Below are 113843 nucleotides of genomic sequence, written 5' to 3' on the forward strand. Positions count from 1 at the left end.
CGAGGTCGCGATGCGCCTCGGTGTCGACCCGCGCAAGGCCGACCAGGCGGTGCGCGGCACCGTCAACCTGCCGCACGGCACGGGCAAGACCGCCCGCGTCCTCGTCTTTGCCAACGGTGAGAAGGCCGAGGCCGCTCGTGAGGCGGGCGCCGACTACGTCGGTTCCGACGACATGCTCGACAAGATCTCCGGCGGCTGGCTCGACTTCGACGCCGTCGTCGCGACGCCCGACATGATGGGCAAGGTCGGCCGACTCGGCAAGGTCCTCGGCCCGCGCGGTCTCATGCCGAACCCCAAGACCGGCACGGTGACGATGGACGTGGCCAAGGCCGTCACGGACATCAAGGGCGGCAAGATCGAGTTCCGCGTCGACAAGCACGCGAACCTCCACTTCATCATCGGCAAGGCGTCGTTCGACGAGAAGTCGCTCGTCGAGAACTACGCCGCCGCCCTTGAGGAGATCCTCCGTCTCAAGCCGGCCAGCTCGAAGGGCCGGTACATCGAGAAGGCGACGCTCAGCACCACGATGGGCCCCGGCATCCCGCTCGACTTCAGCAAGACGCGCAACCTTCTCGTCGAGGAGGACGCCTCCGCCTGAGGTCGTCGCCCGACACGAGCCCGCCGTTCCTTCCGGGGACGGCGGGCTCGCTGCTTCGTCCCGCAGGTCGACTGCCCGGTCGGGTGGTCAGGCCTTCGGGGCCGGCCACGGCCACGCGGTGCAGCCCTTGAGGCCGTAGGTCTGCTGCATCATCACCGGAGCTGCCGTCCCAGTGCCGGCGCAGGACTCGTGCCCGTGGCCGAGTCCGTGGCCCACCTCGTGGTTGACCACGTAGTGCCGGTAGGCGCTCACGTCGTCGCCGTACGACTCGGCCCCGAGCTGCCACCGGCGGAGGTTGATGACGGCGCGACCGCCGCTGTGGCAGCTGACCTGGCCTCGGGTCTGCAGCGGCGCGCAGAGCCGGTCGGTCGTGTCGGGACTGGCCAAGGCGATCCGCAGGTCGACCTTCGCGCCGGCCGTGACCTCGTCCGGGGAGACGGCGATGAATCGGACCTGGTCGACGTGCTGCCAGCCCCGGGGGTCGGACAAGGTCTGCGCCACGGCTGTCGCGAACGCAGCGGTGTCGACCTCGAGGCCGCCTTCCGCTTCGATGCTGACCCGCACGGGGCGGCCCTGCGCAGCCGTCGCCAGCGAGTCCCCCGGGATCGCGACGGGCGCGAGGACCCCGGTGCCACGCTCGACCACCCGCGGAGGAGCGGGCTGCTTCGTCGTCGATGGCGGGGACGGCTTCTCGGACCGGAAGCCGACATCGGTGGACAGCTTGCCGATCGCCGCGAAGGCGCCGGTCGACCCAGGCTCGCCCGAGGCTCGCGCCACGACCCACACGTTGGCGACGAAGCAGGCGGCCACGGCGCTCGCCGCGGCCGCTCGCTGGAGGCGCAGTCGGCGCAGGGGCGCCGCAGGCCGCGCTCTCGCCTGCTCTCGCATGGTGCTCACGCTAGGACACGCCGGGCGGGAAGACGAGCACCCGCGCCGGGTCTCGAACGCAATGAGACCGTCACCGCAGCCCGTGCACCTCGAGGGCCAGCTGGACCCGGTTGTCGACCCCCAGCTTGTCCATGACGCGTGACACATGTGCCTTGACGGTGGGGAGGCTCAGATGGAGCTCCGCGGCGATCTCGGCGTTGGAGCGGCCCCGGCCGACGGCGAGGGCCACCTCGCGTTCGCGGGCGGTGAGGGGCTCGAGCGCGCGATCCGTCGCGGCCTGCTGGTCACGCCGGTCGGCCCGAGTCGCTGCGGCGACCAGGAGCGAGGTCACCCCGGGAGAGAGGGCGTGCTCCCCCCTGGCCACTTCCCGCAGAGACGGAATCAGGCGCACCGGGGCGTCGCCCTTGAGCAGGAAACCTGTTGCTCCTGCACCCAGAGCGCGCAGGACGTGCGCGTCGCTGTCGAGGGTGGTCAGAACGAGCACCCGAGTGGACGGGCAACGCGCCAGGACCTCAGGGGTGGCGGCGACGCCATCTGTGCCGGGCATCCGGATGTCCATGAGCACGACGTCGGGGGACAGTCGCTCGGCGAGCTCGGCGGCCTCCGAGCCGTCCCGTGCTTCCCCGACGACGTCGACGTCCGGGGCCGCGCCGAGGATCAGCCGCAGCCCGGAACGGACCAGGGGGTCGTCGTCCACGATGACGACGCGTAGGCTCCGCGGCACACCCGGCTCGATCGACCTATCCCGTTCCGCGGTCATGTTCCCTTCCATCGCGCTCAGTCATGGGGAGCATCGCGCGCACGACGAAGCGCCCGGCTTCGGGTCCCGCCGACAACCGGCCTCCCACCAGCTCCGCGCGCTCCGCCATGCCGATGAGCCCGTAGCCCGGGCCGCTGGCTTCGGATCGCCCAGGTGCGCGGGAAAGGGGGTTGGTCACCTCGAGGACCAGCTCACCGTCCCCGGCGGCGCGCAGACTGACGTCCACCGGTGCGCGCGTCGCATGCTTGCGGGCATTGGTCAGGGCCTCCTGGATGATCCGGTAGAGCTGGCCGCCGACGGCCGGTGCGACGGGACCGTGGGGCGTGAGGATCGCGTGCCGGTCGCTGACCGTGACCTCACCATGGCGACCGGCCTCGGCGATGAGCATCGGCAGGTCTGACAGCCCGGGAGCGCGAACTCCCAGGGCAGGGTCCGACGCGCGGAGGCTGCCGAGGGTCGATCGGAGCTCTTCGAGGGCCTCGTGGACCGTGTCGTGGACGACGCGGCTCGTCTCGGCCTGAGTCTCGCGCGGGAGGTCGGGGCGAGCCGCCATCGCCCCCGCATGAAGCGCGACGACGGACAGCCGGTGGGCCAGGGAGTCGTGCATCTCGCGGGCGATCCGGTTTCGCTCAGCCAGGTGCGCTCGCGCGACGGCAGCCTCCTGGTCCCTCACGGCTTGCGCCGCCTGCCGGCGATGGGCCTGCAGCTGGGCCTGGCGGGAGGCGACGAACGACCCTACCGCCACGGCGGCACCAGCGGCCATGAGGCTGGCGAGAGCCACTCCCACGACCGAGCCCAGCGTCGTGGAGGCGCCGGAGACCCACGACCGGACGACCAGCTCGTGCGCGGCCATTCCGGCGGCCACCGCAGCGCCGGCCATGGACCGGACCCGCCGAGCCGGCGCCCTGAGGACCCCCAGCCAGATGAGCACGGGCGCGACCGCGAAGGCGGAGACGGTCGTGAGGAGCACGGCCAGGGCGACATCGGAGTGCCGGACCTGCCGTCTGCTGTGCCACAGGGCCAGGAGGGCGACGTGCCCAGCGACCGCGTCCAGCCCCAGCAGGCCGTGGGCCGTCGGGGTCAGGCCGCCCTGGGCGTGTGCAGCCTCCGCGATCTCGGAGCCCAGCAGGCCCCACCCGACGACAAGTGCGGTGAGGGCGAGGGCCAAGGACTTCAGCCGGCCCGCGACACGGTCCCGCGCGTGGAGCCCACCCCTCATGCCCCCGACCATGGGCCCGAGTGTAGGCAACCGCCCCCGGTCCAACCACCCGACGCGTCCCGATCGGGTCCCCACCCCGGTCGCAATCCGGTCGCACTCCGGTCGCGACCTTGGTAGGGGGTGCACCCGAGACCCCGCACACCCAAGACGATGCCATCGGCCGATGTGCTCACCCCGGCCGCTCGGCGATCGTTGTCGGCGTCGCCACGGGGGCATCCCGGGGGCCAGGGCGAGACCCGCCCTGAACTTGTGGCCGACCACCGTCGGCCTGAACAAGGAGATCTGATCTTGCGAATCCATACCTCTGCCCGACGAGCCGTGACCTCGGCGGTGCTGGGCGCGGTGCTCGTCACCGGGACGGGCGTCGCCAGCCACGCGGCTTCCGGCGCGGCTCCGGCCACCGCACGGGTGGCGGCCAGCTCCGTCGTCACGGTCGTCCCGGTCTCGGGGGCCGGGACGACCGCTGCCGCGATGCCGGTCGCCGTCAGCGGCGGGGCCATGACCATCACCGCAGCCGGAGAGGCGGGAGCCCTCGGCTTGCCGTCGATCATCATCAGCTTCGTCGAGAAGGCGCTGAGCTTCCTGGGCAAGAGCTGGACCTGGCTCAAGGGCATCGTCTCCCAGGGCTACCAGGCCTTCCTCACGTACTTCTGGAACAAGATCCCCAGCTGGATCAAGACCGTCGTCAGCTGGGCCTACACGGCCTACGAGATCTACCAGGCGCTCCGCGACTTCTTCTTCTGATGAGCCGGCCCGGTGCCCTGGCCGCGCGGGATGTCCCGCGCTGTCAGGGCGCCGGAGCCCGCCTGGAGGCCGACTCCGCCCTCCAGGCCCCCGATCGAGGCCCGGGGGCCTTCGCCCCTGCCCTCCCGACCACCGACCAAGGAGCGCCGTGCGCCGAGAGACGCTGCGTCAGGGCTGGTACGCCCTCGTCCTCCCCCTGACTCCCCTCGCCGTCCTTCTTCTCGACCGGAACGTCGGGTGGTACGCGGCTCTCCCGAGGGTCGTGCACTGGCTGGCCGGGCTGGGCGTCGTGATGCTCATCCTGCTGCTGTTGCGCGTGACGAACCCCTGGGAGCGGGCCGCCCCCTCGCGGGACGAGACCACGTCATGATTCGGGTCGAGGGGCTGACCAAGTCCTACGGCTCGCGGTCGGTGCTCCGGGGAGTCACGTTCGACGCTCCCGCTCACGAGGTGACGGGCTTCCTCGGCCCCAACGGGTCCGGCAAGTCGACCAGCCTGCGTCTCATCGTGGGGCTGGCCGAGCCGGACGCGGGGAGCGCGACCGTCCTCGGGAGACGTTTCAGGGAGCTCCCGGACCCCCGCCGCGTCGGTGTCCTCCTCGACTCGGGCGCCTTCCATCCCGGCCGCACCGCGCGGGAGACCCTGCGCCTGTCTGCCCGGCTCATGAGCATCAACGCCCAGCGGGCGGAGGAGTGCCTGGATGTCGTCGGGCTCTCCGACGCCGCGGGCAAGCGCGTCGGTCAGTTCTCGCTCGGGATGCGTCAACGACTCGGTCTCGCCCATGCGCTGCTCGGTGACCCCGAGGTGCTCATCCTCGACGAGCCGGCCAACGGGCTCGATCCGCAGGGAGTTCGCTGGCTGAGGACCTTCCTGGTCGGTCTGGCCGACCGCGGTGGCACGGTCCTCCTCTCCTCGCAGGCACTGTCCGAGGTGGAGCGGGTCGCCGACCGCGTCGTCGTTCTCAGGGAGGGGGAGGTGGTCGCGAGTGGTCCGGTGGCCGACGTCACGGGCGGCATGTCGTGCCGGGTGCGCACCGAGGATGACGAGGTCCTGTCCCGGGCGCTGTTCAGTGCCGGTCTGACGTACCGGATGCAACCGCACCAGGGCCTGGTCGTGGCGGCCGCACCGCGTCTCGTCGGCGCCGTCGCCCGCGATGCCGGCCTGGCCGTGCACGAGCTGTACCTCAGCCCGCAGTTGAGCCTGGAGGACGTCGTGCTCGGCTCACCCCCGCCGTCTGCCTCCGGTCCGTCCCTCACGAAGGAGCCCATCGATGTCCGCCGCTGATCTGCCACGCCGGGGGCGGCCTTCCTTCGCTCGCCTCGTCGAGGTCGAGGCTCGCAAGCAGGTTGACACCAGGTCAGGCCGGTGGCTGCTGGGCACCGCTGCAGCACTCGTGCTCGCGGTCTACGGCGCCGGCGCGCTGCTGGGTGGCGCCGGCGGGTTCGCCGACGCCTTCGCCGTCGGCGCCATGCCGTTGGGGGTGCTCCTGCCCGTGATCACGATCCTGGGGGTGACGACGGAGTGGTCGACCGGGAGCAGTGTCATCACCTTCGGGCTGGAGCCTCGACGCGGGCGGGTCCTGGCCGCCAAGGTCCTCGGGGGGCTCGGGATCGCGGCGGCGCTCATCGTGCTCGCGCTGGTGGCCGCCGCGCTCACGACATGGCTCGCCGCGGTGCCAAGGGGTCGCACGCCGGCCTGGGACCTGTCCTGGTGGCAGGTGACGGGTCTCTCCCTCCTGCTCCTGCTCGGCTCGGCGCAGGGTGCTGCACTGGGAGCGCTCATCCAGCACACGGCGGCGTCGGTCGCCGGGTTCCTCCTCGTTCCGACCTTGGGCACCGTCCTGTTCACGGCGGTGCTCGACAACGGACCGCTGGTTGCCTGGCTCAGCATCAACGACGCCATGGCGCCCCTGACGGGTCCTGTTCCCGTCACGACCACCCAGCTGGCCCAGCTCGGCACGGCCGGTGCCCTGTGGATCGTGGTGCCGGGAGTCCTGGGCGCCTTCCGCTGGGCCCGTCGAGAGATCTCCTGAGGCCGCCTGACCGGGGGCGCGTACACCCCACGATTTGGCCGCCCGGCCATCAGACCGTACGCTTACTACCGACCAATGACCGCCGGTTGGAGGACGTGGAGCACCACGCCCCTCCCGAAGGTTCCACACGATGTGGGCAGCCAGCGCAGGACACCAAGCCCAGCGGCATACGACCTGTATGTCCTTGTGAGCCCCGTGCGCCTGCGCCGGGGCTCTTGTCGTGTGGGCCCCTCGCTTCGCCTGCGGCACGACGCAAGGGAAGGAGGCCCAGATGAGCAAGTCCGAGAGGACCGCTGCCATCGCCGAGATCGCGGACAAGTTCCGTGAGTCCGGCGCGGCCGTTCTCACCGAGTACCGCGGCCTGACCGTGAAGCAGCTCTCGCAGCTGCGCAACTCGATTCGAGAGCACGCAACCTACGCCGTGGTCAAGAACACGCTCACCGAGAAGGCTGCAGCGGAAGCCGGCATCACGGCTTTCGAGGGCCAGCTCCAGGGCCCCACGGCCATCGCCTTCGTCACCGGTGACCCGGTCGAGGCGGCCAAGGGCCTGCGTGACTTCGCCAAGGCAAACCCCCTCCTCGTGATCAAGGCTGGCGTCCTCGACGGCAAGCCGTTGACCGCCGAGGAGATCACGAAGCTCGCGGACCTCGAGTCCCGCGAGGTTCTCCTGGCCAAGCTGGCGGGCGCCATGAAGGGCTCGCTCAACAAGGCTGCATACCTCTTTGTCGCTCCGCTGTCGCAGGCCGTTCGCACGGTCGACGCACTGCGCGCGAAGCTCGAGGCAGAGAGCCCCGCCACGGAGGCCGCTCCGGCCGCCGAGGCAACCACCGACGTCGCCGAGGGTGGCGACGAGGGCTGACGCGCTGCGCGCGCCCGCTCATTCACCAAACCGCCACTCACGGCAAGTAACAGGAAGGAAGCCATCATGGCGAAGCTCAGCACCGACGAGCTCCTTGACGCTTTCAAGGAGATGACCCTGATCGAGCTCTCCGAGTTCGTCAAGCTGTTCGAGGAGACCTTCGAGGTCACCGCTGCTGCCCCGGTCGCCGTTGCGGCTGCCGGCGCCCCGGCCGCCGGCGACGGCGGCGCTGCCGCCGAGGAGGAGAAGGACGAGTTCGACGTCGTTCTCGTCGCCGCCGGTGAGAAGAAGATCCAGGTCATCAAGGAGGTCCGCGCGCTCACGAGCCTCGGTCTCAAGGAGGCCAAGGACCTCGTCGACGGCGCCCCGAAGCCCGTCCTCGAGAAGGTCGACAAGGCTTCGGCCGAGAAGGCCAAGGACCAGCTCGAGGGCGCTGGCGCCACGGTCGAGCTCAAGTGAGCTGACGCTCTCACTCGCGAAGGCGGGTCCGACTTCGGTCGGGCCCGCCTTCGTCATGTCGCCCCGGCGGGCGACACGGCGGGCTCCCAGTGGCCGTATGCCGCTGGGCCGGGTCACGTCGTCAGGGCACCACCGCGTTCGGTGCGGCCGCTGACCGCTCGACGCGGGTAGGTTGGCCGCATGGATTCACCTGCAGTCGCCGCACCTGCGCCCCCGCCGGTCGGCAGGTACGGGCCGCTCGTCCACCTCTCCCGTTTCGACGAGGCCGCGGAGGAGCTCAGCTGGCAGTTGCCGCTCAACGGTGAGCTCTATCGCCTGCTGCCGGGTCCGGATCGGCCGGACTACTCGCTCATGGTCCTGCGCCGGCCGCTGCACTTCTACCCTCCCGAAGGGTTCGACCTCGAGCGGGTGGAGGCGGCGCAGCGGGTCCCGGACCGCAAGGGACGGCCGATGGTGCGGGTCCATGCGCTCGTGGTCTGTGCCCGGTTCGTCGGCGAACAGCTGCGCCCGAGGATGTCCGACCTGCCGGTCCACGTCGCCTACGTCATCGACAACTCGCTCGCCCGCGAGGAGCGGCTGGACCTGGCGAAGGTCGAGTACGCCGGCTCCGGGTTCCTGTCCGAGGGGCACGTCGACCGTCGACCGTCGACCGTGCCTGCGCCGGTGCCGATCTCGGACGAGGAGGCCGCGCAGGCCGAGCCGGTCGGCGGCGCCCCGGCCGGTCTGGCTGCGGTGTCGCCGGTGGAGCCCGAGACGAAGCCGGAGCCGGAACAGAAGTCGGAGTCGCCGCGTGGGCCCGAGGGGGAGAAGGAGCCGGCTCCCGGCACTGACGTCGCCCGCGAGGCGGCGATGATCCTGCGGCGCGGGATCGAGGAGCGGCTCGGTCGGCCGGTCGACCGGCTGACGGCGAGCTTCAGCCTGGGCGATGGGCACCGGGTCACCGGGCTTCGTGGCAATGCCGACGGGCAGGCGCCGGAGCCGACGGTGGAGACGTTCGCCCGGCTCAACGACGTCTTCGCCCGCCTCGGGCAGGACCCGGCCACCGCAGATGTCCGCGGCGTGCGGATCCACGTCGGCCAGGGCTCTGAGGACATCGAGCTCGCGCGCAGCTGACCCACCCCCGACGCAACACACCCGCATATCGACTGCTCCCGCCGGCTGCACCCGGGGCAACCGCGCAGTATGCGGGTGTGTTGCGGGGTCAGCCGGTGGGGCGGGCCAGGGCCACGGCCAGGACGAGCAGCTGCACGGCGATCACCGCGTCGACGACGCGCCACGCGAGCGGCCTGGTCAGGAGCCGCCCGGCCCGAGCGGCGCCGAACCCGATGAGCGGGAACCAGACCGCACTGGCGACCACGGCTCCAGCGCCGAAGGCCCACCGTCCCGGGTCGCCGTGGGTCGCCGCCAGCGAGCCGATGAGCACCATGGTGTCGAGGTAGACGTGCGGGTTGAGCCAGGTCAGCCCGACGGCCGTGAGGATCGCGCGCCGCGGGGACGGCTCGGGCGAGCCGTCGGCGGAGAGCGCGGCGGGCCTCGCCGCGCGGCGCAGCGCCAGGCCGGCATAGCCGACGAGGAAGACGACGCCGAGCCACCGGACCACCTCGAGCAGCCACGGCGCCCGAGCCGTCACGGCGCCGATCCCGGCCACGCCGGCGACGATGAGCACGGCGTCGGAGACGAGACAGACGAGCACGACGGGCAGCACCCAGCGGCGCGCGAGACCGGTCCGCAGCACGAAGGAGTTCTGCGCTCCGATCGCGACGATGAGGCTGGCGCCCGTGCCGAAACCGGCGAGGGCGGGAGAGAGGGCTGGCACGCCCTGACGGTAGAGGTCGACCCACACTGAAGACCAGCGAATGTTTCTGCATCATCATTAGCATTGCTTCATGGACCTCGAGCAGATCAGGGCGTTCGTCGCCGTCGTCGACCACGGCACGTTCGACGCCGCTGCCCGGGCCCTCCATGTCACCCCGTCGGCGATCAGCCAGCGGATCAAGGCGCTGGAGGGCACCGCCGGAGCGGTGCTCCTGCAGCGCACCCGGCCAGCACGCCCGACCGGCCGGGGGAGCGCGGTGCTCCGGCAGGCGCGACAGTTGCTGCACGTCGCCGACGAGGCGCAGCACCACCTGCTGGCCCCGGACATCTCAGCGGCCGGACGGATCCGGATCCCGATCGTCGTCAACGCGGACTCGATCGCCACCTGGTTCCCCCGGGCCCTCACGCAGATCGGGACGGCCGGGCAGGTGGAGCTCGAGGTGCGCCGGGACGACGAGCACGTCACCACCGACCTCCTGCGCTCGGGGGAGGTGATGGCCGCCGTGACGACCGAGCCGACACCGGTCCAGGGCTGCTCGTCCCGCCGGCTCGGAAGCCTGACCTACCGCGCCAAGGCGTCCCGGTCGTTCGTCCGACGCTGGTTCCCGGCGGGTGCCGACCCGTCGGCGCTCACGGCGGCGCCGGTCGTGCAGTTCGACCGGAAGGACCGGATGCAGACCGGCCTCCTCGAGCGTCTCGGCTTCCCGGGCGAGCCCCCTCAGACGTTCGTCCCGGACTCGACCCAGTTCGTCGCCGCCGTGCGGGCCGGCGTCGGGTGGGGCATGGTGCCGGACCTCCAGGACCCGCACGGCCAGCTCATCTCCCTCGGCCCCACCTGGACGACCCGCGTCACGCTCCACTGGCAGGCGTGGAAGCTGTCCTCGCACGCGCTCGGCACCGTCTCAGCGGCCGTCGTCGCCGCGGCTGCGGAGCACCTCGACGACTGAGCCGGCACGAACTGCGCCCTCGACGGGTGGGGCGGGAGGGCTGGGACCGCGGGTGCCGCTGGGAGTGAGCTCAGCGGCATACGGCGAACTCGTCGGTAACCTCCCGTAACCTCTGCGCCGCGGCGTCGTTCTCCCCGTGACCGAGTCGAGACGTCGGAAACCGGAGGTGCCACATGGGCGTGGAGATCGCAGTCACGGGGCTGACGAAGACCTTCGGATCGCAGACGATCTGGCGGGACGTCACCCTGACCCTGCCCGCCGGGGAGATCTCCGTCATGCTCGGGCCCTCCGGAACCGGCAAGTCGGTGTTCCTCAAGACGCTTGTCGGACTGCTCAAGCCCGACGCCGGGTCGATCGTCGTGGGCGGCCAGGACGTCCCTCGCCTGCGGGAGCACGACCTCTACGAGATCCGCAAGCTGTTCGGGGTCCTCTTCCAGGACGGTGCGCTGTTCGGGTCGATGACGCTCTTCGACAACGTCGCGTTCCCGCTGCGTGAGCACACCCGGAAGCCGGAGTCGGAGATCCGGCGGGTCGTGATGGAGAAGATGGAGCTGGTCGGCCTGTCGGGGGCCGAGCGCAAGCTCCCCGGCGAGATCTCCGGGGGAATGCGCAAGCGCGCGGGCCTGGCCCGGGCCCTCGTCCTCGACCCCGAGATCCTCCTCATCGACGAGCCCGACTCGGGTCTCGACCCGGTGCGCACGTCCTACATCAACCAGCTGTTCGTCGACCTCAACGCGCAGATCGGCGCGACGTTCCTCATCGTCACCCACGACATCAACACGGCCCGCACGGTCCCCGACAACATCGGCCTGCTCTACCACCGTCATCTGGCGATGTTCGGACCTCGCGAGATGTTGCTGTCGTCCGAGGAACCTGTCGTGCGGCAGTTCCTCAACGCGCAGACGATCGGCCCCATCGGCATGTCCGAGGAGAAGGACGCGGACGAGCTCGCGGCGGAGTCGGGCCAGGAGCTGCCGCCGCTGCCGCCGATCCCGCTCCAGCTGAGCACGAGCAACGGCCGTCCGCGCCGCGCCCAGCGCCCCCCGGGGGACTGGTGCCGCGCCAACGGGGTGACCCCGCCGCCCGGGTCGTTCGCGTCCCAGGGTGTGGGGACCGAGCAGCCCGAGCCGGATGCCGCTGAGCTCGCCCCCGTCGGTGCGGTGGCCTCCCAGCGGGGCGGGGTGGGCTGACATGGCCACGGTCGTCACCGGCGCCCTCCGCCAGTCCGGCTCCCTCTTCGCCCTGGCGCTCGACGTGCTGCGTGCGCTGCCGCGGCGCCCGTTCCAGGTCAAGGAGTTCATCCAGCAGTCGTGGTTCCTCGCGAGCGTGACGATCCTGCCGACGGCGCTCGTCTCCATCCCGTTCGGCGCCGTCATCGCCCTGCAGCTGGGCACCCTGACCCGGCAGCTCGGCGCCCAGTCCTACACCGGCGCGGCGTCAGTGCTCGCGGTGCTGCGCGAGGCGTCCCCGATCGTCACGGCCCTGCTCATCGCCGGCGCGGGCGGCTCGGCGATCTGCGCCGACCTGGGGTCCCGCAAGATCCGCGAGGAGATCGACGCCATGGAGGTACTCGGGATCAGCCCGATCCAGCGACTCGTCGTGCCCAGGGTGCTCGCGTCGATGCTCGTCGCGGTCCTGCTCAACGGGCTCGTCTCGGTGGTCGGCGTCGTCGGCGGCTACTTCTTCAACGTCGTCGTCCAGGGCGGCACGCCGGGGGCGTACATCGCGTCGTTCACGGCGCTCGCGCAGCTGCCGGACCTCTGGGCCGGCGAGCTCAAGGCGCTCGTCTTCGGGGCCATCGCCGGCATCGTCGCCGCCCACAAGGGGCTGACGGCCGGGGGAGGGCCGAAGGGGGTCGGGGACGCCGTGAACCAGAGCGTCGTCATCACCTTCATGTTGCTCTTCGTCGTCAACTTCGTCATCACGGCCGTGTACTTCCAGGTCGTCCCGCAGAAGCTCTAGGTGGCCGAGATGAGTCCAGTCCAGACGAACGCCCGGCCAGTGACGCAGCCGAGCCGGCTGAGACAGCTGAGCCGGTTGGCCGGGCGCCCGGCGCGCGGTCTCGAGGCCCTCGGGGAGCAGATGCGCTTCTACGTGCGCTCGCTCGCCTGGAGCGGACGGACGGTCCGACGCTACAAGCGGGAGGTCGTGCGCCTCCTTGCCGAGGTGTCGCTCGGCACCGGGGCCATGTCGGTCATCGGCGGCACCGTCGGCGTCATCGCCTTCATGGCCTTCTTCACGGGGACCGAGGTGGGTCTCCAGGGCTACTCCGCCCTCGAGCAGCTCGGGACCGGGGCGTTCACGGGGTTCTTCTCCGCCTACTTCAACACCCGTGAGATCGCTCCTCTCGTCGCGGGGCTCGCGCTCGCCGCAACGGTGGGGTGCGGCTTCACCGCGCAGCTCGGGGCGATGCGGATCTCGGAGGAGGTCGACGCGCTCGAGGTCATGGGGGTGCCCTCACTGCCCTTCCTCGTGACGACCCGGATGATCGCCGGCTTCGTCGCCGTCATGCCGCTCTACGTCATCGGCCTGCTCAGCTCCTACGCGGCGACACGCTTCATCGCGACGACGTACTTCGGGCAGTCGGAGGGCACCTACGACCACTACTTCCACCTCTTCCTGCCCCCCGGCGACATCCTCTGGTCGTTCGTCAAGGTGATGGTCTTCGCCGTGGTCATCATCCTGATCCACTGCTACTACGGGTACACCGCCACGGGCGGTCCGGCGGGCGTCGGGGTGGCCGTCGGCACGGCGGTGCGCACCTCGATCGTCGCCATCAACGTCGTCGACTTCTTCCTGTCACTGGCCATCTGGGGTGCGACGACGAGCGTGAGGATCGCCGGATGAGCGCGGTCAAGGGGCTCGCTCCGGGCCCCCTCACCCAGCACACCCGCTGGCGGCTCGGCCTCAAGACGTACGGCGTCGTCTTCCTCGCGGTCGTCGCGCTCCTCGTCACGCTCGCGATCGCGTCCTACCAGAAGCGGTTCACGCCGGTCGTGCTGGTCTCCCTCGAGACGAACCGCCTCGGCAGCCAGCTGCAGGAGCAGGCCGACGTCAAGCTGCGCGGCCTCGTCGTGGGGGAGGTGCGCACCATCGAGGTGACCGACGACGGGGCGCGGCTCGCCCTCGCTCTCGACCCGGACCAGGTCGCGCAGATCCCCGCCGACGTCAGCGCCCGGCTGCTGCCCAAGACCCTCTTCGGCGAGCGGTACGTCGACCTCGTCCCGGGCCCACCGGGGGACGGCGCCCCGGGGCGGACCATCTCCGACGGGGACGCCATCCCGCAGGACCGCAGCCGGGTCGCCATCGAGCTGGAGACCGTGCTCGACAGGGTCTACCCGCTGCTGCGGAGCGTCCAGCCGGCGAAGCTGGCGACGACCTTGGGCGCCCTCTCGACGACGCTGGAGGGCCGGGGCGAGGCGATCGGCGAGCACGTCGAGGTCCTCGACGGATACCTCAAGCGGATCAACCCGAAGCTGCCCGTCATCCAGCAGGACATCAGCCTGCTCGCGGACACGCTCGATCTCTACGACGACCTCAGCCCCGACCTCTTCCGCATGGCCGAGTCGCTCCGCGTCACCAACCGGACCATCGTCGAGAAGGACCAGGAGCTCGCCGCCTTCTTCGTCGGCACGGCCGGGTTCGCGCACACCCTCGGTGGGTTCCTGCGGGACAACGAGGAGCGCATCATCCAGGTCGGGCAGGTGACGCGGCCCACGAACGAGCTGCTCGCGAGGTACTCGCCGAACTACCCGTGCTTCACCCAGGCGCTGACCAACTGGATCCCGCGGATCGAGGGCGCCTTCGCGAACGAGCGGCTGCACATCACCCTCGAGGTCGTGCCGCCGCGCGACGCCTACCGGGTCGGCGAGGAGCCGCAGTGGGTGGACAAGAGGGGGCCCAACTGTGCCGGCCTGCCCAGGCCACGGGGCTCCCAGTCCAACCCGTACGTGCCGCCGCCACCACAGGACGGCTCCGACCCCGGTCGCGCACACCGCCTCGCACCAGAGCTGTCCGTCGTGCCGTCCGCCTTCCTCGCGGCCGGCCCGGCCGACAGCGGAACCGCCGGCACCGCCGAGGAGCAGCAGGTCGTGGACGCCCTCCTGGCACCTGACACCGAGAGCCGGCCCAGCGGCATACGCACCCTCCTGGCGGGACCCGTCCTGCGCGGCACGGTGGTGAGCAACCGATGAGGACGACCTCGAGTCTCGTCAAACTCGGCATCTTCGCCGCGGTGACGCTCTTCGCGACGAGCGTCCTCGCGCTGACCATCGCCAACGTCCAGGTCGGGGCGAAGGCGACCTACCGCGCGGTCTTCACCGACGCCACCGGGGTCCTGGCCGGCCAGGACGTCCGCATCGCCGGCGTCAGGGTCGGCGAGGTCACCGAGGTCCGGGTCGGCGACGACCGGTCTACTGCCGTCGTCGAGTTCACGGTGCTCAAGTCGTCGGTCCTCACCCAGGGCACCGAGGCGACGCTCAAGTACCGCAACCTCGTCGGGCAGCGCTACCTCGCGCTCTCGCAAGGATCAGGATCGGCCACCGCCCTGGCCGACGGCGCCACCATCCCACTGCCACGGACCCACCCGGCGCTCGACCTCACCGTCCTCTTCAACGGCTTCAAGCCCCTCTTCGCAGCCCTCTCACCCCAGGACGTCAACGAGCTGTCGGGGCTGATCGTCCAGACGCTGCAGGGGGAAGGCGGCGACATCAACACGCTGCTCGAGCGCACCGCCTCGCTCACGGCGGCGATCGCCGACCGCGACGCCGTCATCGGGCGCACCGTCGACAACCTCACGGCCGTCCTCGGCACGGTCGAGGCCCACGACGACCAGCTGTTGGCCTTCATCGACCAGCTGCAACGGTTCACCGGCGGACTGGCCGAGGACCGGGAGGCCATCGGGCGGACCCTGTCGGGCATCAACGCGCTGTCCGCGGAGACGGCCGACCTGCTCGTCACGACCCGCCCGCTGGTCAAGGAGGACGTGGCGCAGCTGCGCACGCTCGCGGCGACGCTCAACAAGCCGGCGAACGTCCGGGAGTTCGAGGCCTTCATCAAGGACGTCCCCGGACGCCTGGAGACGCTGACCCGCACGGCGACCTACGGCTCGTGGTTCAACTTCTACCTCTGCCAGTTCGACGTGAAGAGTCCGATCCTGCCCGGGGTCAGCCCCAGCTACGCCGTCGCTGCGGAGAGGTGCTCATGAGTCGCAGGTCCGTCCCCTTCCGGGAACGCAACCCCGTCCCCATCGGCGCGGCCGGCATCCTCGTCATCGCGCTGCTGCTCTGGGCCGCCTTCAACGCCTCCAGCCTGCCCCTGATCGGCGGGGGCGCCTCGTACAGCGCGGCCTTCAGCGAGGCCGGCGGCATCAAGCCCGACGACGACGTGCGGATCGCCGGCGTCAAGGTCGGCAAGGTCACTGGCGTCGACCTCGAGGAAGGCGGCCAGGGAGGCGCGACGCACGTCCGGGTCGACTTCGTCATCACCGAGGACGCGGGGTTCGGCCCCGCGACGCGCGCGTCGGTGCGGATGAAGACGATCCTCGGCGAGAAGTACGTCGCCCTGGAACCGGACGGAGCGGGCCAGCTCGAGGAGGGGTCGCAGATCCCGTTGGCCCGGACGGTCAGCTCCTACGACGTCATCAACGCGTTCCAGGACCTGACGACGACGACCGAGCGCATCGACACCGACACCCTCGCCAAGTCCCTCACGGTGCTGGCGACGGAGTTCGAGGACAGCCCCGAGCACGTCAGGAGCACCCTCGACGGACTCTCCCGGCTCTCCAGGACGATCGCCAGCCGGGACGAGCAGCTCGGGCACCTGCTCGACCGCGCGGAGAAGGTCACCGGGCTGGTCAGCACGCGGACCGAGCAGCTCGAGACCCTCATCGGGGACGCCGACCTGCTCATGGTCGAGCTCGCGAAGCGGCGGAAGGACATTCGCACGCTCTTCACCAACACCTCGGCTCTCGCAGAGCAGCTGACCGGGCTGGTCCGCGACAACCGCGAGCAGCTCGGGCCGGCGCTCCGCGAGGTCCAGGCGACCCTCGCGATGCTCGAGAAGCACGACGCCGCCATCCAGCGAACGATCCGGCTGATGGCGCCCTTCACCCGTGTCTACGCCAACACGCTCGGCACCGGCCGCTGGTTCGACACCTGGGTGTCCAACCTCGTCGTCCCCGTCGGCGCCGCCGGTCTGGAACAGCCCGACCCCAACGGAGGAGGCAACTGATGCCCGGCCGCCACCGACGAGCTCGCAGCCGCCGAACCGCCGACCACGGAGACGTCTCCGCGCACCTGCTCGTCAGGCTCGTCGTGGGTCTGCTCGTCGTCGGCCTGGTCGCCGGCGGCGTCGCCTTCTGGCCGAAGAAGGCCCGGACGACGCTCAGTGCCGACTTCACTCGCGCGGTCGGGCTCTATCCCGGCTCGGACGTCCGCATCCTCGGGGTCAAGGTCGGCCAGGTCGACGCCGTCGAACCGCAGGGGCGGCACGTGCACGTCACCTTCTCCGTCGACGGCCGACACCGGATCCCGGCCGACGCCAAGGCGGCGATCGTGGCCCCTTCGCTGGTCTCCGACCGCTACGTCCAGCTGCTGCCCGTGTGGAGCGGGGGACCGCAGCTGGCCGACGGCACCCGGATCCCCCTGTCGCGCACGGCGGTTCCCGTCGAGCTCGACCGGGTGTCGCAGAGCCTCGATGACCTCATGGTCGCACTGGGCCCAGATGGGGCGAACCGTGACGGCGCGCTGAGCGCCCTGCTCGAGACGTCGGCGGCGAACCTCGACGGCAACGGCGACCGGTTCCACCAGACCGTTCGTGACCTGTCGGCGGCCGTCACCACGCTCTCCGACCACCGGGGCGACGTCTTCGGCACGGTCAAGAACCTGCAGACGTTCACCACGATGCTGGCCGACAACAACGCGGCGGTCCGGCGCCTCAACTCCGACCTCGCGACGGTCGCGCTGCAGCTGCGCGAGGAGCGCGACAACCTCCGGGGAGCACTCGAGCACCTCGGCGTCGCCCTCGACGAGGTCTCGACGTTCGTCAAGGACAACCGCAGCCTCATCAAGGCCGACGTGGACGGGCTGGTCTCCGTCACGTCCTCGCTCGTCGAGCAGCGCCAGGCGCTGGCCGAGGCGCTGGAGAACGCCCCGGCGGCGTTGAGCAACCTCTCGAACGCCTACCACCCCGAGACCGGGACGCTCGACACCCGCAACAACGCGAAGGGGCTGGACGACCCGGTGCTGCTGCTCTGCTCGATCCTCACCGGACCCACGAGGAGCGGCAACTCCCGGCTCTGCGACCGCCTCAAGGCCGAGCTCGAGCCCCGCCTCCCGCGGCCCGCCGCCCTGCCGGAGGGCAGCGTCCCGGGCGGACGCCCCGGGCCCGGTGCCGTCGTCGACATCCGCGGGGCCGATCCCACCTTGGGCGGCCTGCTCGGTGGTGCGCGATGAGGGCGCGCCGGCTCACTCCGCGAATCGCGGCCGCCGCTCTGGTCACTGCTGTCGCCGGCCTCTCCGGCTGCAGCGCCTACGACCTGCCCCTGCCCGGCGGAGCCGGCGCCGGATCGGACTCCTACGCCGTCACGGTGGAGTTCGCCGACGTCCTCGACCTCGTGCCGCAGTCCTCCGTGAAGGTCAACCAGGTCACCGTCGGCGCGGTCGAGGCCGTCGACGTCGTGGGATGGACGGCCGTCGTGCGGCTGCGGCTGCCTCGCAGCCTCGCGCTGCCGGACAACGCCGTGGCCGAGCTGCGACAGACCTCGCTCCTCGGTGAGAAGTACGTCTCGCTGGCCCCGCCCGCGAACGAGCCGGAAACGGGTCGCCTCGAGGACGGTGACCGGATCCCGCTCGCGCGGTCCACCAGGCACCCGGAGGTCGAGGAGGTCCTCGGTGCCATGTCCCTGCTCCTCAACGGAGGGGGAGTCGCACAGCTGAAGACGATCGAGGTGGAGCTGAACCACGCCATGCGCGGTCGCAGCGACGAGTTCCGCAGCCTCGTCACGCAGCTCGGCACGTTCATCGGGGGTCTGGACGACCAGAAGGAGGACATCGTGCGGGCCATCGACAGCCTCGACCGGCTGAGCGGGACACTGACGACGCACCAGGACACCATCGCGGCGGCCCTGGACGAGCTGCCCAAGGGCCTCGAGGTCCTCGCCGACCAGCGCGAACAGCTGACGGCCATGCTCAGCGCCCTCGCGGACCTCGGCGAGGTGGGCACCCGCGTCATCCGAGGCTCGCGCGAGGACCTGGAGGCCAACCTCCGGGCGCTGGGCCCCATCCTCACCCAGCTCAACGAGGCCGGCGACAGCCTGCCGAAGTCCTACCAGCTCCTGCTCACGTACCCGTTCCCGGCGGCATCCGGAGCGGCGGTCAAGGGCGACTTCACCAACCTGTGGGTCACCCTCGACGCGGACGTCCAAGGCATCGCCGACACCATGCACGCCACCCCCGACGGGTCGGGCTCCTGGAGGTCACTCTTCGAGAGCAAGGGGGCGCCATGATCACCCGTGCCGTGCGAGTCAGGCTCGCTGCGTTCCTGCTCCTGTCCCTCGGCCTCGTCTCGGTGCTCTCCGCGAGCTACGTGGGGCTCACCGACAAGGTCCTCGGGGGCACCTATGTCGTCTCCGCCGACCTCGCGGACTCGGGAGGGATCTTCGTCGGGGCGGAGGTCACCTACCGTGGTGTGACGGTCGGCTCGGTCGAAAGCCTGCGCCTCGCCGGGGACGGGGTCGTCGTCGACGCGCGGCTGGACCGCGGGACGAAGGTGCCCAAGGACACGCGGGCCGTGGTCGAGAACCGCTCCGCCGTGGGTGAGCAGTACCTCGACCTACAGCCTCGAACCGACGGAGGGCCGCTCCTGGCGTCCGGCGACGTCATCCCCAGGACCAGCACCGAGACGCCGCTCCGGATCGACCGCCTCCTCACCCACGTCAACCGGACCGTCACGTCCGTGCCCCAGGACGCCCTCGTCACGACGGTCGACGAGCTGGCGGCAGCGTTCCGGGGCGGTGGCGCGGACCTGCAACGCCTGATGGACTCCGGCAACCGGCTGACCAGGGCCGCGGCGGGGGCGCTCCCCGAGACGGTGCGTCTCGTCGACGACGGGCGGATCGTCCTGCGCACGCAGGTCGGCAGCGCCCACGACCTGCGCACGACCGTCACGGGGTTCGCTGACGTCGCGGACGCCCTCCGCCTCGCCGACCCCGACCTGCGGGTCGTCCTCGACCGTGGAGCCCTCGCAGCCGGTGAGCTCGACAACCTGATCCAGGAGAACCGCCAGAACCTCGCCGCGCTCATCGCCAACTTCATCACCATCGGGAACGTCACGACGGCCCGCCTCGACGGGATCGAGCAGATCCTCGTCACCTACCCCTACGTCGTCGAGGGCGGGTTCACCGTCGTCCCCGGAGACGGCACGGCCCATTTCGGGCTGGTCCTCAACGCCGACGACCCCCCCGCCTGTGACGTCGGCTACGAAGGCACCCGGAAGGTCGAACCGCACCGGACGGCCGACCTGCCACCACCGAACCTCGACGCCCACTGCGCCGCCCCCCGTGGCTCCGGCATCAACGTCCGCGGAGCGCAGAACGCCCCTCGCCCCACCCGGGGTGGAGGCCAGAGCCACCCGACGGCCCAGGGCTCGGCTCCGGTGACCCTTCCAGGTCCTGGCGTGACCCCGGGGGCGGTGGGCTCGTTGTCCGTGCAGGCGCCCGTCCCTCCGGCGGACGACTCAGGGCCGGACACCTGGCTCTGGCTGATGCAGGAGGCCGTGCGCTGACGCACCGCGACGAAGGGAACCACTCATGACCACGACCACACGACGCCGAACCGGCCCGGCGCTCTGGGCGGTCGCCCTCATCCTCGCCCTCGCGGCGACCACGGTTGCGGCCACGCTGGGCCGCACTGCATGGGAGCGCACCCAGGCGGGCGCGGCCCGCGCGGAGGCGCTCGCCGCAGGACGGCAGCTCGCCGTCAACTTCGTCACGCTTGACGCGAGCACCTTCGCGGCCGACACGGGACGCGTCGTCGCCGGTGCGACCGGTGAGTTCAAGGAACAGTACGAAGGCGCCCTCGACGAGCTCAAACCGGTCGTCGAGGGCAACAAGACCGTCTCCACCGTGGAGCGCGCGGAGGCGGCCTACGTCTCGGGCGACAGCGACTCGGCCGTGGTCCTCGTCGGACTCGTCGCGCCCACGACGAACACCGCAACCGAGGAACCCGAGAAGAAGACGTACCGGATCCGGCTCGACCTCGAGAAGGCCGGCGACTCCTGGAAGGTGAGCTCCCTTGACTTCGTCAGCTGACGTCCGCCGGAACCGGACGGAAGGCCGGTCGGCCACGTCCCCACGCCGCCGCGTCGCGGGATCGAGGCGGTCCACGACGCCAGCCGGGGCGGCGCACCCACCCCCGCCCCGGCTGGTCGACCGTCGGGCCCGCCAGCGGCCACAGCCGGCCGACCAGCCGGCCGACCAACCGGCCGGCGCGGCCCCCGAGAAGCCGGCCCGGCGGCATACGGCCATCAGTCTGTGGCGGCCGCTTCTCCCGCTCGTCCTCGCGGCGGGCCTCCTCGCCCTCACGCTCGGCTACTCCCTACGCCCCGCGCTGACCGACGCGGACCGGTCGGCCGCCGTCGGCTCGGCCCGGACGACCCTCGAGTCGGTGCTCAGCTACAGCGGGACGACCTTCGACGAGCACGTCGCCGAGGTCGCGCCCCTCCTCGCGGCGCCCTTCAAGGACGAGTTCACGCAGGTCGCGCGCACCGACATCAAGCCCCTGGCGGTGAAGAACGAGGCGACGGTCCAGGCCAGGGTCCAGGAGGCCGGCATCATGGCCACGACGGGCGACGGGGGTCCCGGGACCGTGGTCCGCGTGATGGCCTTCGTCAACCAGGCGACCACCTCGACGGCGCAGCGGACGCCGGCGATCGACCAGAACCGGGTCATCGCGACGATGACCAAGGTGGGCGACCGCTGGCTGCTGAGCGCTCTCGAGGCCTACTGACCCGTCGGGTCGTCGGGAGTGCCTGCCGGGGGTGGATACTGCGGGGCGTGAAACTGATCCAGGCCAACGCTGTCCCTGAATCCCTCGCCCGTGTCGACGAGCCGGCCACCCCGCCCGTCCGCGTCGGGCTCGTCCAGCACCAGTGGGTCGACGACCCCGACGCCCTCGTGGAGACCCTGCGGGACGGCGTCCGAACGGCGGCCGAGGCCGGCGCGAGGATCGTCTTCCTGCCTGAGCTGACCCTCTCGCGCTACCCGGCGGACACGATGCCCACCGGCACGCCGAGCGAGCTCGCCGAGGACCTCGAGACGGGACCGACGGTGGCCTTCGCCCGGGACGCGGCCCGCGACTTCGGCGTCCACGTCCACGCGTCGCTCTACGAGCGCGCCGACGACGGCGATGGGCTCGGTTTCAACACGGCGGTCATCGTCGCGCCGTCCGGCGAGATCGTCGCCCGGACCCGCAAGACCCACATCCCGGTCACCGCCGGCTACTACGAGGACAAGTACTTCCGTCCGGGGCCGGCCGAGAACGCCTACCCGGTCGTCGACCTCGAGGAGCAGGGGATGCGCCTCGGGCTGCCCACCTGCTGGGACGAGTGGTTCCCGGAGGTGGCACGGCTCTACTCGCTGGCCGGAGCCCAGGTCCTCTGCTACCCGACCGCGATCGGCTCCGAGCCCGACCATCCGCAGTTCGACACCCAACCCCTGTGGCAGCAGGTCATCGTCGGCAACGGCATCGCCAACGGGCTCTTCATGGTGGTCCCCAACCGCTGCGGCACCGAAGGGCTGATCACCTTCTACGGATCCTCGTTCATCTCCGACCCGTACGGCCGCATCCTCGTCCAGGCCCCGCGCGACGAGGCGGCCGTGCTCGTGGCCGACCTCGACCTCGCCCAGCGGCAGGACTGGCTCGACCTCTTCCCGTTCCTGGCCACGCGCCGCCCGGACTCGTACCGGGCGCTCGTCGAGCCGATCCGCCCCGAGCACCGCCGTGACGCCGGCTGAGGGGGCCTCGTGACGGGCTGGCGGATGCCGGCGGAGACCGCTCCGCACGAGTGCACGTGGATGGCGTGGCCGAGCCAGGGCTACACCCTCGGGGACACCCCCGAGGAGGTCGCCAGGGCACGTCTGACCTGGGCAGCCGTCGCCAACGCCGTCATCGAGTTCGAGCCGGTGCGGATGGTCGTCGTCCCGGACGACGTCGCCGTGGCGCGCCGGCACCTGCACCCCGATGTCGAGCTGATCCCGGCAGCCCTCGACGACGCGTGGATGCGCGACATCGGGCCGACCTTCGTGATCGGGGACGACGGTCGACTCGGCGCGGTGGACTGGGTCTTCAACGGGTGGGGCGCCCAGCCCTGGGCGTCGTGGGAGCACGACGCCCGGATCGGCGCCCTCGTCGCCGGCCGGACGCCCGCCGAGCTCATCCCGTCGTCGCTGGTCAACGAGGGCGGCGGGATCCACGTCGACGGCCTCGGCACGGTGCTGCTCACCGAGACCGTCCAGCTCGACCCCGGCCGCAACCCCGCGCTCACCAGGGCCGACGTCGAGGCCGAGCTGTCCCGAACGATCGGGACGACGCACGCGATCTGGCTGCCCCGGGGGCTGACGCGGGACTACGACGAGTTCGGGACGCGGGGCCATGTCGACATCGTCGCGACCATCCCCGCGCCGGGGGTGCTGCTGCTGCACGAGCAGGGGGACCCGGCACACCCGGACCACGCCGTCTCCGCCGAGCTGCGTGAGCTGCTGTCCGATGCGCGCGACGCGAGGGGGGAGCGGTTCGAGGTCGTCGGCGTGCCGGCGCCGCGCCGGCTCAGCGATGCGGAGGGCCCGGTCGACTGGTCCTATATCAACCACCTCGTCGTCAACGGTGGGGTCATCGCGTGCACCTACGACGACGAGCAGGACGAGCGAGCCCTCGGGATCCTCGCCGACGCCTACCCCGGGCGGCGGGTCGTGGGCGTGGACGCGCGACCCCTCTTCGACCGGGGCGGCGGCATCCACTGCATCACCCAGCAGCAGCCCGCCGTCTGACCCGACCTGTCGAGTGCGCAGCTGCTGCCGCAGTGCGCCCCGGTGCGCCCCGGTGCGCCCCGGTGCGCCCCGGTGCGCCCCGGCACGAGCTGCGCACTCGATCGGTGAGGGCCCGAGGTCCGGGCTCGCAAGGGGCACCCGAGGCCGCCGCGGCGCGGCACAACGGGCGGTTTGCACCATCTCGATGCAGCTACTGACGAGAAGGGCTTGACGTGGCGACGCGGGGGGGCCATATTCGTCGCGTTCCTCCACGGGACTCCCGGTCCGGGAAGTGTCGAGGTCTGCGACCTCCGCCTCTTGACCCGGCTGGACACTCCTGCCCTTTGTGGGTAGGCTAGGCCTTTGCGCTGCCCATGCCCTCGCTACACGACCCCCAGTCGCGTCCTTCGCCGTGCCGCCAGCACGGACCTCGCCCTGGGACCCGTGTGTCGAGCCATGCGTGGCGGAGACGACGAATACGAAAAGGCCCGTGGAAGGACCCTCCTTGGCTGCCGCGCGTACTGCGACGAACATGTCCACTGCACAGACTGCCTCCGGGCGTCTGTCCTTCGCGAAGATTCGCGAACCCCTCGAGGTCCCCGACCTCCTGGCCCTTCAGACGGAGAGCTTTGACTGGCTGCTCGGCAACGAGCGGTGGCAGGCTCGCGTCGCCGCGGCCAAGGCCGAGGGCCGCACTGATGTCCCTGACCGTTCCGGCCTCGAGGAGATATTCGAGGAGATCTCCCCGATCGAGGACTTCAGCGGCTCGATGTCGCTGTCGTTCCGCGACCACCGTTTCGAGGAGACGCGCAAGACGATCGAGGCGTGCAAGGAGCGCGACCAGACCTACGACGCCCCGCTGTTCGTGACCGCCGAGTTCATGAACGCCCAGACCGGTGAGATCAAGAGCCAGACGGTCTTCATGGGTGACTTCCCGCTGATGACCGAGCGCGGCACCTTCATCATCAACGGCACCGAGCGTGTCGTCGTCTCGCAGCTCGTCCGCAGCCCGGGCGTCTACTTCGAACGCACCCCCGACAAGACGTCCGACAAGGACATCTACACGTCGAAGATCATCCCGAGCCGCGGCGCGTGGCTCGAGTTCGAGATCGACAAGCGCGACATGGTCGGCGTCCGCGTCGACCGCAAGCGCAAGCAGTCCGTCACCGTGCTCCTCAAGGCGCTCGGCTGGACCGAGGCCCAGATCCTCGAGGAGTTCGGCGAGTTCGAGTCGATGCGCCTGACCCTCGAGAAGGACCACACGCAGGGCCAGGACGACGCGCTGCTCGACATCTACCGCAAGCTGCGTCCGGGCGAGCCGCCGACCAAGGAGGCCGCGCAGACCCTGCTCGACAACCTCTACTTCAACCCCAAGCGCTACGACCTGGCCAAGGTCGGTCGCTACAAGATCAACAAGAAGCTCGGGCTCGACTCCTCGATCAACGACTCGACGCTCGCGATCGACGACATCGTCGCGACGATCAAGTTCATCGTCGCGCTCCACGACGGCCGTGACTCGATGCAGGGCGTCAAGAACGGCGAGCAGATCGACGTGCGCGTCGAGGTCGACGACATCGACCACTTCGGCAACCGTCGCCTCCGCTCCGTCGGCGAGCTCATCCAGAACCAGGTCCGCACCGGACTGTCCCGGATGGAGCGTGTCGTCCGCGAGCGCATGACGACGCAGGACGTCGAGGCGATCACCCCGCAGACCCTGATCAACATCCGCCCCGTGGTGGCGTCGATCAAGGAGTTCTTCGGCACGTCGCAGCTGTCGCAGTTCATGGACCAGAACAACCCGCTCGCGGGTCTGACGCACAAGCGTCGTCTGTCCGCGCTCGGCCCGGGTGGTATCTCCCGGGACCGGGCCCAGATGGAGGTCCGCGACGTCCACCACTCGCACTACGGCCGCATGTGCCCGATCGAGACGCCGGAAGGCCCGAACATCGGGCTGATCGGCTCCCTCGCCTCGTACGGACGGATCAACGCGTTCGGCTTCATCGAGACGCCCTACCGCAAGGTCAACAAGGGTGTCGTCAGCGACGAGGTGCACTACCTCTCGGCTGACGAGGAGGACAAGTTCGTCGTCGCCCAGGCCAACGCGGCGGTCGACGACAAGGGCCGCTTCTCCGAGGAGCGCGTCCTCGTCCGCACCAAGGGCGGCGAGGTCGAGCTCGTCCCGGCCGAGGACGTCGACTACATGGACGTCTCCCCGCGCCAGATGGTGTCGGCCGCGACGGCGATGATCCCGTTCCTCGAGCACGACGACGCCAACCGCGCCCTCATGGGTGCCAACATGCAACGTCAGGCCGTCCCGCTCGTCAAGAGCGAGGCCCCGCTCGTCGGCACCGGCATGGAGTTCCGTGCCGCGCTCGACTCCGGTGACGTCGTCCGCGCCGACAAGGCCGGCGCCGTCCAGGAGGTCTCCGCCGACCTGGTCACCGTCGCCAACGACGACGGCACCTACCAGACGTACCGGATCGCCAAGTTCGCCCGGTCCAACCAGGGCACGAGCTACAACCAGGTCGTCGTCGTCAACGAGGGCGACCGGGTCGAGGCCGGCGACGTCATCGCCGACGGTCCGGCGACCGACGGCGGCGAGATGGCCCTCGGGCGCAACCTCCTCGTCGCGTTCATGTCGTGGGAGGGGCACAACTACGAGGACGCGATCATCCTCAGCCAGCGGCTCGTCCAGGACGACGTCCTCTCCTCGATCCACATCGAGGAGCACGAGGTCGACGCCCGGGACACGAAGCTCGGCCCGGAGGAGATCACGCGGGACATCCCCAACGTCTCCGAGGACGTCCTGGCCGACCTCGACGAGCGCGGCATCATCCGCGTCGGCGCCGAGGTCCGCGACGGTGACCTGCTCGTCGGCAAGGTGACCCCCAAGGGCGAGACCGAGCTGACCCCGGAGGAGCGGCTGCTGCGCGCGATCTTCGGTGAGAAGGCCCGCGAGGTCCGCGACACGTCCCTCAAGGTCCCGCACGGCGAGACCGGCACCGTCATCGGCGTCAAGGAGTTCCGCGCCGACATGGGCGACGACCTGCCCCCGGGCGTCAACCAGCTCGTCCGCGTCTACGTCGCCAACAAGCGCAAGATCACCGACGGTGACAAGCTCGCCGGCCGGCACGGCAACAAGGGTGTCATCTCCAAGATCCTGCCGGTCGAGGACATGCCGTTCCTCGAGGACGGCACGCCGGTCGACGTCATCCTCAACCCGCACGGTGTGCCGCGACGGATGAACCTCGGCCAGATCCTCGAGCTGCACCTCGGCTGGGCCGCCAACCGCGGCTGGAAGATCGAGGGCAACCCCGAGTGGGCCAAGCAGATCCCGGCCGACGCGCACGAGGCGGCACCGGGCTCGCGGGTGGCGACGCCGGTCTTCGACGGTGCGTCCGAGGAGGTCGTCACCGGCCTGCTCGACTCGACGCTGCGGACCCGCGACGGCGTGCGCCTCATCGACGCGTCGGGCAAGACCCGGCTCTTCGACGGCCGCTCCGGCGAGCCGTTCCCCGAGCCGGTGGCGGTGGGCTACATGTACATCCTCAAGCTCCACCACCTCGTCGACGACAAGATCCACGCTCGCTCGACGGGCCCGTACTCGATGATCACCCAGCAGCCGCTCGGCGGTAAGGCCCAGTTCGGTGGCCAGCGCTTCGGTGAGATGGAGGTCTGGGCGCTCGAGGCCTACGGCGCGGCCTACACGCTGCAGGAGCTGCTGACGATCAAGTCCGACGACGTGCCCGGTCGCGTCAAGGTCTACGAGGCCATCGTCAAGGGCGAGAACATCCCCGACTCGGGCATCCCGGAGTCGTTCAAGGTCCTCCTCAAGGAGATGCAGTCGCTGTGTCTCAACGTCGAGGTCCTGAACTCCGAGGGCACCACCATCGAGATGAAGGAATCCGACGAGGAGGTCTTCCGCGCAGCGGAGGAGCTCGGCATCGACCTGAGCCGGCGTGAGCCGTCCAGCGTCGAAGAGGTCTGAGAAGACGGCCAACCACACGACAAGCGGTCCGTATGCCGCTGGGCCAGCTCAGCGGCATACGGCACCTTGAGTCAACGAATCCCACTCAGACCAAAGACTTAACGAGAGTTACGAGAGAAGGAACCACGTGCTCGACGTCAACTTCTTCGACGAGCTGCGCATCGGCCTTGCCACGGCGGAGGACATCCGCCAGTGGAGCCACGGCGAGGTCAAGAAGCCGGAGACCATCAACTACCGCACCCTGAAGCCGGAGAAGGAGGGCCTGTTCTGCGAGCGCATCTTCGGCCCCACCCGGGACTGGGAGTGCAACTGCGGCAAGTACAAGCGGGTCCGCTTCAAGGGCATCATCTGTGAGCGCTGTGGCGTCGAGGTCACGCGCGCCAAGGTGCGCCGCGAGCGGATGGGCCACATCGAGCTCGCCGCCCCCGTCACCCACATCTGGTACTTCAAGGGCGTCCCGTCACGCCTCGGGTACCTCCTCGACCTCGCCCCGAAGGACCTCGAGAAGGTCATCTACTTCGCGGCCTACATGATCACGTCCGTCGACGAGGAGCAGCGCCACCAGGACCTGCCCTCGCTCGAGGCGCAGATCCAGGTCGAGAAGAAGGAGATCGAGAACCGCCGCGACGCCGACGTCGAGGCCCGCGCGCAGAAGCTCGAGCAGGACATCGCCGCGCTCGAGGCCGAGGGCGCCAAGGCCGACGCCAAGCGCAAGGTCCGCGACTCCGCCGAGCGTGAGATGAACGCGATCCGTCGTCGCGCCGACCAGCAGGTCGAGCGGCTCGAGCAGGTCTGGGACCGCTTCAAGAACCTCAAGGTCCAGGACCTCGAGGGTGACGAGATCCTCTACCGCGAGATGCGGGACCGGTTCGGTCTCTACTTCGAGGGCGGCATGGGCGCCGCCGCGATCCAGAAGCGGCTCCAGTCCTTCGACCTCGACGCCGAGGCGGACTCCCTCCAAGAGATCATCGCCACCGGCAAGGGCCAGAAGAAGACCCGCGCCATCAAGCGGCTCAAGGTCGTCAACGCGTTCCAGATGACGACGAACCACCCGACCGGCATGGTCCTCGACGCGATCCCGGTCATCCCGCCGGACCTGCGCCCGATGGTCCAGCTCGACGGTGGCCGCTTCGCGACGTCGGACCTCAACGACCTCTACCGTCGCGTCATCAACCGCAACAACCGCCTCAAGCGGCTGCTCGACCTCGGCGCGCCCGAGATCATCGTCAACAACGAGAAGCGGATGCTCCAGGAGGCCGTCGACAGCCTCTTCGACAACGGCCGTCGTGGTCGCCCGGTCACAGGCCCCGGCAACCGTCCGCTCAAGTCGCTGTCCGACATGCTCAAGGGCAAGCAGGGCCGGTTCCGCCAGAACCTCCTCGGCAAGCGCGTCGACTACTCCGGCCGTTCGGTCATCGTCGTCGGCCCGCAGCTGAAGCTGCACCAGTGCGGCCTGCCGAAGCAGATGGCGCTCGAGCTGTTCAAGCCGTTCGTGATGAAGCGCCTGGTCGACCTCGACCACGCCCAGAACATCAAGTCGGCCAAGCGCATGGTCGAGCGCGCCCGCCCGGTCGTGTGGGACGTCCTCGAAGAGGTCATCACCGAGCACCCCGTGTTGCTCAACCGCGCACCGACGCTGCACCGCCTCGGCATCCAGGCGTTCGAGCCGCAGCTCGTCGAGGGCAAGGCCATCCAGATCCACCCGCTCGTCTGCTCGGCCTTCAACGCCGACTTCGACGGTGACCAGATGGCCGTGCACGTGCCGCTGTCGGCGGAGGCCCAGGCTGAGGCCCGGATCCTCATGCTGTCGAGCAACAACATCCTCAAGCCGGCTGACGGTCGCCCCGTGACCATGCCGACACAGGACATGATCACCGGCATCTTCCACCTGACCGAGCTGGTCGACGGTGGGGGTCTGGGTGCGGGTCGTGCCTTCTCGTCCCCGGCGGAGGCCCGGATGGCCTTCGACCGCGGCGAGATCGAGCTCGGCTCGTCGGTCAAGCTGCGCCTGACTGATGTCGTGCCCCCGGCCGGCTACGAGCTGCCCGAGGGCGTCGAGCCGGACGAGAACGGCCTGGTCCCGTCGCTCATCATCGAGACGAGCCTCGGCCGGGCGATCTTCAACGACACCCTGCCGGTGGACTACCCGTTCATCAACAAGGCCGTCGACCGCAAGAGCCTCTCGGCGATCGTCAACGACCTCGCGGAGCGCTACTCCAAGGTCCAGGTCGCCGCGTCGCTCGACGCCCTGAAGGAGGCCGGTTTCCACTGGGCCACCCGGTCGGGCAGCACCGTCGCGATCGCCGACGTCACGACGCCGGGCAACAAGACCGAGATCCTCGAGGCCTACGAGACGAAGGCCGCCAAGGTCCAGACCCAGTACGAGCGCGGTCTGATCACCGACGACGAGCGCCGTCAGGAGCTCGTCGAGATCTGGACCCAGGCGTCCAACCAGGTCGCCAAGGAGATGGAGACCAACTTCCCGCGGACCAACCCGATCTACCGGATGGTGTCCTCGGGTGCGGGTGGTAACTGGTTCCAGATCCGTCAGATCGCCGGGATGCGAGGCCTGATGGCCAACCCGAAGGGTGAGATCATCCCGCGGCCGATCAAGGCGAACTTCCGTGAGGGCCTGACCGTGCTGGAGTTCTTCATCTCCACCCACGGTGCCCGCAAGGGTCTGGCCGACACCGCGCTCCGCACGGCTGACTCGGGCTACCTGACGCGTCGTCTCGTCGACGTCTCCCAGGACGTCATCATCCGCGAGGAGGACTGCGGCACCGACCGCGGCCTGACGCTGCCGATCGCCCAGGTCAACGAGACGACGGGCACGCGCACCCTCTCGGAGGTCGTCGAGGCCTCGATCTACGCCCGCACGCTGGCTGAGGACGTCACCGACGCCGAGGGCACCGTGCTGGCCGAGGCGGGCATCGACCTCGGTGACGTCGTCATCGGCGCGCTCTACGCCGCAGGCATCGACTCGGTCAAGATCCGCTCGGTGCTCACGTGCGACTCCAAGGTCGGCACGTGCGCGAAGTGCTACGGCCGCTCCCTGGCGACGGGCAAGCTCGTCGACATCGGCGAGGCCGTCGGCATCATCGCGGCGCAGTCGATCGGTGAGCCGGGCACGCAGCTGACGATGCGGACCTTCCACACGGGTGGTGCGGCTGCGGCGGACGACATCACCCAGGGTCTGCCGCGTGTCGTCGAGCTCTTCGAGGCCCGCACGCCCAAGGGTGTCGCCCCGATCGCCGAGGCCACCGGCCGCATCGAGATCGAGGACACCGACAAGGCGCGTCGCATCCTGCTCACGCCGGACGACGGCTCGGAGCAGCACGCCTACCCGGTGAGCAAGCGCTCGCGCCTGCTCGTCCAGGACGGTGACCACGTCACGGTCGGCACCAAGCTCGTCCAGGGCGCCATCGACCCGAAGCAGGTGCTGCGCATCCTCGGTCCGCGGGCCGCCCAGAAGCACCTCGTCGACGAGGTGCAGACGGTGTACCGCCAGCAGGGTGTGTCGATCCACGACAAGCACATCGAGGTCATCGTGCGCCAGATGCTGCGTCGGGTGACGATCATCGAGGCCGGCGACGCCGACCTGCTCCCGGGCGAGCTCGCCGAGCGCGGCCGCTTCGAGGAGGAGAACCGCAAGGTGATGGCCGAGGGTGGGCGCCCCGCTGCGGGTCGTCCGGAACTCATGGGCATCACCAAGGCGTCCCTCGCGACCGAGTCGTGGCTGTCGGCCGCTTCGTTCCAGGAGACCACGCGTGTCCTCACGCAGGCCGCCATGGAGGCGAAGTCCGACCCGCTGCTCGGCCTCAAGGAGAACGTCATCCTCGGAAAGCTCATCCCCGCCGGGACTGGCCTGCCGCGCTACCGCAACATCAAGGTGGAGCCGACCGAGGAGGCCAAGGCCGCCATGTACTCGCTGCCGAGCTACGACGCGTACGACTACGCGAGCTTCGGCACGGGCACCGGCGAGGCCATCCGTCTCGACGACGAGGCGCTGGGGCTCGACAAGCTCTGACCGCACCGTCACCGGCCGACACGAGGCCGTATGCCGCTGGGCTGGGACCGCGCACAGGCGCAGTCCCAGCCCAGCGGGCTCTCCGGTTGACGGGTGGGGGCGGGCAGCCGATGGATAGGGTGCTGGCATGAGCGACGCAGCCCCCCTCGACAGCACGGTCGAGAGCCCTTCAGAGTCCGAAGCCACGCCGGCCCCTGCCACGGTCATCGTGCTGACCGAGGAGGCCCTCAAGCCGGTTGACGTGGACAAGATCGTCGGTCTGCATGCCGGGGACGACGTCGAGGAGACGTATCGGGTGCTCGTGCCGGCCGACACGGACCGCAACATGCTCAGCGCGTTCCTCAACCACCTCAGCCTCTTCGAGATGCGCGAGGCCCTGGAGTCGCTCAAGCCGGTCGACCGCGAGGGCGCCCACGCCGACGCGCGGACGGCGCTCGCGAAGAGCCTCGAGCAGTTCGAGCAGCGCGGGCTCACGGTGACGGGTGAGGTGACCGGTGACGACCCGATGCCGACCCTCGTCGCGGAGGTCGAGCGCCTGAACGCCCGCGAGGTCGTCGTCGTCACCGAGCCGCATGCCGTCGAGGACACCTTCCACACCGACTGGGCCTCGCGGGCTCGGGAGGTGCTCGGCCTGCCGGTGCTGCACATCTACGCGGGGGACTGGCGTCTCGGCTGACCGACGGCCTGAGGAGTGACCGAGCCCCAGCGGGTGAGGGCGCTGCCCGGGGGAGCGAGCCCAGCGGCATACGGCATCCGGGCGGTCAAGGCAAGGGTGACGGATTTGGTCGGCGTGCAACACGCCGGTACGCTTGAACACTGTGTCTGAGACATGCGCTCAGGCATGCGCGATGACGGCTTCGGTGCCCTGTCCGCCGGCCACGGCCAGCGCGACATCACTGTGGTCCAGAGCGAACCTCTCGCCGGGCAATCCACCAGGGTCAGTTGTACCCCAGTGGGGAGTGCAGGGGGGAGAACCGGTTCAGTGACTTCCGCGGGACACACCCGAGCGCGGGGGTCGGGAAGCCGAACAGCCAAGGAGTCGGCCCAGCAGGGTCGGCACGACAACAAGCAACGTTATGGAGTAACCAGGTTGCCTACCATCAACCAGCTGGTCCGCAAGGGCCGCGAGGACAAGGCCTCCAAGGCCAAGACCCCGGCGCTCAAGGGCTCGCCCCAGCGCCGCGGTGTGTGCACCCGCGTGTACACCACCACCCCCAAGAAGCCGAACTCCGCCCTCCGCAAGGTCGCCCGTGTCCGCCTCAGCAGCGGCATCGAGGTCACGGCCTACATCCCCGGCGTCGGCCACAACCTTCAGGAGCACTCGATCGTGCTCGTCCGCGGTGGTCGTGTGAAGGACCTCCCCGGTGTTCGCTACAAGATCGTCCGCGGCACCCTCGACACCCAGGGTGTCAAGGGCCGCAAGCAGGCTCGCAGCCGTTACGGTGCGAAGAAGGAGAAGGGCTGATGCCTCGTAAGGGACCCGCTCCGAAGCGTCCGCTGGTCGTCGACCCGGTCTACTCCAGCCCGCTCGTGACGCAGCTCGTCAACAAGATCCTCCTCGACGGCAAGAAGTCGATCGCCGAGACGATCGTCTACGGCGCCCTCGAGGGCTGCCGCCAGAAGACCGGCAGCGACCCGGTCGCCACGCTCAAGCGCGCGCTCGACAACGTCAAGCCGGCCATGGAGGTCAAGTCCCGCCGTGTCGGTGGCGCCACCTATCAGGTGCCGATCGAGGTCAAGCCGGGCCGCAGCACGACGCTGGCCCTGCGCTGGCTCGTCGGCTACGCCCGTCAGCGTCGCGAGAAGACGATGACCGAGCGCCTCATGAACGAGATCCTCGACGCGTCCAACGGCCTCGGCGCCGCGGTCAAGCGTCGCGAGGACACGCACAAGATGGCCGAGTCCAACAAGGCCTTCGCGCACTACCGCTGGTGACAGCGGGCCGGTGGTGTGCCGCTGGGCCAGCTCGGCGGCACACCCCCGGGACCGAGCCCTGCCGTGCTCACGCCGGCTCGGCTCCCGCAGATTTCCCACACGAATGAGATGAGACAACTGACGTGGCACTCGACGTCCTGACGGACCTCAAGCAGGTCCGCAACATCGGCATCATGGCGCACATCGACGCCGGCAAGACGACGACGACCGAGCGTGTGCTCTTCTACACCGGAGTCAACCGCAAGATCGGCGAGACGCACGACGGTGCGTCGACGACCGACTGGATGGAGCAGGAGAAGGAGCGCGGCATCACCATCACGTCCGCGGCCGTCACCTGCTTCTGGGAAGGCTCCCAGATCAACATCATCGACACGCCCGGCCACGTCGACTTCACGGTCGAGGTCGAGCGGTCGCTGCGCGTCCTCGACGGCGCGGTCGCCGTCTTCGACGGCAAGGAGGGCGTCGAGCCCCAGTCCGAGACCGTGTGGCGGCAGGCCGACAAGTACGACGTCCCGCGCGTGTGCTTCGTCAACAAGATGGACAAGCTCGGTGCGGACTTCTACTTCACCGTGCAGACGATCAAGGACCGTCTCGGCGCGGAGCCGCTCGTGCTCCAGCTGCCGATCGGCTCCGAGAGCGAGTTCGTCGGCGTCGTCGACCTCATCTACATGCGCGCCCTCGTCTGGCCGGGCGACGCCAAGGGTGACGTGACGATGGGCGCCAAGTACGAGATCCAGGAGATCCCGGCCGACCTCAAGGAGAAGGCCGAGGAGTACCGCCACCAGCTCGTTGAGCGCGTCGCGGAGTCCGACGACGACCTCATGGAGAAGTACCTCGGCGGCGAGGACCTCACGCCCGAGGAGATCAAGGGAGCGATCCGCAAGCTCACCACCTCCTCCGAGCTCTACCCCGTCATCTGCGGGTCGGCGTTCAAGAACCGCGGCGTCCAGCCGATGCTCGACGCGGTCGTCGACTACCTTCCGTCGCCCCTCGACGTGCCCCCGATGATCGGGCACAAGCCCGGGCACGAGGAGGTCGAGATGACCCGCAAGCCGAGCACGGAGGAGCCGTTCTCCGCGCTGGCCTTCAAGGTCGCCTCGCACCCCTTCTTCGGCACGCTGACCTTCATCCGCGTGTACTCCGGGCGCATCGCGGCCGGCAGCCAGGTCATGAACTCGACCAAGGGCAAGAAGGAGCGCATCGGCAAGCTCTTCCAGATGCACGCCAACAAGGAGAACCCGGTCGACGAGGCTCTGGCGGGTCACATCTATGCGGCCATCGGTCTCAAGGACACGACGACCGGTGACACCCTGTGTGACCTGAGCGCCCCGATCGTCCTCGAGTCGATGACGTTCCCCGAGCCGGTCATCCAGGTCGCCATCGAGCCGAAGACCAAGAGCGACCAGGAGAAGCTGTCCACGGCCATCCAGAAGCTCTCCGCCGAGGACCCGACCTTCCAGGTCCACCTCGACGACGAGACCGGCCAGACGATCATCGCCGGCATGGGCGAGCTGCACCTCGACATCCTCGTCGACCGCATGAAGCGCGAGTTCAAGGTCGAGGCCAACGTCGGCAAGCCGCAGGTGGCCTACCGCGAGACCATCCGTCGCGCGGTCGAGAAGTACGACTACACGCACAAGAAGCAGACGGGTGGCTCCGGCCAGTTCGCCAAGGTCCAGGTGACCTTCGAGCCGCTCGTCGACGCCGAGGGCGGCGAGCTCTACGAGTTCGTCAACGCCGTCACCGGTGGCCGCATCCCGCGCGAGTACATCCCGTCGGTCGACGCCGGCATCCAGGACGCGATGCAGTACGGCGTGCTCGCCGGCTACCCGCTCGTCGGGATCAAGGCGACGCTCGTCGACGGCGGCTACCACGACGTCGACTCCTCGGAGATGGCGTTCAAGATCGCCGGTTCGATGGTGCTCAAGGAGGCCGTCCGCAAGGCCGACCCCGTGCTCCTCGAGCCGATGATGGCCGTCGAGGTCCGCACCCCGGAGGACTACATGGGTGACGTCATCGGTGACATCAACTCCCGCCGTGGCCACATCCAGGGCATGGACGACGTCAGCGGCGCCAAGGTCGTCCGCGGTCTCGTCCCCCTGTCCGAGATGTTCGGCTACGTCGGCGACCTGCGGTCCAAGACGCAGGGTCGCGCGAGCTTCTCCATGGAGTTCGACTCCTACGCAGAGGTCCCCAAGGCCGTTGCCGAGGAGATCATCAAGAAGACCCGCGGCGAGTGACTCTCGGGACATCCCCGATAGGCTCTCCCGAGGAATCCAAGGGAAATCACACCCGATTCACAACCCAAACAGCGCCACGTCCTGCCCTGGTCGTACGGCGTAACACTATGAAGTCCTGAGGAGGACCACAGTGGCGAAGGCAAAGTTCGAGCGGACCAAGCCGCACGTCAACATCGGCACCATTGGTCACATCGACCACGGCAAGACGACGCTGACGGCTGCGATCTCCAAGGTCCTGCACGACAAGTACCCGGACCTCAACCCCCAGTTCGCGTTCGAGGACATCGACAAGGCTCCCGAGGAGCGCCAGCGCGGCATCACGATCTCGATCGCCCACATCGAGTACCAGACGGAGGGTCGTCACTACGCCCACGTCGACTGCCCGGGTCACGCTGACTACGTCAAGAACATGATCACGGGTGCTGCTCAGATGGACGGCGCGATCCTCGTGGTCGCCGCGACCGACGGCCCCATGCCGCAGACGCGTGAGCACGTCCTCCTGGCCAAGCAGGTCGGCGTTCCCTACATCGTCGTGGCGCTCAACAAGGCCGACATGGTCGACGACGAGGAGATCCTCGAGCTCGTCGAGATGGAGGTCCGTGAGCTGCTCTCGTCCTACGAGTTCCCGGGCGACGACCTGCCGGTCGTCAAGGTCTCGGCGCTCAAGGCCCTCGAGGGCGACGAGGAGTGGGGCAAGTCGGTCCTCGAGCTCATGGACGCGGTGGACACCTACATCCCCGAGCCCGAGCGCGACATCGACAAGCCGTTCCTCATGCCCGTCGAGGACGTCTTCACGATCACCGGTCGTGGCACGGTCGTCACCGGCCGCATCGAGCGCGGTGTCCTCAAGGTCAACGAGGAGGTCGAGATCGTCGGCATCCACACCGGCGCTCCCACCAAGACCACCGTCACCGGTGTCGAGATGTTCCGCAAGCTCCTCGACGAGGGTCGCGCGGGCGAGAACGTCGGTCTGCTCCTCCGTGGCGTCAAGCGCGAGGACGTCGAGCGTGGCCAGGTCGTCTGCAAGCCGGGCTCGATCACCCCGCACACCGAGTTCGAGGCTCAGGTCTACATCCTGTCCAAGGACGAGGGCGGCCGTCACACGCCGTTCTACGACAACTACCGTCCGCAGTTCTACTTCCGCACCACGGACGTGACGGGTGTCGTGCACCTGCCCGAGGGCACCGAGATGGTCATGCCCGGCGACAACACCGACATGAAGGTCGAGCTCATCCAGCCGATCGCCATGGAGGAGGGCCTCAAGTTCGCCATCCGCGAGGGTGGCCGCACGGTCGGCGCCGGTCGCGTCACCAAGATCCTCAAGTGATCTGCGCCTCGACGCGCAGCTGAGCTGCCGTCGGGGAAGACCTCCGGGAGGGCCCGGTCCGCTTCGGCGGGCCGGGCCCTCCCGCTGTCCGGGGCCGGCCCGTCAGAGCAGCGCGACGGCTCTGCCGACCTCGTGGATCGACTCGACGGTGATCGGGTCGAGGACGAGCTGGGCGTGGACCGCGCCGGCTTCAGCGAGACCCGCGAGGTGCTCGGCGAGCGCTGCGGGCTCGCCGGGGACCGGGTCCACCGCTGTGTTGTGGTCGCCCTCGCCCATGACCCGACCGCGGCCCTTCCCGAACCGCACGAGCACCGCCGCCGTCGCACCCACCTCGGCGGGGCGCCGCCCGGCTTCCTCGGCTGCCGCCTCGACCCGCTCCCGCAGGGCCGCGAAGCCTTCCACGGTGTTGCCGTAGTCGCTCCACCACGTGTTCCACAGGTCGACGTGGGGCAGGCCGATCCGCAGCATCCTCGGGCCGACGGATCCGAGCATGAGCGGCGGGCCGCCGGGTCGGCTCGGCGGTGGGTCGAGGACGCAGTCCTCGACGGCATGGAAGCGGCCACGGACGTCGGACCGCCCCTCCCGGAGGAGCTGCCGGATCACGGTGAAGGCCTCCTCGAAGCGCGCCACCCGCTGGTCGAAGGGGAAACCGAAGGCGCGGTACTCCCGTTCGTTCCATCCGGCGCCCACGCCGAGGACGAGCCGGCCGCCGGAGATGGCGTCCACCGTCGCCGCCATCTTCGCGAGCATGGCGGGGGCATGGAACGACGTCGACGCGACGAACGGCCCGAGCTCGACCCGGGAGGTGACGGTCGCGAGTGCGGCCAGCGAGGTCCACACCTCCCACGGGCCGCGGGTGACCCCGCCGGGCAGGTCGTAGAGCAGGTGGTCCCCGAGCCAGATGGAGTCGAGCCCGACGTCCTCGGCGGCGCGGGCCAGGTCGAACATCTCCGGCCACTCGACGCGTCTCTCGACCTCCGGGAGCTGCACCCCGACCCGCAGGCGGGGGCCCAGGCGGCCGGGGGAGGAGGACGGGCTCGATTCGCTCATGCGCCCATCATCTAAGGTCGCTGACATGCCGCACGCGTTCGACACCGACACCGAAGCCCAGGGACTCATCGACTTCGTCGACGCGTCGCCCACCTCGTTCCACGCGTGCTGGCAGGCGGCGGCCCGGCTCACCGAGGCCGGCTTCAGCGAGGTCGTCGAGTCGGAGCCGTTCCCCACCGAGCCGGGTGCCCACTTCCTCGTGCGCGGCGGCTCACTCATCGCCTGGGACACGAGGGGGGCGTATGCCGCTGGGCTCGGTCCCGCTGCCGGGTTCCGTGTCGTCGGGGCGCACACCGACAGCCCAAACCTTCGGGTCAAGCCCAACCCGGACCACCTCAAGGCCGGTTGGCAGTCGCTCGGTGTCGAGGTCTACGGCGGGCCCCTGCTCAACTCGTGGCTCGACCGGGACCTCGGGGTCGCCGGCCGGGTGTCCGTGCGCGGTGAGGGCAGGGGAGCGGTCGAGTCGCGGCTGTTCCACGACAGCGCTCCGCTCCTGCGGGTGGCCCAGCTCGCGATCCACCTGGACCGCGAGCAGAACGACGGCCTGACGCTCAACCGGCAGCAGCACCTCGAGCCGCTCTGGGGGCTGGGCGACGCGCCCGGCGACTTCCGTGGCTACCTCAGCGAGCAGGTGGGCGTGCCCGCTGCCGACATCCTCGGCTGGGACGTCATGACGCACCCCGTCGAGCCGTCCCGTCGCCTGGGCCGCCGCCGGGAGCTGATCGCCGCGCCGCGTCTCGACAACCTCGCCACGTCCCACGCCGGCGTCCGCGCGCTCGTCCGAGCCGCTGCCACGCAGCCGCAGCGCGTTCCCGTCCTCGTGCTCTTCGACCACGAGGAGATCGGCAGCGTGTCCGAGCGCGGGGCGATGTCGACCCTGCTGCCCTCGGTCCTCGAGCGCCTCGTCCTCGCCGCCGGCGGCTCCCGCGACGACTACTGGCGTGCCCTCGCCGGCACCGTCATCGCGAGCGGCGACATGGCCCATGCGACGCACCCGAACTACGCCGACCGGCACGAGCCGCACCACCACATCGCCGTCAACGGTGGCCCGGTGCTCAAGATCAACAGCAACCTGCGCTATGCGACCGACTCGCTCGGCGAGGCCGCCTTCCGGCTCGCCTGCGAGCAGGCAGGCGTGCCGATGCAGAGCTTCGTCGTCCGCACCGACCTGCCCTGCGGCTCCACCGTCGGGCCGATGACGTCCGCCCTGACCGGGGCCACGACGGTCGACTTCGGGGCGCCGCTGCTCTCGATGCACAGTGCCCGTGAGCTGTGCGGTGCCGACGACCCGGCGATGTACGCCGCCGCGCTGGCCGCCTTCCTCGCGCCGACCCACTGAGCGCTGCCGACTCGGGGGCAGGGAGCGAGCCCCCGAGCGCGGGCGAGCCCAGCGGCATACGGCAGGCGGCGACGGCGCGCCACGGAAGCCGGCGTGCGTGCCCCAGCCACCTCGATTTGATAGAGGTTCCGCCCTCTGGCACACTTATCAGGTTGCTTGACGCGCGTCGCTGACCCATGTCGGTGCCGCCGCCCCTCGTCATCGCCCTCACGGGGATGTGATGACTAGGACTCGATTGAGAGGCCGAGGGAAGCGCAAGCCACCCGGTTCGGCCGGGCAATCCACGACGAGAGTGGCACTTCGGTGCGGACTTTCACCGCGGAGCGGGCGCGACACGCCCGACCTCGGGGGTCGGATGCCAAGGGAACCGGTTGCTAGGTACGGCGAGAGAGAGACGTAACGGAGATGGCGGGACAGAAGATCCGCATCCGCTTGAAGTCGTATGACCACGAGGTCATCGACAACTCGGCGCGCAAGATTGTCGACACGGTGACGCGTGCCGGCGCCACTGTGGTGGGCCCGGTTCCGCTGCCGACGGAGAAGAACGTCTTCGTCGTCATCCGGTCGCCGCACAAGTACAAGGACAGCCGCGAGCACTTCGAGATGCGCACGCACAAGCGCCTCATCGACATCATCGACCCGACGCCCAAGGCCGTCGACTCGCTGATGCGTCTCGACCTGCCGGCGGACGTCAACATCGAGATCAAGCTCTGAGGCGGCCACGATGACTGTTGCAGCCACCACCTCCAACCGGACCGTCAAGGGCCTGCTCGGCAAGAAGCTCGGCATGACCCAGGTCTGGGATGCCGACAACCGGCTCGTGCCCGTGACCGTGGTCGAGGCCGGCCCCTGCGTCGTCACGCAGGTCCGCAACGGTGACACCGACGGCTACGACGCCGTCCAGATCGCCTTCGGCGCCATCGACCCGCGCAAGGTCAACCAGCCGATGTCCGGCCACTTCGAGAAGGCCGGCGTGACGCCGCGCCGCCACCTCGTCGAGCTCCGCACCGCGGACGCCGCCGACTACGAGCTCGGCCAGGAGATCTCGGCCGAGATCTTCGAGGCCGGCCAGCGCATCGACGCGACGGGCACGACGAAGGGCAAGGGCTTCGCGGGTGTCATGAAGCGCCACGGCTTCCACGGCGTGTCCTCCTCGCACGGTGCCCACAAGAACCACCGCAAGCCGGGCTCCATCGGCGGCTGCGCCACGCCCGGCCGTGTCTTCCGGGGCATGCGCATGGCTGGTCGCATGGGTGGCGTCCGCCAGACGACCCAGAACCTCCAGATCCACGCCGTTGACGCCGAGAAGGGCCTGCTGCTCATCAAGGGTGCCGTTCCCGGTCCCCGTGGCGGCATCGTCCTGATCCGCACGGCTGCGAAGGGTGCATGAACGACATGGCAACCAAGACGCAGAACCTTCCCGCTGACATCTTCGATGTCCAGACGAACATCCCGCTGATCCACCAGGTCGTGGTGGCCCAGCTCGCGGCCGCCCGTCAGGGCACGCACTCGACGAAGACCCGTGGCGAGGTCCGCGGCGGTGGGCGCAAGCCGTACCGCCAGAAGGGCACCGGCCGCGCCCGCCAGGGCTCGACCCGCGCACCGCAGTTCGCCGGTGGCGGCGTCGTCCACGGCCCGCAGCCGCGTGACTACGCGCAGCGGACCCCCAAGAAGATGAAGGCCGCCGCGCTGCGTGGGGCCCTCTCCGACCGCGCCCGCTTCGACCGCATCCACGTGATCGACTCCCTCGTCGAGGGCGACGCCCCGTCGGCGAAGGCCGCGGCGGCGCTCCTCGCCGGCCTGACCGACCGCCCCAACCTGCTCGTCGTGCTCGAGCGTGGCGACCAGGTCAGCTTCAAGTCGGTCCGCAACCTGCCGAACGTCCACGTCCTCGTGGCCGACCAGCTCAACACGTACGACGTGCTGTGCGCTGACGACATCGTCTTCACGCAGGGTGCGCTCGACGCGTTCGTCGCCGGTCCGGTCAAGGCCGACAAGGAGGGCTCGAAGTGAGCATCCACGCCAAGGACCCCCGCGACATCCTCATCGCACCGGTCGTCTCCGAGAAGTCGTACGGCCTCCTCGACGAGGGCAAGTACACCTTCATCGTCGACCCGCGCGCGAACAAGACCGAGATCAAGATCGCCATCGAGCAGATCTTCAACGTCAAGGTCGACAAGGTGCACACCCTGAACCGCCAGGGCAAGGCCCGACGCACCCGCTTCGGCATCGGCAAGCGCAAGGACACCAAGCGTGCGATCGTCTCCCTCCGCGAGGGTTCGATCGACATCTTCGGTGCGGGCGCCTGAGAACGACGAAGATCCTTAAGGACTAACGAACATGGGTATCCGTAAGTACAAGCCGACCACACCGGGTCGTCGCGGCTCGTCGGTCGCCGACTTCGTCGAGATCACGCGTTCCACCCCGGAGAAGTCCCTCGTCCGTCCCCTGACGAAGACGGGTGGCCGCAACAACTCCGGCCGGATCACGACTCGCCACATCGGTGGCGGTCACAAGCGTGCGTACCGCGTCATCGACTTCCGTCGCCACGACAAGGACGGTGTGCCGGCCAAGGTCGCTCACATCGAGTACGACCCCAACCGCACGGCGCGCATCGCGCTCGTCCAGTACTCCGACGGCGAGAAGCGCTACATCCTCGCGCCGAACAAGCTCAAGCAGGGCGACCCGATCGAGAACGGCCCCACGGCCGACATCAAGCCGGGCAACTCGCTGCCGCTGCGCAACATCCCGGTCGGCACGGTCGTGCACGCGATCGAGCTCAAGCCGGGTGGCGGTGCCAAGATCGCTCGCTCCGCCGGTGCGCGCGTCCAGCTCGTCGCCAAGGAGGGGGCCTACGCCCAGCTGCGCATGCCCTCCGGTGAGATCCGCAACGTCGACGCGCGCTGCCGCGCCACCGTCGGCGAGGTCGGCAACGCCGAGCAGAGCAACATCAACTGGGGCAAGGCCGGCCGCATGCGCTGGAAGGGCAAGCGCCCGACCGTGCGTGGCGTCGCGATGAACCCGGTTGACCACCCGCACGGTGGTGGTGAGGGCAAGACGTCCGGTGGACGTCACCCTGTCAGCCCCTGGGGCCAGGCCGAGGGCCGCACCCGCAAGGGACACAAGGAAAGCGACAAGCTCATTGTGCGTCGCCGTCGTACTGGCAAGAAGCGCTGATAAGGAGCCTTTGGAATGCCTCGTAGCCTGAAGAAGGGCCCCTTCATCGACGACCACCTCCAGAAGAAGGTGGACGCCCAGAACGAAGCGGGCACGAAGAACGTCATCAAGACCTGGTCACGTCGGTCGGTCATCAGCCCCGACATGCTCGGTCACACCTTCGCCGTCCACGACGGCCGCAAGCACGTCCCGGTGTTCGTCACCGAGTCGATGGTCGGCCACAAGCTCGGCGAGTTCGCTCCGACGCGGACCTTCAAGGGTCACGTGAAGGACGACAAGAAGGGTCGTCGTCGCTGATGGCCGCCGCAACGGGAAACACCAAGGAATCTGTCATGGAAGCCAAGGCTTCGGCGCGGCACGTCCGGGTCAGCCCGCAGAAGGCCCGCCGTGTCGTGGACCTCATCCGCGGCAAGGCTGCCACCGACGCTGTCACGACGCTGACCTTCGCGCCGCAAGCCGCCTCCGAGCCGGTGAAGAAGGTGCTCCAGAGCGCCATCGCCAACGCCCGGTTCCAGGCGGACCGCGAGTCGGTCGCCTTCGACGAGCGTGAGCTCATCGTCAGCGCCGCCTTCGTCGACGAGGGCCCGACCATGAAGCGCTTCCGTCCGCGGGCCCAGGGCCGCGCCGGTCGCATCAACAAGCGCACGAGCCACATCACCGTGGTCGTGTCCCAGCTCGAGAAGAAGGGAGCCCGCTGATGGGTCAGAAGGTCAACCCCCATGGCTTCCGTCTGGGCATCACCACCGACCACAAGAGCCGCTGGTTCGCTGACTCGACCAAGGCCGGGCAGCGCTACCGCGACTACGTCAAGGAAGATGTCTCGATCCGTCGCCTGATGGAGAAGGGCATGGAGCGCGCCGGCATCGCCAAGGTCGAGATCGAGCGCACCCGTGACCGCGTCCGCGTCGACATCCACACGGCTCGTCCCGGCATCGTCATCGGCCGCCGCGGCGCCGAGGCCGACCGCATCCGTGGTGAGCTCGAGAAGCTGACGGGCAAGCAGGTCCAGCTCAACATCCTCGAGGTCAAGAACCCCGAGACCGACTCCCAGCTGGTCGCCCAGGGCATCGCCGAGCAGCTCTCCGCTCGTGTCTCGTTCCGTCGCGCCATGCGCAAGGGCATGCAGTCCGCCCAGCGCGCCGGCGCCAAGGGCATCCGTGTCCAGGTCTCCGGCCGCCTCAACGGCGCCGAGATGAGCCGGACCGAGTTCTACCGCGAGGGTCGCGTTCCGCTGCACACGCTGCGCGCGCAGATCGACTACGGCTTCTACGAGGCCCGGACGACGTTCGGCCGCATCGGGGTCAAGGTCTGGATCTACAAGGGCGACATGACGGCCAAGGAGCTCGCGGCCCAGCAGGCCGCCGCCCCCCGCCCGTCGCGTGGCCCGCGCCGGGACGGCGACAGCCGCCCCAGCCGCGCCCGTCGCGGTGACCGCAACGAGGGCTCCGCTCCGCGCGAGACGGCCGCCCCTGAGTCCACGGTGACCGCCGAGGCTCCGGCCCCGGCCGCCACCGAGAATGAGCAGGCCTGACATGTTGATTCCCCGTCGAGTCAAGCACCGCAAGCAGCACCACCCGGACCGCCACGGTGCGGCCAAGGGTGGCACCAAGATCGCGTTCGGCGAGTACGGCATCCAGGCGCTCGAGCCGGCCTACGTGACGAACCGTCAGATCGAGTCCGCTCGTATCGCGATGACCCGCTACATCAAGCGTGGCGGAAAGGTGTGGATCAACATCTACCCCGACCGTCCGCTGACCAAGAAGCCCGCCGAGACCCGCATGGGTTCCGGTAAGGGTTCGCCGGAGTGGTGGATCGCCAACGTCAAGCCGGGCCGGGTCATGTTCGAGCTCTCGGGCGTGTCCGAGCCGGTGGCGCGTGAGGCGATGCGTCTCGCGATGCACAAGCTCCCCATGAAGTGCCGCTTCGTTCAGCGTGAGGGTGGTGACATCTGATGGCAGTCGGTACCAAGGACCTGGCTTCCGAGCAGCTGCGTGGTCTCGACGACGCGCGTCTGGCCGACGAGCTGAAGAAGGCCAAGGAGGAGCTGTTCAACCTCCGGTTCCAGTCGGCCACCGGGCAGCTGGACAACCACGGCCGTCTGCGCGCCGTCAAGAAGGACATCGCGCGGATCTACACCGAGATGCGTGAGCGTGAGCTCGGCATCGGCTCGGCCCCCGCCGCGCCCAAGGCCGACACGTCCGACGCGTCGGACAAGAAGGCGAAGAAGGCCGAGAAGGCCGAGAAGAAGTCGGCCAAGAAGGCGCAGGCGGCTGACGAGGAGGCCCAGGCATGAGCGAGCAGACCCCTGAGAAGACCACGGAGCGCAACTACCGCAAGACCCGTCAGGGTTACGTGGTGAGCGACAAGATGGACAAGACCGTCGTGGTCGAGGTCGAGGACCGCGTCAAGCACGCGCTCTACGCCAAGGTCATCCGTCGCTCCAGCAAGGTCAAGGCGCACGACGAGAAGAACGAGGCCGGCGTCGGCGACCGCGTGCTGATCATGGAGACGCGTCCGCTCTCCGCGACCAAGCACTGGCGCGTCGTCGAGATCCTCGAGAAGGCCAAGTAACACACGGGGGGCTCCGCCCCCCCGTGGCCCCCCCGACAACCCGCGTGGCTGGGACCGTGCGGAAAGTCGGGGAGCCAGCTGGGCGGCATACGGCAAAGCCTCATGTATGCCGCTGGGCTTGGTCCCACACAGAACGTTTCCATTTGGTTCGGCAAGGCTTCCGGCGAGAAGAAATGGCGCTGAGCGCCAATTCTTCTCGCCGGGAGAACCAGCACGACGACAGGAGTTAGACAGTGATTCAGCAGGAGTCGCGACTGCGCGTCGCCGACAACACCGGTGCCAAGGAGCTCCTTTGCATCCGTGTTCTCGGTGGATCGGGCCGTCGATACGCCGGCATCGGCGACACCATCGTCGCCACCGTCAAGGACGCCATCCCGGGCGGCAACGTCAAGAAGGGTGATGTCGTCAAGGCGGTCATCGTCCGCACGGTCAAGGAGCGCCGTCGTGCTGACGGTTCCTACATCAAGTTCGACGAGAACGCCGCGGTGATTCTCAAGGCGGACGGCGACCCGCGCGGAACCCGAATCTTCGGCCCGGTCGGCCGCGAGCTGCGCGAGAAGAAGTTCATGAAGATCATCTCGCTCGCGCCGGAGGTGCTGTGAACATGGCGAAGGCCAAGATGAAGATCAAGAAGGGTGACCTCGTCCAGGTCATCTCCGGCCGCAGCCAGAAGAACGGCGGCGACCGGGGCAAGCAGGGCAAGGTCATCGCGGTCTACCCCGAGACCCAGCGCGTGCTGGTCGAGGGCATCAACCGCGTCACCAAGCACATCAAGGCCGGCGCCACGGCTCGTGGCACCCGGACCGGTGGCCTGACCCACACCGAGGCCGCGGTCCACGTGAGCAACGTGGCCATCGTGGACCCCGAGACGAAGAAGCCGACGCGCGTCCGCACGCGGGTCGAGACCGTCGAGCGCAATGGCCGCCAGAAGGCGACCCGCGTCCGTGTCGCGGTCAAGTCGGACAAGGACCTGTGAACATGTCTGAGAACACCATGACCACCGCTACCGCGACCATGCCGCGCCTCAAGCAGCGCTACCAGGACGAGATCAAGACCGCGCTGCTCGAGCAGTTCGGCTACGGCAACGTCATGCAGGTGCCCGGAGTCGTCAAGGTCGTCGTCAACATGGGCGTCGGCGACGCCGCCAAGGACAGCAAGCTCATCGAGGGTGCCGTCCGCGACCTGACGAACATCACCGGCCAGAAGCCGGTCGTCACCAAGGCGCGCAAGTCGATCGCCCAGTTCAAGCTCCGCGAGGGCATGCCCATCGGCGCGCACACGACGCTGCGCGGCGACCGGATGTGGGAGTTCCTCGACCGACTCGTCACGATCGCGCTCCCGCGCATCCGCGACTTCCGTGGGCTGTCCCCGAAGCAGTTCGACGGTCGGGGCAACTACACGTTCGGTCTGACCGAGCAGTCGATGTTCCACGAGATCGACCAGGACAAGATCGACCGAGTCCGGGGCATGGACATCACCGTGGTCACCACGGCGACCAACGATGACGAGGGTCGCGCGCTGCTCAAGGCGCTCGGCTTCCCCTTCAAGGAGAACTGACATGGCCAAGACCGCGCTGATCAACAAGGCGAACCGGAAGCCGAAGTTCAAGGTCCGTGCGTACACCCGCTGCCAGAAGTGCGGTCGCCCGCACTCGGTGTACCGCAAGTTCGGCCTCTGCCGCATCTGCCTTCGCGAGATGGCGCACGCGGGCGAGCTGCCGGGCGTGACCAAGAGCTCCTGGTAACCCACACTCCGGGGGGTCCGCCCCCCGAGTGCCCCCCGAGACGCCCGCGTGGCGGGGGAACGCAACCACAGACCAACACACCTCTGACACCGTAGGTCGGCCCGGCTGTTCGTGCCCGTTCGGGACGCACGCCGAGTCGAAACCCCGGTGAGGAAGGGCGGAGAGCCCACATGACCATGACTGACCCGATTGCGGACATGCTGACCCGTGTGCGGAACGCCAACTCGGCGCACCACGACACGGTCTCCATGCCGTACTCCAAGCTGAAGAAGAACATCGCCGAGATCCTCGAGGCCGAGGGCTACATCGCCGGCTGGAAGGTCGAGGAGGCCGAGGTCGGCCAGACGCTGACCGTCGACCTCAAGTACGGCCCCAACCGGGAGCGCTCCATCGCCGGCGTGCGCCGCGTGAGCAAGCCGGGTCTGCGCGTCTACGCCAAGTCGACGAACCTGCCCAAGGTTCTCGGCGGCCTCGGCGTCGCGATCCTCTCGACGTCGAGCGGTCTGCTGACCGACAAGCAGGCACACGAGAAGGGCGTGGGTGGGGAAGTCCTCGCCTACGTCTGGTAAGGAGGCACTGACATGTCGCGAATCGGACGACTCCCTGTCACCGTGCCCTCAGGTGTCGACGTGACCCTCAACGGTCAGGACGTCACGGTCAAGGGCCCGAAGGGTGAGCTCTCGCTCACCGTCCCGGCACCCATCACCGTCGAGCAGACGGACGGAGCCCTCGAGGTCAAGCGCCCCAACGACGAGCGCGAGGCGCGCTCGCTGCACGGCCTGACCCGCTCGCTCCTCAACAACATGGTCCTCGGTGTCACCGAGGGCTACGAGAAGAAGATGGAGATCCACGGCACGGGTTACCGTGTCGCCGCGAAGGGCTCGGACCTCGAGTTCTCGCTCGGATACTCGCACCCCATCCTCGTCAAGGCCGAGGACGGGATCAGCTTCGCCGTCGAGAACCCGACGCGCTTCTCGGTGCAAGGCATCGACAAGCAGCGCGTGGGAGAGATCGCCGCGAACATCCGCAAGCTGCGCAAGCCCGACCCCTACAAGGGCAAGGGCGTTCGCTACGCGGGCGAGCAGATCCGTCGCAAGGTTGGAAAGGCCGGTAAGTAAGCCATGGCAATGATCATCAAGCGCGGCAAGACCAAGGCTGCCGCCCGCATCCGCCGCCAGGTTCGCGGTCGCAAGAAGATCGCCGGCACCCCGGCCCGTCCCCGTCTCGTGGTCTCACGCTCGAGCCGGCACATGTTCGTCCAGGTGGTCGACGACACGATCGGCAAGACGGTCGCGTCCGCCTCGACCATGGAGGCCGACCTGCGGACGTTCGAGGGCGACAAGACGGCGAAGGCCAAGAAGGTCGGCGAGCTCGTCGCCGCCCGCGCGAAGAGCGCCGGGGTCGAGGCCGTCGTCTTCGACCGCGGGGGCAACAAGTACCACGGTCGCGTCGCGGCGATCGCCGAGGGCGCTCGTGAAGGCGGGTTGTCCCTGTGACCACGCACCATGCAATCGTTGAGATGAGGAACATCTGATGCCCGGACAGCAGCGTCGAGGCACCGGTCCCGCCGGTGGCGGCGAGCGCACCGAGCGCGGCGATCGTCAGGACCGCCGCGGCGGCCGTGACAACCGTGACGGCGGTCGGGACGCCGAGAAGAGCCAGTACGTCGAGCGCGTCGTGACCATCAACCGCGTCGCCAAGGTCGTCAAGGGTGGCCGTCGCTTCAGCTTCACCGCCCTCGTCGTCGTCGGTGACGGTGACGGCACCGTGGGTGTCGGCTACGGCAAGGCCAAGGAAGTTCCCGCGGCCATCGCCAAGGGTGTCGAGGAGGCCAAGAAGAACTTCTTCAAGGTCCCGCGCATCCAGGGCACCATCCCGCACCCCGTCCAGGGTGAGGCGGCCGCTGGTGTCGTCATGCTCCGTCCCGCCGCTCCCGGTACCGGCGTCATCGCCGGTGGTCCGGTGCGTGCGGTCCTGGAGTGCGCCGGCATCCACGACGTCCTCTCCAAGTCGCTGGGCTCCGACAACGCCATCAACATCGTGCACGCGACGGCTCAGGCCCTGCGTCAGCTCGAGCGCCCGGAGTCGGTGGCGGCGCGTCGCGGCAAGTCCCTCGAGGACGTCGCCCCGGCCGCCATGCTCCGTGCGCGCGCTGCTGGCCTCGCCGAGGCCAGGGCCGCCGCCGAGAAGGCTGGTGCGTGATGGCACGACTCAAGGTCACCCAGATCCGGTCCGAGATCGGCGGCAAGCAGAACCAGCGTGACACGCTGCGCAGCCTCGGTCTGAAGCGCATTGGCGACATCGTCGTCAAGGAGGACCGTCCCGAGATCCGCGGGATGGTCAAGACGGTGACGCACCTCGTCACCGTCGAGGAGGTTGACTGACCATGGCCACCAAGAAGCAGGGCGAGTCCGCCCTCAAGGTGCACCACCTGCGTCCGGCTCCCGGAGCCAAGACCGCCAAGACCCGCGTGGGTCGTGGTGAGGGCTCCAAGGGCAAGACCGCCGGGCGTGGCACCAAGGGCACGAAGGCCCGCTACCAGGTCCCGGAGCGTTTCGAGGGCGGCTCGATGCCGCTGCACATGCGCCTGCCCAAGCTCCGCGGCTTCAAGAACCCGTTCCGCACCGAGTACCAGGTGGTGAACCTCGACCGTCTGCAGGTCCTCTTCCCGGAGGGCGGGCAGGTCTCGGTGGAGGACCTCGTCGCCAAGGGCGCCGTCCGCGACGGCCACCCGGTCAAGGTGCTCGGCACGGGCGAGATCTCGGTCAAGGTCGATGTCGAGGCGCACAAGTTCTCGGCTTCTGCCAAGGAGAAGATCGAGGCCGCCGGCGGCTCGGTCAAGGCCCTGGCCGACAACTGAGCGGTCCGCGTGACCACCCCACACATCGTGTGACCCAGCGCCCCGGGCGCCTGATCCGCGGTCGATGTGACGTCGACCAAGGGGAGGGTGCTCGGGGCGTTGGGCCTTTGCGTTAACCTTCCACGGATTGCTTGACTTCAGCCGACCCCACCGGGTCGGGCCCTCAGGAGGACCCTGTGCTCGCCGCCTTCGTTCGTGCGTTCCGTACCCCGGATCTGCGCAAGAAGTTGCTCTTCACCCTGAGCATCATCGTGCTGTTCCGTCTGGGCTCGCACCTGCCCACGCCCGGCGTGAGCTATCCGCTGGTGCAGAACTGCCTCGAGGCGCGGGACGCAGCGGGTGACGCGACGTCCGGGTTCCTCAACCTCGCGAACCTCTTCAGCGGCGGCGCCCTGCTGCAGCTGTCCGTCTTCGCGCTGGGGATCATGCCCTACATCACCGCGAGCATCATCGTCCAGCTGCTCACCGTGGTCATCCCCCGCTTCGAGGAGCTGAAGAAGGAGGGTCAGGCGGGCACGACGAAGATGACGCAGTACACGCGTTACCTCACGATCGGCCTCGCCATCCTGCAGTCCGCGACCCTCGTGACGTTCGCCCGCAACCCCTCGAGCCTCTTCGGGCCCGCCTGCGACAACATCCTCATCGACTCGTCGTTCATCACCATCCTCATCATGGTGCTCACCATGACGGCCGGCACCGGCCTGATCATGTGGCTCGGCGAGCTGATCACCGACCGTGGCGTCGGCAACGGCATGTCGCTGCTCATCTTCCTCTCGATCGCCTCGTCGTTCCCGCGCGCGCTGTGGGCGATCAAGGACAACCAGGGCTGGGGGACGTTCCTCGGGGTCATCCTCCTGGGCCTGTTCGTGATCGCGGCGGTCGTGTTCGTCGAGCAGTCGCAGCGGCGCATCCCGGTCCAGTACGCCAAGCGGATGGTCGGTCGTCGGATGTACGGCGGCACGTCGACCTACATCCCGCTCAAGGTCAACATGGCCAACGTCATCCCGGTGATCTTCGCCGCGTCGCTGATGGCGCTGCCGGGCCTGGTCGCGCAGTTCAACACGGACCCGACGCAGACGCCGCCCGCGTGGGTCCAGTGGGTCCAGGCGAACCTCACCCGAGGTGATCACCCGGTCTACATGATCGTCTACACGGCCCTCATCATCTTCTTCACGTTCTTCTACGTGTCGATCACGTTCAACCCGACCGAAGTCGCCGACAACATGAAGAAGTACGGCGGCTTCATCCCGGGTATCCGTGCCGGGCGACCCACGGCCGAGTACCTCAACTACGTCATCACCCGAATCACCGTGCCGGGTGCCCTCTACCTAGCGATCGTCTCGCTCATCCCGCTCATCGCCATCGCGGCGATCGGCGCGGACCAGAACTTCCCCTTCGGTGGTACCTCGATCCTGATCATCGTCGGTGTCGGCCTGGAGACGGTCAAGCAGATCGAGGCGCAGCTGCAGCAGCGCCATTACGAAGGGTTCCTCCGTTGATGTCTCTCACCGTCCTCGCCCCGGCCTCCTCGTCGCAGGAGGCGCCCACATGCGTCTGATCATCCTCGGCCCGCCCGGCGCCGGTAAGGGCACGCAGGCCGCGCGGATCGCCGACCGACTGTCGATCCCGGCCATCTCGACGGGCGACATCTTCCGGACCAACATCAAGGAGCAGACCGAGCTGGGGCGCAAGGTCGAGGAGATCCTCGCCTCCGGCGGCTACGTCCCCGACGAGGTCACCAACGAGATCGTGGAGGACCGGCTGTCCTGGCCCGACGCCACCGGCGGCTTCCTCCTCGACGGCTACCCGCGCACGTCGGGCCAGGTCGAGGCGCTGGACGGCATGCTGGCCCGCCACGGGCACCGCCTCGACGCGGTCCTCGAGCTGACCGTCGACGAGGACGCGGTCGTCGAGCGGCTGCTCAAGCGGGCCGAGATCGAGGGCCGCGCCGACGACTCCGAGGACGTCATCCGCGAGCGTCAGGCGATCTACCGTCGTGAGACGGCACCGCTCGCCAAGCACTACGCCGATGCCGGTCTGCTCGTCCAGGTCGACGGCATGGGTGAGGTCGACGAGGTCACCGACCGCATCCTGACCGCACTGCCGACCCCGGCAGCCGAGGACTGAGCGGGTCCGTGTTCGGTCGTCGCAAGCTCCAAGGTCGCACCGACGAGCAGCTCCTCCTCATGCGTGAGGCGGGGCTGCTCGTCGGTCGCACCCTCGAGATGCTCCGGGAGCGGATCGTCCCGGGGGTCACCACGGTCGAGCTCGACCGGCTCGCCGAGGAGTTCATCCGCAGCCACGGCGGCATCCCGAACTTCCAGCTCGTCCCGGGCTACTCGCACACGCTCTGCACGAGCGTCAACGAGGAGGTCGTCCACGGCATCCCCGGCGAGCGGGTCCTGGAGGCAGGCGACCTCATCTCGGTCGACTGCGGCGCCGAGGTCAAGGGCTGGAACGGCGACGCGGCGATCTCGGTCGTCGTCGGCGGTCCCGAGGCCGCCCGTCCGGAGGACCTTGCCCTCATCGCGGCGACGGAGGCGAGCCTCTATGCGGGAATCGCCGCCATGCGCGTCGGCGGGAGGCTCTACGCCGTCGGTGACGCCGTCGAGGCGAGCATCGAGGCAGCCGCCGAGCGGGACGGCCACACCTACGGGATCGTCGACGAGTACGTCGGGCACGGAATCGGCACCGAGATGCACATGGACCCGCAGATCCCCAACTACGCGGTGGGCGAGTCCGGTCCCAAGCTGCCATCCGGCTTCACCGGCGCGATCGAGCCGATGGTCACCCTCGGCGGTTCCACGACGCGGGTGCTCGGGGACGACTGGACGGTCGTCACTGCGGACGGGACCCGGGCCTCGCACTGGGAGCACTCGGTGGCGGTGCGCCCAGAGGGCCTGTGGATCCTCACGGCCATCGACGGGGGCGAGGCCGCGCTGGGAGCGAGCGGAGCGGCATACGCCCCGCTCGGCTGAGCCGACACCGCACGGTCGTCACCGTCCTCACCTAGCGTCGGGAGGGTGATCCTTCCCCGCAGCTCGCCGCGACAGGAGGGCGTCGACGCCCGAGGCCTGGTCGACTTCCTCGACACCGTCCAGCAGCGGCGGATCGAGCTGCACAGCGTCATGGTGGCGCGCCACGGACGCGTCGTCGCGGAGGGCTGGTGGCAGCCGTATGCCGCTGGGCGGGCTCACCTGGTCTACTCCGTCTCGAAGTCGCTGACCGCCACGGCCATCGGCCTCCTCGTGGACGACGGTGTCCTCTCGCTCGACGACCCGGTGCTCGCGCACCTGCCCGGGATTGAGCGGGAGACCCTCCACCCGCACTGGTCTCAGGTGACGGTCCGCCACTGCCTCACCATGACCGTCGGCCATGAGGCCGACGCCTGGGACCCAGCTTTCGCGGGCCTGGGTGGCGACGTGCTGCGGCCCGGGACCGACTGGCTCCCGATCGTGCTCGGCACGGTTCCTGAGCACATACCGGGGTCGACGTTCACGTACAACCAGGTCGCGACCTACCTGCTGTCCCGGGTCGCCCGGGCCGCGTCGGGGCGCGGTCTCGTCGCCATCCTTCGCCCGCGGCTGCTCGACCCTCTGGGGATCCCCGAGCTGCCGTGGCAACGCGACCCGTTGGGGCACGAGCTCGGCTTCACCGGCGCGCACCTGACGACGGAGGGTCTGCTCGCCTTCAGCCAGCTCCACCTCGACCGCGGGGAGTGGCGGGGTCAGCAGCTGCTTCCGGCGGCCTGGGTCGACGAGGCCAGCGCGCCCTTCGGTCCACGGCATCGTGATCCGGCGGCGAACGACGACTCCGTCCTCGGTTACGGCTACTCGTTCTGGACCTCCCGGCACGGCTACCGGGCCGATGGGGCCTTCGGACAGCTCGGGCTGGTCCTTCCCGACGAGGACGCTGCGGTCGCGATCACCGCGGAACACGGCGCGATGCAGGAGATCCTCGACGCCTTCTGGGAGACCGCCCACCCGGCCCTGGGGCGACCGGGGACGGCCCAGGCGGATGCCGTCCTCTCCGAGCGACTCGCCGCCCTCGCGTTTCCCGCCCGTTCCGGGGTCGACCGCGGTCCGGACGACGCTGACGTCGGGCGCAGCGGTGCCGACCACAGCGCGCCGGCCGCAACGGGCGATCGGAGCCTCTCCGGTGCCTACACGGGGGTCTCGGTGCGCCGTGGCCGGCGAGGTCACCTGATGCGACTCCGCCGACGCGACTCGGTGCTCGAGCTGCAGGTCGGCGACGGCGAGTGGCTCGAGTCGGAGCTCCGGCTCGGGGCGCTGCGCCTGCCCGTGGTGGCCAGCGGCGGGTGGGTCGACGGTGACACGTTCGAGGCGGAGGTGTTCGTCGTCGAGACGCCGCACCGGTTCCGGGTCACCGCGCGGCTCCGTGCGGGGGAGGCCACCTTGGCCTGGCGGGAACGGCCGCTCCCCGGCAGCGATCCCTTCGCGCTCGCCGTGGGCCCTCCACCGCTGCGTCCCGTCCACTGAGACGCCACGTTCGTCATTCGGACGCCACGACGGCCGAACCTGCGCAGCGCGACAATCGCCGAGGGACAGACGCAGAGTGACAGACGCAGCGACCAGGAGTGACGATGAGCATCCTCGACCCCCACCTGCAGGACATCTACGACGTCGTGCTGAGGCGCAATCCGGGCGAGGACGAGTTCCACCAGGCGGTGCTCGAGGTCTTCGAGTCCCTGACCCCCGTCGTCCGCAAGCATCCCGAGTTCGCCGACTCCAAGGTCCTCGAGCGACTCTGCGAGCCGGAGCGACAGGTCATCTTCCGGGTGCCCTGGGTCAACGACAGCGGGGAGATCGAGATCAACCGAGGCTTCCGAGTCGAGTTCAGCTCGGTGCTCGGGCCCTTCAAGGGAGGTCTGCGGTTCCATCCGAGCGTCAACCTCGGCATCATCAAGTTCCTCGGCTTCGAGCAGATCTTCAAGAACGCCTTGACGGGCATGCCCATCGGCGGCGGCAAGGGCGGCAGCGACTTCGACCCCAAGGGCCGCAGCGACCGTGAGGTGATGGCCTTCTGCCAGTCCTTCATGACCGAGCTCTACCGGCACATCGGTGAGTACACCGACGTGCCGGCCGGTGACATCGGGGTCGGCGGTCGGGAGATCGGCTACCTCTTCGGGCAGTACAAGCGGATCACCAACCGCTACGAGTCGGGTGTGCTGACCGGCAAGGGGCTCGGCTGGGGCGGCTCCCTCGTTCGCAAGGAGGCGACCGGCTACGGCACCGTCTTCTTCGCCGACGAGATGCTGCGTTCCCGGGGTGACTCCCTCGACGGCAAGCGGGTCGTCGTGTCCGGCTCCGGCAACGTCGCGATCTACGCCGTCGAGAAGGCGCAGCAGCTCGGCGCCCACGTCGTCGCCTGCTCCGACTCGGAAGGGTACGTCGTCGACGAGGCCGGCATCGACCTCGACCTGCTCAAGGAGCTCAAGGAGGTCCGCCGCGACCGGATCAGCAGCTATGTCCAGCAGCGCCCGGCCGCGACGTACGTCGCCGGGGGCAGCATCTGGGACGTCGAGTGCGACATCGCCTTTCCGTGCGCGACCCAGAACGAGCTCGACGAGGACGCTGCGATCACCCTCGTCAAGAACGGCGTCCACGTCGTCGCCGAGGGCGCCAACATGCCGACCACCCCGTCAGCGACTCGGGTCCTCACGGACGCAGAGGTGCTGTTCGCCCCCGGCAAGGCGGCCAACGCCGGCGGCGTCGCCACGTCGGCCCTCGAGATGCAGCAGAACGCCTCGCGTGACTCATGGAGCCACGAGTACACCGAGGAGCGCCTCGCGGGCATCATGCGCGGCATCCACGAGCGCTGCGCCTCGGCGGCCGACGAGTACGGCGCACCGGGCAACTACGTCGTCGGGGCCAACACCTCGTCCTTCGTCCAGCTCGCCGAGGCCGTTCTCGCTCTCGGCGTCATCTGACCCCGCGGGGTCGCCGCGCGCCGGTCTCAGGATTCCCACAGGTTCGCGAGAGACTGTGGGCTCCGAGCGCCGGGGTGGTCCGGGCGCCCGGGGGAGTGGGGAACGAATGACGACCGAGAGACATGCCGCCCAGGCGAGCCGGATGGACGACGAACCGGCCGGCCCCGTGACCCCGCTCGCCCCGGGGGGTCCGCAGGGGGAGGCGCCCAGCCCCTGGCCCGCGCTGTGGGCGATGGTGCTCGGCTTCTTCATGATCCTCGTCGACTCGACGATCGTGTCGGTCGCGACCCCGGCGATCATGGTGGCCTTCGATGCGGACGTCAACGGGGTCGTGTGGGTCACCAGCGCCTACCTGCTCGCCTACGCCGTGCCCCTGCTCATCACCGGCCGCCTCGGTGACCGCTACGGACCGAAACGCCTGTACCTCATCGGGCTCACGGTGTTCACGCTGGCGTCGCTGTGGTGCGGGCTGACCGCGACGATCGGCGCCCTCATCGTGGCCCGGGTGGTGCAGGGGCTCGGCGCCTCGATGCTCACTCCCCAGACGATGGCCGTCATCACCCGCACCTTCCCGGCCGCCTCCCGTGGGCAGGCGATGGCGCTCTGGGGCGCGACCGCGGGCGTCGCCATGCTCGTCGGACCGATCCTGGGCGGCCTGCTCACCGACGGTCCCGGCTGGGAGTGGATCTTCTTCGTCAACGTCCCGGTCGGCATCCTCGGGCTCGTCCTCGCCATCCGGCTCGTGCCCCGCCTCGAGACCCACACCCACAGCTTCGACTGGCTCGGCGTGGTGCTGTCCGCCGTGGGGATGTTCCTCATCGTCTTCGCCATCCAGGAGGGCGAGACCTACGACTGGGGGACCATCGCTGGGCCCATCTCCATCCCCGCGCTGATCATCGTCGGCCTGCTCGTCATCGGGGTCTTCCTCTGGTGGCAGAGCCGCAACTCGCGCGAGCCGCTGCTGCCCCTCGGACTCTTCCGCGACCGCAACTTCTCGCTCGCCAACGCGGGCATCTCCGCCGTCGGCTGCTCCATCACGGCGATGGCCTTCCCGCTGATGCTCTACGCCCAGGGAGTGCGGGGCCTGTCCCCGACCGGGGCCGCGCTGCTGCTCGCCCCGATGGCGGTCATCTCCGGTGGTCTCGCCCCGGTCGCCGGTCGGCTGACCGACCGGCTTCACCCTCGGAGCCTGACGAGCTTCGGGGTCGTGACGACGGCGGGGGCGCTGTTCTGGCTGTCCGCCGTGATGCGCCCTGACACCGAGACGTGGCAGCTGTTGCTCCCCATGGCCCTGATGGGGGTCGGCAGCCCGTTCCTCTGGGCCCCGTTGTCCGCGACCGCCACCCGCAACCTGCCGATGGCCGCGGCGGGCGCCGGGTCCGGCGTCTACAACACGACCCGTCAGGTCGGCGCCGTCCTCGGCAGCGCGGCCATCGCCGTGCTCATGCAAGCGCGGCTCGCCACGAACCTTCCCGGCATCCCCAGCGACGGGGCGGCCATCCGCCACGGCGGCGGCACGATGCCCCCGGCGATCGCCGACGGGTTCGCGGCCGCGATGGCGGAGTCGATGGTCCTGCCGGCCGCCGTTCTGCTGGCCGGCGTCGTGGCCGTCCTCTTCTTCGAGCGCCCGAGGCACCAGACCGCCTGAGCGGCCACCGACCTGCCGAGGGCGCCGTATGCCGCTGAGCCGGCTCAGCGGCATACGGCTCGGTGCTGCTCCTACCGCCCGAGCAGGCCCGCCTGCCCGCCGAGGTGGACGAGGAGGCGGTCTGCGACCACGCGGGCGTTGCGCTGGAGGACGGCGAGGGGGACGCGGGGGAGGTTCTCCTCCCAGTCGATCAGGGGCGAGCCGCGGAACTGGAGCGCCCGCGACGGACGGCCCATGAAGAACAGGTGGGCGTGGGCTCCGCCGTCGCCCCACTTGGCCAGCTGGAACCGGCCGACGGACGGCAGCTGCTCGATGGCGTCGCCCACGGCCACGATGAGCTGGCCCATCTCGGCAGCCAGTTCGCTCGGCAGGCTGGGCACGTCATGGTGCTCGAGCGGGCTCAGCGTGAGCGCGATCGGCAGACCCGTCGGGACAGCGAGACGCAGTCTCCACCGGTCGTTGCACCACACGAGCGCGGCGTCGTCCTCCGCAGCCGGCTGCACGCACCAGCACTCGCTCGCGTCCTCGCCGCGCCTCGGCGGCTCCTCGTCCGCCAGGGGTTGGAGTGGCTTGAGCCGGAGGCTGTCGATCTCGTAGGGGTAGATGTCCCAGCCGGGCATCTCCTCGACGGCGACCGGGAGGCGGCCCTCCGCATCTGTCGCCGCACGGATCCGCGCGTAGAACTCCTCGATGGTCTCCGGTTGGTCTGACTCTGTCGCGTCGTAGGTCACGGTGCGATTATGGGCCGATGGGCACCGTGACCGACTACCTGGCTGCGACCGGCGACGACCGGCGGCGAAGCGCGCTGAGCCGGGTCATCGACATCGCGCGTGACCTGGTCCCGGACGCGGACGAGGGAATGAGCTACGGCATGCCCGCCCTGCGCCACCGCGGCAAACCGCTCATCGCGGTCGTCTCGGCGGCCAGACACCTGTCGCTGTTCCCGTTCAGCAGCGCGGTCGTCGAGGCGGTCGCCGGGGACCTGGACGGGTTCTCCCTCTCCAAGGGGACGATCCGCTTCGACGTCGACCGCCCCGTGCCCGAGCCGGTCGTCGAGCGCATCGTCCGGCTGCGGGTCGCGGAGATCGAGGGCCTCCGCTAGCTCCCGGGGCGCCGAGCTGACATACCTCGCTCCCCAGGCGCAGTTCCACTCGCTCACCGCCGCCGTTGCGCCTCCGCCGACCTGGAAGGACGTCGGCTCGGAAGCTCTCGGGTCGTGACGGACGCGGTCCTTCGGGTAGCGGGGAGGGACGTCGGGTGAGCGCTTCGTCGCGCTGTACTCGACGACGTAGTCGTCGTAGGTCATGGACGGGATCTGGTCGCCGCCCGCGGGTTGGTCACCGGCCACCGAAGCGTCGTGTGACGTGCACGCCACCGAGGACCCGACCAAGGTCAGGACGACGGCGAGGAGAGGGAGCTTCGTCAACGGGACCACGCGCATGCTGTGTTCGCTTTCGTGTCAGGCGGCCGAGGGCCCGTAGTCGGTCTGGGTCGTCTGGTAGACGCCCGAGGAGCTGTAGGTCCGCACGCCGAAGCCCATGTCGTCGAACGGGCCGCTCAGGCAGGTGCCCTCGCTCCAGGCGACGCCCTGGACGTAGAGCTCGATGTTCGAGTACCCGGTCATGGTGCGCTTCGTGGAGTACGTGACCCACGAGCCGTTGCAGTCAACGCTGCCGGTCGGGCGCCGCGCTACGTGGAACATCCTGAATGTCCGATCCATCCCCATGGTGGTGGGCGGCGCCTCGCGCGCCGACGTGGAAGGGACCGCGGCCCAGCAGGTCGGGCAGTGGGAAGGGATTGTCGTGAGCAGTGGCGAGGATGGTCGCGACGAGCCGCTGGTAGGAGAGCCCCGCCGTCGCCCACATCCGCGGAAACTGCGAGTGCTCGGTGAACCCCGGGAACGTGTTGACCTCGTTCAGGACCGGGCCGGTGTCCGTGACGAAGAAGTCCACACGGGCCAGGCCCCGGCAACCCAAGGCCCGGAACGCCGCGAGGGCGAGCTCCTCCAGCGCCCGTGTGGTCTCCGGCGCGAGGGGAGCAGGGATCGTGAAGCCCGTCACGGCGCTCGCGTACTTGGCCGTCTCGTTGAAGAACGGCTCGCGCGGGTCACTGTCGATGAGCAGGGTCGGCCCGCAGCGAAGGCTCCCGTCGGGTTGCTCGAGCACCGGGACGTCGACCTCCAGGCCGACGACTTCCGGCTCGATGAGGATGGCGCCGCCGGCGGCTGCGGCGCGCGCCGCTTCGAGCGCAGCGCGCAGCGAGTCCGGGTCGGGCACGCGGCTGACGCCGATGCTCGACCCGCCCTGGACCGGCTTCACGAAGACCGGGAAACGGACGCCCGCGTGCGCCAGCTCGCGCAGGAGCGCGCCACGGTCGACCTTGCTCGCGATGCTCTGCTGCACCCTCGGCGCGTCGACCCGGAGCCCGGCTGCCACGGGAACGCCCGCGCGGCCGACGACCGCCTTGGTGAGCTCCTTGTCGAGGCAGAGGGCGCTGGCCCGCACGCCGCTTCCGACATAGGGCAGGCCGAGCATCTCGAGCAGGCCCTGGACCGTGCCGTCCTCGCCGTGCACTCCGTGGAGAGCCGGAACCACGACGTCGCAGGTCAGCAGGGCTGTGATGACGGCGGCGCGACCGGTGGCACCGGGTGAGTGCCATTCCCCGGTGCGGTCGATCAGGATGGGAAGCGGCTCGTGACCCAGCTGCTCGAGCGCCTCGATGATGCACCGCGCGCCCGCGAGTGACACCTCGTGCTCCGTGCTCGTACCGCCGTGGATGACCGCGACTCTCATGCCACCGCTCCTGCGTGGTTGACGTCGGACAGCCGCGAGGGAGCGGGCTCCGCGACGTGCCTTCGCGTCACGCGACTGCCGATCCCCGTGTAGATCTCGTGCTCGGTGGTGCCGGCCCACCGCGCCCAGTCCCGTGCCGTCGGTTCTCCGCGTTCTCCGCGTTCTCCGCGTTTTCCGCGTTCGCCGCTGCCGAAGAGGACGACCTCGTCGCCGACGGCCACGGGCTCGGGTCCGACGTCGATGACGATCTGGTCCATCGACACCCATCCGAGGAGCGGCGCGCGGCGGCCGCGGACCCAGACCTGCGCCCGGCCCGTGGCGGCTCGGGGGACGCCGTCCGCATAGCCGACGGGGACGAGAGCCACATGGGTGTCGTGGACGGTTCGGTGCAGGTGGTCGTAGCCGACGCCGCGACCCGCAGCGAGGTGGCGGACCTGCACGACGCGGGACCGGAACGTCATGGCGGGACGGAGGCCGTCGCCGATTCCGTAGAGGCCGGCACCCACCCGGACCAGGTCATGCCGCGTCAGGGCCGGGTTGGCTTGGACCGCAGCGGTGTTCGCGAGGTGTACGACGTCCGGCCGGAGGCCGGCGCCGCGTGCCAGGTCGAGTCCGATCCGGAACATGAGCAGCTGGCGGTGCGTGGCGATGGCTCCGGGCTGGCCGCCGTGCGACAGGTGGGACCAGATCCCGACGACCCGCACTGACCCGGCACGTTCGAGATCGGCCGCGGCGCGGACCAGGCGGCTCCAGTCCTCTCCGGGGCACCCGCTACGGTGCATGCCGGTGTCGAGCTTGAGGTGGACGCGAACCGGGCGCGGGGTGGCCGGTCGCCCGAGCGCGGCGAGGTCGATCGGGCTGCTCACCGCGAGGTCCACGTCGTGTCGGATCGCGACGTCGGCGAGCCGGCCGTCATGGAGCCAGGCGAGGACCGGCGCGTCGATGCCGGCGCGCCGGAGGGCCACGGCCTCGGCGACTCGGGTGACGCCGAGCCAGTCCGCCCCCGCCATGAGGCACGTGCGGGCGACGGGCACGGCTCCGTGGCCGAACGCGTCGGCCTTGACGACGGCCATGACCGGAGCGCCGGCCTGAGAGCGCAGGGTGCGCACGTTGTCCGCGATCGCCGTGTGGTCGATGACTGCTTCTGCGAGGCCGTCACCGAGGTCAAGGTCGAAATCGCTTTCCCCAGATGGGATTTCGAGTGTGGAGGTCACGTCGTCGACGCTAGGGGAGCACTGCGGTGAGGCACATCGGCCTGTGGGTCCATTCGCGCGTCCTCCCACGGGAGGAGCCACCCCGCCCCGGCCCACGCATCCCCGCAACACACCCGGTTACCTGCAACACACCGGGAACGGGAGCCGGTGTGTTGCAGTCAACCGGGTGTGTTGCGGGGGAAAGGGGCGGCGGGGGAAGCGGCGGGGCGGCGGGCAGGGGGTCAGGGGGCCGGGGAGATCGCGCCGGTCTGGTAGGCGAGCACGACGAGCGCCACCCGGTCACGGACCCCGGTCTTGGCCAGGATGTGGCCCACGTGCGTCTTGACCGTCGTCTCGGAGACGAACAGCGCCTCGGCGATCTCGGAGTTGGTCAGGCCCTGGGCGATCGCCAGCCACACCTCCCGCTCCCGGTCCGTCAGCGTGGCCGTCCGGTCGATGAGGGCCTGCGGAGCCGCCACGCCGCGTACATACGTCTCGACGAGGCGCTTCGTCGTGGAGGGTGCGATCACCGCGTCGCCCGCGTGGACCGTCCGGATCGCCGCGAGCAGGTCCTCGGGAGGTGCGTCCTTGAGCAAGAAGCCGGATGCCCCGGCCCGCAGCGCGGTGAAGGCGTACTCGTCCAGGTCGAAGGTGGTCAGGACGAGGACCTTGGTCGAGCAGTGGCGCGCGACGACCTGCTTCGTCGCCTCGATCCCGTCGAGGCGAGGCATCCGCACATCCATGAGGATGACGTCGACCTCCGGGGCGACCGCTCCCTCGCCACCAGGTGCTCCGGGGTGCGCGGCCTCGAGCCGATCGAGCGTCTCGATGCAGTCGACCCCGTCGACGCACTCCGCGACGACGGCGAGGTCGGGCTGGGACCTGACCAGCATGGCGAAGCCGGCCCGGACCAGTGCCTGGTCGTCGACGATCATGACGCGGATCACGCGTCGTCCCCACGAGGCAGGGTGGCCAGGACGCGGAAGCCGCCGCGCGCATCCGGTCCGGTGACGAGGTGCCCGCCGACCATCTCGACCCGCTCGGACATGCCTCTCAGGCCGTGACCGCGCGTCGGGGCCCCGGAGACCCCTGGCCCGTCGTCGACGACGTCCACGACGACGCGGCGCGGCTCGACCGTCAGGGTGACCCAGGCGGTCGGGTCGTCCCCGGCGTGCTTCATCACGTTGGTCAGTGCCTCCTGGACCGTGCGGTAGGCCGTCAGCCCGACGGCGTCGGCCTCCGCCGACTCGGACAGGTCGCCGTGGACGGTGAGGCGGATGTCGCGCCCGGTGTCGACGAGGGTCTGCACGAGAGCGGGCACGTCGCCCAGACCCGGCTGCGGCCCCTCGGGGACCGGTGCGGTGTCGTCCCGCAGCACGCTGAGCAGCCGGCGCATCTCGGCGAGCGACGCCCGGCCCGTCGAGGCGATCGTCGCGAGCGCCGTCGTCGCTGCAGCGGGGTCGCTCGCGGCCGCGAACCGGGCGCCGTCGGCCTGGACGATCATGACGGAGAGCCCGTGGGCGACGATGTCGTGCATCTCCCGGGCGATGCGGTGACGGTCGGCGAGCGCCTCCACCTGGCCGCGGGCAGCCTGCTCCGCCTCGTGGTGGGCGGCGGCCTCGGCGGCGTGCGCCTCCGACTGCCGCTGGAGTGCCCGGCGTTCCCGGGCAGCACGGACCTGGTCGGCCACGGCCCAGGTGAGCACGACGACGCCGGAGCTGTTGAAGAGGAAGATCGCCACCCGGTCGCTGACGAACATCTCCAGCGGGGGGAGGTAGAAGCCGTAGCGGACGAAGAGCAGCACGACGGCGAGGCCGAGTGCGCCCAGGGACGCCGTCAGGGCCCAGAGGCCACTGCGCCGGTCGGTCCAGAGGGTGACCCCGAAGAGCGCGATGAGCGCCATGACCACGGTCGGCAGGCCGAGCAGGACGCCGCCGCCGTAGAGCAGGAAGGCCAGCGCGCCACAGGCGATGAACGTCTCTCGGGGGAACCGTGGCAGGAAGGCGAGCAGGGCCGCCCCCAGCGCGACGCCGACGAAGCCGAGGGCCGCCGGCTGCTCGTTGACGTTGACCCACCAGGCGCCGATGCCGAGGAGCCCGGCAACGGTGATGGAGACGAGGAAGTAGAAGAAGCCGATCATCGCTCCGACGCGGTCGACGAGGGGCCCGGTGGGAGGCGCCGCGTCACTGGCCGGGCGGGCCCGGTGCCGCAGGCGGGTCGCGACGACGACGGCCGCTGCGCCGGCCAGGCCGAAGAGAGCGGCGAGCACCATCCGCCGGCCGGCCCCCGAGACGCAGGCGGCGTCGACCTCTGCCTGGTTGAGCGGGACCTCGCCGCCGAGGTAGCCGCCCCGCGCGAAGAGGGTGACGTCGTAGGCCGAGCCACAGAAGAGGGGCCCCGGGTCGAACCGGCCCGAGGGGTACTCGCGGGCGAGGTCGACGTGGACGTCCGAGGTCGCGGCCAGCACGGCCGCGAGCGCACAGGCGAGCCCCACGGCCGCGACGACGAGCCAGTGCACCGGCCGCCTCGGCACCGCGGGAGCGGGGGACGGCTGGGAGGTCACGGAGGCACGCTACCGAGCACAGCGGCATACGTGATCCTCCCGTGGAAGGATTGTTGCCGTATGCCGCTGAGCTCGCTCCCGACGGGTGTTCCCTCCGCGCCCGCCGGGGTCCGGGTCGATTTCTCCTTCGCGCCCGGGTGGCGTAATCTTGATCCTTGGGTGTCGTGCGCCTGCACGCCATTCATTCATGTGCCGACCCAGCCTGGGCCGGCCGCCAACAGATTGACGGAGGACATGGCCAAGAAGGACGGTGTCATCGAGATCGAGGGCACGATCGTCGAGGCTCTCCCGAACGCAATGTTCCGGGTCGAGCTGACCAACGGTCACAAAGTGCTCGCACACATCTCGGGCAAGATGCGCCAGCACTACATCCGGATCCTCCCCGAGGACCGGGTCGTGGTGGAGCTCTCGCCCTATGACCTGACCCGCGGTCGGATCGTCTTCCGTTACCGCTGAGCGCCCGGGCCCGCGAGGGCACGCGCACGAAGCACCCAACTCCCGATTATCCAACAGCACCTGACGGTGGCGGCCCTCGCATGGGTCGGTGGCGGCAGGAGCGCGATCTGAAGACAGCAGGCAGATGAAGGTTCAGCCGAGCGTCAAGAAGATCTGCGACAAGTGCAAGGTGATTCGCCGCAACGGGCGGGTCATGGTGATCTGCGACAACCTGCGCCACAAGCAGCGCCAGGGCTGAGCAGCGATCCGAACCCTGCAGTGTCGTCGAGCTTCGACCGCACGCACACATATGAACAGCAGCACCCGGCCCCTGATGACCGACCGTCGCGTCGGCGCAGGACGTCACCCCCGGCACGGAGGCCGGGGACCGGAGTCCGCCCGTTCTGAAGGACGGACACGAAACCGGACCGGTGACTGCACCAGACCTCCGCGAAACAGAAATCAGGAGAACCACCAACATGGCTCGTCTTGTTGGAGTTGACCTTCCGCGCGACAAGCGCGTCGAGGTCGCACTGACCTACATCTTCGGTGTGGGTCGCACCCGTAGCAAGGAGGCGCTGGCAGCCACCGGCGTCAGCCCCGACACCCGCGTCAAGGACCTCGGCGACGCCGAGCTCGTTGCGCTTCGTGACTTCCTCGAGGGCAACTACCGCCTCGAGGGTGACCTGCGCCGTGAGGTTCAGTCCGACATCCGCCGCAAGGTCGAGATCGGCTCCTACGAAGGCCTTCGTCACCGTCGCGGTCTCCCCGTGCGCGGACAGCGCACGAAGACCAACGCGCGCACCCGCAAGGGCCCGAAGCGCACCGTGGCCGGCAAGAAGAAGGCCAAGTGACCCTGATCGGTTCGCCGGTCGGGTCCTCATCGACTTCAAGTTCTGACGTAGGAGAAACATGCCTCCCAAGGCTCGTGTGACGAAGGTTCGTCGCAAGGAAAAGAAGAACGTCGCCCACGGGCACGCTCACATCAAGAGCACGTTCAACAACACGATCATCTCGATCACGGACCCCACCGGCGCCGTGATCGCCTGGGCCTCCGCCGGCCAGGTCGGCTTCAAGGGCTCCCGCAAGTCGACCCCGTACGCCGCCCAGATGGCCGCCGAGGCCGCTGCGCGTCGTGCCATGGAGCACGGCATGCGCAAGGTCGACGTCTTCGTCAAGGGCCCGGGCTCGGGTCGCGAGACGGCGATCCGTTCCCTCACCGCTGCTGGGCTCGAGGTCGGCGCGATCAGCGACGTCACCCCCACGCCGCACAACGGTGTCCGCCCGCCCAAGCGCCGTCGCGTCTGATCCGGCCCGAGCTGAGAAAGAGAAGATAAACCATGGCTCGTTACACCGGCCCGATCACCAAGAAGTCCCGTCGCCTCAAGACCGACCTCGTCGGCGGCGACAAGAACTTCGAGCTCCGTCCCTTCCCGCCCGGCCAGCACGGCCGTCGCCGGATCCAGGAGAAGGAGTACCTCACCCAGCTGCAGGAGAAGCAGAAGGCCCGCTTCGCCTACGGCGTCATGGAGAAGCAGTTCGTCCGGTACTACCAGGAGGCGGCCCGCCGCCCTGGCAAGACCGGTGAGAACCTGCTGACGATCCTCGAGTCGCGTCTCGACAACGTCGTCTACCGCGCGGGCCTGGCCCGCACGCGTCGGCACGCCCGTCAGCTCGTCTCGCACGGTCACTTCGAGGTCAACGGCGTGCGCGTCGACGTCCCCTCGTACCGCGTCGAGCAGTACGACGTCATCACGGTCCGCAAGCAGTCCGTCGAGACCTTCCCGTTCGAGCTGGCCCGCCAGACGTTCGGTGAGCGCACGCCCCCGGCGTGGATGCACGTGTCCGAGGGCTCGCTGCAGATCCTCATCCACCAGCTCCCGGTGCGCGCACAGATCGACGTGCCGCTCACCGAGCAGCTGATCGTCGAGCTGTACTCCAAGAACTGACCCCTCGGGAGCTCACGGCCCTGGCGGCCTGGGCCCCCGAGAACCCCCCGAAGGACCCGCGCGGCAGGTTTCGGCTCGTCGCGCGGGCACCTCGGGGCCAGTGAGGCTCACAGACAGAGGTGGGTCGCACATCCGGGCCTGGTCCCGGACGTCACGCGGCGTCATATAGCGGTCGCCCGTGGGAAGGAAATGAACAGTGCTCATCGCACAGCGTCCCGTGCTCTCCGAGGAAGTCGTCGCGGACAACCGCAGCCGCTTCACCATCGAGCCGCTCGAGCCCGGCTTCGGCTACACGCTCGGCAACAGCCTCCGTCGCACCCTGCTCTCGAGCATCCCCGGTGCGGCCGTCACGAGCATCCGCATCGACGGCGTGCTCCACGAGTTCTCCACCGTGCCTGGTGTCAAGGAGGACGTCACCGAGATGATCCTCAACATCAAGGGCCTCGTCGTCTCCTCCGAGCACGACGAGCCGGTCGTCATGTACCTGCGCAAGCAGGGCCCCGGGGTCGTCACCGCTGGTGACATCACGCCGCCGGCGGGCGTCGAGGTGCACAACCCCGACCTGGCGATCGCGACGCTCAACGACAAGGGCAAGCTCGAGATGGAGCTGACCGTCGAGCGCGGTCGTGGCTACGTCTCGGCGCAGCAGAACAAGTCCGGCGACCAGGAGATCGGCCGTATCCCGGTCGACTCGATCTACTCGCCGGTCCTCGCCGTCACCTACAAGGTCGAGGCGACCCGTGTCGAGCAGCGCACCGACTTCGACCGGCTCATCGTCGACGTCGAGACGAAGAACTCGATGACGCCGCGGGATGCCATGGCCTCCTCCGGCAAGACTCTCGTCGAGCTCTTCGGGCTCGCGCGCGAGCTCAACGTCGAGGCCGAGGGCATCGACATGGGCCCGTCCCCGACGGACGCCGCGCTCGCCGCCGACCTCGCCCTGCCGATCGAGGACCTCGACCTGACGGTTCGGTCCTACAACTGCCTCAAGCGCGAGGGCATCCACACCGTGGGTGAGCTCGTCGGCCGCAGCGAGGCCGACCTGCTCGACATCCGCAACTTCGGGGCGAAGTCGATCGACGAGGTCAAGGCCAAGCTCGTCGGCATGGGCCTGGCCCTCAAGGACAGCCCCCCCGGGTTCGACCCGTCGGCCCTGGTCGATGGCTACGGTGACGACGACTACAACGACGACGAGTCCTTCGTCGAGGACGAGCAGCTCTGACCAACCGCTTGACCTCGCCTCCGGGGAACTCCCGAGCGGCCTGGTCAGATCCCTTCTAGGAGAACACAATGCCCACCCCCACCAAGGGCCCCCGCGTCGGCGGCGGTCCCGCTCACGAGCGGCTGATCCTCGCCAACCTCGCGACGTCGCTCTTCGAGCACGACCGCATCACGACGACGGAGGCCAAGGCCAAGCGCCTCCGCCCGCTCGCCGAGCGGCTCATCACCTTCGCCAAGCGCGGCGACCTCTCCGCACGCCGCCGTGTCCTCACGGTCGTGCGGGACAAGGGTGTCGTCCACCGCCTGTTCGCCGAGATCGCGCCGGACATGGCCCAGCGCGAGGGCGGCTACACCCGCGTCACCAAGATCGGTGCGCGCAAGGGAGACAACGCCCCCATGGTCGTCGTCGAGCTCGTCCGCGAGCCGCTCTCGGCCAAGAAGGCGACCGTCAAGGAGGCCGAGGCTGCGACGAAGCGCGCCGCCAAGCAGGCCGAGTCCAAGAAGGCTGCCGCCAAGACCAAGGCCGCCGAGGACGCTGAGAAGTCCGAGGACCTGACCCTGACCGAGGCCTCCGCCGACGTCGAGGCGACGGACGGCCCCGCGACCGAGGCCGCTGCGGTGGTCGACGCCGAGGCCGACGCTCCCGCCGTCGACCTGCCCGCCGGTGCAGCCCCGGCCAACGAGGACGGCTCCGCCCCTGAGGGTTACACCGTCAAGGGCAACGCCGACTCGGGCCTCTACCACGAGCCGGACGGCCAGTGGTACGACCAGACGATCGCCGAGTTCTGGTTCAAGTCCGCCGAGGACGCCGAGGCCGCCGGCTTCAAGAAGGCCGGCTCCGGCAGCTGACCCCAGCCCTCATCGAAAGAGCAGTTCGCGACACAGGCCGTGTCGCGAACTGCTCCTTTTCGTGGGGCACGTGTCGCGAAGTGCTCTTTCGATTGTCGGGGGTGGGGGTCGCGAAGTGCTCTTTCGACTGCGAGGGAGGCGGTGTGGTGTCGCGAAGTGCTCTTTCGATCAGCAATGGTGGGCGCGTCGATGACGGGCTGCCGTCCGCCGTCATGGGGTGCGACACAATGACCGCGTGCACCTCATCGTCAAGCGTGGGCGCGGGCCGGCTCGGACCGAACGCCCAGCGGTGGCCGACCCGGCCCTCTCGCGCCGGAGTGCCCTCCTCCTGCTGCCCGCCGGGCTCCTGGCGCTCGCGACGGCAACGGTGGCCGAGCGCGTGACCGGCGAGGTCGGCGCGGCGGCCAGGCGGGCCTTCGACACGGCGGGCTCGCTCGCCCGCAGCCTCGTCCCCACGCCGTCGGCTCGCGTCGACACGGCGGGGCGGGCCCGGCTCTCCAGGGCCGTGGTCGCGGCCATGGGCGGTCGCTCCACGGTCATCGGCGTCAGCGTGCTCGACCGCCGCACCGGAGTGTGGTGGCACTACCGTGGCGACGAGACGGTCCGGTCGGGCAGCGTCTCCAAGGTGCTCATCGTGGCCGCTGCGCTGCGCAAGGCCCGGGCTGAGCAGGGCCGCCTCACGACCGCGCAGCGCGAGCAGGCTCGACTCGCCATCACCCGCAGCGACAACGCGTCGGCCGACGCGCTCTACACCTGGATCGGGGGGCACGCGGCGGTCGCCGAGCTGGCCCTGGCGCTGGGCATGGTCACGACCGCAGCAGCCCCCTCGGTCGAGCAGTGGGGACTGACCCGCACGACGCCCAACGACCTCGTCCGCCTCATGGAGCGGCTCAGCTCCGGGAGCCCGGCGACCCACCCGGACGACGACGCTGTCCTGCTGAGCCTCATGGCGCAGGTCGTCGACGGGCAGCGCTGGGGAGTCGGGACCGTCCGCACGGCCGCCGTGGACGTCCACGTCAAGAACGGCTGGATGCGGGTCGACGACCCCTGGGTCATCAACAGCGTCGGCGATGTGCGTGGCGGCGGACGGGACTACGCGATGGCGCTGATGCAGCGGGCCCAGCCCGACCAGGACAGCGGGATCGCCCGAGCGAGTCGGATCGGCCGGGCTGTCTTCGGCGCGCTCGAGGCTCCACTCCGATGACGGTCCGGCTCCGATGACGGTCCGGCTCCGATGACGGTCCGGCTCCGATGACGGTCCGGCTCCGGCTGGACCTGGCCTACGACGGGACCGGCTTCTCCGGGTGGGCCGCCCAACCATCCCTGCGCACGGTGGAGGGCGAGCTGAGCGCGGCCCTGGCCACGGTGCTCAGGGCGGCGACCCCGGTCAGCCTCACCGTTGCGGGACGCACCGACGCTGGCGTCCACGCGCGCGGCCAGGTGGTCCACGTCGACGTGGAGCCCGGGGCCCTCGCCTCGCTGCCCGGGCGGTCGGACCGGACTCCGGAAGAGGCGCTCCGGAACCGGCTCGGCGGCCTCCTGCCCTCCGACGTCGTCGTCCACCGAGTGCACCGCGCACCGCCCGGCTTCGATGCCCGGTTCTCGGCGCTCGAGCGCCGTTACCTCTACCGGCTCGCCGATGCCGACGCCCCGCGGGACCCCCTTCGGCGCCACGACACGGTCTGGTGGCCCCGGTCGCTCGACGCCGCCCAGATGGACGAGGCGGCGCACGGGCTCCTCGGCCTCGAGGACTTCGCCGCGTTCTGCAAGCGCCGCGAGGGGGCGACGACGGTCCGCACCCTGCTCGAGTACCGCTGGGCGCGCCTGGACGACGGGGTGCTCGCCGCCACCGTCCGGGCCGATGCCTTCTGCCACTCGATGGTCCGCTCGCTCGTCGGCGCGCTGGTGGCCGTGGGGGAGGGCCGGCGGCCGACGTCCTGGCCGGCGCAGCTGCTGCACCGCTCGGCGCGTGCGTCGGAGGTGCGGGTGATGCCCGCCCATGGGCTGAGCCTCGAGGCCGTGACCTACCCGCCCGACTCCGAGCTGGAGAGCCGCGCCGAGGCGGCTCGGGCCCGACGTGAGCGGCCCCGCGCGGGGGACGTGGACGGCTGACGAGGCCGCTGTGGTTTGATCTGGCCATGCTCAGCCGACCCGTCCGTGTGCCCCGGCCGAGCCTGAGGGGCCCCGCGGTCTGGCTGGTGGGCGCAGTGCTGCTGACGGGATGCTCCGCCGACGCTCGGACGCCCGCGGAGGCGGCGTCGGGCAGCGCCCGGTCGCAAGCCTCGACCACGGCCCGCGCCACAGGATCGGCCTCGTCCTCCGGCTCCACTGCGACATCGACCGGACCGGTCGATGCTGCAGACGCCATCGCCGGGCGGGCCGGCACCTACACCGTCCTGCCCCCGGACGGTTGGGGTGAGGCCACCGACGAGGTCGGCGCCGTTTCCGGCATCGACCTCGTGCTCATGTCGTCGCGGCCGGTTGACGGCTTCAACACCAACCTCGTCGTCCACGTCGCCGAGGGCGACGCCGCGTCGCTCGAGGCGGAGCTCGAGCGGGGCCGCGAGGAGCTGGCCGACCAGGGACGAGCCGTGTCCGGGGCGCCGGACATCACCGTCGCAGGCGTCCCGGCGACCGGGTTCACGACGTCTGTCACCCAGCAGGGCATCGAGGTCGTCGCCCGGTCCTACGGTCTGCACCGCGGCGGCCGGGTCTACGTGCTCACGGTGAGCGCGGCGACGTCCGCGACCGCGCAGGCGGACGCCGACTTCACCGAGATCCTCGAGAGCTGGACCTGGACGTAGTGGTGCCCCGACGCTCGCTCACCGCACGGGCCGGTCGGCTCGGACTCGCTGTCATCCTCGGTGCGGCCCTGGCCGGCTGTGCCGGCGCTGCACCGTCGGACTCGCCACCGACCGGCCTGCCCGCCGTCCAGCTGAGCGACGAGCGGGTGCGCGGCCAGGACTACGCCTACAGCATCCCGACGGACTGGGCCCAGGTGCACCCCCATGCCTAGCCGCAGCCCGACTCGATGATCGCGCCCCGCGACTCGGCGCTGCCCTACTACATCGCGGTGGACCGCGTCTTCGATGTCGGGTCCCGCAGCCTCGACGAGGTCGTCGCCCAGCTCGAGGGCGGCTTCTCGGGAGAAGGGACGCTCACCGCCCGTCCCGCCCGGCAGGTCGCCGGCTTCACCGCCGCCGGTGTCCTCGTCGACGTCCCACCGCGGACCCGACACGCCTACGCCATCAGCATCTACGCGGAGCGGGCCTTCCCGATCCGCGTCACCTACCACCCCGACCACGAGCGCGAGGCGCTCGCTGCGTTCGCCGCGGTGCTCGACTCCTGGACGTGGGGATGACCGCCGGCCACCGCCCGGGGTCGGTCCACCGCGCGCACGCCGATTCGCCCACCGTCGCGGAGCCCGGAAGGGCACCCGGTTTCGATAACCGCATGACCGGGCCCAGCGGCATACGTCAGTCTTGACGCTTGTGGGACACGTCGACGTCAACTCGGTCACCTTCACCCTGCCGGACGGCAGGGTGCTCCTTCGCGACGTCTCGCTCCGGGTCGGCGAAGGCGCCAAGGTCGCGCTCATCGGGCCCAACGGCACCGGCAAGACGACCCTGACGCGGATCATCGCCGGCGACCTCGACCCGCACGAGGGCGCGGTGACCCGGTCGGGCGGACTCGGGGTGATGCGGCAGTTCATCGGCAAGGTCCGCGACGAGTCGGCGGTGCGCGACCTGCTCGTCTCCGTCGCACCCGAGCGCATCCGCGCCGCCGCCGCCGAGATCGACCGCACCGAGCTGTTGATGATGGAGCGGGACTCCGAGGCGGACCAGCTCGCCTACGCCCACGCCCTCGTCGAGTGGGGGGAGGCCGGCGGCTACGAGCAGGAGACGGTGTGGGACCAGTGCACGATGGCGGCGCTGGGCCTGCCCTACGAGCGCGCCCAGTGGCGACAGGTCACGACCCTCTCGGGAGGTGAGCAGAAGCGGCTCGTCCTCGAGGCCCTGCTCCGCGGTCCCGAGGAGGTGCTCCTGCTCGACGAGCCGGACAACTACCTCGACGTGCCGACCAAGCGGTGGCTCGAGGAGGCCGTCGTCGCCTCGCCCAAGACCGTGCTCTTCATCAGCCACGACCGCGAGCTGCTCGACCGGGTGGCCACCCGCGTCGCCACCCTCGAGCCCGGCGCCGTCGGTGCGACCCTCTGGGTGCACCCGGGGCGTTTCGCGACCTACGCGCAGGCTCGCCTCGACCGCAACTCGAGGCTCGAGGAGCTGCGCCGTCGCTGGGACGAGGAGCACGCCAAGCTCAAGGCCCTCGTGCTCATGTACAAGCAGAAGGCCGCCTACAACGACGGGCTCGCCTCGCGCTACCAGGCGGCGCAGACCCGCTTGGCGAAGTTCGTCGAGGCCGGCCCGCCGGAGGCGATCCCGCTGACCCAGAACGTCCGGATGCGCCTGACCGGGGGGCGCACCGCGAAGCGTGCCATCGTCGCGACGGGCCTCGAGCTGACCGGCTTGATGAGGCCCTTCGACCTCGAGGTCTGGTACGGCGAGCGGGTCGCGGTCCTCGGCTCGAACGGCTCTGGCAAGTCGCACTTCCTGCGCCTGCTCGCCTCCGGCGGCACCGACCCCGAGCGGGAGCACCAGCCCGTCGGGGACGTGCGGCCGGCGCCCGTCGAGCACACCGGGGTCGTCCGGCTCGGCTCACGCGTCCGCCCGGGCTGGTTCGCCCAGACCCACGACCACCCGACCCTCCTTGGCCGCACGCTGCTCGAGATCCTCCACCGCGGCGACGAGCACCGGGCCGGCAAGCCACGCGAGGAGGCCGCCCGCGCCCTCGACCGCTACGGCCTCGCCCGCGCCGGTGAGCAGCGGTTCGAGTCGCTGTCCGGTGGGCAGCAGGCCCGCTTCCAGATCCTCCTGCTCGAGCTGTCCGGCGCGACCCTGCTGCTCCTCGACGAGCCGACCGACAACCTCGACCTCCAGTCCGCGGAGGCGCTCGAGGAGGGGCTGGCCCAGTTCGAGGGGACGGTCGTCGCCGTGACCCACGACCGATGGTTCGCGCGGGGCTTCGACCGCTACCTCGTCTTCGGCGAGGACGGGCGGGTCTACGAGTCGGCCGAGCCGGTGTGGGACGAGGGGCGAGTCCTCCGGCCCCGGTGAGCGCGCGGCCTCAGCTGGACATGGCCTCGAGAATGGCCAGGCGCACGTTCTCGCTGATCGTGTCCGTCCCGCCCAGCACGAAGGCTCGCGTGGGGTTGAGCCGTCGGAGCGTGTCCCCCGTCGGTGCGGGCAGGGACCCGGCGCGGGTCAGCAGGAGCGGGACCCGGTCCCGGCCGGCTGCCGCGGCGCCGGCGAGGGCGTCGGGGAACGTCTCGCCGGAGGCGACGTAGACGCTCGCGGCGGAGCTGTACTCGGCGGCGACGCGCGCGGCGGTGGCGTAGCGGTCACCCCCGGCGTAGCGACTGACGACGCCCGAGGTGGCCAGGCTCTGCAGCTGCGCCAGGACCGCGTCGGACACCGCGGCCTGCCCGCCGACGACGACGATGCGGCTCGGAGCGAGCCGGCGCAGGGCCTCGGCCGTCGACCCGGGCAACGACGCCGCCCTGGTGAGGACGATGGGCACACGGTCGCGCCCGGCGATGGCCGCACCCGACAGCGCGTCGGGGAACGTCTCGCCCGAGGCGACGTAGGCGACCGCCGGTCCGCTCGGGTAGTACCCCGCCAGCTCGGCCGCCGTGGCATAGCGGTCCGTCCCGGACACCCGCTGCAGGTCGCCCGTCGTGGTCAGCGCCGCCAGGCTGGCGGCGACCGGCTCCGAGACGCTGACGGCGCCACCGAGGACGACGACGCGGGCCGGTTGCAGACGGATGATGGCGTCGCGAGTCGACGTCGGCAGGGACGTCGGGCGCGTCAGCAGCAGGGGCGCCCGGTTGTAGGCCGCGCGGGCCGCGCCGGCCAGCGCATCCGGGAAGGTGAGGCCCGACGCGACGTAGACGACCTCGACGCCGGGCGAGTAGCGCGCCGCAGCGACGGCCGCGGCGGTGGCGTAGCGGTCCGCTCCGGCGAGCCGGGTCGCCGTGACGGTGGGCGCGATTCCGAAGTAGGTCGAGGACAGGCCGGTGCTGTAGGTCGGCCACGGCCGGGCCGCCCGCAGGTCGTTCCCGGTCGCGTCGACGTACGTGTAGGCGCCGGTCGAGGTCACGCCCTCGACGCGGACGCTGACGATGCGACCGCCCCACGAGCCGAAGCCGTCGCGCTTCGTGACCTGGAGACGGTCCACGCGGTGGATGCGGAAGTACGACTCCAGCGCGGTCACCGGCAGCAGCCCGGTCCAGCGGTGCCTCGCGTTGATCGACACGTCGTCGTAGGGGTCCGACTTCGCCGTGAGGTAGGGGTGGTCGGGTGAGCCCGGCGCGATGTAGCCGCCGTTGGAGGAGGAGAACATCGTCGTCGCCAGTCGGGTGACACCGTCGCTGAAGCGGAACATCAGCACGACGTCGTCGGTCGCCTGGACGGCGTCGTCCGTGCTGGCGTACTCGTACCACGTGATCGTCCCGTCGCTGTTGCGCCGGCCCAGGCCGCGGTACACCTGGCATGCCGTCGTGTCGCACGTGTCGTACCAGGACGTCGCGCCGGACCGCCGCGAGGCATAGGTGCGGGCGGCCACGGACTGGGAACGCAGCGCCTGCGCGGCCCAGGACGGGGGCATCTCGGCCGGGACGACGCTGCGCAGGTAGGACTGCATCGAGACGTCGTTGGCCGTTCCGACGGTGCTCGGCGCGCGCCAGACGGCGATGAGGGACCCGCGGTAGACGCGGCGCTCGCCGGGCAGGAGCACGTCGACGGTGCCGGCCGAGGTCGAGAAGCGGACCGGGCAGATCCTGCCGCTGCGGTAGCTCGACCAGGCCGAGCCGTCGAACGCATCGAGCGAGCAGGTGTTCGTCGTCGCACCCGTGGCGCGGACCCGCCACTGCGTCGGTGCCGTCGGCAGGGCCTCCTTGGTGCCGCCGATCGTCACGGAGAGGCCCGAGCGGGCCGGGACGGTGAGGACCCCGTCGTCGTCGACGGTGATCCCGACGCGGAGCGAAGCCAGCGCTTCGAGGGATCGCACGGTGCCCGGGTAGTAGAACTCGAGGATCTCGCCATAGGTCAGGCCCGCGAGAGCGGCGCCGTGGGCGCCGTACTGCGACATCCCGATCCCGTGGCCGAAGCCGCCGCCGGTGATGTCGTAGGTGCCGTCCGACGGTCGCGGGTAGACCTCCGCGCCCGGCAGCGGCGCGGGGAGTGAGGCGGCGCTCGTGACGCCGGCGGTGCCGGTGGCCGTGGCGGTGGCCGTGGCGGTGCCCGGGGACAGGGCCGCCAGCGTGGCGGCGACCACGGCGGTGAGGCCGGTGCGGAGCGCGCTGGTGAGACGTCGGCTGGCGGCGTTGGGAGTGTCCACGATGGCCTCGCTTCCGGTTCTTTCCGCCAGTGTGTGACCGCTCGGCGCCGCGGACAAGGACCAACGACCTGCACATGCGGCGGCGCCGCGCTCGCCGGTCAAGGAGTAGCGTCGAGCCATGGTGATCAGCTCGCTGGCCGTTCCCTTCGTCGGGGCGCCCATGGCGGGCGGCCCGTCCACCCCGGAGCTCGCTGCGGCGGTGTCGGAGGCCGGCGGCCTGGGCTTCCTCGCGGGCGGCTACCTGCCGACGCCCCAGCTGGCCCGGCAGATCGCGGACGTGTGGGACACCTCGTCGCGACCCTTCGGGGTCAACCTCTTCGTCCCCGAGAGCGCCAACACCTTCACGACGTCGTATGCCGCTGGGCTCGCCCCGCTCACCGGTGACCTCCGTGCCCAGGCCGTTTCCCGGTACCGCGAGAGCCTGCTGCCCGAGGCCGAGCGGCTCGGGGTCGAGCTGCCGGAGGCCGTGGCGGGTGACACCGACGACTGGGACCGCAAGCTCGACCTCGTCGTCCGAGAGAAGGTGCCGGTCGTGTCCTTCACCTTCGGGCTGCCCGGGCCGGCCGTCCTCGTCGAGCTGCGCCGGGCCGGGATCGAGGCGGTGGTGACGGTCAGCGACGTCGAGGAGGCGGAGGCCGCGATCGAGGCCGGCGTCGACGTCCTCGTCGTCCAGGGGCCGGAGGCCGGCGGTCATCGCGGCACTCTCGACCCGGTCAAGGAGCCGTCGACCGAGGACCTCGCGGAGCTCGTCGCGGCGGTGCGTGAGGGCAGCACCGTGCCGATCGTCGCTGCGGGCGGGATCGCGACGCGGGCGCGGGCGCGCCAGCTCCTGGACGCGGGCGCCACGGCGGTCCAGGTCGGCACCGCCCTGCTGCGCACGCCGGAGGCCGGCACCTCCCTCGCCTACCGTCGCGCCCTTGCCGACCCCAGCCTGACCCGGACGGTCGTGACGCGCGCCTGGTCGGGACGTCTGGCCCGGGCTCTGGAGACCGACTTCGTGCGGGAACGAGACGGCTTGGCGCCAGCTGCCTATCCCGAGGTGCACCACCTGACGAGCCCGATCCGCAGGGCGTCCGCGGCCGCGGACGACCACCGGTGCCTGGCGCTCTGGGCCGGCACCGGCTGGCGCGAGGCGGGCGACGTGCCGGCCGCCGTGGTCGTCGGGCGGATCGTCGGCGACTGACCCCCGGCGAGTCGGCGGCACGCACTGCACACTCGACGAGGTGTGGTGCCCCAGCGAATCGGCCCGTGTCGAGTGTGCAGGATGGGCACCTGCACCCCCGTCAGAGGGTCAGGGCCAGCACCTCCGCGCCGGGCAGCTCGGTCAGCGCGGCGCCGTCGACGAGCAGCTTGGCACCGCGAAGGCCAGCGCCGATGACCACCGGGCCGGCAGCGACGACTGCCGTGTCCACGAGGATCGGCCAGCCGGCGGGCAGGCCGACCGGCGTGATGCCGCCCTGCTGCATGCCGGTCAGCTCCTCGGCCACGCTCTGGTCGGCGAACGAGATCTTGCGGACCCCGAGATGCTTGCGAACCACGCGGTTGACGTCGGCCCGGTCGGTGGCCAGGACCATCACCGCCGCTCTCGTCGTCACGTCCCCACGGCGCCCTTCGACGACGACGCAGTTGGCTGAGGCGGCGGGGTCGACGTCGTAGGCCGCGCAGAAGGCGGCGGTGTCGGCGAGGCCGGGGTCGATCGCCGCGACGCGAGCCGTGCGTATGCCGGGGAGGGCCGCGGCGACGGGCGGTGCCAGCAGCTCGGGATGGTCAAGGGCGGGCATCCACGTCAGGTTTCCCTCGGGGCTGGGCATGGCGTCACCGTAACCCGGGTCCTGCTCGGACCCACCGCGGATCGGGCCACGGTCCGATCGGTGGTGGTGGCGTCCCGCTCGGACCCACCGCGGATCGGGCCGCGGTCCGATAGGTGGTGGTGGGGTCCCGCTCGGACCCACCGCGGATCGAGCCGCGGTCCGATAGGTGGTGGTGCGGCCCTCCTGCCGAAAGCGAGTCGCAAGAATGTGGCCATCGCTGCAAAAAGTTGCAGAAACCTCTGGCGCGTCCCCCGGCCCCGACGCTACGTTGCCCCTGCCGGACGTGTGACGTGACCACCACACCCGCTCTCGCGACGGCTCGCTTCGCTGGACCTTCCCCGTTCTGCTGCCCACGAAGGAGTGCGCATGCGCCCACGTCCGTTCCTCACCGCCGCGACGGTCACCGCCATCGCGACGGCCGGTCTCGTCGCCCCAGTGACCGGTGCGGTCACGGCCTGGGCCGAGGTCCGCACGGTGACCCTCGTCGGCTCCCTCCAGAGCGAGCTCGGGTGCCCCGGCGACTGGGACCCCGGCTGCAGCGCGACGGAGCTGGCGCTGGAAGCGAGCCCAGCGGCATACGGCAAGGTCTTCGACGTGCCCAAGGGCAGCTACGAGCTCAAGGTGGCGATCAACCGCTCGTGGGACGAGAACTACGGAGCGGACGGTGCCAAGGGCGGCGCCAACCTGCCCCTCGTCCTCGAGGGGCCGGCGCGGATCCGCTTCACCTACGACGACGTCACCCACCAGATCGGGATCGCGCCCGTCGAGCTGTCCGGGCCGGCCACCGAGGCCGACGCGGCGCTGGCCACCCCGTCGCTGCGCAACGCGCCCACGCGCGAGCGGTTCTACTTCGTCATGGCCGACCGGTTCGCCAACGGCGACCCCGCCAACGACGACGGCGGGATCGACGGGGACCGGCTCGCCAGCGGCCTCGACCCGACCGACAAGGGCTTCTACCACGGTGGTGACCTCGCCGGGATCTCCGAGCGGCTCGACTACATCAAGGGCCTCGGCACGACCGCCATCTGGCTCACCCCGTCGTTCACGAACCGGCCCGTGCAGGGCAGCGGCGACGACATCAGCGCCGGCTACCACGGCTACTGGATCACCGACTTCACGCAGATCGACCCCCACCTCGGCACGAACGCCGAGATGAAGGAGCTCATCGCCGCCGCCCACGCCAAGGGGATGAAGGTCTACTTCGACATCATCACCAACCACACGGCCGACGTCATCGACTACGAGGGCGACTCCGACACCTACCGGTCGAAGGAGGCCTACCCCTACACGGACGCCGAGGGCCACGAGTTCGACGACGCCGCGGTCGCGGGCTCGTCCGACTTCCCGACGCTCGACGCGGCGACCTCCTTCCCCTACGTCCCGACCTTCCGGACGCCGCAGGACGCCACGCTCAAGGTCCCGGCGTGGCTCAACGACCCGGTTCGCTACCACAACCGCGGCAACTCGACCTTCGCCGGCGAGTCGAGCCTCTACGGCGACTTCTTCGGCCTCGACGACCTCTTCACCGAGGACCCCGTCGTCGTCAAGGGGATGGAGGAGATCTACCAGGCGTGGGTCGACTTCGGCATCGACGGCTTCCGCATCGACACGGTCAAGCACGTCAACCTGCCGTTCTGGCGCAGCTTCGGGCCGGCGCTCATGGAGCACGCCAAGGCAGCAGGCAAGGACGACTTCTTCATGTTCGGCGAGGTCTTCGACGGCAGCCCCGCCGTCATGAGCCGCTACACGACCGAGGGCCGCCTGCCCGCCACGCTCGACTTCGGCTTCCAGGGCGCTGCCGTCGGCTTCGCCTCCGGCAAGCCGACGACCGGCCTGCGTGACCTCTTCGCCGGCGACGACCACTACACCGACCTCGACTCCAACGCCTACTCGCTGCCGACCTTCCTCGGCAACCACGACATGGGCCGGGTCGGCACGATGCTCAGGCGCGACGGCGGGTTCAGCGGCGACGAGCTGCTGGCCCGGACCGAGCTCGCCAACTCCCTGATGTTCCTCACCCGCGGCCAGCCCGTCGTCTACTACGGCGACGAGCAGGGCTTCACCGGCGCGGGCGGCGACAAGGACGCCCGTCAGGACATGTTCGCGACCCAGGTCGCGGACTACCAGGACGACGTCATCATCGACGGCGGGGCCGACGAGCCGATGGGCTCATTGGACCGCTACGGCACCTCGGGGCCGCTCTACACGCACATCAGCGACCTCGCCGCCCTGCGCACCGCCCACCCGGCGCTCGCCGACGGGGCGCAGCTGCACCGCTACGCCTCGGACGCCGCCGGTGTCTACGCGGTCAGCCGGATCGACAAGGAGGCGCGTCGCGAGTACGTCGTCGTCGCCAACAACGCGACCACCGAGAAGACGGCGACCTTCGCCACCTCCTCGCCGAAGACGAGCTTCCTCCCGCTGCTCGGCGCCTCCCGTGGCCTCACCTCGGACCGCGCCGGCCGCGTCACGGTGACGGTTCCGCCGCTGTCGGTGCAGGTATTCCGGGCCAAGACCGCGTTCCACGCTCCCGAGTCGGCGATCACGGTGTACCCGGCCGCGCCGGCCGCCGGGGGCGTCGTCGGTGGGCGCGCCGAGATCGGGGCCGCGATGCCGGGCAGCGCCTTCGCAGAGGTCACCTTCCTCCAGCGTCCCGTGGGCACGACCGAGTGGACCCCGCTCGGCACCGACGACAACGCGCCGTACCGCGTCTTCCACGACGTGACCGGCCTGGCCAAGGGCACCCTGCTGGAGTACCGGATGGTGGCTCGCGACATCGAGGGCAACCTCGCGGCCACGTCCACATACGGAATCGTCGGCGACCCCAAGGCGGGCGGCGGCGACGGCGGCAGCGGTGGGGGCAGCGGACCGGTCGTCCAGCCCGACCACGTGTCGGTGCCGGGCAACCTCAACTCCGAGATGGGCTGCGCCGGGGACTGGGACCCCGCTTGCGACCAGGCCCAGCTGACCCGCAACCCCAACGACGACATCTGGCGGCTGACGGCGGCGCTGCCCGCCGGCGACTACGAGTACAAGGCGGCCGTCAACAAGAGCTGGGACGAGAACTACGGCATGGGCGCCGCCCGCAACGGGGCCAACATCCCGCTCCGGGTGACCGGCGAGCCGGTGACCTTCTACTACGACCACCGGACCCACTGGGTCACCAGCGACGCCGACGGTGACATCATCACCGCGCCCGGCAGCTTCCAGAGCGAGCTCGGCTGCCCGGGCGACTGGTCGCCGGACTGCATGCGCTCGTGGCTGCAGGACCCGGACGGTGACGGCACCTACACCTGGTCCTCGAGCGGGATCCCAGCGGGCAGCTACGAGTTCAAGGTGACCCACGACCTGTCGTGGGACGTCAACTACGGCGCTGGCGGGGCTCAGAACGGACCCAACGTCGCCTTCTCCGTCCCGTCGGACGGGACGCTCGTGACGATCAGCTACGTCCTCGGCACCCACCAGATCTCGGTCCGGACCTCCCGGGCCGGGGCGGCGCCCGACCTGACCAAGGCCAAGGCCTTCATCCTCGACGACGACCTCGTCGCCTGGCCGGCGACCTCCCTTCCGGCCGGAACCGACCCGGCCACCCTCACGTGGCGCCTCCACTGGTCGGCCACCGGAGGTCTCGCCGTCGATGCCGAGGCAGTGACCGGCGGGTCGGTGGCGACCCTGACCCGCGACCCCAAGGGCCTGCCGCACGACGTCCTCGCCGCACATCCGGAGCTCGAGGGCGCCGTCGCCCTGCGCACCGACAAGCGCACGGCCGCCCGCATGCCCGAGATCCTCACGGGCCAGGTGGCGGTCGGGATGTACGACTCGACCGGGGTGCTGCTCGACGCGACCGGTGCGCAGATCGCCATCGGGCTCGACCGGCTGTATGCCACTGACGCCCGGAAGCGCTCGTACGGCGTCACCTTCCCCAAGGGTGGGGTGTCGTTCAGCCTCTGGGCGCCGACCGCTCAGGATGTCAACCTCCTGACGTGGCCGGCGGGCTCCGACGCGCTCACCCTCGACCGGGCGACGCGCACGGAGATGACGCGTGCGGCGGACGGCTCGTGGTCGACGAGGCTCGGCACCAACGCCAAGGAGGCGCGCTACCTCTACGAGGTCACGGTCTTCGCCCCCTCGACCGGCAAGGTCGAGACCAACCGGGTCACCGACCCGAACTCCGTTGCCCTGACTCTCAACTCGACCCACTCCGTGGCCGTCGATCTCAGGGACCCGGCCTACATGCCGCAGACCTGGCGCAGCGCCCGGTCACCCCGGCTCGCCCAGACCGTCGACACGACGATCTACGAGCTGCACGTGCGTGACTTCTCGGCGACCGACGAGACGGTCCCCGCGGAGCTGCGGGGCAGCTACCTCGCCTTCGCCGAGGACGGTGACGGCCGCAAGCACCTCCGGGCGCTCGCAGCCGCAGGACTCAACACCGTCCACCTGCTGCCGACGTTCGACATCGCCTCGATCGAGGAGGACCCGGCCAAGCAGCAGGAGCCGGACTGCGACCTCGAGGCCTTCGCCCCGGACAGCGAGGAGCAGCAGAAGTGCACGTCGGCGGTGGCCTCCACCGACGCGTTCAACTGGGGCTACGACCCGTACCACTGGACGGCGCCGGAGGGGTCCTACGCGTCGACCGCCGACGCCGCTGACGGAGGCGCTCGAGTCTCCGAGTTCCGCGCGATGGTCGGGGCGCTCCACCAGGATGGTCTGCGGGTCGTCCTCGACGAGGTCTACAACCACACGGCCGAGTCCGGGCAGGGCGCCAGGTCGGTCCTCGACCGGGTCGTGCCCGGCTACTACCACCGCCTCAACGCCACCGGCGCCGTCGAGACCTCGACGTGCTGCCAGAACGTCGCGACCGAGCACGCGATGGCGGAGAAGATGATGGTCGACTCGGTCGTGACGTGGGCCAGGCACTACAAGGTCGACGGCTTCCGTTTCGACCTCATGGGGCACCACAGCAAGGCCAACCTGCTCGCCGTCCGGGCTGCCCTCGACGCGCTGACACCCGCCAGGGACGGCGTCGACGGCACGCAGGTCCAGCTCTACGGCGAGGGCTGGAACTTCGGTGAGGTCGCCGGCAACCGGCTCTTCGAGCAGGCCACCCAGGGCCAGCTCGGGGGCACCCACATCGGGACGTTCTCCGACCGGCTCCGCGACGCCGTCCGCGGCGGGGGGCCGTTCGACGACGACCCGCGCAAGCAGGGCTTCGGCTCGGGGCTCTCGACCGACCCGAACGGCGCCCCCGTCAACGGAGACGCAGCGACCGCGGCCGCCCGGCTGGGTCACGAGACCGACCTCGTCCAGCTCGGCCTGGCCGGCAACCTGCGCACGTTCACCTTCCGCAGCGAGTCCAGCGGCGACGTCGTCACCGGCACGCAGGTCGACTACAACGGGTCGCCGGCCGGCTACGCCGACGAGCCGGACGAGGTGATCACCTACGTCGACGCGCACGACAACGAGACGCTCTTCGACGCCCTGACCTACAAGCTGCCGGTCCCCACGACGATGGCCGAGCGGGTCCGGATGAACACCTTGTCGCTGGCGACGACCGCGCTCGCCCAGACGCCGTCGTTCTGGCACGCCGGGGCCGACCTGCTGCGCAGCAAGAGCCTCAACCGCGACTCCTACGACAGCGGCGACTGGTTCAACGAGCTCGACTGGACCGGGGCGGACAACGGCTTCGGCCACGGTCTGCCGCCCGAGGGTGTCAACTCGGCCAAGTGGCCGTTCATGCGACCGCTGCTCGCGGACACCGCGCTCAAGCCCGCCCAGTCGGACGTGCGCCACGCCACCGAGATGGCGCAGGACCTGCTCGAGCTCCGGTTCAGCACGCCGCTGTTCCGCCTCGGGTCGGCCGAGGCGATCAGGGCCAAGGTCAGCTTCCCCGTGTCGGGCACGGCGCAGGCCCACCCCGGCGTCATCGTCATGCGTGTCGATGACACGGTGGGGGAGGACGTCGACCCGGCCCTCCGCGGCCTCGTCGTCGTCTTCAACGCCACCCCCGACGCCGTGGTCCAGCAGGTGCCCGGCCTCACGGGTCCGGTGGCGCTGAGCCCGGTCCAGCGGGAGGGTGCTGACAGCGTGGCGAGGTCAGCGGCATACGACGCCTCCTCGTCGACGCTGACGGTGCCCGCGCGGACGGTGGCGGTGTTCGTCCAACCCAGCTGAGACCCGGCCGTATGCCGCTGAGCTCGCTCTCGTGGCCCCGCTCCCTCGGGCGCGGGGCCACGAGCGTCCCGCGGGGCGGGCACAGCGGGGCGGCGCCCAACTACGGTGGAGTTCGTGATCACCCCAGAGATGACGTACCAGCAGCTCGGCGACAGCGGTCTCACCGTGTCCACGGTCGGCCTCGGCTGCAACAACTTCGGCCGCCGGATCGAGGAGGAGGCCACCACTGCCGTGGTGCGGGCGGCGATCGACGCGGGCATCACCCTCTTCGACACCGCAGACATCTACGGGCAGGGTGCCAGCGAGGAGCTGCTCGGGCGTGCGCTCGGCCCGGAGCGCGAGAACGTCGTCGTCGCAACGAAGTTCGGGATGGACATGCAGGGCGCCAACGGTCCCGACTGGGGCGTCCGCGGGTCGCGTCGCTACGTCCGGCGTGCTGTCGAGGCGAGCCTGCGCCGACTCGGCACCGACTGGATCGACCTCTACCAGCTGCACCGGCCGGACGGCGTCACCCCCATCGGCGAGACCCTGGCGGCGCTGACCGAGCTCGTCCAGGAGGGCAAGGTCCGCTACCTCGGCTCGAGCAACCTCGCCGGGTGGCAGGTCGTCGATGCAGACTGGGTGGCCCGTTCCGAGGGGTTCGAGCGGTTCGTGTCGGCGCAGAACGAGTACTCGCTGCTCGAGCGCACCGTCGAGGAGGAGCTCGTCCCCGCCTGTGAGCACGTCGGCGTCGGCGTCCTGCCGTACTTCCCGCTCGCCTCAGGCCTGCTGACGGGCAAGTACCGCCGCGGCGAGGAGGCGCCGGCGGGCACTCGCCTCCAGTCGCGTCCGGGGGTTCTCGAGCGGGCCGACTGGGACGTGGTCGAGGCCATCGAGAGCTACGCCGCCGAGCGAGGCCTGCGCCCCATCGACGTCGCCATCGGCGGGCTCGCGGCCCAGCCGGCTGTCGCGTCGGTCATCGCCGGAGCGACGAGCCCCGAACAGGTCCTCGACAACGTCCGGGCCGGCTCGTGGCAGCCGACCGTCGCTGACCTCGACGAGCTCGACCTGATCACGGCCGCCGCCGGCTGACCGACCTCGGGGTGAGCGGCGCCGTTGATATACCCTACGGGGTATGCAACCCAGTGCCTCCGAGGAATCGTCCCGATCAGGCTCCTCGAGCGTCCAGGCCCAGGAGGGACGCGAGCCGACCCACTGGGAGCGCCCCAGACCCCACCTCGGCATCACGGTCGCGGCCGCGGCCCTGACCTTCCTCGTCATCGGGGTGCCGACCGACATCGTCCCCAACCCCGTCTTCGGGCGAGAGGTGCCGGTCCGGCCGTGGGAGCCGTGGGTGCTGCTCGCCACGAGCGTCTTCACCGGGCTGTGGTTCGGGCTCCAGCGCGCGCGTCGGGTCGTCGCCGACGACGGGACGGTCACGGGCGAGGACTCCAACGCGCCGGCCTACAGCGCCGCCGGCCTGGCCCTCTTCGCCGTGGCCTGCCCGGTCTGCAACAAGATCGTCCTCATCGCCCTGGGCACGTCCGGTGCGCTCGGCATCTGGGAGCCGCTCCAGCCCTGGCTGGCCGCGATCTCGCTCGTCGCCCTCGTCGGTGCGGTCGGCTACGCCGCACGCCGCCGCCCCTGCGTCGACGGCTCGTGCCGCGTCCGGAGTGCGTCATGACCGACCACCTCACGCAGAGCCCTCAGGGAGGAGCCGGGAACCTTCCGGGCCGGGCTCCGCTCGAGGTTGTCGCTCGCCACGAGGCCGCGGCGCTCTCCGCGCTGGAAGCCGCCACGGGCGGCGCACCGCTCTGCCGGGTCGACGGCACGAGGCAGACCGTGAAGGCGAGCGAGGGCGCTGCGGCCGCCTTGTCCGACGTGCGCCGAGCCCTGCGGCGAGCTCACTCGGTTGTAGCGGAGGGCCCGGCGCTGGACGCCGCGCAGTCCGTCATCCACGAGGTGCGGACCGCCTGGGCGGGGATCAGCGGGCCGCTCGCAGCGAGGCCGGGCTCCGAGGAGTACATCGCCGGAGGCCTCGAGGCGCTCGCCGCACTCGAGCAGGACCTGGTTCGCGTCGAGCCGGACTCGACGGCACCCTCCGCCGTCCCGGGCGTGCTGGCCGGGAGTCCGGTCCTCGCTCACGTCGTCGCCGGGGCGAGCGGACCGGCGACGAGTCAGCGATGGCCACGGCGGCGGCGCGTTGCCGCGGGCTCGATCCTCGTGGGGCTCGTCGTCCTCGTGGCGGCAACGGTGGGCTGGCCACTCGGTGAGGCGCCGCTGTGGGCGAGCCTCACGGCCGCGACCCTGGTGCTGTCCTCGCTTGCGCTCGCGCTGTTCGTTCCCCGTCCCGGCGAAGGGTGGCGGCCCGACTTCGGCTGTGCGCCGTGCGCGGTCGCAGGGCTCGCGCTCGCCGTCGCCGGCCCGTGGCTGGCGATCGAGACCGCGCACCAGGGGGAGCGGGCAGCCTTGGCGCTCGTGCTCGGGGGCGCTGCCCTGGCCCGCCGGCTGACCGAGCCGCCCGTCTGCGGTGCGCCGGCAGGACGTGCCCACCCGACGTGAGCTGGGCTGAGTCCGCCTGATCGGTGGTGGGCTGTCGGGCCCGATACGTGGTGGGCTGTCGGGGGTGGGCTGTCGGGGTGGGTGGCGACACGTATCGGGCCGGGGCCCGATACGTGGTGGGCTGTCGGGGTGGGTGGCGACAAGGATCGGGCCGGGGCCCGATACGTGGTGGGGCGAGTCCCGGGCGCCCGGGTCAGGTGGTCCTGTGGACGGCCGGGCCACTCGAGGTGTCCGTGGGAGTGCGGCCGCTGCGGGCCCGCTCGGCGCGCAGTGCGGGCACGTAGGCGGCCAGTCCGGCCAGGCTGACGCCGGCCGCCACGACCATCGCGACCGAGGTCGAGGCGCGCTCGGCCAGCAGGCCGAGCAGGGGCATCGCGACGGAGAAGGCGGCAAAGGCGGTCATGGAGTTCATCGACAGGATCGTCGCGCGGTTGCGCGCCTCGGCGACCCGGTGCAACAGGGCCGCGTGCATCGGCCCGAGGAAACCATGCATGGAGTACGTGAACGCGTAGGCGGCCACGAGGGCGACCGGCCCGGCCACCAGGCCCATGACCAGCGCCCCGACGCTGTTGAGGAGGCGCCCGACGATCGCGGTGCGCGCCACCCCCAGCCGCTTGCTCGTCAGGCCGGCCAGCGCCGACCCCGCAGCGAAGACGGCCCAACCCCCGGCCGCGATCGGCCCCATCCAGGCCCCCGCAGCCTCCTCCCCACCGAGCAGCTCGGCGAGGCGCACCGGCTGGAACATCTCGAAGACGACCATGGCGACCGACCAGGCCACCTCGGCCAGCATGAGGCCGCGGAGCACGACACTGCTGCGCACCAGGCGGAGGCCGTCGCGCACCACGACCGGCGCCTCACGGGCCGAGGCCAGGGCCCGGCGCACCCCCGAGGCGTCGAGGTGCTCAGCGACGCGCGGCTCCTTGAGCAGGAGCACCACCATGACGAGGTGCAGCACCGACAGCACGACGCTGCAGAGGACGGGCAGCCACAGCGCCGACTGGGACCTGACGGGGTGCCACCAGATGAGGCCGCCAGAGGCGAGGGCGCCGAGCGCGATGGTGACGCCGAGCACGGTGCCCTGGGCGGCGAGCGCGTCATCGACCTCGGCGTCGGGGTCCGTGGCGTGGACCGTGTCGACGAACCAGGCCTCGAGCGGCCCGGAGTCGAGGGCCCGGAAGATCCCCGTCAGCACCGCTGCGACGACGAACCAGACGAACGAGTGTGCGGACAGCAGGGCGACGGAGGCGAGCACGCCGACGACGGCCGAGGCCACGTAGACGGGGCGCCGGCCGAAGGCGTCGGCGAAGCCGGAGGTCGGCAGCTCGAGGAGGAAGACGACGATGCCGGTGAAGGAGGTCGCGACCGCCGCCTCGCCGATCGTCAGGCCGCGCTCGAGGTACCAGAGGACGAAGATGCCGACGACGAGCCCGATCGACAGCCACCGTGTCGTCGTCAGGGTGAGGAAGACCCGGCGCGCGGCCCTGGGACCGAGGACGCTGCTCATGCGCCGGCGTCCTGGACGGGCGGCCGGTCGAGGTCGAGGGGATAGAGGAACGTGTAGGCCGCGATCCGTCGCGCCCGCGGGTTGCCCTGGCCGACGCGGCGGTAGCGGGCGACGACGTCGAGGATCTCGTCGCGCATTTCGCGGAGCTGGTCGCTCGTGACGAGGACCATGGCGTCGCTGCTGCCGCAGGCGTCCTGCCAGTCGCCCGGCCAGGTCATCGACACGCCCAGCCACCGGTCGTACTGCTCGCTGAAGTGGCGGGCGTAGTCGTGCGAGAGCCAGTTGAGCGCCGTCTCGCTGTCCTCGTCACCGGCGAAGTCGCTCGGGTCCCACGCGTGGAACTCCGAGCTCGCCCGCCACACCCGTTGCTTGCCCTGCCCGTCGCCGGTGTCCTCGACGAGGCCCACGGACTCGAGCTTGCGCAGGTGGTAGCTCGTCGCGCCGCTGTTGGTGCTCAGTGCGGCGGCCAGCTGGGTCGCCGTGGACGGCCCACCGATGCGCAGGTGGCTGAGCAGGCGGGACCGCAGGGGGTGGGCAAGGACGCGAAGGCTCTCCGGGGTGAGCCGGATGGTGGTCGCGGAGGAGTCGGATGCAGCCATGCTATGCACAATAGTCATGCACACTTCCTTTGCACAAGTCCTTTGCTCGTATGCCGCTGGGCTGAGTTTGCGCAGGTCAGCGGCGGTATCGTGGGTGGCTGAGCCCGATTTGGGCGGCCCGGCTCCGACCCGTAACATGGGTGAGGTTGTGCAGCAGGCGTCTGCGAACCCAGCCGCCCCGCGAGGGGAGGGGGCGACGCGGACCGAGCCCAGCGGCATACGGCACCATCACGACAGCAAAGGCAGACTCCATTGCGCACGTACACCCCGAAGCCCGGCGAGGTCACTCGCACGTGGCACGTCATCGACGCGACCGACGTCGTGCTCGGCCGTCTCGCGAGCCAGGCTGCGGTCCTGCTCCGGGGCAAGCACAAGCCGCAGTTCGCGCCGCACGTCGACACCGGTGACTTCGTCATCATCATCAACGCCGAGAAGGTCGCCCTCACCGGTGCCAAGCTCGAGCAGAAGAAGGCCTACCGTCACTCCGGCTTCCCGGGCGGCCTCAAGGCCACGAGCTACACCGAGCTGCTCGCCAAGAGCCCGGAGAAGGCGATCGAGAAGGCCGTTCGCGGCATGCTCCCGAAGAACTCGCTGGCGCGTCAGCAGCTCTCCAAGCTCAAGGTGTACCGCGGCGCCGAGCACCCGCACGCGGCCCAGAAGCCCGTTCCGTTCGAGATCACCCAGGTCGCGCAGTAAGCGTCACCTCGAGCACTGAGCACACTGACTGCGTAGAAAGAGAAGCACGTGACTGACATTGTGAACGAGGGCGTCCTCGACACCGACGAGCCGGAGCTGTCCGAGTACACCTCCGAGTCGTCCGCGGCCGACGCCGCCGAGCCCAAGCGCGCCCGTGAGGTCTCGGTCCCCGGTGCCGCCACCGGTCGCCGCAAGCAGGCCATCGCCCGCGTCCGGATCGTCCCGGGCAGCGGCGACTGGAAGATCAACGGCCGCACGCTGGAGGACTACTTCCCCAACAAGGTGCACCAGCAGATCGTCAAGGAGCCGCTGACGCTCCTCGAGCTCGACGGCTCGTACGACGTCCTCGTGCGCGTCCACGGTGGTGGCCCCTCCGGCCAGGCCGGCGCCGTCCGTCTCGGCGTCGCCCGCTCCCTCAACGAGGTCGACACCGAGCTCAACCGCCCGGCCCTGAAGAAGGCCGGCTTCCTCAGCCGGGACGCCCGCGTCCCCGAGCGCAAGAAGGCCGGACTCAAGAAGGCCCGCAAGGCCCCGCAGTACAGCAAGCGCTGACCCTGCACCTCTGATCACCGCGAAAGGCCCCGAGTGCCACTCGGGGCCTTTCGCTGTGACGGGGGAGTAAGTTCTCCTTGGCGCCGCGCGTTCACCAGCGTTCCACCCGCCCTCCACCTGCACTCCACCGGCGCCCGTACGAAAGGCACATCCAACGTGGCTCGACTCTTCGGCACGGACGGCGTCCGTGGGATCGCCAACCAGGACATCACCGCGGAACTCGCCCTCGACCTGTCGGTCGCGGCGGCGCACGTGCTCGGCGAGGTGGGCGAGTTCAACGGGCACCGGCCGGTCGCGGTCGTCGGGCGCGACCCGCGGGCCTCGGGCGAGTTCCTCGCCGCCGCGACGACCGCCGGTCTGGCCTCGGCCGGCGTCGACGTCCTCGACGCCGGCGTGCTCCCGACACCCGCGATCGCCTACCTCGTCGCGGACCTCGGCGCCGACCTGGGGGCGATGCTCTCGGCCTCGCACAACCCGATGCCCGACAACGGCATCAAGTTCTTCGCCCGCGGCGGCCACAAGCTCGCGGACGAGCTCGAGGATGCCATCGAGAAGCGGATGGGCGAGCACTGGCAGCGCCCGACCGGCGCCGACGTCGGCCGGATCACCCCCTTCACCGACGGCGCCGACCGCTACGTCAAGCACCTCCTCTCCGTCCTGCCGCACCGCCTCGAGGGCCTGCACATCGTCCTCGACACCGCGCACGGGGCCGCCTCCGTGGTCGCCCCCCGCGTGTTCGCCGACGCCGGCGCGAAGGTCACGGTCATCGGCAACGAGCCCGACGGCATCAACATCAACGACGGCTTCGGCTCGACCCACCTGGACCGGCTCCAGGCCACGGTCGTCGAGGTCGGCGCCGACCTCGGCTTCGCCTTCGACGGCGACGCCGACCGTTGCCTCGCGGTCGACGCCGCGGGCCGGGAGGTCGACGGCGACCAGATCATGGCGATCCTCGCGCTGTCCATGAAGGAGCAGGGCACTCTGCGCGGCGACACCCTCGTCGCCACCGTCATGTCCAACCTCGGAATGGTCCAGGCCCTCGGCGCGGCGGGGATCAAGGTGCTCCAGACCGCCGTGGGTGATCGCTACGTCCTCGAGGGCATGAAGGACGGCGGCTACTCGCTCGGCGGCGAGCAGTCCGGGCACGTCGTCATGCTCGACCACGGGACGACCGGCGACGGCACGCTGACCGGGCTCATGGTCGCCTCCCGCCTCGCCGAGACGGGCCGCACCCTCGCAGACCTCGCCGGTGTCATGCGGCGCTTCCCGCAGGTGCTCATCAACGTCAAGGGCGTCGACAAGAGCCGCCTCGAGTCCTCCGGGGTCGTCTCCGACGCGGTCCGCCTGGCCGAGGCCGAGCTCGGCGAGACCGGGCGGGTGCTGCTGCGCAAGTCCGGGACCGAGCCGGTGGTGCGCGTCATGGTCGAGTCCGCCGACGGCGACCAGGCCAACCTCGTCGCCAGCCGCCTCGTCGACGTCGTGAAGGCGGAGCTCGCGCTGTAGTCGTCCGGACGCGTTGGCCGCCGACGGCGGCTGACGGGCGCATCGAGGTCACCGAGCTGGCTCGAGGCTTCTCCGCCGACGAGGGGTCCGGATCCTCAGATCCGCAGCTCAACCCCTCAGATCGTCGGCCCGGTCACTCATCCCCCCGAGCGGCACCGAGCGAGGGACCATCAGTCGTCCATCGCTTCGATCCCGAGCTCAGCCAGCTCCGCCATCCGCTCGCGCATGTGCCGGATCATCTCCTGCGGGGGTCGCTCCCAGCCGGTGATCTCCTCGAGGACCCGCAGAGGCTCGGTCGTCCGATAGGACCGGGTCGGGTTGCCGGGGAAGCGCTTGTCGGTGACGTTGGGGTCGTCCTCGATCGGGCCGAGCGGCTCCACCCGGTAGACCCGTCCGGGTCCCTCACCATGAGCGAGCTCAGCGGCCAGGGGCGCACCTTCGCGGGTCGCGGTCAGGTAGATGTGCCTGGCCTCACGCCGCGAACCGTAGTTCGAGCGCCACCCCGGTGTGAGCAGGTCACCCGGTCGCACGTCCGCCTTCGTCCCGTGGAAGAAGGGCCCGGGGTCGTCGACGACGCGTGGCGTCGGAGCAGGATCACGAAGGAGGCTGTCGAGCCGCCCTGTGAGGACCGCGACCCGGCTGCGCCCCTTCGGTGCCCGCGGGTAGCGAGCCAGCACGTCGACGACGACGGGGTCGGCGCGCTTGGCGGCAGCGGTGATCACGTACTCGGCGACGACCGGGTCATCGCCGCGGGCGAGCTCGGCGGCGCGGGCGGCGTGGGCGGCTGCGCCGAGGATGTGCCGGACCTGCGTCGCCTTCGCCAGCGGGTGCAGGTAGGCCGCCGCGGCCGCAGCTGCTGCCGCGGTGGCGGCGTGCGCGGCACCTTCGGTCGGGGCTTCCCTCGCGGCGCGAAGGGCATTCGTCGCCGCAGTCCGCTGCAGCCGCGAGCGGGGCGCCCCACCGGCGAAGACGCGGGCGGCCTCGAGGGCCGCCGCAGGGCGAGGGTCATCGGGACTGGCCCTGCGGAACACGACGAGCGACTGCTCGGCGCACGCCGCCGCGTAGCCGGCAACAGCTCGCAGCTCGTCCATCGTCAACTCGAAGTCACCCGAGCGTGTCTGCATCTCCCCGAGTTTCGCACAGCCGGCCGCCGTGTGGGCCTCGTGCACGGGCCAGCCGGGGGCCCGCCGCGCGCCGCATGGTGGTCCGAGGTGCCGGCGGGGGCCTGCAGAGCGCATACTTGCGGTAATGGCAACTTCATCTGCACGCCCGCGTCCTCGTCACGCCAGCAGTCCCTTCCAGCCGCCCCCCGAGCAGATGATCGAGCAGTACGTGCTCGGGGACCGGGTCTCGCACGACTCTCACGGGCTCGGTCGAGTGGTGGGGGTCGACGCGGGCGGGGTCACGGTCGACTTCGGCAGCCGGACGGTCCGGATCACCACGCCGTTCGGCAAGATGACCAAGCTCTAGGTCGCTCAGCCGCTCGGGTCCGTAGGGTCGGTACATGACCGACCCCACCGCAGCCTCCGCGGCACCCTCCAGCCCAGCCTCCACGCCAGCCTCCACCCCCAGCGCCACCCCGGGCGCTGTCGCCACCGGCGGGTCGCTCGAGGACAACCCGTTCGCCGCCCGGAGCCCGCTGCCCTTCTCCCTGCCACCCTTCGGCGAGATCGCTACGGAGCACTACGGTCCGGCGTTCGACGCCGGGATCGCGCAGCACCGGGCGGAGGTCGAGGCGATCGCGGCCAGCGCCGACCCCCCGACCTTCGAGAACACGGTGGTCGCCCTCGAACGCTCCGGAGCGCTGCTGACCCGGGTGAGCAGCTGCTTCTTCGGCACCTCGAGCGCGCTCGCGACGCCGGAGGTCCAGGCACTCCAGGAGGAGTACGCCCCGACGCTCGCGGCCCACGCGGACGCGATCCGGCTCGACTCGCGCCTCTACGCGCGCATCCGCGCGGTGCATGATGACGCCGACCAGCTGGCCACCCTCGACCGTGAGTCGCGCCATCTCGTCGAGCGCTACCTCACGGAGTTCACCGTCGCCGGTGCAGGCCTCGCCGAGGACGCCAAGGAGCGCCTGCGCGAGCTCAACGCGACGCTGGCGGGCCTGACGACCCGCTTCGAGAAGCAGCTGCAGGCCGACGCCAACGACCTGGCCCTCGTCGTCGATGACGTCGCGCAGCTCGACGGCCTCACCCCCGGCGAGATCTCCGCGGCAGAGCAGGCGGCCCGCGAGCACGGCCATGACGGGTCCTACCTGATCAGCCTTGTTCTGCCCACCAACCACCCCCATCTGGCCTCCCTGACCGACCGTGACGTGCGTCGACGGCTGCACGACGCCCAGCGCGCCCGTGGCAGCCGCGGCAACGAGAACGACACGAGAGAGCTCGTCCTGCAGATCGTGCGGCTCCGCGCGGAACGGGCCAGGCTGCTCGGCTACCCGACCCATGCCGCGGCGGCGCTCGCGGACTCCACCGCCGGGTCTCCTGAGCGGGTCCGGGAGCGCCTCGCCCCGATGGCCCACGCTGCTGCCGCGAACGCGCGTCGGGAGCAGGCGGCGCTGGAGGAGGTGGCTGGCCACCCGATCGAGGCCCACGACTGGGCCTTCTACTCCAACCGGGTCCGCGCGAGGACCTACCACGTCGACACCGCCGCCATGCGGCCGTACTTCGAGGCCGAGCGGGTGCTCCACGACGGGATCTTCTTCGCGGCGGAGCGGCTCTATGGGCTGACCTTCCACGAGCGGCCGGACCTGCCCGGCTACCACCCGGACGTCCGGGTCTTCGAGGTTCGAGAGGACGGCACCCCGATCGGCCTCTACCTGCTCGACCTCTACACCCGGGACACGAAGAAGGGCGGTGCGTGGATGACGAGCCTCGTGCGCCAGTCGACCCTGCTGGACGAGCCGCACGCGGTGGTCACCAACAACCTCAACGTGCCGAAGCCGGCGGCGGGGGAGCCGACCCTGCTCACCCACGACGAGGTGACGACCTTCTTCCACGAGTTCGGGCATGCCCTCCATGGCCTGCTGGCTCGCGTCACCTACCCGCACTTCTCGGGGACTCGCGTCTTCCGCGACTTCGTCGAGTACCCGAGCCAGGTCAACGAGATGTGGATGCTCTGGCCCGAGGTGCTCGCCAACTACGCGGTTCACCACGAGACGGGGGAACCCATGCCACAGGACCTCGTCGACCGGCTGATCGCGTCGCGGTCGTGGGGGGAGGGGTTCGCCACGAGTGAGTACCTCGCCGCGGCGCTGCTCGACCAGGCCTGGCACGCGCTGGGTGTCGAGGAGGCTGCCGCGGTGGCTGACGTCGGCGCGTTCGAGCGCCGGGCCCTCGAGGACGTCGGCCTGGACAACCCCGTGGTGCCTCCGCGCTACTCCTCGCCCTACTTCGCGCACACCTTCGCCTACGCCTACGACGCCGCGTACTACGCGTACATCTGGAGCGAGGTCCTCGACGCCGACACCGTGGCGTGGTTCACCGAGAACGGCGGGCTGACGCGCGCCAACGGCGATCGCTACCGCCGTTACGTCATCGGCCTGGGCGGCGCTGGTGACCCGTTGGCGTCCTACCGTGAGTTCCGCGGGCAGGACGCCGACCCGCGTCACCTCCTCGAGCGGCGCGGGCTCGTCTGAGCCGGCGGCGGATTCGGGGGTATGCCGTGGGCCGGCTCCCGGTCCACCGCTGACGCGGGCGGGGGCGGGGGTCGGCCTCAGGCCACCGGCTCGAGGAGCCCCGTGTCGACGTCGTAGATGAAGCCGGCGACGAGCGTCTCGTCCGGGATGAGGGGATGAGCGCGGACCTTGGCGAGGTCCTCGCGCAGCTTCTGGACCTGGTCGTCGATGACGCCGAAGCTCTGCCACGACGCGTCGACGCCGGACAGCTCGGTGATCCGCTGGCGCAGCTCGTTCTCGGAGAACTTCGTCATGGCGCACCGGGTGTGTGGGACGACGAGGATCCGCTTGACGTTGAGCAGGTGCGTGCCCAGGACGAGCGCCTCGAGGGCGGCCTCGGTGACGCGCCCACCGGGGTTGCGGAAGATCTTCGCGTCGCCCGGCTCGAGCCCGACGATCCCCAGGGGGTCGATGCGGGAGTCCATGCACGTGACGATGGCGACGCCGGCCTGGGCGATGCCGTCGAAGCCGCCTAGTCGGAAGTCGGAGGCGAAGCGCCGGTTGGCTTCCAGGAGGTCGTCGAAACCTGTTGCCACAGAGACGTTGTCAGTCATTCATCACTCCAGTCCGGGACGCTTGCCGATGGTGAACGCGACGGGCTTGGCGACCTCGGCGAAGAAGTCGTTGCCCTTGTCGTCGACGACGATGAACGCGGGGAAGTCCTCGACCTCGATCTTCCAGACCGCCTCCATGCCGAGCTCGGGGTACTCGAGGACCTCGACGTGCTTGATGCAGTCCTGGGCCAGGCGCGCGGCCGGACCGCCGATGGATCCCAGGTAGAAGCCCCCGTGGGCGGCGCACGCATCGGTGACCTGCGTGCTCCGGTTGCCCTTGGCGAGCATCACTAGGGAGCCCCCGGCCGCCTGGAACTGGTCGACGTAGGAGTCCATCCGCCCGGCGGTCGTCGGCCCGAAGGAGCCGGATGCCATGCCCTCCGGGGTCTTGGCCGGCCCGGCGTAGTAGACGGGGTGGTCCTTGAGGTACTGCGGCATCTCCTCGCCGCGGTCGAGCCGCTCCTTGATCTTGGCATGGGCGATGTCACGCGCCACCACCAACGGCCCGCTCAGCGAGAGGCGGGTCTTGACCGGGTGCCTGGACAGCTCGGCGAGGATGTCGGCCATCGGCTGGTTGAGGTCGATCTTGACCACGACGTTCCTGCTCGTCGAGGAGACCCCGACGGCATCGTCGGCGTGCTCGCCGAGGTCGCCGAGGCCCGCGTGGCTCTCGTCGGGCAGGAAGCGGGCCGGGTCGGTCTCGAGCTGCTCGATGAAGACGCCCTGGGGGGTGATCTTGCCGAGGACCTGCCGGTCGGCCGAGCAGGAGACGGCGATGGCGACGGGGAGTGAGGCGCCGTGGCGGGGCAGTCGGACGACGCGGACGTCGTGGCAGAAGTACTTGCCGCCGAACTGCGCGCCGATGCCGAACTGCCGGGTCAGCTCGAGCACCTTCTCCTCGAGCTCGGTGTCCCGGAAGCCGTGGGCGGTGGCCGGGTCGCCGTGCTTGGGCAGGCTGTCGAGGTACTTCGCCGACGCGTACTTCGCCGTCTTGAGGGCGAACTCCGCGCTCGTCCCGCCGATCACGATGGCCAGGTGGTAGGGCGGGCACGCGGCGGTGCCGAGCGATCGCAGCTTCTCGTCGAGGAAGCGGAGCATGGCCTCCTCGTTGAGGATCGCCTTCGTCTCCTGGTAGAGGTAGCTCTTGTTGGCCGAGCCGCCGCCCTTGGCCATGAAGAGGAACTTGTAGCTCGTCTCGTGGCCGGGCGCGGTGTCGGCGTAGAGCTCGACCTGCGCCGGGAGGTTGGAGCCGGTGTTGCGCTCCTCCCACGTGGTCACCGGAGCCATCTGGGAGTACCGCAGGTTGAGGCGGGTGTACGCGTCGTAGACGCCCCGGCTGATCGCGCGCTCGTCGGTCCCCTCGGTGAGGACCTGCTGGCCGCGCTTGCCCATGACGATGGCGGTGCCCGTGTCCTGGCACATCGGCAGCACCCCACCGGCCGCGATGTTGGCGTTCTTGAGCAGGTCGAGCGCGACGAACTTGTCGTTGTTGCTCGCCTCCGGGTCGTCGAGGATGTTGGCGAGCTGCTGCAGGTGCCCCGGCCGCAGGTAGTGCGCGATGTCGTGCATCGCCGTCTCGGTCAGCAGCCGCAGCGCCTCGCCGTCCACCTCGAGGAAGGTGCGGCCTCCCGGTCCGTCGACGGCGCGCACCCCCTCCGTCGTGAGGAGCCGGTACGGCGTCTCGTCGCTGCCGATGGGCAGCAGATCCTCGTAGGCGAACTCGGCCACGGAGGCGTCCTTTCTCGGGTCGTGCGGGAGGGCTGGGAGGCCACGGCCGTATGCCGCTGAGCTCAGCAGCATACGAAAGTCCCCTCCCAGCCTAATTGGGCTGGGAGGGGACCGACGTGGCTGGGTCAGCCTGTGGGCGTAGCCAGGGTTCAGCCGTTGATTGCGTCAGCGATCGTTCAGCCGTTGATTGCGTCAGCGATCGTTCAGCCCTTGACGGCGCCCGAGGTCATGCCGCGGACCATGTAGCGCTGGAGGGCGACGAACACGATCATCGGGATGATGATCGAGATGAACGCGCCGGCGGTGAGCAGCTCCTGCCCCTGACCCTGCGTGCCGAGGAGCTGTTGGAGCTTGACGATGACCGTCGTGTTGGCGCTGTTGAGGAACAGCTTGGCGACGAGCAGGTCGTTCCACACCCAGAGGAACTGGAGCGTCGCGAACGCCGCGATCGCCGGGATCGACATCGGGGCGACGAGCTTCCAGAAGGTCTGGAAGTGGGTGGCCCCGTCGATCTTCGCCGACTCGACGACGCTCGTCGGGAGGGTGCTCATGTAGTTGCGGAGCACGTAGATGCACAGCGGCATCCCGAACCCGGTGTGGAGCAGCCAGACCCCGATGTAGCTGCCCGAGATGCCCAGGCCCCGCGGGCCGAGGATGTCGAGCATCGGCTGGAACGCCACCTGGATCGGCACGACCATCACCGCGATGATGATCAGGAAGAAGAACTCCTTGAACGGGAAGTCCATGAACGTGAACGCGTAGGCCGCGAAGGCCGCGAACATGATCGGGATGATCGTCGCGGGGATGGCCACGACGATGCTGTTGATGAACCCGCTCGAGAAGTCCTGGCCGGTCCAGACCCCGCTGTAGTTGCTCGTCGTCCAGTCGGTCCCGAACGGGTTGAACAGTGCGGACCACCACCCCGACGTGGCCGCGTCGTCGCGGCTGCGGAACGAGGTGACGAGCAGACCGAGGGTCGGGATCGACCAGAGCAGCGCGAGCAGCGCCATGACCACGATCGAGAACGGGCTGAGCGGCCGTCCATCCTTCATCAACCGGCGGCTCATCGGTTTGCCTCCTCGTTGCGGAAGTGCCTGATCTGGTACCAGATGAGCGGGATCACCGCGATGAGTAGGACGACGACGATCGCCGTGGCCTGCCCTGCCTCGCTCGCCGCGAACAGCTTGTTGAAGAAGAGGTTCGCGATGACGTTGGTCCCGTAGGAGCCGTTGGTCGTGACGTAGACGATGTCGAAGATCTTGAGCACGGTGATGAACACGGTGACGAAGACCGTGATGATCGTGCCCTTGATCTGGGGGATGACGACGCGCCAGAAGATCTGGAACTCGCTCGCCCCGTCGATCCGGGCCGCCTCGAGGGTGTCCTCGGGGACGCCCTTGATCGCCGACGACAGCAGCACCATGGCGAAACCGGCCTGGAGCCAGATGAGGATCACCATGAGCAGGATGGAGTTCAGCTTGGCCGTCTCGATCTGCAGCCAGACCTGGGGCGTGCCGCCCAGACTGCTCCAGATGGAGTTGAGCAGGCCGATCTGCTCCTGACCGGGGTTGTTGTAGGCGTAGACCAGCAGCCAGATCGCCGAGGCCCCGACGGCCGAGATCGCCATGGGCAGGAAGATGAGGCTCTTCGCGAGCTTCTCGCCTCCCGCGGAGAGCTTGTCGGACAGCACGGCGACGACGACACCGAAGGCGACGACCACCGCGGGAACGATGAGCAGCCACAGGAGGTTGTTGACGATCGACTGCCGGAACTCCGGGTCGCCGAAGATGGTCCGGTAGTTCTGGAGGCCGACATAGGCGGTGCTGTCGGAGTTGGCGAACGAGTAGTTGATCGTCTGGAACGTCGGATAGATGAGCATCAGGGCCACGAAGAACAGGCCCGGCAGGAGGAAGACGTACGGGATGACGCCTTGGGACAGCCGGCCCGGCAACCCCTCGACGAACATGTTGAGGAAGTAGAAGAGCACCGCCGCACCACCCACGCCACCGACGATGGCGAGCAGCCCGATGACGATCTTGTGTCCGAACCACTCCGGGTAGTAGCTGAACCCGAGGAACAGGTTGGCGAGGAACCAGACGACGACGACCATCCCGACGATGCCGATGAGGATCTTGACGGGTTGGGCGCGACCGACGTTCTCCGGTCCCTCCACCGAGCGATCTGGTGGCTGCGCTTCCTCGTTGATGACCTTCGGGATCGCGGTGCTCATGACTTCGGCCAGCTAGCTTCGATGTTGTCGGCGGTCTCCTTCGAGGACTGGCCGTTCTCCCACTTGACCATCTCGGTCCAGAAGCTGCCCGAGCCGACCGCCTTGGGCATGACGTCGGACCCGTCGAAGCGGAACACGTCGGCTTCGGCCGCGAACTTCGCCACCGCCCGGGTGATGTCGTCGGGGTAGTTGGAGTCGTCGAAGGACTTGTGCGGCGACAGCCAGCCGCCCGCCTTCGCCCACTCGGCGCCGAACTTGTCGGAGGTCAGGAACTGCATGACCTTCTTGGTGTCCTCGTCGTTGCCGTTGAAGACAGCCGCCAGGTCCGCGCCGCCGAGCATCGGCTGGCCCTCGAAGCCGCCCTCGTAGGGCGGGTAGACGAAGATGCCGACCTGGTTGTTGAGGTCCTCGAGGACCGGCTTGGGGTAGAACGACAGGACGAAGTTGCCCTGGCGCTCCATCATGCACTGGGGCGGGTTCTTGAACGACGGCAGCGCCGCCTTGCCGAACGCGGTGCTGAGGACGCCCTTGGGGCCACCGAGCACCATCGTCTCGTCCTTGGCGATCTTGGCGAACTCGTCGAACGACTTGACGATCCGGTCGTCGTTGAACGGGATGCGGTGCGAGGTCCAGTCGTCGTAGACGTCGGGGCCCCACATGCGCAGGACGAGCTCCTCGATCCAGTCCGTGCCGACCCAGCCGGTGGCCTGCGCCGACTCCCAGCCCATGCACCAGGGGGCGATGCCGTCGGCCTTGATCTGGTCGGCGACCTTCTGCAGCTCCTGGATCGACTTCGGCTTGGGGTCGTAACCGCCCGCCTCGTAGGCCTTCTTGGGGTACCAGACGAAGCTCTTCGCGGCGAGACGCATCGGGGCGCCGTAGACGCGGCCCTTGTAGCGGGCCGAGTCGAGCAGGCCGGGGATCAGCGTCGAGTCGAGGCTGTCGTAGTCGAGGAAGGTGTCGATCGGCTGCACCTTGCCCTGGCCGGCGAACTCGAGCAGGCCGCCGGGCTGTGGGAAGAGGCCGATGTCGGGGGAGTCCCCGGAGTTGACCTTCTGCTTGATGGTGGTGGTGAAGTCCTGGTCGGCGGTGTACTGGATGTCGATCCCGCTCTCCTGCTCCCACGCCGTCAGGGAGGCTTCGAACGCCTTCTGCTCCGCGCCGCCGAAGGCGCCGAGGATGGTCACCTTCTTGTCCGCGTCCGGGCTGCCGCCGTCGACGAAGCCGCCGAGGCCAGCGCCGCCTGCGCCGCCCGTGGGGTTGGGATTCTGGAGGCATCCGGTCAGCAAGGTCATGGCGATCGCCAGCCCCCCTGCCAGCACGACTCGTTTACGGATACCGCTCATTCGCCACTCCTCGCCGTGAGTTGTGCCCTGGACAGCTGCGTCCGTGAGGTGAGTCACCTCACCCTTCTCATTCCTACCCTGTGCCGCGAGCCGAAACCAGTAGGTGAGTACGAAACGTTGCCAACGGGTTGCCACCGGTGGCAGCCGAAACCAAAGGGCCCCCGGCGAACCGGGAGCCCCTCAGTGTCCTCACGCCGTGGCTCAGGCGCACTCTCTGGCGCCTGAGCCGAATTGGCGCTCCGGGCCTCGCTCGTGCCTCGCTCGTGTCCTCACGCCGTGGCTCAGGCGCAGACGCCGTCCCTGCACTCGTGGTCGAACAGCGCCTTGGCCAGCACTGTCGTCATGTCGGCGGGGTTCTCGGCGCCGTAGTAGTCGGAGAACGAGCTGCGCGAGATCTTGCGAAGCGAGTCGGCGTCGACGCCGGGGCCGATGCCGATCGTCGTGATGGCGATCGGCCGCTTCGGGTCGGTCGCCTCCTTGATCCTGGCGAGCAGCTGCTCGAGCGAGAGGCCGCCACCCGGGTCCTCGTTCTTGCCGTCGGTGAGGATGACGACGGCGTTGACCCGGGTCGGGTCGTAGCTGGCCTTGACCTTGGAGTAGGCCGCCCAGATCGTGTCGTAGAGCCCGGTCCAGCCCTCGACCTCCTTGCTCAGCGATGTCGCCGCGACCGCCATCTTGGCGCGGTGGGCATCCTCGCTCAGGAGCCCGATCGGGACCAGCTCCTTGTAGTCGCGGCCGCCGCCCTTGTCGCTGGAGAACACCCACAGGCCGAGCTTGGTCGAGCGGGGCAGGGCGTTGAGCGCGATGCCGGCGGCCTCCTGGGTGATCTTGACGCGGGTCGTGTTGCCGACCTCCTCGTTCATCGAGCCGGACACGTCGAACACGGACAGGAGCTGGAAGCTCGTCGTCGCGGCCTGCCAGACGTCGATGGCCGCAGTCACCTGGGCGGCGTTGGGGGTCGAGCCCGGCTTGATGTCGCCGATGCTGCCCGGCGGCGTCGGCAGGGTCACGGGCACCGCGGTGGAGCGCAGGCCGAAGGACGCGAGGGTCTTGGCCGCGTCCTCAGACCGCAGGAAGGCGCGGAGCGCCTCGATGCCCTGGGCCTTGGCCGGGTTGGTCGAGACGTTGATGAGGCTGTACTCGAAGGCGGGCGTCCCCTCGGCCGGGATGACCGACACCATCTTCTTGTCCGGGTTGACGCGGTTGTGCTCCGCCAGCGCCGCCTCGGACGTCGGGAAGGCACTCGCCTTGGCCGGCTCGGTCGTGTAGGTGGCGAAGAGCTGGTCGTCGGAGGCCGCCATCTGCTGGGCGAGCTTCGGGATGATGACGCGGCCCTGCTCCTTGCTCAGCAGCGGCAGGGTGGTCGAGAGGGTGAGCATGCCCGCCGTGGTGCTTCGGGGGTCACTGAGGCGGATCGGCGAGTCGGAGGCGACGAGCTCGAGCCACGCGGGCTGGCCCTCGAGCTGGGAGGCCGCGGTCGGGTCCATGGCGATGACGAGGGGGCTCTCGGCGAACGGGGTGGCCACCTTGGCGTTGAGCTGGGCGGCCTGGTTGACCTTCTGGACCCACAGGGGCGAGTCCGGGATCCAGCCGTCCGGACGGTTGGGCTGGCCCTTGCCGAGGCCGATCATCGCCTCGATCGGCTTGCGGGAGATCACCTGGTAGTCGACGCAGGGAGAGCTGGGGTCGGCCTGGAACGCCTTGACCAGCGCGACCGCGGCCGGCTGCATCGAGGGCGCCGACCACAGCGTCACCGGGGTCTGGGTCGAGCACTTCTTCGCGGTGGCGGCGGCGACCGGTGCGGTCACGGGCTCCGTGCCGCGGCCCATCCACCACGCCACCCCGCCAACTCCACCGCCGACGACGGCGAGGATCGCGAGGATCGCGCCCAGCCGTCGTCGTCGCCGGGCCGCGGCGATGCGCGCCTCAAGTGCCTTCCGGGCCGCCCGGGTCTCGGTCAGGCTCTGCTCGTAGGGACCGGCGGGACGCTGTGGAGGTGGTGGGTTGGTCACGGATGATCCTCACATGAAGACGCCCCGGGGGATGGGCGTCGAGACATGAACCACCGAGCAACCTACCCGGGGATTCGCGCCGATTGTCGCTTGGGACAGCCGGTCTTGTCGAATGACGAGTCATCCACCGGCGAGGTCGGCCCGGGTCGGCGCGTGCGCTCCGGCTCGGGCGACAGTCAGGCGGCTGGTGGCCACAGCGCGCTCGAGTGCGGGCACGACCTCGGCGAGGCGGGCGGCGTGGAGCCGGTCGCGTGCCTCGGGCCCGCCGGCCAGCCCGGCGTCGAGCAGTCCGGAGACGAGGCCGGCCATGAACGAGTCGCCCGCTCCCACCGTGTCGACGACCGTGACGGGCGGCACCGCCGTGGTGTGGGTCTCGCCGGTGCGGGCCAGGGTGGCGGTCGCGCCCCGGCCACCGCGCGTGACGACGATGAGCGCCGGCCCGAGCCCCGACCATTCCGTGACGACGTCGGCCAGGAGGTCACCGGGGCGCAGCCACTCGATGTCCTCGTCGGACACCTTGACGACGTCGGCGAGGGCGACGCACTCCTCGATCAGCAGTCGGGCCTGCTCGGGGTCGCCCATCAGCGAGGGGCGGGCGTTGGGGTCGTAGGAGATCGTCGCGGTGGGGCGGGCCGTCCGCAGCGTGTGACGGACGGCACTGCCTCCGGGCTCGAGGACGGCCGCGATGCTGCCGGTGTGGAGGTGGTCGAAGTCGGGCAGACCCGGGACGGGGGCGAGCTGCCACTCGAGGTCGAAGCGGTAGGTCGCGGCCCCGCTCTCGTCGAGGGTCGCGTGGGCCACCGAGGTGAAGGGTGCCCCCTGGGAGCCGGGCGTCAGGTCCACGCCCCGCTCGCGGCAGTGCTCGGCGATCCGGTTGCCCTCCTCGTCCGTGGCGATCCACGTGGCGAGCGCGACCGGGTGGTCGAGGGCCGCGAGGCCGAAGGCGACGTTGGCCGGGCTCCCGCCGACGTGCTCCTCGCTCACGCCGACAGCGCTCGTGACGGCGTCGATGAGCGCCTCGCCGATGACGAGGGTGCGCGAGCCGTGGGCGGCGGAGGAGGGACGGTCGGTCATGGGCGCAGCCGTCAGGCCTCGACCATGTCGGCAGCGCCGAACCAGCCCGGCCGGCTGAAGTTGTGCTCGCTCTCGATGGTGCGGATCGTGCCGCTGCGCGAGCGCATGACGAGCGAGTGGGTGCGGGCGGAGTTGCTGCCGTAGCGGACGCCGCGGAGCAGCTCGCCGTCGGTGATGCCGGTCGCGACGAAGAAGCAGTCGCTCGTGACGAGGTCGTCGGTGGACAGGACGCGGTCGAGGTCGTGGCCGGCGTCGAGGGCCCGCTGGCGCTCGTCGTCGTCCTTGGGCCAGAGCTTGCCCTGGATGACGCCGCCGACGCACTTGATGGCGCAGGCCGCGATGATGCCCTCGGGGGTGCCGCCGATGCCGAGGAGCAGGTCGACGCCGGTGCCGGGCCGGGCGGCCATCACGGCGCCGGCCACGTCGCCGTCGGTGATGTAGCGGATGCGGGCGCCGGCCGCGCGGACCTCGGCGGCGAGGGCGTCGTGGCGCGGACGGTCGAGCATGACGACGGTGACGTCGGCCGTCGTCTCGTTCTTGGCCTTGGCGACGCGCCGGATGTTCTCGGCGACGGGGAGGCGGATGTCGACGACGTCGGCCGCGTCGGGCCCGGTGGCGAGCTTGTCCATGTAGAAGACGGCTGAGGGGTCGTACATCGCCCCACGGTTGGCGACGGCCATGACCGAGACGGCGTTGGGCATGCCCTTGGCGGTCAGCGTCGTCCCGTCGATGGGGTCGACGGCCACGTCGTACTCGCGGCCGGTGCCGTCGCCGACGTGCTCGCCGTTGAAGAGCATCGGGGCGTTGTCCTTCTCGCCCTCGCCGATGACGACGATGCCGTTCATGCTCACCGTGGAGATCATCGCGCGCATCGCCTCGACGGCGGCCCCGTCCGCCTTGTTCTTCTCCCCGCGGCCGACCCACCGTCCACCGGCCATCGCTGCTGCCTCGGTGACTCGGACGAGCTCGAGGGCTAGGTTGCGATCGGGCGGACTGTGCTTCATTGGATCCTCCGGCTCTGCGTCATCGCGGACGCCGCCAGCCTATCGGGGCGTGGGAGTGGCGGCGGACGCGGCATCGGGCGTGGGATCCGGTTTGGCGGGGTCCCCGCGCTCGGGGACGATGGAGCCATGACCGCCCCGGAGACCGTCCCGACGACCGCCGCGCCGCCGCCCAGTCGCTACTCGCTGGGCTCGCTGCCCAATATGCTGCGGTCCCTGCTCTTCATCGGTCTCCTCGTCGCCGCGCTCGTCGCGATCGTGCCCCGGATCAGCGAGGTGCAGCGCCCGGCCGTCGACGCCCTGGGCAAGGCGCGCGCGACGATCGCCCAGACGGGCGGCACGCTCGAGCTGCCTGAGGGCCTCGGTGCGGGCTGGCTCCCGACGGTGGCCACCTTCGCTCCGGGCACCGAGAACGTCCCGACGTTCACCACGGTCTGGGAGACCCCGGAAGGTGGCGACATCGCCCTCAAGGAGGCCAGCGAGGCCACCGAGGGCTGGGTCAGCCGGTCGGTCAACGACGGCACCCGCGACGGCTCCGTCACCGTTGCGGGGCGGACGTTCGAGCGGTACGTCGCGCGGGGCGGCTCGCAGATCAGCTACGTCGAGCGCGGCGCCGGGGCGGACGAGACCACCCTCGTCGCGAGTGGCGCCGCGGCCGAGGAGGAGCTCAGGGCGTTCGTCGCGGCCCTGCGCCCGGTCACCCCGGCCCCCTGACCCGCCCGCAACACACCCGCTTGTCGAGTGGTGGTGCCGCCTGCAGGCGGTGGGTCCAGACGGTAAGCGGGTGTGTTGCGTTGGAAAGGGGGGTATGCCGCTGAGCTCGCTTTGCGACTACTCCGCGGGCTCGTCGGGGCGGGCTGTGTCGCGCGCCCCCGTGGCCCGCTCGATCTCGGCCTGCGCGCCGTCGAGCCACTTCTGGCAGTGCGCGGCCAGGGCCTCGCCGCGGCGCCACAGACTCATCGAGTCCTCGAGGGGCGCCTGGCCGGCCTCGAGCTTGGCGACGATGCCGATGAGCTCCTCACGCGCGTCCTCGTAGCGCAGCTGCGCGATGTCGGGGAACGTCGCCTGTGGGTCCACGTCAGCCATGGGGGACACCCTATGCCGGGGGCTTCGTCGCCCGCTTGCGCGTGGAGCGCGGCGTCGAGAGCGGCGTGGGCGCAGGGTCGGCCACACCGTCGCTCACCGGCCGCACCCCGAAGTCCCCACGGGCGACCCGCACGCGGAGCAGCTCGCCGATGCCGATGTCGGCCTGGTCCATGACGATCCGGCCGTCCCGGTGCTGCACCACGGCGTAGCCCCGGTCGAGGGTCGACTGCGGCGAGAGCGCGGTGACCTGGCGCCGCAGGTGCTCGACCTGGTCGGCCGCCCGCTGCAGCCGCGCGTCCATGCGCGCCGCCGCGCGCTGCCGCAGCCCGTCGATCTCGGTCCGGCGCATCCGGACCTGGGCGACCGGGTCGGCGAGGACCGGCCGGCTGAGCAGCGAGCGCAGCCCGCGCTGCTCGGCCTCGACCCGCCGTCGGACGGCCGCCCGCAGACGGTCGCGGCCACCACCGACGAGGGCGAGCTCGCGGGCGGCGTCGGGCACGACCTTCTTGCCGGCGTCGGTCGGGGTGGAGGCGCGCCAGTCGGCGACGAGGTCGAGCAGCGGCTGGTCGACGTCGTGGCCGATCGCGCTGATGACCGGGGTGCGGGCCGCGGCGACCGCCCGGATCATCGCCTCGTTGGAGAACGGCAGCAGCTCCTCGAGCGCGCCGCCCCCGCGGGCGATGACGATGACGTCGACGTCGGGGTGTGCGTCCAGCTCGACGAGCGCGGCGCAGACCTCGGTCACAGCGGTGTTGCCCTGGACGGCCACCTCGCGGATCTCGAACTGGACCGCGGGCCACCGTCGCCGGGCGTTCTCGACGACGTCCTTCTCGGCGGCGGAGCTGCGCCCGGTGATGAGGCCGACCCTGTGGGGGAGGAACGGGATGGGCCGCTTGCGCTCGGCGTCGAAGACCCCCTCCGCGGCGAGGGTGCGCTTGAGCACCTCGACGCGGGCCAGCAGGTCGCCGATGCCGACGGGCCGGATCTGCCGGGCCTCGAGCTGGAGGGTGCCGCGCTTGGTCCAGAAGGTGGGCTTGGCCTGGAGGACGACCCGGGCGCCCTGGGTCAGCGGGATGGGCATCGCGTTGACGGCGTTCATCGACACCGACACCGAGAGCGACATGTCGACGTCGGGGTCGCGCAGCGTGAGGAAGGCGGTGCCGCCACGCGGGTTGAACTGGACGACCTGCCCCTCGACCCAGAGCTGGGACATCCGGTCGACGTAGTCGGCGATCTTGATGCTGAGGACGCGCACCGGCCAGGGCCGCTCGGCAGTGGTCTCGGCCGCCTTCTCCGGCAGCGCTCCCATGGTGCTCACGGTCGTCACCCTACGGCGACCCGGCGACCACGGAACCGCGCCTCGGGCCGGGAGCGGGCCCAGCGGCATACGGGCGCGATTCGGGGGGTCACCCCCTGCCGACCTACCATGGGCGCATGACTCAGCCCGAGAAGAAGGTCCTCCTGGCCGCTCCGCGCGGCTACTGCGCCGGCGTCGACCGCGCAGTGGTCACCGTGGAGAAGGCGCTCGAGCTCTACGGGCCGCCGGTCTACGTCCGCAAGCAGATCGTCCACAACAAGCACGTCGTCAGCACGCTCGAGCGGCGCGGCGCGATCTTCGTCGACGAGACGGAGGAGGTGCCCGAGGGCGCCACGGTGATCTTCTCCGCGCACGGTGTCGCCCCGGTCGTCCACGAGGAGGCCCGCACCCGCAGCCTCAAGACGATCGACGCGACGTGCCCGCTGGTCACCAAGGTCCACCGCGAGGCGGTGCGCTTCGCGGACGACGACTACGACATCCTCCTCATCGGCCACGAGGGCCACGAGGAGGTCATCGGCACCTCCGGTGAGGCGCCCGAGCACATCACCATCGTCGACGGGCCCGACGACGTCGACAACGTCACCGTCAGGGACCCCGAGAAGGTGGTCTGGCTCTCGCAGACGACGCTCTCCGTCGACGAGACGATGGAGACCGTCAAGCGGCTCAAGGAGAAGTTCCCCGCCCTGCAGAACCCCCCGAGCGACGACATCTGCTACGCCACGCAGAACCGCCAGCAGGCCGTCAAGAAGATGGCGACGGACACCGACCTGATGATCGTCGTCGGCTCGCGCAACTCCTCGAACTCCGTGCGCCTCGTCGAGGTCGCCCTCGAGCACGGCGCGCGGGCCGGGCACCTCGTCGACTACGCCGAGGAGATCGACGAGGCTTGGCTCGACGGTGTCACCACGGTCGGCGTCACGTCAGGGGCGAGCGTCCCCGAGGTGCTCGTCCGAGACGTGCTGGACTGGCTCGCCGAGCGCGGTTACGGCACCGTGCAGCCGGTCGTCGCGGCCGAGGAGTCGCTGCTCTTCGCGTTGCCGCACGAGCTGACCCGCGACATCAAGCGGCTCTCCGGAGCCGAGGCGGGCAAGGTGCGCCACGACGCGGCCTTCGAGGACGCCGGCTCGCTGCACTGACGCGACGCCGCACCGGCACAAGGCCGTATGCCGCTGGGCTCGGTCGGTCTCAGAGCCGTCCTGCGAGCGCGGCCGAGATCGCCGGAGCGAGCTCGTTGCCCTGCTGGACCGCTCGGTAGGAGCCGCCCGCAGCCGCGGCGACCTCGGTCAGGACCGTGGCGTCGGGCTTCGCGCCGACCCCGATGATGACGAGGTGGACGCCCTGCCCCGAGGCAGTCTTGCCGAGGGCGGCCTTGACGGCACCGAGGGACGCGCCGAAGTCGTCGTCGTTGGGGCCTGCGGTGACGACGACGGCCGTGTTGGCGCGCCCGGGCTGGGCCTGCGCGCGAGCGGCGCCGACGGCGGCGATGACGGTGTCGTAGAGGCCGCGGCCGCCGCCGGCCACGGACGACATCGACCCGAGACCCTTCGCGATCGCCTGCAGCTGCCCCGCCCCGCTCAGCGCGGCGGGGGAGACCAGGGCGCGGTGGTCCTCGCCCTTCGGTCCGAGGTGCTGGCCGTAGAGCCACACCCCGACCTTGGACCGGTCGGGCAGGGTCGCGATGCCCACCTGGGCGGCCTCGGTGATCCGGTCGAGGATCGTCTCGCCGTCGAGCCGGCCCAGCGTGGTCGCCGACGTGTCCAGCGCGAGGATCGCCTGGGGCGCAGGCTGCAGGGCGGCCCACGTGTCGCGCAGCTTCTCCACCGTGGCCAGGGCGGGCGGTGCGAGGGTCTTCACGGTGCCGCGGACGGTCGTGGTGGCGGGTGCGCCCACGCCGGCGCTCGCCGGCGTCGCGGCCTCGCTCGGCTGCGGAGTGTCGGCCTCCCCGGGCGGCGTGAAGCCGTGGCGCGCCACGACGGCCCGGGCGGCGTCGGAGGCGAGGAAGTCGCGCAGGCTGCGCAGGACCCGTGAGGCCACCGTGCCGTCGGCGACGGCCACGAGCGAGTACTCCAGCGCGGGAGCGCCGTCGGAGGGCGCCACGGCTGCCAGGGGGGAGCGCGGGTTCGTCGTGTTGTAGGCGACCAGCTCGGCCCGGGACACCGGGGTCGCGACGTCGCGTCGACCGTCACTGGCGGCCACGAGCGCGGAGTCGCCGGCGCGGACGGACCGGGAGCTCTCGGCCACCTGGCGCAGGACCGGCTCGGACCAGTGCGCCGCGGACGCGGAGAGGGTGAGCAGGCCCACTGTCGACGTCGCCGGGTCGGGCAGGACGAGGTCAGGGCCGGTCCTGGCCAGCTCGGCCCAGCCGGAGCCCTCCGCGTCCTCGGCCGCGTCGCCGCCCATGGCGAGCAGGACCGGCGATGCGGCGAACGGCTCGTCGGCGACGAGTCCGAGCCCGGCGCGGCGGTTGGCCTGCTCGAGCCAGAGGCCGGCGTCGGTGACCCAGGCGTCCGGTCGGGTCGGCCCGGCCATCGACTGGGCGACCGTGCTGGCCTCGCGCGGGACGACCGTGAAGCTCGCGCACGGCACACCGGGCTGGGCGTTGAAGGCCCCGACGATCTCGGTGAAGGCCGGGGCCATGGCGGCGGGCACGGCCACGGTCAGCTCAGCGGGCCGGCTGCAGCCCGATGCGACGAGCTGGGTGGTGGGGGCGTCGGGAGCGACTCCCGGTGCCGACAGCGCGGCGCCGCCACCGCCCCGCAGCAGCTGGAACCCGACCGCACCCGCGGCGACGACGGCCACGGCCGCGACCGCGGAGACGGTGATCCGCACCTGGCGGCGGCGCTGCTGCTGGCGCTGCACCGCTTCCTGCACGCGTGCGCGGTTCTGCACGAGTGACGCCTCGTAGGGGCCGACTCTCCGTGGGGCCGGAGGCGGAATGGCTGCGTTCCGGTCGCGATTCGTCTCGTTGTGCCCGCCGATGTCCACGACCGGAGTATGGGGCGATCGGGCCGCCGGGCCAACCGCTGACCAGAGGGCCCAGCGCCGGGAACCTTGGGTCGGGTGCACCATCGTCGGTCGGCCAATGGCACTGTGCCGCAATGACGCACACCCGTCCCACCGCCGCGGGTCAGGTCCGGGCGTTCAGGTGACCGACACCCTGGCGACGACAGGAGTTCACCAAGAGTGCGGCCGGAGTTTCGGTGTGCGGTCAGCCGCCGAGAGCACTGCGGAGGGCCGGGAGGAGGTCCTTCGCCTCGGCGGCGGGCAGGTAGCGGCCGCCGGTCAGCTGCGTGAAGGACGTCATCGCCTTCTCGTCCGGCTCGTTGCCGTAGCCGATGATGTCGAGGCGGACCGGGTTGGCCGGGTCGACGAGCTTCTTGACCCGGCTCAGGGCGACGGCCAAGGACGCGCCGTAGTCGTCGTCGTTCGGCCCGTCGGTGACGATGACGACGGAGTTGCGGTAGCCCTTGGCGAAGGTGGACCGGGCCCGCTGGTAGGTCGCCACGATCGTGTCGTAGAGCCCGCGGGAACCCCCGACGGTGCGCTTGAGATCGCCGACCTGCTTGCGCAGGTCGAGCAGGTGGGCGCGGTCGCCGACGGGCAGCGGGTGCAGCAGGGGCCGGAAGTCGTCGCCCTGCTTGCCGATGTGGAGCGAGTAGACCCAGAGGGCGAGACGGTTGCCGCCGGGCAGGCCGGCGATGGCCTCGAGGGTCGCCCGCTCCATGACGGCCAGCCGCGTGCCTCCCTCGGTGCGGCTGAGCAGCGAGCCGGACACGTCGAGGGCGAGGAGCATCTGTCGCTTGGGGCTGGCGGCGGCCCAGGCGGCTCGCACGGTCTTGAGGACGGCCGCGTCGGAGGCCGGCTGGTCCGTCACCGAGCCGTAGAGCGGGCTCGGGACCTCCGGGTCCGGGCCGCCGGGCGTCGTGAACCCCGCGGTGGAGAGGGCGTCCTTGGCATCCTCGGTGGCGAGGTAGGCGGTCAGCTCGGCGATGAGGTCGGCGACGTCCTGCTCCTCGGTGAGCGTGACGAGGCTGTAGCCGAGGAAGGTCGCCCCGTCGACGGGGGCCAGGGCGGCGAGCGCCTGACCGCCGTTGGACTCGTTGAAGGCGAGGAGCTGGGCGGCTGTCACGACGACACCGACCGGGGTGGGCGACTGGGACACTGCAGCCAGTCCCGGCGCGGGCGTGGCGACGTTGCCGCGGATCACGGCAGTCACCCGGTCAGGCGCGAGGCCGGGGACCGCAGCCCCGAGCGCTGCCGCTCCGACGGTGAACCGGGTCGGGTCGGGAACCCGGACCGGCGTGCGTCCCGTGAGGGCAGCGGACCACGTGGCCTGGTCACCGATCGCGTCGGCGGAGGCGCGGGGGAGGGCCACGACGATCCCGGTGGAGGCGAAGGCCTCGGGCACGGCGATCTCCCGGTCGGCGAGCGACCCGGCCCGCGCCACCCACTCGGCGGAGTCGGGCACCCACGCGTCCGGCTCGGCGGCGGTGCCGATCGTCCCGGAGACGGTGAACGCCTCGACGGACTCGATGGTGAACGCCGCGCACGGGCCGCTCTCCTCGGTGCTCAGCGACTCAGCGAGCGAAGCGAGGACCGGCGCGATCGCCGGGGCGGCCGCGATGGAGACCGGCGTGGGGTCGGAGCAGGACACCGGTGCCGCTGCCGTGGCGGGCACCGCCGTCGGTGGCGCGGCCGGGCTGAGCAGGCGCCACCCGACGAACCCGGCAGCGGCGACGGCGACGGCAGTCACCGCGGCGACGATCATCCGCCGGCGGCGGCCGGCGCGGAGCCGCTCCCGATGGGTCTCCTCCGCCCGCGCAGCCGACTCACGAAGCGACGCCTCGTAGGGTCCGACGCGGCGCTCCGGCCGACTCGGCACCTCATCCGGCCCGGGGCCCCCACCTGCGGTCACTGTGCTCCACCATCCACGGTCGCAATTCTCGGGGGGTGCACGGTGGAAGTCCACCCTCTCCGGGCCGCCGGACTTGTGCGATTCGCCGGATCTGTGCAGGTGAGGGCCTAGGCGCTGGCCTCGCGCGGGTCGTGGAGCCCTGCTTCGGCGCCCACGTCGAGCACGCGCTCGCGGGCGAGGTGAACTTCGTCACGTGCCTCCCGGCTGAGCCCGCCGAGGCCGGCCTCGTCGAGGAGCTCCGGCGCGCTGAGCGCCCGGGGTGCGGCCTCGAGGGGCAGGGGGTCGGCCGGCTGGTCGTGCTGGGAGATCCCGAGCTCGCGCAGCCGCCGGGCCGTGACGAGGACCCGGGACTCGAGGGTGCCGACGAAGCGGTTGTAGCTCTCGACGCTCCTGGCCAGCGACTGGCCCATCGCCGAGACGTGGCCGCCCAGCGTCGAGAGCCGGGCGTGCAGCTCCTGGCCGAGGGCGAGCAGGTCCCGGGCGTTCTGCTCGAGGGCGTCTTGCTGCCAGACCGCGCCGATGGTGCGCAGGACCGCGAAGAGGGTGCCGGGGGAGGCGAGGACGACCTTGCGGCTCAGGGCGTGCTCATAGAGCCCGGGGTCGTCGGCCAGGGCGGCGCCGAGGATCGCCTCGCCCGGCACGAAGCAGACGACGACCTCGGGGGAGCGGGTGAACGCGCTCCAGTAGGCCTTGCCCGCCAGGGCCTCGACGTGGCGGCGGAGCGAGGTGGCGTGCGCGCCGAGCAGCTCGGTGCGCTCCTGGGCGCTCACCGTCTCGGCCTGGGCCTGGAGGAAGTGGGACATCGGCGCCTTGCTGTCGATGACGACGTGCCGCCCGCCGGGCAGGTTGACGACCGCGTCGGGGCGGATCGTCGCACCGTGGCTGGAGGTGCGGGTCACCTGCTCGTCGAAGTCGCACCGGGCCAGCAGGCCGGACAGCTCGAGGACCCGGCGCAGCTGGACCTCGCCCCAGGCACCGCGGACCGACGACGCGTTGAGGGCGCTGGCCAGGGTGGCCGTCTCGGAGCGGAGCGACTCGGTGGACCGGCTGACCGCCGTGAGCCGCTCGCCGAGCTCACCGAACTGCTCCACCCGGTCTCGCTCGAGGGCTCCCACCTGCCGCTCGACCCGGCCGATCGTGTCGCGCAGCGGCGCGAGCAGCGCGGCGGCGTCGGCGGACTCGGCCCGGGCGAGCTCGAGGTCGTCGAGCCGCTGGCGCAGGACGTCGCGCTCGGCCTCGGCGGCGGTGGCCCGCGACAGGAGCGAGCCGCGCACCCAGAGGGAGGCGATGAGCCCGCCGAGGAGCACGCCGACGACGAGGCCGGTGAGCAGCGCTGTGGTGTCCATGCGGCAACCGTCGCAGAGCGCACCGACAGCGCCCGGCAGGCCACGCCGTCACGGGGGTCTGCTAGACACCGTGCTGTGACTGAGTACGACGAGGCCATCCGGCTCGAGCCTGCCGAGCACCCCGCGACGAGACGAGGGGCCTTCACCGAGTCCTGGATGATCGGCAACGCCGTCAACGGCGGAGTCGTCATGGCGGCCGCCCTCACGGCCCTGCGCCAGCACCTCTCGGCCGACCCCGACGAGGTGGCCGAGCACGTCGACCCCGTCGTCGTCAGCGCCTACTTCATGACGGCGTCCGCGCCGGGCCCCTTCACCGCGACGACCGAGCTGATGCGGGCCGGGCGCCGTCTCAGCACCGGCCAGGTCAGCGTGTGGCAGGACGCCGACCGCGAGCGCGTCGAGCGGATGCGGGCGATCGCGTCCTTTGGCAACCTCGACGGCGCCGACACCTACCGCCAGTCCGCCCCACCGGACCTCCCGCCGCCCGACCAGTGCGTCTCCACCGAGCAGGCGCCG

Annotated in this window: 112 protein-coding genes and 2 pseudogenes (2 of these 114 only partly in view); 84 read left to right on the plus strand and 30 right to left on the minus strand. The window is 70.4% G+C overall.

The genetic code is table 11. From position 1 onward, the window contains the following. Positions 1-598 carry the 3' portion of a 50S ribosomal protein L1 gene (rplA, locus tag ABWV20_RS00275; protein WP_353352750.1) on the plus strand. 122 nt of this gene lie to the left of the window's left edge, so only the last 598 of its 720 coding nucleotides appear in the window; its start codon lies beyond the left edge, outside the window; the stop codon is at positions 596-598. An 87-nt stretch (positions 599-685) separates the two neighbouring features. Here rplA and ABWV20_RS00280 read toward each other — a convergent pair whose 3' ends face one another. The 3 genes from ABWV20_RS00280 to ABWV20_RS00290 all read right to left on the minus strand — a co-directional run bounded on the left by ABWV20_RS00280 (position 686) and on the right by ABWV20_RS00290 (position 3477). Next, positions 686-1486 (minus strand): DUF3152 domain-containing protein, encoded by an 801-nt coding sequence (locus ABWV20_RS00280; RefSeq protein ID WP_353352751.1) that lies wholly within the window; start codon positions 1484-1486, stop codon positions 686-688. Between the two features lie 70 nt (positions 1487-1556). Next, the gene (locus ABWV20_RS00285; protein WP_353352752.1) at positions 1557-2246 is read right to left on the minus strand and encodes a response regulator; all 690 of its coding nucleotides are present in this window, start codon (positions 2244-2246) and stop codon (positions 1557-1559) included. Further along, positions 2227-3477: a sensor histidine kinase gene (locus tag ABWV20_RS00290; RefSeq protein ID WP_353352753.1), complete on the minus strand. Its 1251-nt coding sequence runs from the start codon at positions 3475-3477 to the stop codon at positions 2227-2229. The genes ABWV20_RS00285 and ABWV20_RS00290 overlap by 20 nt, the downstream gene beginning before the upstream one ends. Positions 3478-3753: 276 nt before the next feature. Here ABWV20_RS00290 and ABWV20_RS00295 point away from each other — a divergent pair, with 276 nt between their 5' ends. From ABWV20_RS00295 to ABWV20_RS00325, 7 genes are all read left to right on the plus strand, one after another. Continuing rightward, a complete protein-coding gene (locus ABWV20_RS00295; protein WP_353352755.1) occupies positions 3754-4209 on the plus strand; it encodes a hypothetical protein in 456 nt (151 codons plus the stop codon). A gap of 148 nt (positions 4210-4357) precedes the next feature. After that, positions 4358-4579, plus strand: a complete 222-nt coding sequence (locus tag ABWV20_RS00300; protein ID WP_353352756.1) for a hypothetical protein — start codon at positions 4358-4360, stop codon at positions 4577-4579. Beyond that, positions 4576-5493, plus strand: coding sequence for an ATP-binding cassette domain-containing protein (locus ABWV20_RS00305; RefSeq protein ID WP_353352757.1), 918 nt, complete (start codon positions 4576-4578; stop codon positions 5491-5493). The genes ABWV20_RS00300 and ABWV20_RS00305 overlap by 4 nt, the downstream gene beginning before the upstream one ends. Next, positions 5480-6241, plus strand: coding sequence for a hypothetical protein (locus ABWV20_RS00310; protein ID WP_353352759.1), 762 nt, complete (start codon positions 5480-5482; stop codon positions 6239-6241). Before ABWV20_RS00305 ends, ABWV20_RS00310 begins: the two co-directional genes overlap by 14 nt. 271 nt (positions 6242-6512) lie before the next feature. Next, positions 6513-7100 carry a 50S ribosomal protein L10 gene (rplJ, locus tag ABWV20_RS00315; protein WP_353352760.1) on the plus strand — a complete coding sequence of 196 codons (588 nt, stop codon included), beginning with the start codon at positions 6513-6515 and terminating at the stop codon, positions 7098-7100. 66 nt (positions 7101-7166) lie between these two features. Beyond that, entirely contained in the window at positions 7167-7559 is a 393-nt protein-coding gene (rplL, locus tag ABWV20_RS00320) for a 50S ribosomal protein L7/L12 (protein ID WP_353352761.1), read from the plus strand. A gap of 180 nt (positions 7560-7739) precedes the next feature. Further along, positions 7740-8672 (plus strand): hypothetical protein, encoded by a 933-nt coding sequence (locus tag ABWV20_RS00325; protein ID WP_353352762.1) that lies wholly within the window; start codon positions 7740-7742, stop codon positions 8670-8672. 88 nt (positions 8673-8760) lie between these two features. Here ABWV20_RS00325 and ABWV20_RS00330 read toward each other — a convergent pair whose 3' ends face one another. After that, on the minus strand, positions 8761-9375 hold the full coding sequence (locus ABWV20_RS00330; protein ID WP_353352763.1) for a LysE/ArgO family amino acid transporter: 615 nt from the start codon (positions 9373-9375) through the stop codon (positions 8761-8763). A gap of 70 nt (positions 9376-9445) precedes the next feature. Here ABWV20_RS00330 and ABWV20_RS00335 point away from each other — a divergent pair, with 70 nt between their 5' ends. The 21 genes from ABWV20_RS00335 (at position 9446) to tuf (ending at position 36862) form a co-directional block, all read left to right on the plus strand. Continuing rightward, the gene (locus ABWV20_RS00335) at positions 9446-10321 is read left to right on the plus strand and encodes a LysR family transcriptional regulator ArgP (RefSeq protein WP_353352764.1); all 876 of its coding nucleotides are present in this window, start codon (positions 9446-9448) and stop codon (positions 10319-10321) included. 173 nt (positions 10322-10494) lie between these two features. Further along, on the plus strand, positions 10495-11511 hold the full coding sequence (locus ABWV20_RS00340; RefSeq protein WP_353352765.1) for an ABC transporter ATP-binding protein: 1017 nt from the start codon (positions 10495-10497) through the stop codon (positions 11509-11511). Between the two features lies 1 nt (position 11512). Further along, a complete protein-coding gene (locus ABWV20_RS00345; protein WP_353352766.1) occupies positions 11513-12283 on the plus strand; it encodes an MlaE family ABC transporter permease in 771 nt (256 codons plus the stop codon). A gap of 9 nt (positions 12284-12292) precedes the next feature. Beyond that, positions 12293-13168, plus strand: coding sequence for an MlaE family ABC transporter permease (locus ABWV20_RS00350; RefSeq protein ID WP_502901731.1), 876 nt, complete (start codon positions 12293-12295; stop codon positions 13166-13168). Then, positions 13165-14514, plus strand: a complete 1350-nt coding sequence (locus tag ABWV20_RS00355) for an MCE family protein (RefSeq protein WP_353352767.1) — start codon at positions 13165-13167, stop codon at positions 14512-14514. Before ABWV20_RS00350 ends, ABWV20_RS00355 begins: the two co-directional genes overlap by 4 nt. Further along, positions 14511-15527 (plus strand): MCE family protein, encoded by a 1017-nt coding sequence (locus tag ABWV20_RS00360; protein WP_353352768.1) that lies wholly within the window; start codon positions 14511-14513, stop codon positions 15525-15527. The genes ABWV20_RS00355 and ABWV20_RS00360 overlap by 4 nt, the downstream gene beginning before the upstream one ends. Further along, positions 15524-16552, plus strand: a complete 1029-nt coding sequence (locus ABWV20_RS00365) for an MCE family protein (RefSeq protein WP_353352769.1) — start codon at positions 15524-15526, stop codon at positions 16550-16552. The genes ABWV20_RS00360 and ABWV20_RS00365 overlap by 4 nt, the downstream gene beginning before the upstream one ends. After that, positions 16552-17775 carry an MCE family protein gene (locus ABWV20_RS00370; protein ID WP_353352770.1) on the plus strand — a complete coding sequence of 408 codons (1224 nt, stop codon included), beginning with the start codon at positions 16552-16554 and terminating at the stop codon, positions 17773-17775. Before ABWV20_RS00365 ends, ABWV20_RS00370 begins: the two co-directional genes overlap by 1 nt. Continuing rightward, positions 17772-18827, plus strand: a complete 1056-nt coding sequence (locus tag ABWV20_RS00375) for an MCE family protein (RefSeq protein ID WP_353352771.1) — start codon at positions 17772-17774, stop codon at positions 18825-18827. Before ABWV20_RS00370 ends, ABWV20_RS00375 begins: the two co-directional genes overlap by 4 nt. After that, the gene (locus ABWV20_RS00380; protein WP_353352772.1) at positions 18824-20104 is read left to right on the plus strand and encodes an MCE family protein; all 1281 of its coding nucleotides are present in this window, start codon (positions 18824-18826) and stop codon (positions 20102-20104) included. The genes ABWV20_RS00375 and ABWV20_RS00380 overlap by 4 nt, the downstream gene beginning before the upstream one ends. Positions 20105-20129: 25 nt before the next feature. Beyond that, positions 20130-20630, plus strand: coding sequence for an Rv1363c family protein (locus ABWV20_RS00385; RefSeq protein ID WP_353352773.1), 501 nt, complete (start codon positions 20130-20132; stop codon positions 20628-20630). Then, entirely contained in the window at positions 20614-21327 is a 714-nt protein-coding gene (locus tag ABWV20_RS00390) for a hypothetical protein (RefSeq protein ID WP_353352774.1), read from the plus strand. The genes ABWV20_RS00385 and ABWV20_RS00390 overlap by 17 nt, the downstream gene beginning before the upstream one ends. A 47-nt stretch (positions 21328-21374) precedes the next feature. After that, a complete protein-coding gene (locus ABWV20_RS00395) occupies positions 21375-22334 on the plus strand; it encodes a nitrilase-related carbon-nitrogen hydrolase (RefSeq protein ID WP_353352775.1) in 960 nt (319 codons plus the stop codon). Positions 22335-22343: 9 nt separating this feature from the next. Then, positions 22344-23366, plus strand: coding sequence for an agmatine deiminase family protein (locus ABWV20_RS00400; protein ID WP_353352776.1), 1023 nt, complete (start codon positions 22344-22346; stop codon positions 23364-23366). Positions 23367-23877: 511 nt separating this feature from the next. Beyond that, the gene (rpoB, locus tag ABWV20_RS00405; RefSeq protein ID WP_353352777.1) at positions 23878-27333 is read left to right on the plus strand and encodes a DNA-directed RNA polymerase subunit beta; all 3456 of its coding nucleotides are present in this window, start codon (positions 23878-23880) and stop codon (positions 27331-27333) included. Between the two features lie 127 nt (positions 27334-27460). Then, complete coding sequence (locus ABWV20_RS00410; protein ID WP_353352778.1) at positions 27461-31360, plus strand: DNA-directed RNA polymerase subunit beta'; 3900 nt, start codon at positions 27461-27463, stop codon at positions 31358-31360. Between the two features lie 127 nt (positions 31361-31487). After that, positions 31488-32036 carry a hypothetical protein gene (locus ABWV20_RS00415; protein WP_353352779.1) on the plus strand — a complete coding sequence of 183 codons (549 nt, stop codon included), beginning with the start codon at positions 31488-31490 and terminating at the stop codon, positions 32034-32036. 414 nt (positions 32037-32450) lie between these two features. Beyond that, complete coding sequence (rpsL, locus tag ABWV20_RS00420) at positions 32451-32825, plus strand: 30S ribosomal protein S12 (RefSeq protein WP_272463801.1); 375 nt, start codon at positions 32451-32453, stop codon at positions 32823-32825. Then, a complete protein-coding gene (gene rpsG, locus ABWV20_RS00425) occupies positions 32825-33295 on the plus strand; it encodes a 30S ribosomal protein S7 (RefSeq protein WP_353352780.1) in 471 nt (156 codons plus the stop codon). Before rpsL ends, rpsG begins: the two co-directional genes overlap by 1 nt. Before the next feature lie 122 nt (positions 33296-33417). Then, positions 33418-35535, plus strand: a complete 2118-nt coding sequence (fusA, locus tag ABWV20_RS00430) for an elongation factor G (RefSeq protein ID WP_353352781.1) — start codon at positions 33418-33420, stop codon at positions 35533-35535. Positions 35536-35665: 130 nt separating this feature from the next. Next, the gene (tuf, locus tag ABWV20_RS00435; RefSeq protein ID WP_353352783.1) at positions 35666-36862 is read left to right on the plus strand and encodes an elongation factor Tu; all 1197 of its coding nucleotides are present in this window, start codon (positions 35666-35668) and stop codon (positions 36860-36862) included. A 102-nt stretch (positions 36863-36964) separates the two neighbouring features. Here tuf and ABWV20_RS00440 read toward each other — a convergent pair whose 3' ends face one another. After that, a complete protein-coding gene (locus ABWV20_RS00440; RefSeq protein WP_353352784.1) occupies positions 36965-37912 on the minus strand; it encodes an LLM class flavin-dependent oxidoreductase in 948 nt (315 codons plus the stop codon). Between the two features lie 25 nt (positions 37913-37937). Between ABWV20_RS00440 and ABWV20_RS00445 the strand changes: the two genes are divergently transcribed. From ABWV20_RS00445 to ABWV20_RS00580, 28 genes are all read left to right on the plus strand, one after another. Next, positions 37938-39251: a M18 family aminopeptidase gene (locus ABWV20_RS00445; RefSeq protein ID WP_353352786.1), complete on the plus strand. Its 1314-nt coding sequence runs from the start codon at positions 37938-37940 to the stop codon at positions 39249-39251. Between the two features lie 405 nt (positions 39252-39656). Next, positions 39657-39965 carry a 30S ribosomal protein S10 gene (gene rpsJ, locus ABWV20_RS00450; protein ID WP_009775966.1) on the plus strand — a complete coding sequence of 103 codons (309 nt, stop codon included), beginning with the start codon at positions 39657-39659 and terminating at the stop codon, positions 39963-39965. Between the two features lie 10 nt (positions 39966-39975). Beyond that, positions 39976-40641, plus strand: coding sequence for a 50S ribosomal protein L3 (gene rplC / locus ABWV20_RS00455; protein ID WP_353352787.1), 666 nt, complete (start codon positions 39976-39978; stop codon positions 40639-40641). Continuing rightward, the gene (gene rplD / locus ABWV20_RS00460; RefSeq protein ID WP_353352788.1) at positions 40638-41264 is read left to right on the plus strand and encodes a 50S ribosomal protein L4; all 627 of its coding nucleotides are present in this window, start codon (positions 40638-40640) and stop codon (positions 41262-41264) included. Before rplC ends, rplD begins: the two co-directional genes overlap by 4 nt. Then, positions 41261-41560 carry a 50S ribosomal protein L23 gene (gene rplW, locus ABWV20_RS00465; protein WP_013493568.1) on the plus strand — a complete coding sequence of 100 codons (300 nt, stop codon included), beginning with the start codon at positions 41261-41263 and terminating at the stop codon, positions 41558-41560. Before rplD ends, rplW begins: the two co-directional genes overlap by 4 nt. 31 nt (positions 41561-41591) lie before the next feature. Continuing rightward, entirely contained in the window at positions 41592-42428 is an 837-nt protein-coding gene (gene rplB, locus ABWV20_RS00470) for a 50S ribosomal protein L2 (protein ID WP_353352789.1), read from the plus strand. A 15-nt stretch (positions 42429-42443) separates the two neighbouring features. Further along, the gene (gene rpsS / locus ABWV20_RS00475; RefSeq protein ID WP_026864141.1) at positions 42444-42725 is read left to right on the plus strand and encodes a 30S ribosomal protein S19; all 282 of its coding nucleotides are present in this window, start codon (positions 42444-42446) and stop codon (positions 42723-42725) included. A 35-nt stretch (positions 42726-42760) separates the two neighbouring features. Continuing rightward, a complete protein-coding gene (gene rplV / locus ABWV20_RS00480) occupies positions 42761-43126 on the plus strand; it encodes a 50S ribosomal protein L22 (protein ID WP_353352790.1) in 366 nt (121 codons plus the stop codon). Further along, on the plus strand, positions 43126-43959 hold the full coding sequence (rpsC, locus tag ABWV20_RS00485) for a 30S ribosomal protein S3 (protein WP_353352791.1): 834 nt from the start codon (positions 43126-43128) through the stop codon (positions 43957-43959). Before rplV ends, rpsC begins: the two co-directional genes overlap by 1 nt. Before the next feature lies 1 nt (position 43960). Next, positions 43961-44380: a 50S ribosomal protein L16 gene (gene rplP, locus ABWV20_RS00490; RefSeq protein ID WP_034801566.1), complete on the plus strand. Its 420-nt coding sequence runs from the start codon at positions 43961-43963 to the stop codon at positions 44378-44380. Beyond that, entirely contained in the window at positions 44380-44721 is a 342-nt protein-coding gene (gene rpmC, locus ABWV20_RS00495) for a 50S ribosomal protein L29 (protein ID WP_353352792.1), read from the plus strand. The genes rplP and rpmC overlap by 1 nt, the downstream gene beginning before the upstream one ends. Then, positions 44718-44999, plus strand: a complete 282-nt coding sequence (rpsQ, locus tag ABWV20_RS00500; protein ID WP_353352793.1) for a 30S ribosomal protein S17 — start codon at positions 44718-44720, stop codon at positions 44997-44999. The genes rpmC and rpsQ overlap by 4 nt, the downstream gene beginning before the upstream one ends. Before the next feature lie 233 nt (positions 45000-45232). Then, a complete protein-coding gene (gene rplN, locus ABWV20_RS00505; protein ID WP_142181405.1) occupies positions 45233-45601 on the plus strand; it encodes a 50S ribosomal protein L14 in 369 nt (122 codons plus the stop codon). 2 nt (positions 45602-45603) lie between these two features. Beyond that, positions 45604-45975 carry a 50S ribosomal protein L24 gene (gene rplX, locus ABWV20_RS00510; protein WP_353352794.1) on the plus strand — a complete coding sequence of 124 codons (372 nt, stop codon included), beginning with the start codon at positions 45604-45606 and terminating at the stop codon, positions 45973-45975. Between the two features lie 2 nt (positions 45976-45977). Continuing rightward, positions 45978-46556, plus strand: a complete 579-nt coding sequence (gene rplE / locus ABWV20_RS00515; protein ID WP_353352795.1) for a 50S ribosomal protein L5 — start codon at positions 45978-45980, stop codon at positions 46554-46556. 1 nt (position 46557) lies between these two features. Beyond that, positions 46558-46743 (plus strand): type Z 30S ribosomal protein S14, encoded by a 186-nt coding sequence (locus tag ABWV20_RS00520; protein ID WP_013493557.1) that lies wholly within the window; start codon positions 46558-46560, stop codon positions 46741-46743. A gap of 170 nt (positions 46744-46913) precedes the next feature. Then, positions 46914-47312 carry a 30S ribosomal protein S8 gene (gene rpsH / locus ABWV20_RS00525; RefSeq protein WP_272463143.1) on the plus strand — a complete coding sequence of 133 codons (399 nt, stop codon included), beginning with the start codon at positions 46914-46916 and terminating at the stop codon, positions 47310-47312. Positions 47313-47324: 12 nt separating this feature from the next. Next, the gene (gene rplF, locus ABWV20_RS00530) at positions 47325-47861 is read left to right on the plus strand and encodes a 50S ribosomal protein L6 (RefSeq protein WP_353352796.1); all 537 of its coding nucleotides are present in this window, start codon (positions 47325-47327) and stop codon (positions 47859-47861) included. Between the two features lie 3 nt (positions 47862-47864). Continuing rightward, on the plus strand, positions 47865-48239 hold the full coding sequence (rplR, locus tag ABWV20_RS00535) for a 50S ribosomal protein L18 (RefSeq protein WP_353352797.1): 375 nt from the start codon (positions 47865-47867) through the stop codon (positions 48237-48239). Between the two features lie 37 nt (positions 48240-48276). Continuing rightward, on the plus strand, positions 48277-48945 hold the full coding sequence (gene rpsE, locus ABWV20_RS00540; protein ID WP_353352798.1) for a 30S ribosomal protein S5: 669 nt from the start codon (positions 48277-48279) through the stop codon (positions 48943-48945). Beyond that, positions 48945-49127: a 50S ribosomal protein L30 gene (rpmD, locus tag ABWV20_RS00545; protein WP_013493552.1), complete on the plus strand. Its 183-nt coding sequence runs from the start codon at positions 48945-48947 to the stop codon at positions 49125-49127. The genes rpsE and rpmD overlap by 1 nt, the downstream gene beginning before the upstream one ends. Before the next feature lie 2 nt (positions 49128-49129). Continuing rightward, on the plus strand, positions 49130-49603 hold the full coding sequence (rplO, locus tag ABWV20_RS00550) for a 50S ribosomal protein L15 (protein ID WP_353352799.1): 474 nt from the start codon (positions 49130-49132) through the stop codon (positions 49601-49603). 176 nt (positions 49604-49779) lie between these two features. Beyond that, positions 49780-51102: a preprotein translocase subunit SecY gene (secY, locus tag ABWV20_RS00555; protein ID WP_353352800.1), complete on the plus strand. Its 1323-nt coding sequence runs from the start codon at positions 49780-49782 to the stop codon at positions 51100-51102. A gap of 49 nt (positions 51103-51151) precedes the next feature. After that, positions 51152-51730: an adenylate kinase gene (locus ABWV20_RS00560; protein ID WP_353352801.1), complete on the plus strand. Its 579-nt coding sequence runs from the start codon at positions 51152-51154 to the stop codon at positions 51728-51730. An 8-nt stretch (positions 51731-51738) separates the two neighbouring features. After that, positions 51739-52581 carry a type I methionyl aminopeptidase gene (gene map / locus ABWV20_RS00565; protein ID WP_353352802.1) on the plus strand — a complete coding sequence of 281 codons (843 nt, stop codon included), beginning with the start codon at positions 51739-51741 and terminating at the stop codon, positions 52579-52581. 45 nt (positions 52582-52626) lie between these two features. After that, positions 52627-54102 carry a serine hydrolase domain-containing protein gene (locus ABWV20_RS00570; protein ID WP_353352803.1) on the plus strand — a complete coding sequence of 492 codons (1476 nt, stop codon included), beginning with the start codon at positions 52627-52629 and terminating at the stop codon, positions 54100-54102. Between the two features lie 104 nt (positions 54103-54206). Further along, positions 54207-55553, plus strand: coding sequence for an NADP-specific glutamate dehydrogenase (gdhA, locus tag ABWV20_RS00575; protein ID WP_353352804.1), 1347 nt, complete (start codon positions 54207-54209; stop codon positions 55551-55553). Positions 55554-55659: 106 nt separating this feature from the next. Beyond that, positions 55660-57201, plus strand: coding sequence for a DHA2 family efflux MFS transporter permease subunit (locus tag ABWV20_RS00580; protein WP_502901732.1), 1542 nt, complete (start codon positions 55660-55662; stop codon positions 57199-57201). Positions 57202-57272: 71 nt separating this feature from the next. Here ABWV20_RS00580 and ABWV20_RS00585 read toward each other — a convergent pair whose 3' ends face one another. Further along, complete coding sequence (locus ABWV20_RS00585) at positions 57273-57932, minus strand: hypothetical protein (RefSeq protein WP_353352805.1); 660 nt, start codon at positions 57930-57932, stop codon at positions 57273-57275. 17 nt (positions 57933-57949) lie between these two features. Between ABWV20_RS00585 and ABWV20_RS00590 the strand changes: the two genes are divergently transcribed. Then, on the plus strand, positions 57950-58303 hold the full coding sequence (locus ABWV20_RS00590; protein WP_353352806.1) for an iron chaperone: 354 nt from the start codon (positions 57950-57952) through the stop codon (positions 58301-58303). Between the two features lie 357 nt (positions 58304-58660). On the opposite strand, the gene ABWV20_RS00595 is transcribed toward ABWV20_RS00590, so the two are convergent. From ABWV20_RS00595 to ABWV20_RS00615, 5 genes are all read right to left on the minus strand, one after another. Next, on the minus strand, positions 58661-58825 hold the full coding sequence (locus ABWV20_RS00595; RefSeq protein ID WP_353352807.1) for a hypothetical protein: 165 nt from the start codon (positions 58823-58825) through the stop codon (positions 58661-58663). 40 nt (positions 58826-58865) lie between these two features. Further along, complete coding sequence (locus tag ABWV20_RS00600; RefSeq protein WP_353352808.1) at positions 58866-59993, minus strand: D-alanine--D-alanine ligase family protein; 1128 nt, start codon at positions 59991-59993, stop codon at positions 58866-58868. After that, the gene (alr, locus tag ABWV20_RS00605) at positions 59990-61207 is read right to left on the minus strand and encodes an alanine racemase (protein WP_353352809.1); all 1218 of its coding nucleotides are present in this window, start codon (positions 61205-61207) and stop codon (positions 59990-59992) included. The genes ABWV20_RS00600 and alr overlap by 4 nt, the downstream gene beginning before the upstream one ends. A 221-nt stretch (positions 61208-61428) precedes the next feature. After that, a complete protein-coding gene (locus tag ABWV20_RS00610; RefSeq protein WP_353352810.1) occupies positions 61429-62133 on the minus strand; it encodes a response regulator in 705 nt (234 codons plus the stop codon). Continuing rightward, complete coding sequence (locus ABWV20_RS00615; RefSeq protein WP_353352811.1) at positions 62130-63749, minus strand: sensor histidine kinase; 1620 nt, start codon at positions 63747-63749, stop codon at positions 62130-62132. Before ABWV20_RS00615 ends, ABWV20_RS00610 begins: the two co-directional genes overlap by 4 nt. A gap of 234 nt (positions 63750-63983) precedes the next feature. Between ABWV20_RS00615 and infA the strand changes: the two genes are divergently transcribed. From infA to ABWV20_RS00680, 13 genes are all read left to right on the plus strand, one after another. Continuing rightward, complete coding sequence (gene infA / locus ABWV20_RS00620; RefSeq protein ID WP_006946284.1) at positions 63984-64205, plus strand: translation initiation factor IF-1; 222 nt, start codon at positions 63984-63986, stop codon at positions 64203-64205. Between the two features lie 124 nt (positions 64206-64329). Continuing rightward, the gene (gene rpmJ / locus ABWV20_RS00625; RefSeq protein WP_007928044.1) at positions 64330-64443 is read left to right on the plus strand and encodes a 50S ribosomal protein L36; all 114 of its coding nucleotides are present in this window, start codon (positions 64330-64332) and stop codon (positions 64441-64443) included. Between the two features lie 220 nt (positions 64444-64663). Continuing rightward, on the plus strand, positions 64664-65038 hold the full coding sequence (gene rpsM, locus ABWV20_RS00630; RefSeq protein ID WP_013493542.1) for a 30S ribosomal protein S13: 375 nt from the start codon (positions 64664-64666) through the stop codon (positions 65036-65038). A gap of 58 nt (positions 65039-65096) precedes the next feature. Further along, complete coding sequence (gene rpsK, locus ABWV20_RS00635; RefSeq protein ID WP_013493541.1) at positions 65097-65492, plus strand: 30S ribosomal protein S11; 396 nt, start codon at positions 65097-65099, stop codon at positions 65490-65492. 32 nt (positions 65493-65524) lie between these two features. Then, on the plus strand, positions 65525-66133 hold the full coding sequence (gene rpsD / locus ABWV20_RS00640; protein ID WP_353352812.1) for a 30S ribosomal protein S4: 609 nt from the start codon (positions 65525-65527) through the stop codon (positions 66131-66133). A gap of 196 nt (positions 66134-66329) precedes the next feature. Then, positions 66330-67355, plus strand: coding sequence for a DNA-directed RNA polymerase subunit alpha (locus ABWV20_RS00645; RefSeq protein ID WP_353352814.1), 1026 nt, complete (start codon positions 66330-66332; stop codon positions 67353-67355). A 68-nt stretch (positions 67356-67423) separates the two neighbouring features. Then, positions 67424-68203, plus strand: a complete 780-nt coding sequence (rplQ, locus tag ABWV20_RS00650; protein WP_353352815.1) for a 50S ribosomal protein L17, sunset domain variant — start codon at positions 67424-67426, stop codon at positions 68201-68203. A 235-nt stretch (positions 68204-68438) separates the two neighbouring features. After that, on the plus strand, positions 68439-69407 hold the full coding sequence (locus ABWV20_RS00655) for a serine hydrolase (RefSeq protein WP_353352816.1): 969 nt from the start codon (positions 68439-68441) through the stop codon (positions 69405-69407). A gap of 47 nt (positions 69408-69454) precedes the next feature. After that, positions 69455-70315, plus strand: coding sequence for a tRNA pseudouridine(38-40) synthase TruA (truA, locus tag ABWV20_RS00660; protein ID WP_353352817.1), 861 nt, complete (start codon positions 69455-69457; stop codon positions 70313-70315). A 26-nt stretch (positions 70316-70341) separates the two neighbouring features. Beyond that, positions 70342-71007 carry a hypothetical protein gene (locus tag ABWV20_RS00665; protein ID WP_353352818.1) on the plus strand — a complete coding sequence of 222 codons (666 nt, stop codon included), beginning with the start codon at positions 70342-70344 and terminating at the stop codon, positions 71005-71007. A gap of 2 nt (positions 71008-71009) precedes the next feature. After that, the gene (locus ABWV20_RS00670; RefSeq protein WP_353352819.1) at positions 71010-71219 is read left to right on the plus strand and encodes a hypothetical protein; all 210 of its coding nucleotides are present in this window, start codon (positions 71010-71012) and stop codon (positions 71217-71219) included. Between the two features lie 15 nt (positions 71220-71234). Beyond that, a complete protein-coding gene (locus ABWV20_RS00675; RefSeq protein WP_353352820.1) occupies positions 71235-71564 on the plus strand; it encodes a hypothetical protein in 330 nt (109 codons plus the stop codon). Between the two features lie 130 nt (positions 71565-71694). Further along, complete coding sequence (locus tag ABWV20_RS00680; protein ID WP_353353183.1) at positions 71695-73377, plus strand: ABC-F family ATP-binding cassette domain-containing protein; 1683 nt, start codon at positions 71695-71697, stop codon at positions 73375-73377. A gap of 10 nt (positions 73378-73387) precedes the next feature. On the opposite strand, the gene ABWV20_RS00685 is transcribed toward ABWV20_RS00680, so the two are convergent. Further along, a complete protein-coding gene (locus tag ABWV20_RS00685; RefSeq protein ID WP_353352821.1) occupies positions 73388-75658 on the minus strand; it encodes a cell wall-binding repeat-containing protein in 2271 nt (756 codons plus the stop codon). A gap of 118 nt (positions 75659-75776) precedes the next feature. On the opposite strand from ABWV20_RS00685, the gene ABWV20_RS00690 reads away from it, so the two are divergent. Then, positions 75777-76841 (plus strand): nitronate monooxygenase, encoded by a 1065-nt coding sequence (locus ABWV20_RS00690; RefSeq protein ID WP_353352822.1) that lies wholly within the window; start codon positions 75777-75779, stop codon positions 76839-76841. A gap of 100 nt (positions 76842-76941) precedes the next feature. On the opposite strand, the gene ABWV20_RS00695 is transcribed toward ABWV20_RS00690, so the two are convergent. Beyond that, entirely contained in the window at positions 76942-77469 is a 528-nt protein-coding gene (locus ABWV20_RS00695; protein WP_353352823.1) for a YbaK/EbsC family protein, read from the minus strand. A gap of 366 nt (positions 77470-77835) precedes the next feature. Here ABWV20_RS00695 and pulA point away from each other — a divergent pair, with 366 nt between their 5' ends. The 4 genes from pulA to ABWV20_RS00715 all read left to right on the plus strand — a co-directional run bounded on the left by pulA (position 77836) and on the right by ABWV20_RS00715 (position 86184). Continuing rightward, a complete protein-coding gene (pulA, locus tag ABWV20_RS00700; RefSeq protein ID WP_353352824.1) occupies positions 77836-83643 on the plus strand; it encodes a pullulanase-type alpha-1,6-glucosidase in 5808 nt (1935 codons plus the stop codon). A gap of 129 nt (positions 83644-83772) precedes the next feature. Continuing rightward, a complete protein-coding gene (locus ABWV20_RS00705; protein WP_353353185.1) occupies positions 83773-84714 on the plus strand; it encodes an aldo/keto reductase in 942 nt (313 codons plus the stop codon). A 43-nt stretch (positions 84715-84757) separates the two neighbouring features. Continuing rightward, positions 84758-85306 carry a hypothetical protein gene (locus ABWV20_RS00710; protein WP_353352825.1) on the plus strand — a complete coding sequence of 183 codons (549 nt, stop codon included), beginning with the start codon at positions 84758-84760 and terminating at the stop codon, positions 85304-85306. Then, positions 85303-86184: a hypothetical protein gene (locus ABWV20_RS00715; protein WP_353352826.1), complete on the plus strand. Its 882-nt coding sequence runs from the start codon at positions 85303-85305 to the stop codon at positions 86182-86184. Before ABWV20_RS00710 ends, ABWV20_RS00715 begins: the two co-directional genes overlap by 4 nt. Before the next feature lie 193 nt (positions 86185-86377). Here ABWV20_RS00715 and ABWV20_RS00720 read toward each other — a convergent pair whose 3' ends face one another. Both ABWV20_RS00720 and ABWV20_RS00725 read right to left on the minus strand, forming a co-directional pair. Next, positions 86378-87688, minus strand: a complete 1311-nt coding sequence (locus ABWV20_RS00720; protein ID WP_353352827.1) for an MFS transporter — start codon at positions 87686-87688, stop codon at positions 86378-86380. After that, positions 87685-88287, minus strand: coding sequence for a winged helix-turn-helix domain-containing protein (locus ABWV20_RS00725; RefSeq protein ID WP_353352828.1), 603 nt, complete (start codon positions 88285-88287; stop codon positions 87685-87687). The genes ABWV20_RS00720 and ABWV20_RS00725 overlap by 4 nt, the downstream gene beginning before the upstream one ends. 252 nt (positions 88288-88539) lie before the next feature. Here ABWV20_RS00725 and rplM point away from each other — a divergent pair, with 252 nt between their 5' ends. The 3 genes from rplM (at position 88540) to glmM (ending at position 91038) form a co-directional block, all read left to right on the plus strand. Then, positions 88540-88983, plus strand: a complete 444-nt coding sequence (rplM, locus tag ABWV20_RS00730; RefSeq protein ID WP_353352829.1) for a 50S ribosomal protein L13 — start codon at positions 88540-88542, stop codon at positions 88981-88983. A 48-nt stretch (positions 88984-89031) separates the two neighbouring features. Beyond that, a complete protein-coding gene (rpsI, locus tag ABWV20_RS00735) occupies positions 89032-89535 on the plus strand; it encodes a 30S ribosomal protein S9 (protein WP_353352830.1) in 504 nt (167 codons plus the stop codon). 156 nt (positions 89536-89691) lie between these two features. After that, on the plus strand, positions 89692-91038 hold the full coding sequence (gene glmM, locus ABWV20_RS00740; RefSeq protein ID WP_353352831.1) for a phosphoglucosamine mutase: 1347 nt from the start codon (positions 89692-89694) through the stop codon (positions 91036-91038). A gap of 170 nt (positions 91039-91208) precedes the next feature. Here glmM and arr read toward each other — a convergent pair. Together arr and ABWV20_RS19340 are read right to left on the minus strand one after the other, a co-directional pair. Further along, positions 91209-91598: pseudogene (gene arr, locus ABWV20_RS19335) on the minus strand (NAD(+)--rifampin ADP-ribosyltransferase); the annotation flags it as partial. A gap of 177 nt (positions 91599-91775) precedes the next feature. Continuing rightward, positions 91776-92276 (minus strand): annotated as a pseudogene (locus ABWV20_RS19340) (putative immunity protein); the annotation flags it as partial. A 10-nt stretch (positions 92277-92286) separates the two neighbouring features. On the opposite strand from ABWV20_RS19340, the gene ABWV20_RS00750 reads away from it, so the two are divergent. After that, the gene (locus tag ABWV20_RS00750; RefSeq protein WP_353352833.1) at positions 92287-92508 is read left to right on the plus strand and encodes a hypothetical protein; all 222 of its coding nucleotides are present in this window, start codon (positions 92287-92289) and stop codon (positions 92506-92508) included. Between the two features lie 34 nt (positions 92509-92542). Continuing rightward, entirely contained in the window at positions 92543-94678 is a 2136-nt protein-coding gene (locus ABWV20_RS00755) for a M3 family metallopeptidase (RefSeq protein WP_353352834.1), read from the plus strand. A 77-nt stretch (positions 94679-94755) separates the two neighbouring features. On the opposite strand, the gene ABWV20_RS00760 is transcribed toward ABWV20_RS00755, so the two are convergent. The 8 genes from ABWV20_RS00760 to glpX all read right to left on the minus strand — a co-directional run bounded on the left by ABWV20_RS00760 (position 94756) and on the right by glpX (position 104665). Further along, complete coding sequence (locus ABWV20_RS00760; protein WP_353352835.1) at positions 94756-95271, minus strand: beta-class carbonic anhydrase; 516 nt, start codon at positions 95269-95271, stop codon at positions 94756-94758. Positions 95272-95274: 3 nt separating this feature from the next. Beyond that, positions 95275-96999 (minus strand): fumarate hydratase, encoded by a 1725-nt coding sequence (locus tag ABWV20_RS00765; RefSeq protein ID WP_353353186.1) that lies wholly within the window; start codon positions 96997-96999, stop codon positions 95275-95277. A 203-nt stretch (positions 97000-97202) separates the two neighbouring features. Further along, complete coding sequence (locus ABWV20_RS00770) at positions 97203-98066, minus strand: carbohydrate ABC transporter permease (protein ID WP_353352836.1); 864 nt, start codon at positions 98064-98066, stop codon at positions 97203-97205. Continuing rightward, positions 98063-99229: a carbohydrate ABC transporter permease gene (locus ABWV20_RS00775; RefSeq protein WP_353352837.1), complete on the minus strand. Its 1167-nt coding sequence runs from the start codon at positions 99227-99229 to the stop codon at positions 98063-98065. Before ABWV20_RS00775 ends, ABWV20_RS00770 begins: the two co-directional genes overlap by 4 nt. Further along, positions 99226-100575 carry an ABC transporter substrate-binding protein gene (locus ABWV20_RS00780; protein ID WP_353352838.1) on the minus strand — a complete coding sequence of 450 codons (1350 nt, stop codon included), beginning with the start codon at positions 100573-100575 and terminating at the stop codon, positions 99226-99228. Before ABWV20_RS00780 ends, ABWV20_RS00775 begins: the two co-directional genes overlap by 4 nt. Positions 100576-100856: 281 nt before the next feature. Further along, the gene (locus tag ABWV20_RS00785) at positions 100857-102587 is read right to left on the minus strand and encodes a substrate-binding domain-containing protein (RefSeq protein WP_353352839.1); all 1731 of its coding nucleotides are present in this window, start codon (positions 102585-102587) and stop codon (positions 100857-100859) included. A gap of 120 nt (positions 102588-102707) precedes the next feature. Next, positions 102708-103661: a PfkB family carbohydrate kinase gene (locus tag ABWV20_RS00790; protein ID WP_353352840.1), complete on the minus strand. Its 954-nt coding sequence runs from the start codon at positions 103659-103661 to the stop codon at positions 102708-102710. Positions 103662-103672: 11 nt separating this feature from the next. Further along, complete coding sequence (glpX, locus tag ABWV20_RS00795) at positions 103673-104665, minus strand: class II fructose-bisphosphatase (protein WP_353352841.1); 993 nt, start codon at positions 104663-104665, stop codon at positions 103673-103675. A 126-nt stretch (positions 104666-104791) separates the two neighbouring features. On the opposite strand from glpX, the gene ABWV20_RS00800 reads away from it, so the two are divergent. After that, entirely contained in the window at positions 104792-105376 is a 585-nt protein-coding gene (locus ABWV20_RS00800) for a DUF4245 domain-containing protein (RefSeq protein ID WP_353352842.1), read from the plus strand. A 117-nt stretch (positions 105377-105493) separates the two neighbouring features. On the opposite strand, the gene ABWV20_RS00805 is transcribed toward ABWV20_RS00800, so the two are convergent. Beyond that, positions 105494-105748, minus strand: a complete 255-nt coding sequence (locus ABWV20_RS00805; RefSeq protein ID WP_353352843.1) for an exodeoxyribonuclease VII small subunit — start codon at positions 105746-105748, stop codon at positions 105494-105496. Between the two features lie 10 nt (positions 105749-105758). Continuing rightward, positions 105759-107057 (minus strand): exodeoxyribonuclease VII large subunit, encoded by a 1299-nt coding sequence (gene xseA / locus ABWV20_RS00810; protein ID WP_353353188.1) that lies wholly within the window; start codon positions 107055-107057, stop codon positions 105759-105761. A 125-nt stretch (positions 107058-107182) separates the two neighbouring features. Between xseA and ABWV20_RS00815 the strand changes: the two genes are divergently transcribed. Continuing rightward, on the plus strand, positions 107183-108202 hold the full coding sequence (locus ABWV20_RS00815; protein WP_353352844.1) for a 4-hydroxy-3-methylbut-2-enyl diphosphate reductase: 1020 nt from the start codon (positions 107183-107185) through the stop codon (positions 108200-108202). A 49-nt stretch (positions 108203-108251) separates the two neighbouring features. Here the strand turns inward: ABWV20_RS00815 and ABWV20_RS00820 are convergent, their stop codons facing one another. The 3 genes from ABWV20_RS00820 to ABWV20_RS00830 all read right to left on the minus strand — a co-directional run bounded on the left by ABWV20_RS00820 (position 108252) and on the right by ABWV20_RS00830 (position 113327). Continuing rightward, positions 108252-109955: a substrate-binding and VWA domain-containing protein gene (locus ABWV20_RS00820; RefSeq protein WP_353352845.1), complete on the minus strand. Its 1704-nt coding sequence runs from the start codon at positions 109953-109955 to the stop codon at positions 108252-108254. Positions 109956-110274: 319 nt separating this feature from the next. Next, entirely contained in the window at positions 110275-111981 is a 1707-nt protein-coding gene (locus ABWV20_RS00825) for a substrate-binding domain-containing protein (RefSeq protein WP_353352846.1), read from the minus strand. Positions 111982-112088: 107 nt separating this feature from the next. Then, positions 112089-113327 carry a DNA recombination protein RmuC gene (locus ABWV20_RS00830; protein WP_353352848.1) on the minus strand — a complete coding sequence of 413 codons (1239 nt, stop codon included), beginning with the start codon at positions 113325-113327 and terminating at the stop codon, positions 112089-112091. 75 nt (positions 113328-113402) lie between these two features. Here ABWV20_RS00830 and ABWV20_RS00835 point away from each other — a divergent pair, with 75 nt between their 5' ends. After that, positions 113403-113843: the 5' portion of a thioesterase family protein gene (locus ABWV20_RS00835; protein ID WP_353352850.1), read on the plus strand. 396 nt of this gene lie beyond the right edge of the window; 441 of the gene's 837 nt are visible here — the first part of the coding sequence; its start codon is at positions 113403-113405; its stop codon lies beyond the right edge, outside the window.

Source organism: Intrasporangium sp. DVR (genome assembly GCF_040365325.1).
Classification (GTDB): Bacteria; Actinomycetota; Actinomycetes; order Actinomycetales; family Dermatophilaceae; genus Intrasporangium.

Coding starts and splice junctions, on each gene's coding strand:
- ABWV20_RS00280 (WP_353352751.1), bottom strand. CDS start 1,486: ATGCGAGAGCAGGCGAGAGCGCGGCCTGCGGCGCCCCTGCGCCGACTG.
- ABWV20_RS00285 (WP_353352752.1), bottom strand. CDS start 2,246: ATGACCGCGGAACGGGATAGGTCGATCGAGCCGGGTGTGCCGCGGAGC.
- ABWV20_RS00290 (WP_353352753.1), bottom strand. CDS start 3,477: ATGGTCGGGGGCATGAGGGGTGGGCTCCACGCGCGGGACCGTGTCGCG.
- ABWV20_RS00305 (WP_353352757.1), top strand. CDS start 4,576: ATGATTCGGGTCGAGGGGCTGACCAAGTCCTACGGCTCGCGGTCGGTG.
- ABWV20_RS00310 (WP_353352759.1), top strand. CDS start 5,480: ATGTCCGCCGCTGATCTGCCACGCCGGGGGCGGCCTTCCTTCGCTCGC.
- rplJ (WP_353352760.1), top strand. CDS start 6,513: ATGAGCAAGTCCGAGAGGACCGCTGCCATCGCCGAGATCGCGGACAAG.
- rplL (WP_353352761.1), top strand. CDS start 7,167: ATGGCGAAGCTCAGCACCGACGAGCTCCTTGACGCTTTCAAGGAGATG.
- ABWV20_RS00325 (WP_353352762.1), top strand. CDS start 7,740: ATGGATTCACCTGCAGTCGCCGCACCTGCGCCCCCGCCGGTCGGCAGG.
- ABWV20_RS00335 (WP_353352764.1), top strand. CDS start 9,446: ATGGACCTCGAGCAGATCAGGGCGTTCGTCGCCGTCGTCGACCACGGC.
- ABWV20_RS00340 (WP_353352765.1), top strand. CDS start 10,495: ATGGGCGTGGAGATCGCAGTCACGGGGCTGACGAAGACCTTCGGATCG.
- ABWV20_RS00345 (WP_353352766.1), top strand. CDS start 11,513: ATGGCCACGGTCGTCACCGGCGCCCTCCGCCAGTCCGGCTCCCTCTTC.
- ABWV20_RS00350 (WP_502901731.1), top strand. CDS start 12,293: ATGAGTCCAGTCCAGACGAACGCCCGGCCAGTGACGCAGCCGAGCCGG.
- ABWV20_RS00355 (WP_353352767.1), top strand. CDS start 13,165: ATGAGCGCGGTCAAGGGGCTCGCTCCGGGCCCCCTCACCCAGCACACC.
- ABWV20_RS00360 (WP_353352768.1), top strand. CDS start 14,511: ATGAGGACGACCTCGAGTCTCGTCAAACTCGGCATCTTCGCCGCGGTG.
- ABWV20_RS00365 (WP_353352769.1), top strand. CDS start 15,524: ATGAGTCGCAGGTCCGTCCCCTTCCGGGAACGCAACCCCGTCCCCATC.
- ABWV20_RS00370 (WP_353352770.1), top strand. CDS start 16,552: ATGCCCGGCCGCCACCGACGAGCTCGCAGCCGCCGAACCGCCGACCAC.
- ABWV20_RS00375 (WP_353352771.1), top strand. CDS start 17,772: ATGAGGGCGCGCCGGCTCACTCCGCGAATCGCGGCCGCCGCTCTGGTC.
- ABWV20_RS00380 (WP_353352772.1), top strand. CDS start 18,824: ATGATCACCCGTGCCGTGCGAGTCAGGCTCGCTGCGTTCCTGCTCCTG.
- ABWV20_RS00385 (WP_353352773.1), top strand. CDS start 20,130: ATGACCACGACCACACGACGCCGAACCGGCCCGGCGCTCTGGGCGGTC.
- rpoB (WP_353352777.1), top strand. CDS start 23,878: ATGTCCACTGCACAGACTGCCTCCGGGCGTCTGTCCTTCGCGAAGATT.
- ABWV20_RS00415 (WP_353352779.1), top strand. CDS start 31,488: ATGAGCGACGCAGCCCCCCTCGACAGCACGGTCGAGAGCCCTTCAGAG.
- rpsG (WP_353352780.1), top strand. CDS start 32,825: ATGCCTCGTAAGGGACCCGCTCCGAAGCGTCCGCTGGTCGTCGACCCG.
- ABWV20_RS00440 (WP_353352784.1), bottom strand. CDS start 37,912: ATGAGCGAATCGAGCCCGTCCTCCTCCCCCGGCCGCCTGGGCCCCCGC.
- ABWV20_RS00445 (WP_353352786.1), top strand. CDS start 37,938: ATGCCGCACGCGTTCGACACCGACACCGAAGCCCAGGGACTCATCGAC.
- rpsJ (WP_009775966.1), top strand. CDS start 39,657: ATGGCGGGACAGAAGATCCGCATCCGCTTGAAGTCGTATGACCACGAG.
- rplC (WP_353352787.1), top strand. CDS start 39,976: ATGACTGTTGCAGCCACCACCTCCAACCGGACCGTCAAGGGCCTGCTC.
- rplD (WP_353352788.1), top strand. CDS start 40,638: ATGAACGACATGGCAACCAAGACGCAGAACCTTCCCGCTGACATCTTC.
- rplB (WP_353352789.1), top strand. CDS start 41,592: ATGGGTATCCGTAAGTACAAGCCGACCACACCGGGTCGTCGCGGCTCG.
- rpsS (WP_026864141.1), top strand. CDS start 42,444: ATGCCTCGTAGCCTGAAGAAGGGCCCCTTCATCGACGACCACCTCCAG.
- rplV (WP_353352790.1), top strand. CDS start 42,761: ATGGAAGCCAAGGCTTCGGCGCGGCACGTCCGGGTCAGCCCGCAGAAG.
- rpsC (WP_353352791.1), top strand. CDS start 43,126: ATGGGTCAGAAGGTCAACCCCCATGGCTTCCGTCTGGGCATCACCACC.
- rplP (WP_034801566.1), top strand. CDS start 43,961: ATGTTGATTCCCCGTCGAGTCAAGCACCGCAAGCAGCACCACCCGGAC.
- rpmC (WP_353352792.1), top strand. CDS start 44,380: ATGGCAGTCGGTACCAAGGACCTGGCTTCCGAGCAGCTGCGTGGTCTC.
- rpsQ (WP_353352793.1), top strand. CDS start 44,718: ATGAGCGAGCAGACCCCTGAGAAGACCACGGAGCGCAACTACCGCAAG.
- rplX (WP_353352794.1), top strand. CDS start 45,604: ATGGCGAAGGCCAAGATGAAGATCAAGAAGGGTGACCTCGTCCAGGTC.
- rplE (WP_353352795.1), top strand. CDS start 45,978: ATGTCTGAGAACACCATGACCACCGCTACCGCGACCATGCCGCGCCTC.
- ABWV20_RS00520 (WP_013493557.1), top strand. CDS start 46,558: ATGGCCAAGACCGCGCTGATCAACAAGGCGAACCGGAAGCCGAAGTTC.
- rpsH (WP_272463143.1), top strand. CDS start 46,914: ATGACCATGACTGACCCGATTGCGGACATGCTGACCCGTGTGCGGAAC.
- rplF (WP_353352796.1), top strand. CDS start 47,325: ATGTCGCGAATCGGACGACTCCCTGTCACCGTGCCCTCAGGTGTCGAC.
- rplR (WP_353352797.1), top strand. CDS start 47,865: ATGGCAATGATCATCAAGCGCGGCAAGACCAAGGCTGCCGCCCGCATC.
- rpsE (WP_353352798.1), top strand. CDS start 48,277: ATGCCCGGACAGCAGCGTCGAGGCACCGGTCCCGCCGGTGGCGGCGAG.
- rpmD (WP_013493552.1), top strand. CDS start 48,945: ATGGCACGACTCAAGGTCACCCAGATCCGGTCCGAGATCGGCGGCAAG.
- rplO (WP_353352799.1), top strand. CDS start 49,130: ATGGCCACCAAGAAGCAGGGCGAGTCCGCCCTCAAGGTGCACCACCTG.
- ABWV20_RS00560 (WP_353352801.1), top strand. CDS start 51,152: ATGCGTCTGATCATCCTCGGCCCGCCCGGCGCCGGTAAGGGCACGCAG.
- gdhA (WP_353352804.1), top strand. CDS start 54,207: ATGAGCATCCTCGACCCCCACCTGCAGGACATCTACGACGTCGTGCTG.
- ABWV20_RS00580 (WP_502901732.1), top strand. CDS start 55,660: ATGACGACCGAGAGACATGCCGCCCAGGCGAGCCGGATGGACGACGAA.
- ABWV20_RS00590 (WP_353352806.1), top strand. CDS start 57,950: ATGGGCACCGTGACCGACTACCTGGCTGCGACCGGCGACGACCGGCGG.
- ABWV20_RS00595 (WP_353352807.1), bottom strand. CDS start 58,825: ATGACCGGGTACTCGAACATCGAGCTCTACGTCCAGGGCGTCGCCTGG.
- ABWV20_RS00600 (WP_353352808.1), bottom strand. CDS start 59,993: ATGAGAGTCGCGGTCATCCACGGCGGTACGAGCACGGAGCACGAGGTG.
- infA (WP_006946284.1), top strand. CDS start 63,984: ATGGCCAAGAAGGACGGTGTCATCGAGATCGAGGGCACGATCGTCGAG.
- rpmJ (WP_007928044.1), top strand. CDS start 64,330: ATGAAGGTTCAGCCGAGCGTCAAGAAGATCTGCGACAAGTGCAAGGTG.
- rpsM (WP_013493542.1), top strand. CDS start 64,664: ATGGCTCGTCTTGTTGGAGTTGACCTTCCGCGCGACAAGCGCGTCGAG.
- rpsK (WP_013493541.1), top strand. CDS start 65,097: ATGCCTCCCAAGGCTCGTGTGACGAAGGTTCGTCGCAAGGAAAAGAAG.
- rpsD (WP_353352812.1), top strand. CDS start 65,525: ATGGCTCGTTACACCGGCCCGATCACCAAGAAGTCCCGTCGCCTCAAG.
- rplQ (WP_353352815.1), top strand. CDS start 67,424: ATGCCCACCCCCACCAAGGGCCCCCGCGTCGGCGGCGGTCCCGCTCAC.
- truA (WP_353352817.1), top strand. CDS start 69,455: ATGACGGTCCGGCTCCGGCTGGACCTGGCCTACGACGGGACCGGCTTC.
- ABWV20_RS00665 (WP_353352818.1), top strand. CDS start 70,342: ATGCTCAGCCGACCCGTCCGTGTGCCCCGGCCGAGCCTGAGGGGCCCC.
- ABWV20_RS00675 (WP_353352820.1), top strand. CDS start 71,235: ATGATCGCGCCCCGCGACTCGGCGCTGCCCTACTACATCGCGGTGGAC.
- ABWV20_RS00690 (WP_353352822.1), top strand. CDS start 75,777: ATGGTGATCAGCTCGCTGGCCGTTCCCTTCGTCGGGGCGCCCATGGCG.
- ABWV20_RS00695 (WP_353352823.1), bottom strand. CDS start 77,469: ATGCCCAGCCCCGAGGGAAACCTGACGTGGATGCCCGCCCTTGACCAT.
- pulA (WP_353352824.1), top strand. CDS start 77,836: ATGCGCCCACGTCCGTTCCTCACCGCCGCGACGGTCACCGCCATCGCG.
- ABWV20_RS00705 (WP_353353185.1), top strand. CDS start 83,773: ATGACGTACCAGCAGCTCGGCGACAGCGGTCTCACCGTGTCCACGGTC.
- ABWV20_RS00710 (WP_353352825.1), top strand. CDS start 84,758: ATGCAACCCAGTGCCTCCGAGGAATCGTCCCGATCAGGCTCCTCGAGC.
- ABWV20_RS00715 (WP_353352826.1), top strand. CDS start 85,303: ATGACCGACCACCTCACGCAGAGCCCTCAGGGAGGAGCCGGGAACCTT.
- ABWV20_RS00720 (WP_353352827.1), bottom strand. CDS start 87,688: ATGAGCAGCGTCCTCGGTCCCAGGGCCGCGCGCCGGGTCTTCCTCACC.
- ABWV20_RS00725 (WP_353352828.1), bottom strand. CDS start 88,287: ATGGCTGCATCCGACTCCTCCGCGACCACCATCCGGCTCACCCCGGAG.
- ABWV20_RS00750 (WP_353352833.1), top strand. CDS start 92,287: ATGGCAACTTCATCTGCACGCCCGCGTCCTCGTCACGCCAGCAGTCCC.
- ABWV20_RS00755 (WP_353352834.1), top strand. CDS start 92,543: ATGACCGACCCCACCGCAGCCTCCGCGGCACCCTCCAGCCCAGCCTCC.
- ABWV20_RS00760 (WP_353352835.1), bottom strand. CDS start 95,271: ATGACTGACAACGTCTCTGTGGCAACAGGTTTCGACGACCTCCTGGAA.
- ABWV20_RS00770 (WP_353352836.1), bottom strand. CDS start 98,066: ATGAGCCGCCGGTTGATGAAGGATGGACGGCCGCTCAGCCCGTTCTCG.
- ABWV20_RS00775 (WP_353352837.1), bottom strand. CDS start 99,229: ATGAGCACCGCGATCCCGAAGGTCATCAACGAGGAAGCGCAGCCACCA.
- ABWV20_RS00780 (WP_353352838.1), bottom strand. CDS start 100,575: ATGAGCGGTATCCGTAAACGAGTCGTGCTGGCAGGGGGGCTGGCGATC.
- ABWV20_RS00790 (WP_353352840.1), bottom strand. CDS start 103,661: ATGACCGACCGTCCCTCCTCCGCCGCCCACGGCTCGCGCACCCTCGTC.
- glpX (WP_353352841.1), bottom strand. CDS start 104,665: ATGAAGCACAGTCCGCCCGATCGCAACCTAGCCCTCGAGCTCGTCCGA.
- ABWV20_RS00800 (WP_353352842.1), top strand. CDS start 104,792: ATGACCGCCCCGGAGACCGTCCCGACGACCGCCGCGCCGCCGCCCAGT.
- ABWV20_RS00805 (WP_353352843.1), bottom strand. CDS start 105,748: ATGGCTGACGTGGACCCACAGGCGACGTTCCCCGACATCGCGCAGCTG.
- xseA (WP_353353188.1), bottom strand. CDS start 107,057: ATGGGAGCGCTGCCGGAGAAGGCGGCCGAGACCACTGCCGAGCGGCCC.
- ABWV20_RS00815 (WP_353352844.1), top strand. CDS start 107,183: ATGACTCAGCCCGAGAAGAAGGTCCTCCTGGCCGCTCCGCGCGGCTAC.
- ABWV20_RS00830 (WP_353352848.1), bottom strand. CDS start 113,327: ATGGACACCACAGCGCTGCTCACCGGCCTCGTCGTCGGCGTGCTCCTC.